Raw genomic sequence first — 83,306 nt, forward strand, 5'->3', positions numbered from 1 at the left:
GTCCAGGTGAAGATCACGGTGGTGTGGTGGCTGGTCTACGCCGCCCTGGCCACCTGGGTGCTGCTGCGCACCAGGTACGGCAACTGGATCTTCGCCGTCGGCGGCAACAAGGACAGCGCGCGGGCCGTCGGTGTCCCGGTGACCTTCACCAAGATCTCGCTGTTCATGCTGGTCGGCTTCGGCGCCTGGTTCATCGGCATGCACAACCTGTTCTCCTTCAACACCGTGCAGTCCGGCGAGGGCGTCGGCCAGGAGCTCATCTACATCGCCGCGGCCGTCATCGGCGGCTGCCTGCTCACCGGCGGCGCCGGCTCGGCCATCGGCCCGGTCTTCGGCGCCTTCATGTTCGGCATGGTCAACCAGGGCATCGTCTACGCCGGCTGGAACCCCGACTGGTTCAAGGCCTTCCTCGGCGTGATGCTGCTCGGCGCCGTCCTGATCAATCTGTGGGTCCAGCGCACGGCGACCCGGAGGTAAACCGATGACTGACAACACATCCGGAACCCACGGCGCGGTCGTCCAGGACGCCGTGCCCCAGCAGGACGCGTTGCTGGTCGAACTGTGCAGGGCGGGCAAGTCCTACGGCAACATCCGTGCCCTGCACGGCGTCGACCTGAAGGTGCACGCCGGCCAGGTCACCTGTGTGCTGGGCGACAACGGCGCGGGCAAGTCCACCCTCATCAAGATCGTCTCCGGGCTGCACCAGCACACCGAGGGCGAGTTCCTCGTCGACGGCGCCCCGGTGCGCTTCTCCAGCCCGCGCGAGGCCCTGGACAAGGGCATCGCGGCGGTCTACCAGGACCTGGCCACCGTCCCCCTGATGCCGGTGTGGCGCAACTTCTTCCTCGGCTCCGAGATGACCAAGGGCCCCTGGCCGCTGCGCCGCCTCGACATCGCCGGGATGAAGAAGACCGCCGACCACGAACTGCGCGAGATGGGCATCGTCCTCGATGACCTGGAGCAGCCCATCGGCACCCTCTCCGGCGGCCAGCGCCAGTGCGTGGCCATCGCCCGCGCCGTCTACTTCGGCGCCCGCGTGCTCATCCTGGACGAGCCCACCGCCGCCCTCGGCGTCAAGCAGTCCGGGGTGGTGCTGAAGTACATCGCCGCCGCCCGCGACCGCGGCCTCGGCGTCATCTTCATCACCCACAACCCCCACCACGCCTACATGGTCGGCGACCACTTCAGCGTCCTGCGCCTGGGCACCCTGGAGTTGTCGGCCTCGCGCAGCGAGGTCAGCCTGGAGGAACTGACCAACCACATGGCCGGCGGCGCCGAACTCGCCGCCCTCAAACACGAGTTGGCCCAGGTGCGCGGCGTCGACGTCGAGGAACTCCCCGAGGAGAGCGACCTCACCGCACCCGTCGCGCCCTCTGCGGAAGGAACCCCCTGACCATGGCCACTCCCACCCCGCTGGACCGCATCCGGGTCGGCTCGGCCCCCGACTCCTGGGGCGTCTGGTTCCCCGACGACCCGCGGCAGGTGCCCTGGGAACGCTTCCTCGACGAAGTGTCCGAGGCCGGCTACGAGTGGATCGAACTCGGCCCCTACGGCTACCTGCCCACCGACCCCGCGCGGCTCGCGGACGAGGTGGCCCGGCGGAACCTGAAGGTCTCCGCGGGCACGGTCTTCACCGGCATGCACCGCGGCCCGTCCGTCTGGGCGGAGACCTGGGCGCATGTCAGCCAGGTCGCCGCGCTCACCCAGGCGATGGGCGCGCGGCACCTGGTGGTCATCCCGTCCTTCTGGCGGGACGACAAGACCGCCGAGATCCTGGAGCCGCCGGAGCTGACCGCCGAGCAGTGGGCGCACCTGACCAAGGGCATGGAACGGCTCGGCCACGAGGTCAAGGAGACGTACGGCCTGGACATCGTGGTCCACCCGCACGCCGACACCCACATCGACACCGAGGCCCACGTCGAGCGCTTCCTGGACTCGACCGACACCGAGCTGGTCAACCTGTGCCTGGACACCGGGCACTACGCCTACTGCGGCGGGGACAGCGTCAAGCTCATCGAGACCTACGGCGAGCGCATCGGCTATCTGCACCTCAAGCAGGTCGACCCGGAGGTCCTCGCCGAGGTGATCGCGGGCGGGGTGCCGTTCGGGCCGGCGGTGCAGCGCGGAGTGATGTGTGAACCGCCTTCCGGCGTCCCCGAGTTGGGACCCGTCCTGCAGGCCGCGCAGCGGCTGGGCGTGGACCTGTTCGCGATCGTCGAGCAGGACATGTATCCGTGCGAGCCGGACAAGCCCCTGCCGATCGCGGTGCGGACGCGGCGGTTCCTGCGTTCCTGCGGAGCCTGACAGGATTCCGCCGGCAGGCGTCCGGGAACCAACCGGGGGCACGCGGGCGTTGTGCACGACGACGGGGGACGCCCGCGCAGACGGGAGGACGAGATGACACACCGCACCGAACCCCGCAAGGCGGCCCAGGACAGGACCGACCCGGCCCTCCTGCGCCACGACCGCTTCGGCACGCTGCCCGAGCGGATACGCCCCGAGGACATGGTCGAGACCAGGCCGGCCACCTCGCCCGACCCGGCGCGGGACACCTACAACCCCGACGAGTGGCTGATCCGTTACTGCGGCTGAGACAGCGAGGCGGCGCCGGGCACCTCCGCCCGGCGCCGCCCGCATGTCTCAGGCCTGCCGGACCTCCGCGATCGTCACCGGCCGGTGCTCCTGGCGGGACAGGGTGCAGGCCTCGGCGATCCAGCCCGCCTCCAGGGCGTCCTCGACGGTGCAGGGGGAGGGGCGGGTGCCGGCCACGACCTCGGTGAACGCGGTGAGTTCGGCGCGGTAGGCATCGGTGAAGCGGTCCATGAAGAAGTCGTGCGGCCTGCCCGACGGGAAGGTCACGCCCGGTTCGACCGAGCGCAGCGGGAGCTTGTCCTCCAGGCCGACCGCGATGGAGTCGGCGAAGCCGTGGAGCTCCATGCGGACGTCGTAACCCCGGGCGTTGTGACGGGAGTTGGAGACCACCCCGATGGTGCCGTCGTCCAGGGTGAGGATCGCCCCGGTGGTGTCCGCGTCGCCCGCGGCCCTGATGTAGTCGGCGCCCCGGTTGCCGCCGACCGCGTACACCTCGGTGACCTCGCGGCCCGTCACCCAGCGGATGATGTCGAAGTCGTGCACGGAGCAGTCGCGGAAGATGCCACCGGAGGCGGCGATGTACGCGGCCGGCGGCGGCGCCGGGTCCAGGGTCGTGGAGCGGACCGTGTGGAGCTTGCCCAGCTCGCCCGCCTGTACGGCGGCCCGCGCGGCGGAGAAGCCCGCGTCGAAGCGGCGGTTGTAGCCGATCTGGATCGGCACGTCGCTGCTCCGGACGGCCCGCAGCACCTCGACACCCTCGCTCATCGTCTTCGCGACGGGCTTCTCACAGAAGACCGGGACGCCGGCCTCGACGCCGGCCAGGATCAGGGCGGGGTGGGCATCGGTCGCGGCCGCCACCACGATGCCGTCCACGCCGGCGGCCAGCAGCGCCTCCGGCGAGTCCACGACCTCGGCCCCGAACCGCTCGGCGGCGGCCTTGGCCGCGTCCGCGAACGGGTCGGTGACGACGAGCGACTCGACGGCGTCCAGTCCGGAGAGGGTCTCGGCGTGGAAGGCGCCGATGCGGCCGAGGCCGAGGATTCCGATGCGCATGATGCTCCTTGTGTACGAATGTTCCGTCAGGAAAGTCAGTCGAGTCCGCCGAGGACGTTCTGGTCCCAGTCGATCACCGACCACGTGACCACCCCTGACCGGTCGGACAGCAGGAAGACCACGAAGTCGGCGATCTCGTCCGGTTGGCCGAGCCTGCCCATCGGCAGCTGCGCCGCGGCCTGCTCGCGCCAGTCGTCGCCGCCTCCGTGGAAGGCGCGCTGGGTGGCGTCCTCGCCCTCCGTCGCGGTCCAGCCGATGCTCAGGCCGTTGATCCGGATCCGGTCCCAGCGGTGGGCGTGCGCGGCGATGGGGGTCCCCCCGCGCGAGTTTGGTTCGAGCGTGGGGGAGGGTCAGGCCCACGAGGCCCGCCTTGGCGGCGACGTAAGGCGCCAGGAACGGCTGACCGCCGTGCGCGGAGGAGGTGGTGATGTTGACGATCGTGCCGGGCGCCTTGCGGGCCACCATGTCGGCGACCGCCGCCTGCATGGCGAAGAACGGCCCCTTGAGGTTGATCGCGATGTGCGCGTCGAACAGCTCCGGGGTCGTGTCCAGCAGCGTGCCCCGGGAGGTCAGCCCGGCCGAGTTCACCAGGCAGTCGATGCGGCCGTGGGCGTCCACCACCTCGGCGACCGCCGCCTTGGCCTGCTCGGCGTCCGCCAGATCGGCGCGCACGAACATCGCCTTGGCACCGGCCGAGGCCAGCTCGGCGACCAGCGCCTCACCCGGCTGCGTGCGGCGGCCGGTGACCGCCACGACGGCGCCCTCCCGGACCGCAGCCCGCGCGATCGCGGCACCGACCCCCTGGCTGCCGCCGTTGACCAGGACGATCTTGTCCCGGAGAAGTCCGTCGGGAAGTCCGTCGAGATGTCCCATGAATGCCGACCTTCCTCAGCTGGCTCGTCGTTCGGTACCGGCCCGCAGCTCCGCACGGAGCCGCTGCGGGGCCCACCTCTCGCGCACCGCCCGCCGTAGCACGTCCGCCTGCGCCGGCGGGGCCAGGCCGTCGACGGGCGGGTCGCTGTCGAGATTGGTCGGGAAGGGGTAGCCCTCGGCGCTCGCCGCGATCACGTTCTCCAGCCACGCCTCACCGGCCCCCTCGGCCGCGCGCCGCGACAGCACCGGGAACACCGCGTTCGCCACCGCCTCGCGGTCCACCGTCTCCATCGCGCGCCCGAAGGCGGAGGACACCTGGAGCAGATTGGCCGTGCGGCGCACGTCCGCCGTGCGGTTGGTGCCGGCGGCGTGGAAGAGCGCCGGGTTGAAGAAGGCCGCGTCACCCTTGGCGAGCGGGAGCTGCACATGGTGCGCCTCGAAGTACGCCTGGAACTCGGGGAGCCGCCACGCCAGGTAACCCGGCTCGTACCGCTGCGAGTACGGCAGACAGCGCGTCGGGCCCGATTCCACCGGCATGTCGCAGTGGGCGACCGCGGCCTGGAGCGTGAGCACAGGGGAGAGCCGGTGCACATGGGCCGGGTAGGCGGCCGCGGCCGCGCTGCTCAGGAAGCCGAGGTGGTAGTCCCGGTGCGCGGTCTGCCCCGCGCCGCCCGGGTTGACCACGTTGACCTGCGAGGTCACCTGGTAGCCGGGGCCCAGCCAGGCCGCACAGACCAGGGCCAGGACGTCGTTGGCGTAGTAGTCGGCGAACGCCTCCGGGTCGTACAGGGCCGTCTTCTCCAGCGCGTTCCACACCCGGTCGTTGGCGCCCGGCTCGGCGAAGTGGTCACCGGCGCCTGCCCCAGAGGCCCGCTGTTCGGCGATCAGCGCCTCGAACACGTCCGTGACCCGGTCGACGACCTCCGGGTCGGGGAAGGCCTCACGAACGACCACGATCCCGGGGCCGTCGGACAGGGCGCGTACCAGTTCCGCCGCCAACGCCCGCCGGTCACCGGTCTCCCGCAGCCGTTCACCCTCGTACACCAGGACGTTCTCCGTCACCGAGGCGGCGTGCGGGTGGTCCGCGAGGCGGGTGGTCCGCTCGATCAGGGCGCGGAAGGCGGCCGGATCGCAGTCCTGCTCGGACAGCCAGGTACGGCCGGGTACGGCGGCGACGGACATCGGTGTCCCTCTTTCGGTCACAGGAGCGGCGCGGCCCTGTCATTCTTGTCATGACAAACCCCTCCAACAACCAGCAGCCAGCCATCAAAAACCCCTCAAGGAGCCGGCTCATGGGTCACCCGTTCCCGATCCGGGAGATCGCACGTCAGGCGGGTCTCAGCGAGGCCACGGTGGACCGTGTGCTCAACGCCCGGGGAGGGGTGCGCGAGAGCACCGCGCAGGAGGTGCACCGGGCCATCGCCGACCTCGACCGGCAGCGCACCCAGGTGCGGCTGGTCGGCCGTACGTTCATGGTCGACATCGTGGTCCAGGCGCCGGAGCGGTTCAGCACCGCCGTGCGCGCGGCCCTGGAGGCCGAACTGCCCTCCCTGCACCCGGCGGTGGTGCGCTCGCGCTTCCACTTCCGCGAGACCGGCCCGGCCGCCGAGCAGGTCCGGACGCTGGACCGGATCGCCCGGCGCGGCTCCCAGGGCGTGATCCTCAAGGCGCCGGACGTCCCCGAGGTGACCGCCGCCGTGGGCCGGCTCACCGCGGCCGGCATCCCGGTCGTCACCCTGGTCACCGACCTGCCCGCCAGCGGCCGGATCGGCTACGTCGGCAGCGACAACCGAGCCGCCGGCGCCACCGCCGCCTATCTGACGGGCCAGTGGCTCGGCGACCGGCCCGGCCATGTCCTCACCAGCCTGAGCAGCGGCTTCTTCCGCAACGAGGAGGAGCGCGAGATGGGGTTCCGCAGCGTGATGCGGGCCCGGCATCCCGAGCGCACCCTGGTGGAGATCGCCGAGGGGCAGGGCCTGGACGTCACCCAGTACGACCTGGTCCGCGCCGCACTGGAACGGGACCCGGAGATCCGGGCCGTGTACTCCATCGGCGGCGGCAACGACGCCACCCTGCGCGCCTTCGCCGACCTCGGCCGGGCCTGCGCGGTGTTCATCGCCCACGACCTCGACCGCGACAACACGCGACTGCTGCGCGAGCACCGGCTGTCCGCCGTGCTCCACCACGATCTGCGGCACGATCTGCGGGAGGCCTGCCACGCGGTGATGCGCTTCCACGGCGCCCTGCCCCCCGCCGGACCGCTGCTGCCCTCGGCGATCCAGGTCGTGACGCCGTACAACATGCCGGCCCAGACGGCCGAGTGAGGAGGACGCGGCGGTGACACGCACCGAGCAGGTGGAGATCGAGGGCACACCGATGGTCGCGACCCTCGTACCGGGCAACGGGATCGGTCTGCTGGCCCTGCACGGCAGCAACGAGGGCGGCACCGCCGAACTGGCCCGGACCGTCGCACACCGCTGCGGCGCCACGAGCCTCGTCTTCACCCAGCCGGGGGTACGGCGGCCCGTGCACATCCCGTCCCCGCGCATGGCGGTCGACCACTGCGCACTCCTGCGGGAGTTCCTGGAGCGGGTCGCCCTCACGGTCTCGCTCCACGGCCACCTGCGCCCCGAGGCGCCGCACACCGTCTTCCTCGGCGGCGGCAACCGGGACGCGGCCCACGTCCTCGCCGAGGCGTTCGCCACCGGGATCCCGCAGTTCCCGGCCGTGACCGACCTGAGGGCCATCCCGGCGTCCCTGCGCGGCGTGCACCCCAGGAACCCGGTCAACCTGACGCGCCTCGGCGGAGTCCAGGTGGAACTGCCGCTCCTGGCCCGCACGAGCGGGGCAGCGAACACCCCGCCGGCGGCGGTGGCCGATGCGCTGACCGCCGGGGTCAAGGGGCTGAGTTCAGTCTGACCCGGTCCTCACAGGTTGATCGCGTAAGCCTTGCGCAGCGTCTCGTGCACGGTCCACGTCGTACGGTCGCCCGCCCGCAGCACCGCCATGTCGCCCGGCCCCACCGTCAGCGTCGGCCCGTCCTCGACCTCGATCGTCGCGCGGCCGCTGATCACGACGAACAGTTCGTCGGCCTCGGTGTCGGTGACCACGCCCGGCGTGATCTGCCAGATGCCACGGATCTGCCGGCCGTCCGGGGACTCCCAGACCACCTTCCCGGTGACCTCGGGGTCGCCGGAGACGATCTGTTCCGGCTCGAGGGGCTCGGGTTCGAGGTCGGCGTCGGGGATGTGGAGCGCGAAGCTGTGCGTCATGCGGCGAGCCTAGCCAGCGCCGAGCCGCGCCGAAGCCGACAGTGTGTGGGGCATCGGGGCTGGTGGAAGGACAGTTCGTCGCTCCGCGCGGACTGGCGAGGAGGCGCGGCACGGGTGATCGTGGGGAACATGGCTGAGTCCACCGCGGCCGGCCCGGTCCCGCCCCGGCGGCACGACACACGCGAGGCCGTCCTGTTCGGCGGTGTGTACGGCGCCGTCCTCGCCAGCTCGATGGTGGCGGCGCTCAGCCAGTACGGCCGTACGACCGCCGCCGGCCGCCGCTACGACGCTGTGTGGCTCCTGGTGACCGCCCTCGCCTCCGCCCTCGCGCACGGCTACGCCCACTACATCGCCGAACGCGCCCCGCACAGCCGCTGGGACGTGCTGCGCACGCTGCGGGACGAGTGGCCGCTGGTCACGGCCGTGCTGCCGACGGTCTTCCTGCTCGCCGGCGCGGGCTGGGGCTGGTGGCCGCCGAACGGCGTAGAGTACCCGGCGTTCGCCCTCAACATCGGCATCCTCTTCGCCCTCGGCCTGGTCACTGCCCGCTCCTCGTCGCGGAGTTGGCCGTTGGCCGTCCTCATGGGGATGGGCGACGCGCTGCTCGGTGTGGTCGTGGTGGTGGCGAACGCGCTCATCAAGTAGGCGGGTCCTGCCGAGGGCGTGCTCAGTGGGCGGTGCGTACGCCGTCCAGCGCGATGGCGAGAACCCGGTCGCGCTGGGCGTCGTCGTCGAACGCCGTGGCGGTGATGCCGGCGACCATCCGCAGCAGGTCGGTGAAGTCCATGTCCGGCCGGGCCACGCCCGCCCGCTGGGCGCGCTCCAGGAGCGGGCCCCCGGCGGCGTACATCGAGTCGCGGCAGGTCTGGAAGATCTCCGACTCTTCGTTCAGCGCCTCGCGCACCGCGCGCTTGGTGACCATGTAGCCGGCGAACCGGTCCAGCCAGGCCGTCAGCGCCTCCCACGGCTGAAGGTCCGCGACCTCCACGGCCGCCCCGCACAGGGCGTTGACCTCGTCGGCGTAGACGCTCTCGAAGAGGTCGCGGCGGCTGGGGAAGTTCCGGTACAGCGTGCCGATGCCGACGCCCGCGCGGCGGGCGATGTCCTCCAGGGAGGCGTCCGAGCCGTGCTCGGCGAACGCCTCGCGGGCGGCGGCGAGGAGGGCGTCGTAGTTGCGGGCGGCGTCCCTGCGGTGTGGCCGGCGGGCCGCCACGATCTCGCCGACGGGGAACGGCGTGGCCGTCACTGGTGCCTCCCAGAGGGAATCGATGAACCGGAGGAACACATCCGGTTCGGTTGAACCGGAGGGGCACCTCCGCTAGAGTGGAGGTGCACCTCCACTTTAGCAGTGCGGGGGCCGATCCGCCCTGGGCAGACGTGCCCGGCAGGAATGCCCCTCTCGCCCGTCCCAGCGCTCCTCCCGGAGAGGCTCTCCCATGCCCCGCAAGTCCACCCGCCTCACCTTCGCGGTCCTCGCGACCGGTGCGGGCGTGTTCTCGATGCTCCAGTCGCTGATCGCGCCGGCCCTGCCGACCGTCCAGCACGCCCTGCACGCCTCCCAGTCGACCGCGACCTGGGTGATGACCGCCTATCTGCTGTCCGCCTCGGTCTTCACCCCGATCCTCGGCCGGGTCGGCGACCTCGCCGGCAAGAAGCGCACCCTCGTCGGCGTCCTGCTCGCCGTTCTCGCGGGCTGTCTCGTCGCCGCGCTCGCCCCGGACATCGGCGTGCTCATCGTCGCCCGGGTCGTCCAGGGCGTCGGCGGCGCCCTGTTCCCGCTGTCCTTCGGCATCATCCGCGACGAGTTCGCGCCCGCCGAGGTGAGCGGCAGTATCAGCAATCTCTCCGCCGTCATCGCCGCGGGCGGCGGGGTCGGCATGGTGGCCGCCGGACCGATCGTCTCCGCGCTCGACTACCGCTGGCTCTTCTGGATCCCCGTGGCGATCGTCGCCGTGACGGTCCTGATCGCCGTGGCGTACGTCCCCGAATCGCCCGAGCGGGCCCAGGGGAAGGTCAGTTGGCACGGTGCCACGCTGCTCTCCGCGTGGCTGGTGGCCCTGCTGCTGCCGCTGAGCCAGGCCGGGCGGTGGGGCTGGGGGTCGCCGAAGGTGCTCGGCCTGTTCGCCGCCGCCGTCCTGCTCTTCGCCCTGTGGCTCACGGCAGAGGCCCGCTCCCGCAGCCCGCTGATCGACCTGCGCGTGATGCGGCTGCCGGCGGTGTGGACCACCAACGCCGCCGCCCTGCTCTTCGGCGCGGGCATGTACGCGATCTGGTCCTTCCTGCCGGGCTTCGTCCAGACGCCGTCCGCGGCCGGCTACGGCTTCGGAGCGAGCGTCACCGCCTCCGGCCTCCTCATGCTCCCCATGCTGCTGGCGATGTTCCTCTCCGGCGTCCTCTCGGGCCGTCTCGAACCCCGCGTCGGCGCCAAGGCGCTCCTCACCACGGGGGCCGCACTGGGCGCGCTGGCCTGCGGATTCCTCACCCTGTGGCACGACGCCCCGTGGCAGGTCGCCGTGGTGGCCGGGCTGTTCGGCCTCGGCATCGGACTGGCCTTCGCCGCCATGGCCAACCTGGTCGTCGGCAGCGTGCCGCCCGAGCAGACCGGCGCCGCCACCGGCATGAACGCCAACATCCGCACCATCGGCGGCTCCATCGGCGCCGCGCTCACCAGCGTCCTGGTCACCGCCCGCCTCCAGCCCTCCGGCCTGCCCTACGCCTCCGGCTACACCCACGGCTGGGCCCTGCTCGCCCTCCTCTGCCTGGCCGCGGCCGGCGCCGCCCTCCTCGTCCCGGCCCGCCACCGGGGCCGTACGACGGTCCCCGCCGCGGGGGCGACACGGGCACCCGCTCAGGTGCGGTAGGGTTGACCTGCGTGATCACGCGGGACACCCCGGGTGAGAGCGCAACGGGACGTGGCGCAGCTTGGTAGCGCACTTGACTGGGGGTCAAGGGGTCGCAGGTTCAAATCCTGTCGTCCCGACGTGCGGAAACGCGGGTCGGTGGCCGTGTCGGAGTCAGTCCGACACGGCCACCGCTCATTCCGGTGTGACGGAGGATCAGCCGGACGTCCCCGCCGGGGTCGTCGTGGTGGTGAAGCCCTCCTTCTTGTTGGCCGCGACGGCGAAGTCATTGGTGAACGTCGTGCCGAGGTTCACCTTCGAGGTCGCGTGGCCCACCAGCTCCTCCGTGGTCAGGACGTTCTTGGGACCGCCGGCCGGCATGATGCCGTCCGGGAGGAACTGGCCCTTGTCCTGGGTCAGGGCCGAGACGTAGTCGGCCTTGGTGACCAGCTGGTTCTGCACGAACGACTGCGGCAGCTTGTCGGCGATGTCGGCCGCGCTGTGCTTGTCGATCCAGTGCATGGTGGCCACGAGCGCGTCGACGACCTTCTGCACCGCGTCCTTGTGCGAGTTCACCCAGTCGGTACGGGCGATGACCCCCGCCGCCGGCCAGGCGCCGCCCGTCGCAGCCTGGGCGCCCGAGGTGGTGGCCACGTCGACCGCCGAGTAGCCGACCCCCTTCTTCTCGATCGCAGCGACCGTCGGCTGCGTCGTCATGACACAGGCCACCTTGCCGTTCTGCAGCGCGGCGATGGCGGTGGAGCCCGCGCCGACCCCGATCCGGTGGAAGTCGCTGGTCTTGAGGCCCTTCTTGGCGGCCAGGAACTGGGTGAGGGTGTCGGTGCCCGAGCCCAGGTCGGTGACGCCCAGCGTCTTGCCCTTGAAGTCCGCGGCCGAGTGCACCCCGCTCTTGGTGGCGCACATCTCCCGCTCGCCCGGGGCGCCGGACAGCTGGACGACGTCCTCCACCGCCTTGCCCTTCACCTGGAAGTCGATCGTGTGGTTGTACCAGGCGCCCGCCATGTCGACCTGCCCCGAGGCCATGGCGTCCTCGGCGCCGGTGCCGCCGTCCTGCTCGGTGCTCAGCACGACGTTGACGCCGTACTTCTTGTAGAAGCCCAGGTTCTGGGCGAGCTGGTACGGCAGGTAGATCTGCTTGTCGATGCCGCCGACCATGAGCCTGACGGTCGGGGTCCCGCCGGAGCCGCCCGAGCCGGAGCCGGAGGAGCTGCTGGAACACGCGGTGGCCGCGCCGAGGGCGAGGACGGTGACGAGGGACGCGGTGAGGATTCTCTTGGACATGGCGGCTCTTTCGTTCTGAGGAAGGGGCGGTGGGGAAGGGGGAGGATCAGAGGCTGTTGGCCTCGGTGGGGGCCGGCGGGCGCCAGGAGAGCAGCCGGTGTTCGAGCTTGCCGATCAGCCACTCCGCGCCGAGCACGATCACCGCGATGACGAGCATCGTGGCGAACACACCGTTGGGGTCGAAGTTGTTCTGCGCGGTCTTGATGACGAGGCCGAGGCCGCTCTGCGCGCCGAGCACCTCGCCGACCAGCGCACCGACGATGGCGAAGCCGAACGCGCTGTGCAGGCTGGCGATGATCCACGTCAGCGCGGAGGGCACGATGACATGCCGGATGATCTGCAGCTGGGAGGCGCCGAGCACCCGGGCGTTGGCGAGGATGTTGCGGTCCACCTCGCGGACGCCCTGGAAGGCGTTGAAGAACACGATGAAGAACACCAGCACGGCGGCGAGCAGGATCTTCGGGGTGACGCCGATGCCGAAGGCGACGATGAAGATCGAGCCGAGCACGATGCGCGGGATCGCGTTCACCATCTTGATGTAGGGCCCGAGCACGTCGGACAGATAGCGGCTCTGGCCCAGCGCCACACCGAACACCACTCCGGTGCCGGCGCCGAGGGCGAACCCGATGAGCGCCTCCTGGATGGTGGTCCAGATGTTCGCGTAGAAGGACCCGAACTCGGTGCCGTTCTGGAAGAGGTCGATCAGCCGGTGCCAGATCCCGGACGGCTGCCCGAAGAAGAACGGGTCGACGATGCCCCAGGTGGTGAACGCCTGCCAGCCGCCGATGATGAATGCGGCGAGGCCGAGGCGGCCCGCCCAGACCAGCGCGACACGGCGTCGTGCGGCCCGTTTGGCGGCGGCCGCGGCCGAGGCCTGCCCGCCGTCGGCGACCGGGACGGCGGATGTGGTGGACGTCGTGCTCATGCCTTTCCTCCTGCGGTGCGTGCGTAGGCGCGCTCCACCTCTTCGCGCAGCGTGTCCCAGATCTGGTGCTGGAGTTCGATGAAGCGGGGCTGGTAGCGGATGTCCTGGACCGCGCCGCGCGGCCGCGGCAGGTCGATGTCGAAGACGGCCTTGACCGACCCGGGGCTGGACGTCATCACGACGACCCGGTCGGCGAGCGCCACGGCCTCGTCGAGGTCGTGCGTGATGAAGATGACGGAGGGCCGGATCTGCTCCCAGAGGTCCAGCAGCTCGGTCGACATGATCGCCTTGGTCTGCACGTCCAGGGCGCCGAACGGCTCGTCCATGATCAGGATCTTGGGTTCGTTGATCAGCGCCGCGGCCATCGCCACGCGCTTGCGCATACCGCCGGAGAGCTGGTGCGGGTAGCGGTCCTCGAAGCCGGCGAGGCCCACCCGGCGCAGCCAGTCCCGCGCCGAGGCCTGGGCCTGCTGCTTGGGCACCCCACGGAAGACGGGCCCCATCAGCACATTGCCGAGGACGGTCTTCCAGGGCAGCAAAGCGTCCGCCTGGAACATGAAGCTGACGCCGTCGGTGACGCCGTCCACCTCGCGACCGCCGACCCTGACCGAGCCCTCGCTGGGCCGGTCGAGCCCGGACACCATGCTCAGGGTGGTCGACTTGCCGCAGCCGGTGGGGCCGACCACCGCACAGAACTGCCCCGGTTCCACGGTGAACGACACGTCTTGCAGCGCCGTGAACACCTCACCGGCAGGGGTCATGAATCGCTTGGTGAGCCCGGAGATCTCGATGCGCGCGTCCTCGCGCTCTGCTGCACCGGCGATCGGGCTCGTCGCGACATCGTTTCGCGAAGCCATGTGAGGCCGTCTCCTTCCACACCTCGTGGGGTCGAGGAAGGCAGACGCTAGAGGTCACCTCGTGTTACGTCGCTGTTTCCCAGGTATCTCGCGAAAGCCGCGTTATCCGGGGTTCTGCTCGTTCTGCTCAGTGAAACGGGGGTGGGCAGGAATTCGGCCATCAGGCACAATCACGCCACCACGGGTCCGGCGGCAGGGCCGGCCCGGCACCACGCGGGACAGAGGCGAAGAGGCACCTGTGACACGCATCCGTATGCGAATCGGGCGCGGCGGGAGGGGGAGACTCTCCGCGCGGATCCTCGCGAGCCAGCTCCTCATCCTGGCGCTCACCGGCGCCATCGGATTCGTCCTGTTCGCCTTCGCGCAGCGCTCCGCGCTCGACCGCACCTATGAGGAGCGGGCCGTGGGCATCGCGCAGACCGCGGCCGCGGACCCGCAGATCCGGCAGGCCATGGCGCACGGCGACGGCGGTGACGTGGTGCAGCGCGCCGCGGAGCGGATCCGGATCGCGTCGGGGGCGTCGTACGTGGTGGTGATCGACCTGCACGGGGTCCGCCACTCGCACCCCATGGCGCGGCTGGTCGGCTCGCCGGTGGCCGAGCCGCTCGTGGTGCTGGACGGCCGGACGCACGTCGGCACCGACCAGGGCGCGACCGGACGGTCCGCCAACGGCAAGGCCCCGCTGAAAGGGCCGACGGGCAGGCTGGTCGGCGAGGTGTCGGTGGGCATCCCGGAACGCCATGTGCTCAGCGAGCTGTGGCGCGAGCTGCCCACCTTCGGCCTCTACGCCGCGATCGCCACCGCCCTCGGTGCCGCGGCCGCGTATGCGCTGGCCAGGCGGCTGAAGCGGACCACCTTCGGGCTGGAACTGGAGGAGATCGCCGGACTGCTGCAGGACCGCGAGGCGATGCTGCACGGCATCCGCGAGGGCGTGGTCGCCTTCGACCCCGACGGCCGGATCACCGTCGTGAACGACGAGGCCCGCCGGCTGCTCGGCCTCGGCACCGCGCTCGGCCGGACCGTCGAGGAGGTGCTGCCCGACGGCCGGCTGCGCCGCGCCCTGGACGGCACCCTGACCGGCACCGACGTCAGCGTCCTGACCGACGAGCACTGCCTCGTCGTCAACCGCATGCCGGTCACCCTGCACGGCCGTGAACTCGGCGCCGTGGTCACCGTGCGGGACCGCACCGAGATGGTCGGGCTGCTGCGCGAACTGGACTCCGTGCGGGGCCTGACCGACGCGCTGCGGGCCCAGCAGCACGAGTTCACCAACCGCATGCACACCCTGGCCGGCCTGCTCGACATCGGGGAGTACGACGACGCCTACGAGTTCGCCGTCGGCGCGGCCGGTGCCGGCCAGGGGCTCACCGAGTCCGTGCGCAGGCGGATCGGGAACTCGCTCATGGTCGGTCTGATCGTGGCCAAGACGACGGTCGCCGGCGAACGCGGGGTACGGATCGTGCTGACCGACGACTCGGCCCTCGGCCAGGAGCCGCCGCACCTGCACCGGCTGCTGACGATCGTCGGCAACCTGCTGGACAACGCGGTCGACGCGGCCGGCGAGGGACCGCGCCCGGCCGACGGCCGCGAGGTGCGGCTCACCCTGACCGAGAGCTCCCACGAGATGCGGGTCCGGGTCGCGGACACCGGTCCCGGGATCCCGCCGGAGGCGGCCGAGTCGATCTTCGAGGACGGCTGGTCCACCCGTCCGGAGCGGGGCACCGCCCGGCGCGGCCTCGGACTGGCCCTGGTGCACCGGCTGGTGCAACGGCACGGCGGCACCATCACGGTCAGCGAGAGGCCCGGCGCGGTCTTCACGGTCGTACTGCCGCTGCCGGACACGGCCCTCGCGGTGCAGGGAGCACCGTTCACCACAGCAGTGCCGGCGGGAGGCGAGCGCCGATGATCCGGACCCTGGTCGTGGACGACGACTTCCGGGTGAGCCATATCCACAGCGAGTACGTGAGCCGCGTCCCCGGCTTCGACGTGGTCGGCGAGGCGGCGACGGTCGTCGAGGCACTGGAGCAGGTCCGGGCACTGCGCCCCGACCTGCTGCTGCTCGACATCTTCCTGCCCGACGGCAGCGGGCTCGACGTATTGCGCCGGCTCACGGGGGACGAGGGCGGCGCCCGCCCCGACGCCCTCATGATCACGGCGGACCGGGACATCGAGTCGGTGCGCAGCGCCATGAAGCTCGGTGCCGTGGGCTACCTGGTCAAGCCGTTCGGCTCGCCCGACCTGTGCGAGCGGCTCACCGCCTACCGGGAGCTCCAGCACCGGGTGGAGGTGCTCGGCCCGGCCGCCGAGACCGACCAGGCCGATGTGGACGCCCTGTTCAGCGCCGCCCGGCCGCCCGCCGTGCCGCGGGTACCGGCCAAGGGCCACTCGGCGCCCACCCTGACCCTGGTCCACCAGGCGCTGCGCTCGGCGGGCGGCCCGGTGTCGGCGGCCGAGGCGGCCGAACTCACCGGCGTCTCCCGCGCCACGGCCCAGCGTTATCTGTCCTACCTGGTCAAGGAGGGCATGGTCCGCCTGGAACTCCGCTACGGCGCGACCGGCCGGCCGGAGCACCGCTACCGCATCGTCACCTGAGCCGGCGGACGCGTCGTCCGGTCGGTTCGATCAGCCCTGGGGCCGGTCCGGCGACTGCCATGTCCTTGTCTGCGTGGTCCGGCTCGTCGGCCGCGGTGCGGGCCGTGCGCTCGAGGCGGTGGGTGCGGACCCTGGGGGCGTCATTACGGTCCCGCCCCGGGAGTGGGGGCGGGCTGGGCCGTCCGGTCGGTTCGATCAGCCTTGGGGCCGGTCCGGCGACCGCCATGCCCTTCTCCGCGTGGCCCGGCTCGCCGGCTGTGATGCGCGCCGCGTGCTCGAGGCCGGTGGGTGCGGACGCTGCGGTCGTCATTACGGTCTCGCCCCGGGAACGGGGCACGCTCGCACGGCTGCCGTGGGGACTCATCCCGCCGGGGCACCGCGTGCGTGAACTACCGGCCGTGGGCCGGGGGACCGGCGGGCGACCGGCCGCTCATCGGGTGCGGGCCTCGGTCCCGGCCGGCTCCACCGGCTTCCGCTGCCGGCGCGCCGCCATCACCGCGAAGACCAGGACCCCGGCGAACAGGAACAGCACGCCCTGGTACACCGCCGCGTAACCGGCGCCCGCCATCAGCCAGACGGAGAAGGCGGCCGCGACCGCGGTGATCACCGAGTCCCGCACCAGTCGGCCCCGGTCCACCGACCTGCCGGAGACCAGGTGAAACAGCTGCGCCGCCGTCGCCAGCAGGTACGGCACGGTCGCGGTGAACGTGGTCACGAGGACCAGGACGTCGAAGACCTTCGCCGAGCCCGACAGGTAGTTGTACGCCGTGAGCAGGGAGGAGAGCACGACGGTGACGCCGACGCCCACCGTCGGCACGCCCCGGCGGCGGCGGGCGAAGGCTGCCGGGAACAGGCCGTCCCTGGCCGCGGCGTACGGGGTCTGCGCGCTCAGCAGCGTCCAGCCGTTGAGGCAGCCGGTCATCGACACCAGCGCCGCCAGCGCCACCGCCGTACCGCCCCAGCTGCCCCCGAACATCGTGTTCACGGCGTCGGAGAAGGGGGCCGTGGAGGCCACCAGCCGGTTGTGCGCGACCGTGCCGAAGACGGACAGCGTGCCGAGCAGGTAGACGAGCGCGGCGCCCGCGGTGCCGATCACGGTGGCGCGGCCCACGTTGCGGCGGGCGTTCCTGACCTCGCCCGCGCTCACCGCGGCGGACTCCACCCCGAGGTAGGAGAAGAGCAGCAGGGCGGCGGAGGCGGAGACGGCACCCACGGCGCTGTGACCACTGGCGTTGAACGGCCCGAGCCGGGACGGGTCGAAGAAGAACAGGCCGCCGACCGCGACGAGCAGCAGCGGCACGAACTTCAGCACGGTCGACACCAGTTGGACCGCGCCGACGTACCGGGTGCCGGCGAAGTTGGCGAGGGCCGGCAGCCACTGCAGGGCGAGGGCGGCCAGACACGCGGTCCACTTGTGGTGGTTGACCGGGATCAGCACGTCCAGGTAGCCGACGGCGGCGACGGCGAGCGCCGCGTTCGACACCCAGGTGGTGATCCAGTACGCCCAGGCGGCGAGGAACCCGGCGAAGTCACCGAAGGCCTCGCGGGTGTAGACGTAGGGGCCGCCGGTACGGGGGTCGCGCGCGGCGAGCCGGCCGAAGACCAGCGCGAGCGCGATGGCCCCCACGGTCAGCACGGCGAAGGCGATCAGGCTGACCCAGCCGTACGGCGCGATGGAGGCGGGGAGCAGGAAGATGCCGCCGCCGATGATGTTGCCCATGACCAGCGCGGTCGCGACCGGCAGGCCGAAGCGGCGGGCGTGCTTCCCGGCGGTGCTGTGCGTGCCCTCCGCGGGAACCTCGTGGGCCTCGGTGGGGGCCGGAGCCGACGGGGGGACGGTTCCGGTGACGTGCATGGGGGGATGGACCTCTCATCGAACAGATGTCCCAGGATCGCCGGGACGGAGCCCATGGTCGGGTAAGTGCCCACCCGCCGCAAAATCGCCGTTTCTTGTGGCGTCCGACCCCGCCGATCGTGGAAAAAGTGAGCTTGAGCGACCTTTGCGCAGTGAAATATCCCGTGGCTCGCGTGGGCGTCGCGGCGTCCTGTCCCAGGCGTGGACGCCCCCTTGACGTGGCCGGATGCCGGATCGACACTCCTGAGTGGGAATCCTAGTGAACAGGTAGGGAATGATGACGCGCCTCGGAACCGGCACCGGCCTCGCGGGCCGCACGCCGCTGCGCGCGCCCCTGCTCACCTCCCGTCGGCACATCGATCTGCTGCGCGTCTGCAGCGCGATCAGCCTCTGCCGCTGAGCCGGGGCGCCGCGCGCCACCGGCCGGCGCCGCTCGCCGTCGCGCACGTCCGTACGTTCATCACCCGGGGAGACGCATGTCCATCACTCCGCTCGCCGCCGTTCCGTCCGTCCACCGCGCCGCCCCCGTCTTCCGGGGCCGGATCGGCCGGGACGCGCGCAGCGGCCACTACGCCGTGCCGCACCGCTACCGGCTCCATCTGTCCACCGCCGACCCCGACGGACTCCGCCTCGCCGTGGGGCACAGCCTCCTCCGCCTGGACGGCAGTTGTCCGGTCACGGTCCTGCCCGCCGTACCCGACTGTCCCGGCGGCGGCCACTCCGCGCTGCGCCCGCTGTACGAGGCGAGCGCCCACCACTACACCGGCCCGGCCCTCGCGCCCGTGCTCAGCGACGACTGGTCCGGACGGATCGTCAGCACCCACGCCCGCGACATCCTGCGTGACCTCGACCGGTTCCCGCGCGAGGGCGGCCCCGCCCTGTACCCGTGCGGTCAGGAGTCCGTCATCGGGGCCGTCGAGCGGATGTGTGCCGAGGGGATCGAGGAGGCCGCGCAGCGCGCCGGGCAGGCCGGCGCCGACCCCGCCGAGCAGGCCGCCGCCCTCGAGGTGCTCCTCGACACCCTGGGGCGGCTGGAGAGCCGGCTGACCGGAGAGGAGTACCTGGTCGACGGGCGGCTCACCGCCGCCGACGTCGAACTGTGGGGCGCCCTGGTGCAGTTGGACACCGTCCACCGCTGCCACCTCGACGCCTCCGCCGTCCACCGCATCGCCGGACACCGTGCCCTGTGGGCCTACGCCGCCCGTCTGGCCGCCCGTCCCGCCTTCGGCCGCCACCTCGACCTCGACGGCATCTCCCGCCGCCACCACGGCCGTTGCAGGGGCCTGGAGGCCGCCGGAGCCGCCGTCCAGATCCTGGACTGGGCGGGCCACGCCGCGGATGCCGGGGACCCTTCCCGCAGGTGAGAGCGGGACGGGTGAGGTCCAGCAGGCGGACGGCCGTTGACATTCGAACGGACAACTGCCTTACTTACGGCTCAGAACGGTCATGAGCGTCAGCGCCAAGCCCTGGCTCGCTGACCGGCAACCCTCGCATCGCGGTGGGGTGCCCCAGGTGACGACCGGACCGGAATGACGTTTTCGGTAAGCGCGAGGGCCCCGCGGGGCCGGAACAGTGACAGGTGACGCCATGTACGCAGCTCCCAGGACGGCCGCGAGCCGCCCCCAGGGCTGCGTACGGTCGTACGCCGGTCTCCTCGTCGCCGACCGCGCCGTCGATCTGCTCCGCGTCAACAGCGCACTGTGTACCGCACCGGGCTCTGCCCGCTGTCAGGGCTGACCTCTCCTCCGAGTCCTCCCTTCCTGACATTTCCCCCCTCGCATTCCTGACGCACCCCGCCCCCGAGGTGTGCCGTCGACCGCCCAGCCCCCGGTTCCCACGCGCCGCCGAGCGCCGCCCCGCGCCGCAGCGCCGCAGCGGCTCGCACCCGTGCGCCGCGACCCGGGGTGTCCGACCCAAGCCGGAGCCCGCCATGAGTGAACCCCCAGGCGCCGCCGTCTCCCTCGCCGAGGCGCCGTCAGCCGACACCCCGTCAAAGCCGCTGAAAGCGCAGCGCGTTCAGCCGCTGCGGCGACCCGGCCGGTGGATCGCCACCGCCGCCGTCCTCGTGCTCGTCGCCCAGATCCTGCACGGACTGGCCACGAACCCGTTCTACCAGTGGGACCGCTTCCGCTACTGGTTCCTGCGCCCCACCGTCCTCGACGGGCTCCTCGTCACCCTCGAAGTCGCCGCCCTCAGCGCGGTGTTCGGGCTCCTCGGCGGCATCCTGCTGGCCCTCGGCCGGCAGTCCGGCAGCCCGGTGCTGCGCGCCGTGAGCTGGACCTACACCTGGCTGTTCCGCTCCGTGCCGCTGATCGTCGTCCTGATCTTCCTCTACAACTTCTCGGCCCTGTACAAGACGGTGAGCCTCGGCATCCCCTTCGGGCCCGCCTTCGTCACCTTCGACGAGTCGAGGCTCGCCACCGACATGACGGTCGCCGTGGTCGGGCTCAGCCTCAACGAGGCGGCGTACGCGGCGGAGGTCGTCCGCGGCGGCATCCTCTCCGTCGACCAGGGCCAGCACGAGGCGGCGGCCGCACTCGGCCTGCCCAGGGGCTACCAGTTCACCCGGATCGTCTTCCCCCAGGCCCTGAGGTCCATCACACCGAACTACGTCAACCAGCTCATCGGCCTGATCAAGAGCACCTCGCTGGTGTTCTACGTCTCGCTGCTCGACCTCTTCGGCTCCGTGCAGACCATGGGCAGCACCTACCCCGGCGACATCGTGCCCCTGCTGCTCGTCGCCACCGTCTGGTACCTGATCCTCACCAGCGCCGTGTCCGTCGTCCAGTTCTACGTCGAGCGGTACTTCGCGCGGGGCGCCACCCGCACCCTGCCGCCGACCCCGCTGCAGAAGGCGCGCACGGGCCTCGCCGAGTTCCGGGCCCGGCTGCGCAGGGAGGCCGCCGTATGACCGCCACCGACACCCTGGAGACCACCCCGGCCGCGCTGGAGGTCCACGACGTCCACAAGTGGTACGGCACCCATCGCGTCCTCGACGGCATCGACCTGACCGTGCGCCCCGGTGAGGTCACCGTCGTCATCGGCCCCTCCGGCTCCGGCAAGTCCACGCTGCTGCGGGTCATCAACCACCTGGAGAAACCCGAGGTCGGCCATGTCAGCGTCGGCGGTGAGCTGATCGGCGTCAAACGCGGCAGCGGCGGCCGGCTCAGGGAACTCAGCGAGCGCGCCATCCTGGCCCAGCGCAGCCGGATCGGCTTCGTCTTCCAGAACTTCAACCTCTTCCCGCACCTGACCGTCCTCGACAACGTCGCCGCCGCGCCCGTCGCCACCGGTCGGCTCGCCCGGCCGGAGGCCCGCGAACTCGCCCGCGAACTGCTCACCCGGGTCGGGCTCGGCGACCGTACCGGCGCCTACCCGCGCCAGCTCTCCGGTGGACAGCAGCAGCGGGTCGCCATCGCCCGCGCCCTCGCGCTGCGGCCCGGCATCATCCTCTTCGACGAGCCGACCTCCGCACTCGACCCCGAGCTGGTCGGCGAGGTGCTGTCCGTCATCAAGGACCTGGCCACCAGCGGCACCACCCTGGTCATCGTCACCCACGAGATCGGCTTCGCCCGCGAGGTCGCCGACCGGATCGTCTTCATCGACGGCGGCCGGATCGTCGAACAGGGCCCGCCGGACGAGGTGCTGGACAGGCCCCGGCACGACCGGACCCGGGAGTTCCTCGCCAAGGTCCTCTGAGCACCCGTGGCCCCATAACCCCTGGCCCCAACCCCTGCCCCCGTAACCCCTGCCCCCCGTAACCCCCGCAGTTTCCCGAACGACAAGGACAGCCATGCCCACCCAGCTCTCCCGACGCAGCCTGATACGCGGCATCACCGCGGCGACCGCCGTCGCCACCCTCGCCACCGGGCTCGCCGCCTGCGGTGGCACCAGCGACGCCGCCACCCCCACGACCGACACGGCCGGCACGGTCACCGTGGGCAGAGTGTCCAACGGCGCGGCCCGGCAGACCGAGTTGAAGGTCTCCGAGGTGAAGTCCATCAGCTCCGAACTGCCCGCCGCCGTCCGCAGGAACGGCAACCTGAAGATCGCCGTCGGTGCCCTCCCCGACGGGTTTCCGCCGCTGGCGTACATCGGTTCGGACCAGAAGACCCTCACCGGCGCCGAACCGGACTTCGGCCGCCTGGTCGCCGCGGTCCTCGGGCTGAAGCCCCAGATCTCCAACTACACCTGGGAGAACATGTTCGTCGGCATCGACAGCGGCAAGGCCGACGTCGGCTTCGCCAACATCACCGACACCGAGGAACGCAAGAAGAAGTACGACTTCGCCTCCTACCGCAAGGACAACGTGGGCTTCGAGGTGCTGAAGAAGAGCACCTGGGAGTTCAACGGGAACTACGAGAACCTCGCGGGCCGGACGGTCGCCGTCGACAACGGCACCAACCAGGAGAAGATCCTCCTGGAGTGGCAGGCGAAGCTGAAGAAGGAGGGCAAGAACCTCACGGTCAAGCACTACCAGAGCAAGAACGCCACCTATCTGGCGCTGACCGGCGGCAGGATCGACGCCTACTTCGCGGCCAACCCCGGGGTCGCCTACCACGTCACCCAGACCGCCAAGTCGCCCGACCCGACCCGCAGCGCGGGCACCTTCTCCGGCGCCGGTGCAAGCCTCCAGGGACTGATCGCGGCCACCACCAAGAAGGACAGCGGGCTGGCCAAGCCCATCGCCGACGCCATCAACCACCTCATCGAGAACGGGCAGTACGCCAAGTGGCTGGCCGCCTACAACCTCTCCGACGAGGCCGTCGCCAAGTCCGAGGTCAACCCGCCCGGCCTGCCGCTGAGCAACTCCTGAGAGAGGAACGCTCCCGCATCGTGCAGGTGGCGCGGAAACACACGAGGAGGTGCGCGGCGCGGGAACAACCGCGGCCCGCCGCGCGTTGTGCGTCATGACGAGATCCACTGGGCGGGCCACAGGGCCCGCCACGGCCGACGGACGGAGGTGAAGGCCGTGACACGTGTACTCCCGCCGTACGCCCCGTGCACGTACCGCTCCGTCCGGCTGATATCCCGGCCGCACATAGATCTCCAGCGCGTGTCCGCCGCGCTCTGTCGCCACTGACCTTTCCCCTGGCTGCAGGGCCAGGTCCTCCTTCTGCCGCGCTCGCCCTCGCCGACGCCTGCCCTCGCGAGCCGGTGTTCTCGTCCGGACATCAAGGAAGGCACCGACGTGTCCTCAGCTCCCTCCCCAACTCCCGCCGACCGACTGCACCTTGCCGTCGCCCTGGAAGGCACCGGCTGGCACCCCGCCTCCTGGCGCGAGCCGGTCGCCCGCCCCCGGGACCTGTTCACCGCCGGCTACTGGGCCGACCTGGTCGCCGAGGCCGAGCGCGGTCTCATCGACTTCGTCACCATCGAGGACGGCCTCGGCCCGCAGTCCTCGCACTTCCTCGACCCCGACGAGCGCACCGACCAGGTACGCGGCCGCCTCGACGCGGTCCTCGTCGCCTCCCGCGTGGCCCCCCTCACCCGGCACATAGGCCTGGTCCCGACCGTGGTGGCCACCCACACCGAGCCGTTCCACATCTCCAAGGCGATCGCCACCCTCGACTACGTCAGCACCGGCCGCGCGGGCCTGCGCGTGCAGATCACCGCCCGGCCGAACGAGGCCGCCCACTTCGGCCGCCGCACCATCCGCCGGATCGACGCCTACGACAGCCCGGCCGCTCAGGACGTGGTCACCGAGCTGTTCGACGAGGCCGCCGACCATGTGGAAGTGGTCCGCCGGCTCTGGGACAGCTGGGAGGACGACGCCGAGATCCGGGACGCGGCGACGGGCCGTTTCATCGACCGGGACAAGCTGCACTACATCGACTTCGAGGGGCGCCACTTCAGCGTCAAGGGTCCCTCGATCACCCCGCGTCCGCCGCAGGGGCAGCCGCCGGTCACCGCCCTCGCCCACCAGACGGTCCCGTACCGGCTCGTCGCCCGCCAGGCCGACGTCGGCTATGTCACCCCGCACGACGTGGAGCAGGCACGTGCGATCGTCGCCGAGATCCGCGCCGAGCAGCAGGCCGCCGGCCGGGCCGGGGACACCCTGCACGTCTTCGGTGACCTCGTCGTCCTTCTCGACGACAGCGGGGCGCAGGCTCGGGCGCGGCGGGAGCGGCTGGACGCCCTCGCCGGTGCGCCGTACGCCAGTGACGCCCGGATCTTCGCCGGTACGGCCGTCGAACTCGCCGACCTGCTGGAGGAGTTGGCGGCCGGCGGGCTGACCGGGTTCCGGCTGCGGCCCGCCGTCGCCGGGCACGACCTGCCCCGCATCAGCCGCGACCTGGTGCCCGAGCTCCAGCGCCGGGGCCGCTTCCGGGACGCCTACGAGGCGGACACCCTGCGCGGCCTGCTCGGCCTCGCCCGCCCCGCCAACCGCTACGCAGCAGCCATCGCCTGAGCAGCCGGAGAGGACGACCGCACCCCATGAGCAAGCCGCTGAAGCAGATCCACCTGGCCGCCCACTTCCCCGGCGTCAACAACACCACCGTGTGGAGCGACCCGGCCGCCGGCAGCCACATCGAGTTCAGCTCCTTCGCGCACTTCGCCCGGACCGCCGAACGCGCCAAGTTCGACTTCCTGTTCCTCGCCGAAGGGCTCAGGCTGCGCGAACAGGGCGGCCAGATCTACGACCTGGACGTCGTCGGCCGCCCCGACACCTTCACCGTGCTGGCCGCGCTGGCCGCCGTCACCGACCGGCTCGGCCTGACCGGCACCATCAACTCCACCTTCAACGAGCCCTACGAGGTGGCCCGGCAGTTCGCCAGCCTCGACCACCTCTCCGGCGGCCGCTCCGCATGGAACGTGGTCACCTCCTGGGACGCCTTCACCGGCGAGAACTTCCGCCGCGGCGGCTTCCTGCCGCAGCAGGAGCGCTACTCCCGCGCCAAGGAGTTCCTCGCCACCGCGCACGAGCTCTTCGACTCCTGGCGTGGCGACGAGATCCTCGCCGACCAGGCGACCGGCACCTTCCTTCGGGACGCCAGGGCCGGCGCCTTCGTGCACCAGGGGCAGCACTTCGACATCCACGGCCGGTTCAACGTGCCGCGCTCCCCGCAGGGCCGTCCCGTGATCTTCCAGGCGGGCGACTCCGACGAGGGCCGCGAGTTCGCCGCGGCCGGCGCGGACGCGATCTTCAGCCGGTACAGCACGCTGAAGGAGGGCCAGGCCTTCTACACGGACGTCAAGTCCCGCCTCGCCCACTACGGCCGCCGCCCCGACCAGTTGCTCATCCTGCCCGCCGCGACCTTCGTGCTCGGCGACACCGACCAGGAGGCCGCCGAACTCGCCCGCGAGGTGCGCCGGCAGCAGGTCAGTGGCGCCACCGCCATCAAGCACCTGGAGTTCGTCTGGAACCGGGACCTGTCGGCGTACGATCCCGAGGGCCCGCTGCCCGACGTCGACCCGTTGGTGAGCGAGGAGCACATCTCCCGGGGCCGCGCCCAGGTGCGGATGTACCGGGACCCGATCGCCATCGCCCGCGAGTGGCGGCAGCTCGCCGAGGCCAACAAGTGGTCCATCCGCGACCTGGTCATCAACACCGGCAACCGGCAGACCTTCGTCGGCTCCCCGGCCACGGTCGCGCAGACCATCAACGACTTCGTGCAGGCCGACGCCTCCGACGGCTTCATCCTCGTCCCGCACATCACCCCCGGCGGCCTCGACCCCTTCGCCGACAAGGTCGTACCCCTGCTCCAGGAACGGGGCGTGTTCCGCGCCGACTACGAGGGCACCACCCTGCGCGACCACCTGGGCCTCGCCCACCCCGACGCCGACCACGACACCGCAGCCACGCCCGAGCGGGCCGCGTCGTGAAGTTCCTCGCGATCACCCTGATCATCGGCAAGGGCAACGGCGCGGCCCAGCGGGAGCTGTTCCCCGTCACACCCGAGGACCAGTGGGACCGCAACGCCGAGAGCTACGAGGTCTTCCGGCAGAGCTGGCGGCAGGACAGGGTCACCGCCGGCACCCGTTTCCGGCCGCCGCTGAAGGACGCCGAGGTGTGGCCACGGCCGTACCAGCGGCCGGTCCGGGTCTGGCATGACAGCGACGCGGGCGCCCGGTCCACTCCTTCCGGTGTGGTCGCGGTCGTCACCTCCCCCGTGGGTGACGACCGCGACCGCTTCCCCCCGGCGCCGGACCTGTGGTCGGTGTCGTCCGTGTGCCGTCACCAGCACATGACCGCCGTCTCTCCCGAGCCCCACGTGGAGTGGAGGCGGACGCGGACGACATAGCGGCGGCCCCTGACCAGCCGGACCCGGACGGCGGCGTTGTCCGGCGTGCCGCCGTCGTCGTGCCCCGCGAGGAAGCGCGGCACCCCGTCGCGCTCCTCGAAGACCACGAGCACGGCGTCGGCGTCGCCGAAGGCGGCCACGGTGTAGTCGCGGGTCTCCGGCGGCTCCACGGCGAAGTCGGCCTGCTCACCCGGCCCGAGCCCGAGCGGCGCCGACCGGAACGGCACCAGCTCGGCCGGCCCCGCCGGGTGCGCGGGCGGATACCAACGCAGCACGAACTCCTTGTCGGCCGGGGACGGGTCACCGGCCGGAGTCAGCCCCCCGCGGTACTGCTCCGGCTCCAGCACCAGCCCCGGGCCGAACGAGAACGTCATCACCGACTGCGGATCCCACACCGAGCCGCTCGCCTCACCGGCGTCCAGCTCGCGCAGCACGTTCGTGTACGTCGTCTCCCGGCTCCAGAAGTTCGGCGGACCCGCCAGCTCGGCGTACACGGCCTCGTCGTCCCAGTGGAGAGCGGCGTACGGGCTCTGGTGCTCGTGCACCATGCCGAGCGCGTGCCCGATCTGGTGCAGCACCGTCCCCCGCTCCCCGGGCCCGGTCACGTCCCAACCCAGGTTCATGGTGCGCTCGCTCCGGCCGACCGACAGCGCCTCGCGGCCCACCGCCGACCAGGAACCGCCGCCGGCCTGGAACCCGATCCGCAGCTCCGCCTCGCGCCGGTCGCCGACCTCGGCGAACGTGACGCCGATGCCGAGCCCCTGCCAGGCGCGGAAGGCGTCGCGGACCGCGTCCCGCTGCTCCTCGCCGCCGGCCCACGGCACCCGGCGCAGTTCACCGGTCCCGGGGACCGGGATCACCGAGGAGGCGCAGGCGTCGGAACCGTCGAAGAAGGCGTAGTGCAGCACCGTGCCGTTGACCCACATCCGCCGCCCGGCGAGCAGCGCGTCCAGCCGCTCGGCGGTCAGTCCCGGTGCGAAGCACGGGGCCGGCTGCCGCGGGAGCGAGCAGAGGCGTCGGGTCATGCGGCCAGCCTGCCCGCCGGCCGGTGCCGGGCGCCTGAGTCGGGGGCTACTCAAGTCGCCCTGTATCAAACCTGAGTACGCGCGCTCTGCATGAGGTGAGGACTTACGAGCAGGACGCGAGGACGCTGGAGTTCCCCTGGCCGTTCACCGGCCGGGAGGACGAACTGGAGCGGGTGCGCGGGGCGTCGGCCGCCGGCCGGCCCGGCATCGTGGTGACCGGACCGGCAGGCCACGGCAAGACCCGGCTGATCACGGATGCGGTCCGGGGCACGGAGCACGCCCTGGTCACCGGCACGCCCGAGGCCCGGGACCTGCCCTTCGCGGCGTTCGCCCACCTGCTGCCCGACACCGTCTCGCTGCACCGCGCGGTGCGGATCCTGTCCGGCGTACGGCTCCTCGTCGTGGACGACGCCCATCTGCTGGACGACGCCTCCGCCGCCCTCGTCCACCAGCTCGCCGTGCACGGCCGCACCCGGCTGGTCGTGGCCGCGGTGGACGGCGGGCCCGCGCCCCGTGCGGTGTCCCGGCTGTGGACCGGGGAGCTGCTGCCCCGGCTGGCCCTCGAACCGCTGCCCTGCGAGGACGTGGCCCACCTGCTCGCCACCGCCGGCCTGGAACCGCTCACCGTCCGCCGCCTGCACCGGGTGTGCCGGGGCGATCTGCGACTGCTGCGGGACCTGGTGGGCGCGCTGGGCAGGGCCGGGCGTCTGGTTCCCGTGCCCGGCACGGACGAACGGGCCTGGCGGGGGCCGCTGCCGGTCACCGCGGCCGTACGCGAACGACTCGCACAGGTGCTGGAGCGCGTTGGCCCCGGAGAGCGGGACACGCTGGAGCGCCTGGCGTTCGCCGAGCCGCTGGCGTTGTCCCTGTCCCAGGACGACCTCGACCTCGACGTCCTGGAGCGCCTGGAGACGGACGGCCTGATCCACGTCGACGACGACAGCGGCGAGGTCACCCTCGCCCATCCCCTGCACGGACCCGCCCTGCGCGCCACGGCCGGCACGCTGCGCGCCCGCCGGCTGGCCACCGGCGTCCCCGGCGCGTACGGCCCGGCCCTGGAGTCCGAACAGCGGGCCATGGCACGGCGGATCGAGCAGCTGGACGTCCGGCCGGTGCCGACGCCGGTCGGAGAGTGGCTCGTGGCCGAGGGCGCCGCGCTCCCGGCCGGGTACGCCGCCGTCCGTGCCCGCTTCGCCCGGCTGCGGGGCGAGCTGCGGGACGCCGCCGCCTGGGCTCGCCAGGGGTTGCGAGGGGTGCCGGGGGACCCGGGGTGCGGTGCCGAACTGCGGCTGGCCGAGGGTGGGTTGGCGGAGGCGGGCGATGGTGACGTGTACGCCCGGTACGACGCCGTACGCCTCGGGGCGCCCGAGCGGGCCGCCGGGCGGCTGCCCGCGGGCAGCGTGTTCGCGCGGCACGCGGAGGCGCTGGCGCGCGGCGACGGGGCCGGACTGGACCGGGCCGCCGAGAGCCTTCAGGAGCGTGGCTTCCTGCTGTTCGCCGCCGAAGCGTACGCGCAGGCCGTACGAGCACACCGCGATCCGCGTGCCGCACGGCTCTCCCGTACCCGTGCGGTCGCTCTCGCGCGCCGGTGCCAGGGCGCTCGCACGCCGGCCCTGGCGGGGCTGGTCCTCGGCGAACTCACCGCCCGGCAGCGGCAGATCGTGACGCTCGCGGCATCGGGGCTGAGCAACCGGGAGATCGCCGAGCGGCTGACCCTGTCCGTGCGGACGGTGGGGAACCATCTGTACAGCGCCTACAGCCGCCTTGGCACCGGTGACCGGGGAGCGTTGCCGTCGCTGTGCGCGTCGGCGTGATCCTCAAGCCGCCCCGAAAGCGGCGAACGCCCAGCCCGTCGCCTGGTGGACCGGGTCCTCGGGCAGGGCCGCGCGGGCGTCGCGGAGGGCCTCGGCCAGGGACAGGCCCGCATCGAGGCCCTTGTGGAGCGCGAGCATCAGGGGCACCACCGCCGCGTCGTTGACCGGGGCGCTGCTCGCCACCACCCCGGCCGTGCCGAGCGGCAGCAACGCCGTGACCAGGCCGAGGAGTTCGTCGGCGCCGACGGAGGCGAGACGGGCGGTGTCGCAGCTGGAGAGGATGATCCGGTACGGGCTGCGGGCGAGCCGTTCGAAGTCGTGCACGATCAGCGGGCCGTCGGCCATGCGGAGGGCGGAGAACAGCGGGCTGTCGGCGCGGAACGTGCCGTGGGCGGCGAGGTGCGCGAGGGCCGCGCCGTCCAGCTGCTCCAGGACACGGGGGACCTGGGCCTGGTCGCCTTCCAGGACCGTCGCCGTGCCGTAGCGGCCGACCAGTTCCGGTACCTCGGCTCCGCCGGTCGCCAGGCCCGGCCCGCGTACCAGCACATGCCGGCCGCCCGGTGGCGGCTCGGTCTCGCGGGCGCGCAGCCAGCTGCCCGCCGACGGCGACACGCTGAGCACCCGGTCCCGCAGCGCGGGCAGCAGCGCCCACGGCACCCGGTGCAGCGCCCCCGGCGGCACGATCACCACCGGACCCGCGCCGAGCCGGTCCGCCGCCGCGCCCAGCAGCAGTTCCTGCAGGCGCAGGCCCGCGGCCTGAACCAGCGGCAGCCGGGCCGCGGCACCGGGGTGGGCGAGCCGCCGCAGCCCGGCCTGGACGTGCTCGGCCTCGGCCACCGCCTCGGCCAGCGGCCCGCCGGTGAACCGCCGCACCTGGCCCTGCCCGCACAGCAGGACGTGCACCCGCCCGCCGACCACGGCGAGTTCGACCAGGCACGCCTCGCCGAGCCGGTCCAGCAGCCGGGCGGTGTCGAAGCGGTCGCCCTCGTGCGGGGCGGAGCCGCGGATGTGACGGGTGCGGGAGCGGACCTCGCGCTCCAGGCGCCGTTGTTCGCGCTCCAGCGCGGGCACCGGGCGGCCCTCCATCCGGGCCTCCTCGGCACGGGCCGCGATCTCCCGGTAGGCGGTCAGGCCGCTCAGCAGCGCCGGGTCGGCGGGCGGCCGGGTGGACGGCGCGGACAGTACGGTCGCCCGCCAGCGCTCGCTCCACTCCAGCAGCCGGCGCGGCGTGCCGTGGGCAAGGCTCACCTCCTGGGCCAGCGCGGCCAGTTCGGCGCCTTGCGCGGTGGCGTACGCCCGCAGCTCGGAGGCGCCGAGCGTCATCCGGTGGTCGTCCAGCACGTCCAGGCCGCGCCGGCAGGCCTCCAGCACACCTCGCCGGGACCCGGCCGCGCGCGCCCGGAGCGCCTGTGCCGCCCAGCCCGTCACCCGGGCCGGCGGCGGCCCGCCGTACCGGCTGCGCGCGGCCACCGCCAGATGCCGTTCCGCGTCCGCCGTCCAGCCCAGCGCGAGCGCGATCCGGCCCGCGAGCAGGGAGGCCTCCGGCGCGGCGGGCGAGCCGAAGGAGGCCAGCTTCCCGGCGACCGCCGCCGCGTCCGCGACCAGCCGCCCCGAGCCACGCCCGGCCGCCACCCGCGCCTCGATCAGCACCAGCCGGGCGTGCTGCTCCCACCACATCCGCCGCTGCGCCGCGAACAGCCGTACGGCGAGGGCGGCGCGGGCCACGGCCGTGTGCGGGTCCCCGGCCGACCGGGCGGCCCGCGCGGCGGCGAGCAGCAGTTCGGCCTTGCGGGTGGACTGCCCGCCGATCCGGTCCAGCATCGCGATCGTCGCGTCCGCCTCGACCAGTGCCTCCGGGGCCAGACCGGCCGCCATCAGCACCTCGCAGCGCCGGATGGACAGCATGTAGGTGGGCGTGCCGAGTTTCGCGTACCGCTCCTCGGCCTCGTCCAGCAGCCGCAGCGCCGCCGGGATGTCCCCGGAGCGGAAGGCGGCCAGGCCCCGGCTCTCCACCGCGTCGGCCTTGTCGTGCTCCTGGCCGGTGGTGTCCCACAGCCGCTCCGCCGCGGTGAAGTCCGCGACCGCCCGGTCCACGGCCCCCAGCGCCAGATGCACGGTGGCCCGCAGCGTCAGCGCCCGCGCGGTCCAGATGTCGTCGCCGGCCTGCCGCAGCACCGGCAGCGCCCGCCGTACGTCCTCCAGCGCCTCCCGGTGATGCCCCAGCACCCACCACACGTACGCCCGCCGGTACAGCACCCGGGCCCGGGTGTGTCCGCTGCCCCGCGCGACCCCGCGCTCGAAGGAGGTGAGCCCCTGCCGCGTGCGCCCCGCGTGCACCAGTGCGACCCCGAGCGTCGCCAGCACATCCGCCTCGCGATCGGCCGACTCGGCGCGCGCGGCCAGGTCCCGGGCCCGGCGCAGATGCCCGAGCGCGATCCGCAGGTCGCCGAAGTCCCGCTGCCAGATGCCCAGCACCTGGTGGGCCACGCTGGCGTGCAGCGGCGGCGGACAGGCCCCCAGCACCTGTTCCGCGCGTGCCCGGGCCTCGCCCGGATCGGCGAACACCAGGGGCAGCAGTTCGAGAACCGACTCGCTTCCCGCCGTCACGCCTCGCATGGTAGTGGCCACCTGTATCAGACGGTGGCCCCCCGGCTCTCACTGTCGAACACCGTCTTCAGGGGGAGGACAGGTCATGGCTCCACAGCGGTTCCACGAGCAGTTCGAGCACATCCAGCGCTCCATGCCGGACGTATCCCTGGCCATGGGGCCGGGCGACGACGCCCACTTCCTCTACGAGAAGGGGGTCGTCCTGGCCCGGGACGGTGCGGAGGCCCGCGCGGTCGAGGACGCGGTGCGCGCCCACTTCACCGCGACCGCGGGACTCGACCCCGAGCACGTCCGCCGGGACGGCCCGGAGACCAACCGCACCGGTGTCACCCGCATCCGCACCGGCGACCCGAGCGCCGGCGACGACACCGTCCCGCACGCACTGCGCGCCCTGCGGGAGGCCGAGGACCGCCAGGGGCGCCGGCTGGTGGGCCGTAACCACGTGGTGCACATCGCGGTCAACGCCTGCCCCGCCGACGAGCCCGCGCCCGTCGCGCGCACCCAGCCGGCCAACCCGGCCGCCGCCGACGGCGGTTACGACGCGGACGGCGCCGTCGGCGTCCTCGTGATCGACACCGGACTGGTCCACGACCACGGTTCCTATCCACTGCTCGCCCACACCACGGGCGACGCCCAGACGGCCGAGACCGACACCGACGGCGTGCTCCGCCAGTACGTCGGCCACGGCACCTTCATCGCCGGGATCCTCGCGGCCGTCGCACCCAACACCGCGATCACCGTCCGCGGCACCCTGAACGACGCCGGGGCGATCCTGGAGTCCGAGTTCGGCGCCCGGCTCTTCGAGGCCGTCGACCAGGGCGGCTGGCCGGACATCATCAGCCTCTCCGCGGGCACCACGACCGAGAACGGCGCCGGGCCGATCGGCCTGGACGCGTTCATGGGCGAACTGCGCCAGCAGGGCACCCTGCTGGTGGCAGCCGCCGGCAACAACGCCAGTGACACGCCGTTCTGGCCCGCCGCCTACGCCGCCCTGCCCGAGTACGCGGACAGCGTGCTGTCGGTCGGCGCGCTGCGCGCGGACGGCGACGGCGAGGCCTGCTTCAGCAACCACGGCCCCTGGGTGCGGGTCTACGCCCCCGGCGAGCGCCTCACCAGCGCCCTCACCGGCTTCGACACGCCCGTGCCGTACGTCTACCAGCACTCCACCTACGACGCCTGCCGGTTCGGCTTCGACTATCCGTGCACCTGCCAGTTCCCGCGCCACACCGGCGTGCTGAGCGAGGGCCGGGAGAGCACCGGGGCCAAGCCGGACCAGGTGATGTTCGACGGCCTCGCCCAGTGGAGCGGCACCTCCTTCGCCACCCCGGTCGCCGCGGGCCTGGTCGCCGCCCGGATGACGGCGCACGGGGAGCGCGACCCGCGCACCGCCCTCGCCCGGCTGCTCGCGTCCACCACCGACACCGCCGTGGTGCGCGGGGCGCACGTCACGGCGCTGCGGCCGGCCACCTGGCGCCCGGTTCCGGTCGTCGCCCCGGCCGTACCCGCATGAGGTCCGGAACGCTCCGCTCCACGGCGTACCATGACGTGCCGTACACGAGGGGTGGAGCCGTGGACCGAACAGAGGTCGGCGCGCTCGTCCAGTCCGCCGTCGACGGGGACGCCGCGGCCTGGAAGGCGCTGGTGGAAGGGATGAGTCCGCTGGTGTGGTCGGTCGTGCGCGCACACCGGCTCTCCGACGCCGACGGGCACGAGGTCTACCAGACCGTGTGGTTCCGCTTCGCCCAGCACCTGGGCCGGATCCGCGAACCCGACAAGGCGGGTTCCTGGCTGGCCAGTACGGCCCGCCACGAGTGCCTGAAAGTGCTCAGGAGCCTGGCCCGGCTGACCCTGACGGACGATCCGCGGGTGCTGGACCGGGCCAGTGAAGAGCGGACCCCGGAGGAGTCGCTGATCGACTCGGAGGACGCGGCGGACCGGGCCGAGCGGGTGCGCCGCCTGTGGCAGGAGCTGGACGGAATGGGGGAGCGCTGCCGGCAGCTGCTGCGCGTGCTGGTCTCCTCCCCGCCGCCCAGCTACGGTGAGATCTCGGCCGCGCTCGGCATCGCGGTCGGCAGCATCGGACCGCTGCGCCAGCGCTGTCTGCGCCGGCTGCGGGCCCGGATGAACGCACGGGGTGCGGCGTGAACGACGACCATCGGTTCCCAGAACCGGGCGCGGCGGACGAGGAGTTGGCGGACTGCCTGCTGGAGGAGGAGCTGCGCCAGGCGGCCGCCGTCCTCGACCCGGTCCCGGACGCCCTGCGGCAACTGGCCCTGGACGCCTACGCGTTGCACGACCTGGACGCGAGGATCGCCGAGCTGACCTTCGACTCGCTCGTGGACGCGCTGCCGGTCAGGGGCGTGCCGGACGCCCCGCGGATGCTGACGTTCAGCGCGGGCGAGGTCACCGTCGACGTCGAGGTCACCGAGGACGGACTGATCGGCCAGGTGCTGCCGCCGCAGACCGCGCGCATCGAGGTGCTCGGCGGCCCCCAGACCGCCCGTCCGGTCACCGTCGACACCCTCGGCCGTTTCACCAGCGACACCCCACCGGCCGGCCCGTTCGCCCTCAGGCTGCGGACCGGCACGGAGGTGATCGTCACGGAGTGGCTGCGGGCGTAACCCGCTCAGGAGGCCCAGGTCACCGGCAGCGTCCGGGGGTAGGAGACATGGACCGGCTCGCCCGCCGCGACCCTGAACCGGGTCAGGCGGCCCAGGTCACGGGGAGTGTGCGCGGTCCGCGGATCATCGTCCGGTGGCGCCATCGCACCTCCTCGGCGGGTACCGCGAGCCGCAGACCGGGCAGCCGCTCCAGCAGGGTGTCGACCAACAGCTCGGTCTGCAGCCGGGCGAGCAGCGTGCCGGTGCAGAAGTGCGGGCCGTTGCCGAACGCCACGTGCGGGTTGGGCTCGCGGTCGGGGTCGATGCGGTCCGGGTCCGGGAAGACGGCCGGGTCGCGGTTGGCGGCGAGGTAGGAGACGTAGACCGGCTCGCCCGCCGCGATCCGGTGGCCGGCGATCTCCACGTCCTCCAACGCGATCCGGGCGAGCCCGACCGAGCTGCGGTGGGGAATCCACCTCAGCAGCTCGTCCAGCACGGGTCCGCGGGCCTCGGGCCGCCCCCGCATCCGCTCCATCAGCTCCGGCCGGGTCAGCACCAGGTACAGCATCTGCCCGCAGTTGTGCGTGACGGCCTCGCCGCCGATCTGCAGCGGGCCGGCCAGCCCGACGGCCTCCTCCTCGCTGATCTCGCCGCGCGCGACGGCCCCGCCCAGCATCGAGTAGACATCCTCGCCGGGGCTGTGGGCGCGGGCGCGGACGGTCGTGGTGATCCACCCGTACAGGCCCTCCTTGGCCCGGCCGGCCGCCTCGGCCCCGTTGGTGGAGATGATCTCCCGGGTCCAGGCGTGCACCTGCTCCCGGTCGGCGGCGGCCACGCCCATCACCTCGCTGACCACGGTGAGCGGGAACGGCTCCAGCACCCGCTCGATCAGATCGGCCGGCGGCCCGTCCCGTACGACGCCGTCCACCAGCTCGTCCAGGATCTGCTGAGCACGGGGCCGCAGCCGCTTCATGGCGCTCACCGTGAAGGCGCCGGCGACCGGCTTGCGCAGCCGGTTGTGGTCGGGCTGGTCGGCCCAGGCGAGCGAGCCCGGGCGGGGCGCGAAGTTCGGTGCCATCCGGGTCACCTGACGGCGGGTCACCTCGGTGCGGCTGAACCGAGGGTCGTTGGTGATCAGCTTCACGTCGGCGTAGCGGGTCGCCAGCCACGCCCAGCCCTCGCCGAACGGCAGCCGGATCCGGGTCAGCGGGCCCTCGCGCATCAGGCCGGCGAGGACCGGGTCGAAGTCGGTTCCGTCCAGGTCGGGCGTGGACCAGTCCCGTACGGGCGGCGGGGCGTGGCCGGTGAGCGTGGTCTCCTCGGTCATGCCGTCCAGCCTGGTACGGGTGCCTCCGGCTGTCCTGCGGTGCTGCTCCGAGTGGTGGGGCCGGGCACCCATGGGGGTGGGGCTGTGTGCCGTCGGGCGTGCGCGGCTTCGGTGCGCCGCGCTCAGGTCGCTTCGATCAGTTCGGCCAGCGCCGCGGCCAGGCGGTCCAGGCCCGGCCCCGCCGCTCCGCCCGGCTCCGCCATGTAGGTGTCCCGGCGGATCTCCACCATCAGGGCGCTGACCCGGGCGTCGGCGCCGTAGAACTCCAGGGGTACGTACGTCCCCGCGAACGGGCTGTCCAGCCCGGTCTCCCCGCAGTCCGCGAACGCCTTCAGAGCCGCTCGGACCAGCTCCGGCGGGGTGTGGAAGGAATCCGTGCCCAGGCACACCGGCGGACGCGGCCCGGCGCCGTGCAGCTCGTAGGGCAGGGGCTCGGTCGGATAGGAGTGCACGTCGATCACCACGGCCCGCCCGGTCGCGGCCAGCCGGTCGGCCACCGCCTCGGCCATGGCCCGCGCGTACGGCCGGAAGTACCGCGCCAGCAGCGGCTCCGGGTCGGTGTCCGCAGGCCGCAGCTCGCCTCGGTGCGTGGTCCGCGTGTACACGGCGCCCATGCCGACGGCCGTCATCTCCTCCCGTGCGTCCGGGAACCGCTCGGGATCAACGACCAGCCGGGAGAGCCGGTTCACGAACCGCCAGGGCGTGACGCCGACCGACTGGGCGGCCCGTTCGGCGAGTTCGGCGGTGTGCGCGTCCGTGATGTGGTCCAGCTCCCGTTCCAGCGCGGTGTCGTCCAGCACGATCCCCCGGCGCACGTCCTCGGGGATCGCCCGCGCGGAGTGCGGCACGTGCAGCAGCACGGGCGAGGCGGGGTCACCGGGGAGGAGTTCGTACGAGGGACCGGACCAGGTCACGGGCTGCTCCAGGGGACGTTGTCAGTGGCGTGGTGCAGGATCAAGGTGTCACATCGACAGCGGGCGAGGGGCGGGACCGGAGCATGCAGATCAGCAATCCCCAGGTGGCGGGGCACGCCTTCCTGGACGGGCTGTACCGGGACGGGTACTTCCCGGACCACGTCGTGGACAAGGGCCGGGCGATCCTGCTCGCCCTGTGCGCGCGCATCGAGGCCGAGCGGCCCATCGATCTGGGCGCGCTGTACCGGCTGACGCAGGCCGCCACCGAGGAGTTCAACACGCTGGAGGCCGAGTTCGAGGCGGCCGGCAGCGAGATCGAGACCGTCGCCCGCGAGGAGATAGGCGAAGACTTCTGGTTCGTCGCGCGCGCCTACGGCTTCGACGACGCGGACGCGGAAGAGCTGATCGCCACCCGGGAGTGGTGACGGCCGGCCTTGCTCCCGCACGCGGGCGGTGCCCGGACACGCCTCCGCCCCGGCCGGGGCACCGACCGGGGCGGAAGTTCCCTCACGTGAGCGGCTCGGGCGCCGCAGGCACTAGCTCAGGGACGCCAGCGCCTCGTTCCAGGTGGCCGACGGGCGCATGATCGCGTCCGCCTTGGCCTTGTCGACCTGGTAGTAGCCGCCGATGTCGGCCGGCTTGCCCTGGACGGCGATCAGCTCGTCCACGATCTTCTGCTCGTTCGCGGCGAGGGTCTCGGCGAGCGGCGCGAAGGCCTTGGCCAGGTCGGCGTCGTCGGTCTGCCGGGCCAGCTCCTGCGCCCAGTACAGGGACAGGTAGAAGTGGCTGCCGCGGTTGTCGATGCCGCCGACGCGACGGGTCGGGGACTTGTCCTCGTTGAGGAAGGTCGCCGTGGCGCGGTCGAGGGTGTCGGCGAGGACCTTGGCGCGGGCGTTGCCGGTGGCCGTCGCGTACTGCTCGAAGGAGGGCACGAGCGCGAAGAACTCACCGAGGGAGTCCCAGCGCAGGTAGTTCTCCTTGACCAGCTGCTGGACGTGCTTCGGCGCGGAGCCACCGGCGCCCGTCTCGAACAGGCCGCCGCCCGCCATCAGCGGGACGACCGACAGCATCTTGGCGCTGGTGCCCAGCTCCAGGATCGGGAAGAGGTCGGTCAGGTAGTCACGCAGGACGTTGCCGGTGACCGAGATGGTGTTCTCGCCGCGGCGGATGCGCTCCACCGAGAGCTTGGCGGCCTCGACCGGGGACAGGATCCTGATGTCCAGGCCCTCGGTGTCGTGCTCCGGCAGGTACTGCTTCACCTTGGCGATGAGCTGCGCGTCGTGGGCGCGGTTCTCGTCCAGCCAGAACACCGCCGGATCGCCGGTGGCACGGGCGCGGGTGACGGCCAGCTTGACCCAGTCGCGGATCGGGGCGTCCTTGGTCTGGCAGGCGCGGAAGATGTCGCCCGCGGAGACCGGCTGCTCGATGAGCACGTTGCCGGCCTGGTCGACCAGGCGGACCGTGCCGGCGGCCGGGATCTCGAAGGTCTTGTCGTGGGAGCCGTACTCCTCGGCCTTCTGCGCCATGAGGCCGACGTTCGGGACCGAGCCCATGGTGGACGGGTCGTAGGCGCCGTTGGCCCGGCAGTCCTCGATGACGGCCTGGTAGACACCGGCGTAGGAGGAGTCCGGGATGACGGCGAGGGTGTCGGCCTCCTGGCCGTCCGGGCCCCACATGTGACCGGAGGTGCGGATCATGGCCGGCATGGAGGCGTCCACGATGACGTCCGAGGGCACGTGCAGGTTGGTGATGCCCTTGTCGGAGTCGACCATCGCCAGGGCCGGGCCCTCGGCGAGCTCGGCGTCGAAGGAGGCCTTGATCTCGGCGCCCTCGGGCAGGCTGTCCAGGCCCTTGAGGATGCCGCCGAGGCCGTCGTTCGGGGTGAGGCCGGCCGCCTTCAGGGTCTCGCCGTACTTCGCGAACGTCTTCGGGAAGAAGGCGCGCACCACGTGACCGAAGATGATCGGGTCGGAGACCTTCATCATCGTGGCCTTCAGGTGCACCGAGAACAGGACGCCCTCCTGCTTGGCGCGGGCGACCTGCGCGGCGAGGAACTGCTCCAGCTCGGCGACGCGCATGACGGAGGCGTCGACCACCTCGCCGGCGATGACCGGCAGGGGCGCGCGCAGCTCGGTGGTGGAGCCGTCCGCGCCGACAAGCTCGAAGCGGAGCGTGCCGTCCTCGGCGATGACCACGGACTTCTCGGTGGAGGCGAAGTCGTTCTCGCCCATCGTCGCCACATTGGTCCTGGACTCGGGGGTCCAGGCGCCCATGCGGTGCGGGTGGGTCTTGGCGTAGTTCTTCACCGAGGCCGGGGCGCGGCGGTCGGAGTTGCCCTCACGCAGGACCGGGTTGACGGCGGAGCCCTTGACCTTGTCGTAGCGGGCGCGGATCTCGCGCTCCTCGTCGGTCTTCGGGTCGTCCGGGTAGTCCGGCAGCGCGTAGCCCTTGCCCTGCAGCTCGGCGACGGCGGCGCGCAGCTGCGGGATGGACGCCGAGATGTTCGGCAGCTTGACGATGTTGGCCTCGGGAGTCTTGGCCAGGTCACCCAGCTCGGCCAGCGCGTCCGGGATGCGCTGGTCCTCGTTCAGGTACTCCGGGAAGTGGGCGATGATGCGCCCGGCCAGCGAGATGTCCCGGGTCGTCACGGGCACACCGGCCTGCGAGGCGTACGCCTGGATCACCGGCAGGAACGAATGCGTCGCCAGGGCCGGGGCCTCGTCTGTGTAGGTGTAGATGATGGTCGAGTCAGTCACCGGGTGCTCCGCTCCACGTCTGCAACATTGCTCGACATCAAGATATCTCGTGATCGGGGTCCGCTCGACAGGGGTCCCGGCTGGATTAGGTGCCGCGTCCGTGCAACCGGAAGCCGCCCTTGATGGTCATGACAAGCACTCACTCGTCGATGACGGGTGGCCGCGCCCACTGACCCGGCGGCCGGACCCGACCAGCCGGCCGCCCGAGCGAAGGCGGACCATGAGAGCCGGTGGCCGCCCCCAATGCCGCGGATCGTCGCCGGGCCGGGGCTCAGCCCAGGAGTAGGCGCTTCTGGTTCGCGAACTCCTCGTCCGTCAGGACTCCCTGGGCCTTCAGATCCGCCAGCTGTTTGAGCTGGTCGATCTTCTCGGTCATGTCGTCGGCGGCGGTCGGCGGTGCGGCGGGAGCGGGCGGCGCCTGTTGCTGTTGCGCGTACTGCTGCTGTGCGTACTGTTGCTGCCGCTCGTAGTCCTGTTGGGCCCACCGGCCGGCCTGCCGCCGTGAAACGCGGTTGGACACGGCGGTGGCGGTACCGGCGACGACGGCCGTGCGGGCGACACCGCGGAGCAGTCCGGGCATGTTCGGTCATCTCCCATGGTCGATGCGGCGGAATGCGGGACACCCCGGTTCAGGCGGCCGCGGAGCCCCCGGGCGGCACCGTCTGCTCCGTGGCGTCCAACGCCGCCAGCAGAGCCTGCACCGGAATACGGCCGCTCGCGACGAGCTGGGCCCCGCTGCGCCTGAGCGCGCCGGCCAGGGGAGCGGCCCACAGGTTCTCGTAGACCAGCACCGCGGCGGAGTTGCCGGCCTCCAGGGCGTTGGCCGCCTCCTCCAGGTCGCTCTGGTCGAGCACACGGGCCGAGGCTCCCTCGAAGACGGTCAGGTCGGTCTCGCCGCCGACGTCCTGCAACTCCAGTGCGACGACCGAGCCGTCGGTATCCTTCCGCACGAAGGCGAGGTCGATGATCCGGACGATCCCCCGGTCGACGAGGTCGACCAGCAGCGGGAACGCCTCTCCCGTCATCCGGTTGCCGGGGAACTCGATGACCAGGTAGTCGACGGGCCCCATCTCTTCGACGCTGTCCATGACTTCTCCTCGTGAGGCGCAGGGGAACCGGAACCGCTCGCCCGTCCGCGCCCCGGCAGCGACCCGCGGACGACGCTCGCCGTCCCCCGTTGCCTTTCCAGTCCACCACGCGGCGCGAGGGCCCGCACATTCAACTCCGGGGTGCCGCGGGGCGCCGGGCCCGCCACGCTGGTCACAGTCGGAAAGGAGCGATGTGATGCCGACCGTCGGGGCGCTGTCAGCAGGCGGGGGCCGCTTGTCGTGCCCGCAGAGTTTTCCGCTGGGACCCTGATGGCGGCGGCAGAGCGTGCTCGGAGGCTGACCGCCTGGGCGAAGTCGGTGCACCGGAGGGCGGAGAGCCGGTTCCCCGTGGTCACCCATCTCGCGGAACGCATGGTGTCCGTGAACATCTTCGATTCCGCCACCCGCCTCGCGGCGCAGTGCTTCCTGACCGCGGTCCCCCTGCTGTTCGTCATCGCGGCGTACGCTCCGCAGGCCGTGTGCCATCAGCTGATCGCCTCCGTGACAGCGGTCTTCGGGCTGACGAGCACGACGCGCGCCGAGCTCGAGCAGGCGCTCCAGCCCAAGTCCGCAGACCTGAAACAGACCACCGGCGTGGTGGGCGGACTGATGGTGCTGCTGTCGGCCACCGCGGTCAGCCGGGCGATGCAACGACTGTGCAAGCGGGCCTGGGAGATCCCGCGTAGCGGTACCCGGATCGCCCCCTGGCGGTGGCTGGCCTGGCTGGCCCTGTGGCTCGGTGTCCTGGTGCTCCAGGGCCCCCTGCGTGACGGCTTCGGAGCCGGCGCCTGGCTCGGCATCCCTCTCACCTGGGCCAGCCAGGTGGGCCTGTGGTGGTGGACCCAGCATCTGCTGCTCGGCGGCCTGGTCGGCTGGAAGCCCCTGCTGCCGGGTGCCCTGATCACGGCGACCGTCCTCACCGTGCTGGCGGTGACCGCGCGTCTGTACATGCCGAGGGCCCTCGACCGCGCCCTCGCCGACTACGGCCCCGTGGGGTCCGTGTTCGTGCTGCTGTCCTGGCTGATCGTGGTGTGCGTCGCCGCGGCCGTCGCCGTCAGCGCGGGCGCCGTACTGGCGCAGGAGCCCTTCCTGGCGGCCCGCCTCGGCAGCCCGCCGCCGCGGCGCGAGCGACGGGCGCGGGACTTGTGAAGCCTCGCTCGCCGAGGGCGGTGCGGCGTCGCCCGTCCGGTCCACCCGGCGCGCGGAACGTCGAGGGGGCTGACGCAATGGGGGTACCAAGGCAAATCACCACGCCGGAGGCCCCGTGACCAAGCCGCCCGCCCCGCAGCCACCGGACTTGGCCCCGCACGGGCCGGGCGACGGGCAGGGGCGGCGCAGCACCCCACATCACCGGGATCGTGGTCCGGACCGACCGGCTCGGGGCTCGGTCTGGCTGGGTGGGGGCCTGGAGCGGGCGAGTGGGGGGTGGGATCGGCCGGATGGGGGCTCGGGCCGGGCGGAGCCGGGCTTGGACCGGCCGGGTGAGAGGTCGGAGCAGGCGGGCGGAGCGGGGGAGAGGCTGGGTAGGGGATCGGGTCGTGCGGATCCGGGCTCGCATCGGGTAGTGGTGGATCGGCCGTTCGGGGGATCGGACCGAGCGGAGCCGGACTCGGACTGGTCGGGTCCGAGCGTGGCCCGGTCGGGTCCGGGCTTGGGTCGGTCGGATCAGGTCTTGGATCGGTCGGGTCCGGAGTCGGACCTGTCGGGGCCGGGCTTGGACCAGCCACCGGGCGGGAAGGCGGACCGGCCAGGTGGGGGCTCGGACCGTTCGGATGGCGGTTCGGACCGGCCGGGCAGGGAGGTGGACCGGCCGGGCCGGGAAGGGGACCGGTCGGGGCAGGGGCCGCAGCGGTCGGGGCGGGAGCCGGGTCGGACCGATCCGGTGCCGCCAACGTCGGGCCGTGAAGGCTCGGCCGGGGGTGGGCGTGAAGGGCCGCCGACCGGCCGTTCCCGAGGTTCCGCAGGGGGCCGCTTCGCGCGCAACGCCGCCTCGGCCGTGCTCATCGTGCTGACCTGCATCCTCGTTCCCGTCGCGCTGCTCGCCACCTGGGTGCACGACATCGCGCTCGACACCGACCGGTACGTCTCCACGGTCGCGCCGCTGGCCACCGAGCCGGCCGTCCAGGACGCGGCGGTCCATCGGATCACCGAGGCGGTGGGAGCCCACGTCGACGGCAAGAAGGTCGCCGGGGACATCGCGTCCTGGCTGCAGTCCCAGGGTCTGCCGCCACTCGCCGCCGACGCGATCAGCCGGCTCGGACCGCAGATCGACTCCGCCGTGGACTCGGCCGTGACCAGGATCGCCACCCGCGTCGTTCACAGCGGCGCCTTCGCGACGGTGTGGCGGGAGGCCAACCGCGCCGCCCACAACGCCGTCGTGCACGCCCTGACCGGCAAGGGACGAGGAGCGTTCGGGGTCAGCGACGGCACCGTCACCCTGGACGTGGGTACGGCCGTCGACCGGGTGAAGAGCGAACTCGTCGACGCCGGCCTGAAACCGGCCAGCAAGATCCCGCAGGTGAACAAGCAACTGGTGCTGTTCCACTCCGACCAGCTCGCCAAGCTCCGCAAGGGTGCCCGCCTCCTCGACGCCGTCGGGAACTGGTTCCCGGTGCTCGTCGTCATCCTGGGTGCCGCCGGGGTGTTCCTGGCCCACCACCGGCGCCGGGCCCTGGCGCGCACCGCACTGGGCGCCGCCTTCGCCTGCCTGGTAGTGGCCGTCGGCCTGGTCGTGGCGCGCCGCTACTACCTCGACCACCTGCCGCCCCAGGTGCAGTCGAGGGCCGCGGCGGCAGCCGTCTTCGACACCCTGCTGCGCTTCCTGCGGGTCAGCCTGCGTACGGCCATCGTGCTGGGCGTGGTCATCGCCCTGGGCGCCTATCTCATCGGCCCGGGACGACTGCCCGTGGCCGTCCGCGGCTACTCCGACCACACGGCCGACTCCGCGGCGCGCTGGGCGGCCGGCCATCACATCAGCGCCGGGCGCGTCGGCGCGTATGCGCTGGCCTACCGCCGGGCCGTCACGCTCCTCGCCCTGCTGGTCATCGCGCTCGTCTTCGCGCTCTGGAACCATCCGACGGTGCTCACCGTCCTGTTGCTGGTCCTCGTCCTGCTCGGCGTCCTGGCCCTGCTCGCGCTGCTGGCGGCCGCGGGCAGGGTGCAGCTCGAGGCGGCACGCGGCAAGCCGCCTGCGCCGGGGGACGCACGCTGACGGGGGCGCGCGCCGGAGCCGGTCGTCGGCCCTGGCCACCTCGGGGACCTTCGGGGGCGGTGCGGGGAACCGTGGATGGGCCGACCGGCGCCGTGCGGAACTGCGCGAGGGCCGTAAGACTGGGATCCTGATCGAGTGGAGCCCCCTCCGCACGTCTCATGACAGGGCGGTGGACCCTGTGACCACGCGACAGAAGCAGCTGAGGCAATCGGCCGTCACGCACGTCGATCCCCTGGGAGAGCCGTTCCTGCAGACCCGGTTCGCCCTCCCGGCCACGCCGGCCACGTTCCTGCGGCGCCCGCGCCTCGCCGAACGCCTCGACCAGGCCTTCCAGACCCCCCTGACGATGGTCAACGGCTCGGCCGGCGCGGGCAAGACCCTGCTGGTCGCGGACTGGGCCGCCCGGCTCGCACCGCCGGTCGCCTGGTTCACCAACGAGGCGGGGAACCAGGGCTGCGGAGTCCTCTGGGCCTATGTGCTCCAGGCCCTGCGGTCCGCCGGCGTACCGCTCCCGGCCGACCTCGGCTGCCCCGGCGAGGCGCATCGCGTGGACCACAAACTGCTGGCCCGCCTCGCCGACGAACTGAGCGGACGGCAGCGGCCCGTCGTCCTCGTGCTGGACGAGTTCGACCGGGTGACCTCCGCACGGATCGCACAGCAGCTGGAGTTCGTCCTGCACCACGCCGGGCAGGGGCTGCGCCTGGTCCTCGTGACCCGCACCGAGCCGCTGCTGCCGCTGCACCGCTACCGGGCGGCCGGGGCCATGACCGAGATCCGGGACGCCGAACTGGCCTTCACCGTCGAGGAGGCCGCCGCGCTCCTGGACCTGCACGGGCTGCGCCTCCCCGCGGAGGCCACCCGTGCCCTGGTCGAGCGCACCAGGGGCTGGGCCGCCGGGCTGCGCCTGTGCGCCCTGGCCGCCCGGCAGAGCCCGGACCCCGAGACGTACCTGAAGGATTTCGAGGCGGGCCGCAGCCAGATCGCCGACTTCCTGCTGGCAGAGGTGCTGAAACGGCAGCCGGCCCGCACCCAGGACCTCCTGCTGCGCGTCAGCGTCCTGGAGCGGTTCACCCCGGCACTGGTGGCGGAGCTGACCGGGCGCGGCGGCGCCGAACAGGCCCTCGCCGCACTGCACGGCCAGAACGCGTTCGTGGAGGACCTCGGGCACTCGTGGTACCGCCTGCACCCGCTGTTCGGAGAGATCCTCCGGGTCCATCTCAGGGTCCGCTCGCCCGGGCTGGAGAGCGAACTCCACCGGCGCGCCGCGCGGTGGCTGCGCGGCTCCGGCGCCCTGCCCGAGGCACTGGCGCACGGCGCCGCCGCGGGCGACTGGAACTTCACCGCCCAGGCACTCGTCGACGACCTGGCGATCGGGCAGCTCTTCACCGGCCTGCGCGCGAGCGAGCTCGCCGAGCTGTTCTCCCGTATGGGGCCCGAGGCGACGACCGCGGCGGCGGACCTCGTGCGTGCCGCGCGCGAACTGTCCGGGTACGACGTGGAACACGGCCTGGTCCAGCTGCGCCGGGCCGAGCAGCGCCTCGCCTCGCGGCCGGACGCCGCGGGCCGGCTGAGCTGCGCGCTGCTGCAGTCCCTGGCGGCCCGGCTGACCGGCTCGCCCGGCATGGCCGAGCAGGCCGTGGCGACGGCCGAGGAACTGCGGGGCGAGATGCCCGCCCAACTGCTGGACAGACACCCCGAGTTCACCGCCCTGCTGCTGACCCACCTGGGCTCGGCCCGGCTGTGGGCCGGGCGCTTCGACGAGGCGCGCGCCGCCCTGTCCGAGGTGGCCGGATGCCCCAGCGGCGTCGCCACGGCGCTGCCGCGCGAGGACTCCCTCGGGCAGCTCGCGCTGATCGACTACCTCAACGGCTGGCTGTGCCGGGCGGAGCGCAGGGCGCGGGCGGCCCGGCGGGAAGCGGAGAAGTACGGCCTCGACCGCCCCCGGTCCTGCGGCTCGGGCCTCGCGCTGCTGGTGCTGGCGGCCGTCGCCGTCGATCGCGGCGAACTGGACGAGGCACAGGCCCTGTTGGACGAGTCGGCGGACTCGGGAGTGCCGGGCGACCCGGTGACGGCCGCCGGCCGGTGCCTCGCGACGGCGCGGCTGCTGCTGGCGCGGGGGGAGCCACGGGCGGCCGCGTCGGTGGCCGGCCTGGACGTACCGGCCCTGGTGACCTCTCCCTGGGCACAGGCGCAGACGGCGCTGGTCGCCTCCGCGGCCCATCTGGCCGAGGGCCGCCCGGACAGCGCCTTGAAGGTGCTCGACGACGTCCCCTGCGACGGTGAGCCCGGGTGCGCGGCGGAGCTGGCCTGGGCCCGGTTCGCCGCGGGCGACCACGAAGCGGCGGTCGACCTGCTCGACCACGTGCGGACGCAGGGCCGTACCGGACCGAGGGCGACCGTCCGGTCCGCGCTGGTGCGCGCAGGTGCCGCGCAGGAGTCCGACGCCGCCACCGCGCGCAGACTGCTCGCCCGTGCCCTGCTGGAGGCCCGGCGGGAGAGGCTGCGGAGCCCGTTCCTGGAAGCCGGACCGCGGATCCGGCACCTGCTCGGCACACCGCCGCTGCAGGGCCTGGCCGCGGACTGGCTCGCCCCGGGCGGCCCGGCCTCGCCTGGCGGTCCGGGGGCGGCCGAGGAGCCCTCGTCCCCGGTCGTCGAGGAGCTCAGCGGGCGCGAACGCGAGGTCGTGGGCAGACTGGCCGACCTGATGTCCACGGAGGAGATCGCCGCCGATCTGTACGTCTCGGTCAACACGGTGAAGACCCACCTCAAGAGCGCCTACCGGAAACTCGGCGTGAACGGGCGCGCCGAGGCGGTGCGCCGGGCCCGTGACCACGGGCTGATCTGATCGGGAGGGCTGACGGCGCCGGGCGGCTCGCCCGTGACGGGTGAGGCGCGCAGCGGCATCTCCCGCTCCCCTGAGGGGGCGGGAGCACTCGGCGAGGTGGTGGACACCATGGGACACTGGCGCACCCTCATGGTGCTGGGGACGGCCCAGTTCCTGATGGTCCTGGACACGTCCGTCATGAACGTCTCCATCAGCCGACTGGTCGAGGACTTCCACACCTCGGTCACCGCCATCCAGGCCGTGATCACCCTGTACGCCCTGGTCATGGCCGCGTTCATGATCATCGGGGGGAGGCTCGGCGACATCCACGGCCGCCGCCGGCTGTTCCTGCTCGGCCTGATCGTCTACGGCACCGGTTCGGCGCTCACCGCCCTGGCGCCCACCCTGTGGGTGCTCGCGCTGGGCTGGTCGGTGATCGAGGGACTCGGCGCCGCGATGGTGCTGCCCGCGATGGCGGCCCTGGTCGCCGAGGCCTACCGCGGCAGGGACCGGGCCGTCGCCTACGGCGTGATCGGCGGACTGGCGGGGGCCGGCATCGCGGTCGGCCCGCTGCTGGGCGGCTGGGTGACGACGTACCTGACCTGGCGGCTGGTCTTCGCGGGCGAGGTCGTGGTCGTCCTCGTCGTCCTGCTGTTCCACCGGGTGATCAAGGAGGCCGAAAGGACCGGGCCGCCGCCCCGGCTGGACGTGGTCGGCGCGGTGCTCTCGGCGGGCGGACTGGGGCTGGGCGTGCTCGGTGTGCTGCAGAGCAGCACCTGGGGCTGGGTGCACCCGCGCAACCCGCCCTTCACCGTCCTGGGCTTCGCGCCCACCCTGTTCGTCGTCGCCGCCGGGGTGGCCGTGCTGGCCCTGTTCGTGCGCTGGGACCGCAGGCGGGAGGCCTCGGGCGCGGACCCCCTGGTGCACCTGTCCCTGTTCGGCCGGCCGCCCCTGCGCTCCGGTCTGCTCACCCTGCTGAGCCAGAACCTGATCCTGCTCGGACTGTTCTTCACCATCCCGCTGTACCTGCAGGTGGTGCAGGGATTCGACGCGTTCCAGACGGGGCTCAGGCTGCTGCCGGTGTCCGTCACGATGCTGGTCACCTCCCTGGGTGCCGCCCGGCTCGGCCGCACCCTGGGGCCGCGCCGGGTCGTCCGGCTGGGCCTGCTGACGCTGGCCGTGTCCATCGTGTGGCTGCTCGCCTCCATCGAACCGAAGATCGACAACGCGCAGTTCGCCGGCGCCATGGCGGTGCTCGGCATCGGCATGGGGCTGCTCGCCTCCCAGCTGGGCAACGTCGTCCAGTCGAGTGCCGGCGAGGCGGAGCGCAGCGAGGTCGGCGGCCTGCAGTTCACGGCGCAGAACCTGGGTTCGGCGCTGGGTACCGCGCTCATCGGGTCGATACTCATCGGGGCGCTGGCGCACGCGTTCACCGCCGGGGTGGAGAGCCACCCCCAGCTGTCGGCCCAGACCAAGCAGCAGACCAGCGTCCGCCTGGAGGCCGGGATCAGCTTCGTGCCCACCGACCAGGTGCGCACGGCCGCCCAGCGGGCCGGACTGCCACCGTCCGAGGTCGACGCCCTCACCTCCTCGTACGCCTCGGCACAGCTCGACGGCCTGAAGGCGGCGATCCTCGCCACCGGCGGGATCACCCTCGCGAGCCTCCTCGTCACCCCGCACCTGCCGAGCGCGCCGGCGCGCGGTGCGCGGGCCTCGCAGGGCGGCGCGCCTGCCGCCGGGGTCGCGAGCGCCATGGAGTGAGCGGGGATGAAGGCGAGGGCGATGTCCGCCACCGGTCGCACCGAGGCCCGCAAACGGCGTGCCGAGCGGCGTACCGAGCGCCGTGCGCACGCCGACTACACGGGTGCGGTGTACGGATCGATGCTCGCCGCGTCCGTGGTGATCGGTGCCGGCGCGCTGGGGAAGTTCCCCCGCGCGGAACTGGTCGTCCTGCTGCTGCTCACCGGCCTCGTCTTCTGGGTGGGCCACGTCCACGCCCAGCTGTTCGGGGCCCGTCTCGCGCAACGGGCCCTGGACCGGCCCACGGTCCTTCGGGTGTGCCGCGAGGAGTGGCCGATCGTCAAGGCGGCCGTCCCGCCTGCCCTCGCCGTCGCCATCAGCCCGCTGCTCGGCCTGGACGTCGGCGGCGCGATCTGGTTCGCGGTCGCCGTCGCCGTGGCCGGCCAGGTGGGCTGGTCCGCGGCCGGCGCACGACAGGCGGGAGCAACCTGGCGGCTGGTGGCGGGCACCGCCGCGGTCAATCTGCTGCTCGGCCTGGCGATCATCACGTTCAAGATCGCTCTGTCGCACTGAAGCAGCCCGGGCCCCGGATCACCTGTGCCGGGTGAGGCCCGGTGCGGCCGGGCGGCGCAGGATCGGGGGCAAGACCGCAGCAGGCCCGCGGCGGGAGAACGGCCCATGCGCTACGAGATCCGCATCGACGGACAGATGTCGGAGACCCTCACCGAGGCCTTCCCCGAGCTCGATCACGTCACGATGTCCGGTCAGACGGTGCTGTTCGGTCCCATCATCGACGAGGCGCAGCTCTACGGGCTGCTGAACCGCTGCCAGTCGCTGGGACTCCGGGTCGTCGAAATGCGGCAGTTGCCGGAGTGAGCGCCGTACGCGGACTGCCCGAGTAGCTTTCCCTCACAGATCGGCCGCCAGGATCCGGCCCGAGCAAGCCGCCGCGCCCAACGCTTCGAAGTCCCGCTCGGTGCGGTCCGCGTAGGCCTGCGCGAACCCGGTCAGCGCGCGGTCGAAGCGGTCCCCGCCGCCGAGGTAGGCGGCGATGGCGACGGGATCACCGGAGCGCGCATGCGCCCGCGCCAGGGCGGCCCCGCACACCCGTCCGGACAGGTTCAGCAGCTCCGGGTCCCAGCTCTCCGGCCGGAAGCTGCCCTTCCAGTCCCACAACTGCCGTACGTGGAAGTCCCGGTCGCACCCGTCGAGGCCCACGACGCGCGTCCAGCCCAGGAAGATGTCACCGGCCGCCTGAAGGAGCCGCTGGCCGGTCACCACCCTGCGGCCCTGGTTGTCGTACCGCTCGCCGTCCGTGTGCGCCGCGAGCACCGACTCCTGCGCCTCCTTGGCCTGCAGCAGCAGCGGATCGTCGTCGTCCCGGCCGAGCAGCAGCAGGATCCAGCACCGGGTGCCGACACTGCCGACCCCGACCACCTTCCGCGCCACGTCCACCAGTCGGTAGCGCCGCAGCAGGTGCCGGCGGTCCGAGGGCAGACTGCGCGCGTACGACTCCAGCAGTGCCTGGAGCTGCCTGTCCTCCTCGTCGGGGGCGCTCTCGCCCCGCAGCTCCCGCAGGGGGGTGAGCAGCGGCGGGTCCGCGGCGATGCGGCGGCCCTCGGGCGTGCGCCGGGTGAGCTTGGCGAAGGCCCGCAGATGCGTCCGGGAACGGGCACGGGCGGCCGCCTGGGCCGTACGGCGCCTGCTCCCCTCGTCCATCGAGGCCGCCAGCAGCCCGCGCAACCGGTCGGCGTCGTCGCGGGCGTACCAGATGTCCAGGGTGCGCATGCCGGCGAACTCCCGCATCCGTTCCCGGTAGGCCCGCACGCACGTGCGCACCGCGTCGTCCTGCTCCTTCTCCGTGAAGCCGTTGTTCCGCCCCGCCACGGCGAGACTGGCCGCCAGCCGCTTCACGTCCCATTCGAAGGGGCCGGGGAAGGTCTCGTCGAAGTCGTTGATGTCGAACACCAGATGCCGTTCCGGCGAGGCCAGTAGCCCGAAGTTCAGCAGATGGGCATCCCCGCAGAGCTGGACCTGGAGCCCGGTCCGGGGCAGTGGGCCCAGGTCCGCCGCCATGACCGCCGCCGCGCCACGGTAGAAGCAGAACGGGGATGCGAGCATGCGGCCGTAGCGGATCGGTACCAACTCCGGTACCCGAGTGGCCGACTGCCGCTCCAGCACGTCGACCACGTCCGGCCGGTCCGGCGCGGCGTCGAACACGCCGTGGACCGAGCGCGGCGCGCGGCTGCGCGCCCTCCTGCCCTGGGCCGCCCGGTCCTCCGGCGACGCAGCGACGGTGACGGCACTCGGTGCGGTCATGATCCACCCTCCTGGGCCGGCGGCCGGGCGCCCCTGCGTGCGTGCGCGCGTGCGATCCAGCCCACCGCCCGGTCCGGGCGGAGGGATCACCCGCGGCGGGTGATCCGGCGCACCGGCCGCCCCCGGAAAGCTGTCTCCTCCAGGGCCGCGGGCCGTCCCTCCGGCAGTCCGGGCGCGGCCTGTACCGAGCGCGCGAGGAGGAGCCATGACCCCACCGCGTGGACAGCAGCCGCGGTCCGGGCTGTCGTACCCGCCCGGCGAGGGCGGCACCGGCGGCCCCGGACCGGCCATGACGGAGCTCGCCCGCTCCTGGACCTGGATCCTGACCTCGGCGATCGTGACGCTCGCGGCGGGCGTGCTGATCCTCGCGTGGCCGGACGAGACGCTGCATGTCCTCGCCGTCGTCCTCGGCCTCTACCTGCTGCTCGGCGGCGCGATCCGGTTCGTGACGGCGTTCGCGCGGGAGGAGCACGTAGACCGGCTTCCCGCCCTTCTGGTCGCCGTGCTGTACGTCCTGGCCGGAGTGCTCTGCCTGCGGCATCCGCTGCAGACCATCACCGCGCTGTCGCTGGTCGTCGGGCTCGTGTGGCTGGTGTCCGGAGTCCTCACCCTCCACACGGCGATCGCGGCCAAGGACCTGCCGCACCGAGGCGTCGTCCTGGGTGCCGCGCTGCTCGGCATCGTGGCCGGGATCGTGGTGCTGGTGCTGCCCGCCGAGTCGGCGCGGGCGCTGACCCGGCTGCTCGGTCTGTGGCTGGTGCTGCTGGGCCTGGTGGAGCTGGCGGTCGCCTTCGCGTGGCGGGCCGCGCTGCGCAGGAGCGGGGCGCTGCCGGGCGTACCCGGCCCCATGGACTGAGCGGGCGCACGATCACCCGCGTCGGGTGAGGACGTGCCGTGCCGGCCGTGTGCAGGGTGAGAACGGCAGAAAAGGGCTCGGCGACCAGCGCGAGCCGGTGCCCTGGAGGAGGAAAGACATGAGCGCGCAGACCTACCTCGCGTACGACTATCCGGTGCTGGGTGTCTTCTGGTCCATGCTGGTGTTCTTCCTGTGGATCATGTGGTTCGTCCTGCTGTTCCGGGTCATCGTCGACGTCTTCCGCGACGACGGCATGAACGGCTGGGCCAAGGCCGCCTGGACACTCTTCGTGATCGTGGTGCCCTTCCTGGGCGTCCTGGTCTACCTGATCGCCCGTGGCAAGGGCATGGGGGAGCGGGAGGTGGCGCAGGCGCGCGCCCAGCAGGAGGCCTTCGACTCCTATGTCCGGCAGACCGCGCAGGCCGGAACCGCCACCAGCAGCGCCGACGAGCTCGCCAAGCTCTCCGCCATGCGCTCCCGCGGTGAGATCACCGACGACGAGTTCCGCAGGGCCAAGGAGCTGGTCCTCAGCGGCGGCCGCCCGGCCCAGCCCTCCGACACCTTCCACGCCCCCTCCGGGCGCTGAGGCGCGCCCACGAGAACGAATCGAGGCCCTCGTATGACCACGACCCCCTCCGCTCGCGCCCACCCCCGCAGCACCAGGCAGGCCTGGGCGGGCGGCCTGACGGCCTTCGCGGGCGTCATGCTGCTGCTCGCCGGGCTGCTCGGTGTGTTCCGGGGCATCATGGGGATCGCCCAGGACAACGTCTTCGTGACGACGCCCAACTACGTCTTCAAGGCCGACCTCACCACCTGGGGCTGGATCCATCTCGTGCTGGGCGCGATCGCTGTGATCGTCAGCTTCGGCCTGTCCACGCCGACGCTGTGGGCACGCGTCGCCGGCGTGGCCATCGCCGGGCTGGTGATCATCGCCAACTTCCTGTCCCTGCCGTACTACCCGGTGTGGTCCGTCGTGATGATCGCGCTGTCCGGGTTCATCATCTGGGCCCTGTGCGTGGTCCAGGGGCGCGAATCCCTGGAGAGCCCGTAGCAGGGGGCCGGACCCGCGCCGGCCGGCACCGCATGACCGGGACGCCCGAGTCGTGCGGGCCGGCCTGCGCCGCCCCGGCCGTGAAAGGTCAGCCGGGCATTAGCGTGGGTCACCAAGACCGGCGCGAGTCACCAACCTCTTGGCCGAGTACACCTAGTCGCCCAGGGCCGCCCCCGGTGCCCGTTCCTCCCCGCTCCGCTGCTGCGGGATCACCACCGCACCCTGCTGCAGCGCGACCGTCCGGGTGGGGGCCGGGATGGAGATGCCCTCCGCGCGGTAGCGGCGGTGCAGGCGCTTGATGAACTCGTGCTTGATGCGGTACTGGTCGCTGAACTCGCCGACGCCGAGGACCACCGTGAAGCCGATGCGGGAGTCGCCGAAGGTGTGGAAGCGGATCGCGGGCTCGTGCTCCGGTACGGCGCCCTCGACCTCGCGCATGGTCTCGGCGACCACCTCCGCCGTGACCCGCTCCACGTGCTCCAGGTCGGAGTCGTAGCCGACGCCGGCCTGCACCAGCACCGTCAACCGCTGCTCCGGATGCGTGTAGTTGGTCATGTTGGCCTTGGCGAGCTGGCCGTTGGGGATGACCACCAGGTTGTTGGAGAGCTGACGGACCGTCGTCTGACGCCAGTTGATGTCGACGACGTACCCCTCCTCGCCGCTGCCGAGCCGGATGTAGTCGCCCGGCTGGACCGTCTTGGAGGCCAGGATGTGGATGCCCGCGAAGAGGTTGGCGAGGGTGTCCTGCAGGGCGAGGGCGACCGCCAGACCGCCGACGCCCAGGGCGGTCAGCAGGGGCGCGATGGAGATACCGAGGGTCTGCAGGACCACGAGGAAGCCGATGGCCAGGACCAGGATCCGGGTGATGTTGACGAAGATGGTCGCCGAACCCGCCACGCCCGAGCGGGACTGGGTGACCGTGTGGACCAGACCGGCGATCACCCGGGCCGCGGACAGGGTCACCACGAAGATCAGCCACACCTCGAGGACCTGGTCGGTGTGATGCTGGACCGTCCGGGTCAGCGGCAGCACTGCCGCGGCCGCCGCCGCACCGCCCGCGATCGCCGCCCAGGGCACGACCGAGCGCAGCGCGTCCACGATGACGTCGTCGCCGCTCCAGCGGGTCCGCTTGGCGTGCTTGGCGAGCCAGCGCAGCAGAGTGCGGGACATGAACGCGAGCAACAGGCCCGCCGCCACCGAGATTCCGGCGAGGACGAGGTCGTCCAGGGTCAGCGCGCGGTTCACCGGTCACCTCCGGGGTGCGCGCCTGCCGGGGAGTTGTGGAGTCTCGTCACGTTGTCACCTGCTCGATGTGCCGGATGTGCGATCGCGCCGGCCGGAGGAACCCCGTCGACCGGCGCGATCGCTCATCCTGCCGTATCCGGAACACCAGTTCGCACTCGGACCGGCGCTCCTCGGGCAGCGACTCGGGCAGTGACTCACGGGCGCCGGCTCAGATGATGCCCTCCGCGAGTTCCGCCTGGTCGCGGTCGCTGCCGTACGCGGCGGCGGTCGGGGTGCCGTACGAACGGCGGGCGACGTACCACCAGATGGTCGCGAGGACCAGCACGACGGCGAGCGCCATCGCCGCGTAGTTCATCGAGTCGACGGTGACCGGCGAGGCCTGCGGCAGGCAGAACAGCACGGTCACCAGGGCCACCCAGACCACCGCGATCCAGCCGATCGGCCTGCTCCAGCGGCCCAGTTGCCACGAACCGGGCCGGAAACGGTCGCCCGCCCGCAGCCGCAGCAGCACCGGGATGGCGTAGGCGGGGGTGATGCCGATGACGTTGATGGCGGTGACCGCGTTGTACGCCGTCGCCGAGTACAGCGAGGGCAGGGCGAGGACACCGGCCACGACGACGGACAGCCAGACGGCGGCGACGGGTGTCTGGGTGCGGCCGCTCACCGTGCGCCACAGCTGCGAGCCGGGAAGCGCGCCGTCGCGGCTGAACGCGAACACCATCCGGCTGGCCGCGGCGACCTCGGCGTTGCCGCAGAACACCTGGGCGACGATCACCACCAGCAGCAGGGCCCGCGCGCCGCCGGTGCCCAGGCCGTCGAGCAGGATCTGGGCGGGCGGCACACCCGTGGCCGTGTTGCGCGTGGCGTCGTAGTTCTGGATGGCGAAGGTCAGCCCGGCGAGCAGGACGAAGCCGGCGATCCAGGACGCCCAGATGGACCGCACGATGCCGCGTGCCGCGGACACCGAGGCCCGCGAGGTCTCCTCGGACAGGTGGGCGGAGGCGTCGTAGCCGGAGAAGGTGTACTGCGCGAGGAGCAGGCCGATCGCCGCCACGTAGAGCGGGTTGTGCCAGCCGGTCTCGTTGACGAACTTCGTGAACACGAAGGACGCCGACTGGTGGTGGTCGGGGACGACGGTCAGTGCGCCGACGATGAGCGCGACGCCCGCCAGGTGCCACCACACACTGACCGAGTTGAGCAGGCTGACCAGGCGCACGCCGAACAGGTTCAGCACCGCGTGCAGCAGCAGGATGGCGCAGAAGATCAGCATGGTCGTCCCGGGCGTCGGCGTGAAGCCCCACTGCAGGTTCGCGAACGCGCCGGTGAACAGGGCGGCGCCGTAGTCGATACCGGCGATCGCGCCGAGCAGACCGAGCAGATTCAGCCAGCCGGTGTACCAGCCCCAGCGCCGGCCGCCGAGCCGGTCGGCCATGTAGTACAGGGCGCCCGAGGTCGGATAGGCGCTGGTGACCTCGGCGAGCGCGAGGCCGACGCACAGCACGAACAGGCCGACGCCCGCCCAGCCCCACAGCATCACCGCCGGGCCGCCGGTGTTCAGGCCGAAGCCGTACAGGGTCATGCAGCCGGACAGGATCGAGATCACCGAGAAGCTGATCGCGAAGTTGCCGAAGCCGCCCATGCGGCGGGCCAGCACCGGCCGGTAGCCGAGTTCGCGCAGCCGCCTCTCCTCGTCCTGCTGGGGCAGGCCCGCGGAGGGCGCGGGCTCGGGGGTGGGGGACATGCGGGGGACCTCCGGGTCACGAGGGGACAGGGGCCGTTCAGGGGCGGGAGCCGTCCGCGGCCGCCCGGCAGCGGTCCCGGGCCTGGGTGAAGACCTCCACGGCACGGTCGCGGTCGGGCGTGCGGTACATCCAGGGCGGGGGCGTGAAGTACGGTCCGATGGCGTCGAACACCCGGGCCGCGTCGGGGAACTGGAGCGATCCCCACAGGGCGTGGGCCAGGTGGTTGAGGTCCGGCAGCGGGCGCTCGGCGCCGTGGGTGTGCTCGAACCAGGAGCGCAGGGCGTGACGCGCCTCGCGGGCCGCGTCCTCCGCCACCCAGTGCAGGTCGAGCGCCGCGTCGTGCCCGCTGTCGCGCCGGTAGCACTCGACGCGGACGTACAGCGGCAGCAGGTGCAGCGCCGAGCCGGGCGGCGCCTGCCGGGCGGCCCACTGGGCATAGCCGGCGGCCTCCGCGAGCCGGCCCGAGCCGCCGCGCGCGTACAGGAACTGGAGCATCCGGTGGTGGGCCTCGCGGTTGTACGGGTCCCTCTTGTGGGCCTCGGCCAGCAGCCCCCACGGTCCCGGCGGCAGCATCGGCTCGGGCGCGGGCACCCGGTGCTCCTCCCAGCGCTGCTCGGGATCCAGCTGGGCCAGCGCCAGCAGGCACACCCAGGGCACCGGGTCCTGCGGCGCGATCCCGGTGGCGGACTGGGCGGCGTCCCAGGCCTCGATCCACAACTCGTGGGTACGGCGGTGCCGTTCGCGCCTGCCGCGCAGGGCCCGCTCCACCCCGACCCGCGCCCGCATCACCGCGGCGTGGACGCTGCCCGGCTCCTCGGCGAGCCAGGCGCGCACCACGTCGGTGCCGGCGGCGGCCGCCCCGAGGACCTGGGTGCGCTGGGTCCAGGGCCGGCCGGGCGGGGTGTCCGCGAGCAGCTCGCGCATGGCCATCCAGCGGCCGGTGCGCAGGTCCTGGAGCGCGGCGCGCAGGGCGTGGTCGGGGCCGGCGGGGTCGTAGGAGGGACGGGGTCCTTCTCTGGCCATCAGCCGGCCGCCCCCGGCCACTGGCGCGCGGGCGAGCTGGCGGGGTGGCGTGGCAACAGCCCTCCTGTGGGCGGGACGGAGGTGTGGGGTGCTGGTCGGCGGTCACTATAGAGGCGCCTGTTCCGCCTTGCCATTGTTGCCAACTCAACCATTTCTTCCGGCCAGTTGAAGGCCCGGCCGGCCAGGCTTCCTTGACGCCGGGTGCGCCGCGGCGGCAGGCTGGCTCGGTGATCTTCGGTGCGGAATGGGGTAGCGCGCGATGACGGCTCCGGTGCTCGCCGTCGACCAGGGCACCTCCGGTACCAAGGCCCTCGTGGTCTGTCCGGAACGCGGCGTCCTGGGCACCGGGTTCGCCGAGGTCCGCCCCCGGTACCTGCCCGGCGGCCTGGTCGAGGCGGACCCCGCCGAGCTGTACGACTCCGTGGTGCACGCCGGCCGGCAGGCGCTCGCCGAGGCCGGCGAGGACGTCGTCGCGCTGGGCCTGGCCAACCAGGGCGAGACCGTCCTCGCCTGGGACCCGGCCGACGGCCGCCCGCTCACCGACGCCCTGGTGTGGCAGGACCGGCGCGCCGAGACCGTGTGCACCGAACTCGCCGGTCACGCCGAGGAGTTGCGCCACCTGACGGGGCTGCCCCTCGACCCGTACTTCGCCGCGCCCAAGATGGCCTGGATCCGCCGCCACCTCACCCGCGAGGGCGTCGTCACCACCTCCGACGCCTGGCTGGTGCAGCGCCTCACCGGCGCCTTCGCCACCGACGCCGCCACCGCCGGCCGTACCCAGCTCCTCGACCTGGACCGCGCGCAGTGGTCGCCGAGAGCGCTGGAGATGTACGGCCTGGCGGACGAACGGCTCCCGCAGCCGGCCGACAACGCCCAGCACATCGGCACCACCACGGCGTTCGGCCGAGAGATCCCGCTCACCGGACTGATCGTCGACCAGCAGGCCGCCCTCCTCGCCCAGCGCGTCACCGCGCCCGGCGCCGCCAAGTGCACCTACGGCACCGGCGCGTTCCTGCTCGCGCACACCGGCGACCGGCCCCGGCGCGGCGCCTCCGGCCTGGTCAGCTGCGTGGCCTGGCGGCTCGCCGGAACCACCGCCTACTGCCTGGACGGCCAAGTCTACACCGCGGCCTCCGCCGTCCGCTGGCTCATCGACCTCGGCGTCCTCTCCGGCGCCGCCGACCTCGACCCCGTCGGCGGCGCCGTCCCCGACACCGGCGGCGTCACCTTCGTCCCCGCCCTCGCCGGGCTCGCCGCCCCCTGGTGGCGCGGCGACCTGCGCGGCTCGGTCACCGGGCTCGGCCTCGACACCGGCCCCGGCCATCTGGTGCGCGCGCTGTGCGAGGGCATCGCCGCCCAGGTCGCCGAACTCGCCGACGCGGCCGCCGCCGACCTCGGCGCCCCCCTCGACACGCTCCGCGTCGACGGCGGCCTGACCCGCTCCGCCCTGCTCATGCAGACCCAGGCCGACCTGCTGCAACGCCCCGTCGAGGTCTCGGCGCTGCCCGACGCCACCGCACTCGGCGCGGCCGCCCTCGCCCGCCTCGGCGCGGACCGTACCCTGGGCCTCGAACAGGCCCTGCCCGACTGGAAGCCCGCCGCCGTGTACGAACCCCGCATCAGCGCCGACCAGGCCGCCGAACGCCGCGCCCGCTTCCGCGTCGCCGTCGAGGCACTGCTCCAGGCGTGAGCGTCACCGCGGAAGGCCCGCTGCCCACCCGGACGTACGACGTCGCCATCGTCGGCGCCGGAGTGGTCGGCTGCGCCATCGCCCGCGAACTGGCCCGCCACCCCGGCCTGGGCGTCGCCCTCGTCGAGGCCCAGGACGACGTCGGGCAGGGCACCTCCAAGGCCAACACGGCGATCCTGCACACCGGTTTCGACGCGGTCCCCGGAACCCTGGAGGCCCGGCTGGTCCGGGAGGGCCACGACCGGCTCGCAGCCTACGCGGCCGACTCCGGCATCCCCGTCGAACGGGTCGGCGCCCTGCTGGTCGCCTGGGACGAGGAGCAGCTCGCCACGCTGCCCCGGCTGGCCGAGAAGGCCGGGCGCAACGACTACCACGAGACGCGCCTGCTGGGCCCCGGCGAGCTGTACGCCCGCGAGCCACACCTCGGCCCCGGAGCGCTCGGCGCCCTCCACGTGCCCGGCGAGAGCATCATCTGCCCCTGGACGACGACCCTGGCGTACGCCACCCAGGCGGTCCGCGCCGGAGGGGACCTGCACCTGAACACGGCCGTGCAGCAGGCGAGTCACACACCGGACGGCCACCGCCTGACCACCTCACGCGGCACCCTGCACGCCCGCCACCTGGTCAACGCGGCCGGCCTCCACGCCGACACCGTCGACCGGCTGCTCGGCCACGAGGACTTCACCGTCACCCCGCGCCGCGGCCAGCTCCTGGTGTACGACACGTTCGCCCGCCCGCTCGTGAGGCACATCCTGCTGCCCGTCCCGACCGCGCTCGGCAAGGGCGTCCTGGTCGCGCCGACCGTCTACGGCAACGTGCTGCTCGGCCCCACCGCCGAGGACCTGGACGACAAGGGGGCCACCGGCTCCACCGCCGACGGCCTGGCCGGCCTCAGGTCCAAGGGCCGCCGCATCCTGCCCGCCCTCCTGAACGAGGAGGTCACCGCCGTCTACGCCGGGCTGCGCGCGGCCACCGGGCAGGAGGACTATCGCATTGCCACCCACCCCGAGCACGCGTACGTCACCGTCGGCGGCATCCGCTCCACCGGCCTGACCGCGTCCCTGGCCATCGCCGCCCATGTGACGGGCCTGCTGGCCGAGAACGGCCTCGACCTCGGCCCGGTGCATGACCTCGACCCGGTGACCATGCCCAACCTCGGCGAGGCCTTCCCGCGCCCCTGTCAGCGCCCCGAACTCATCGCCGCGGACCCCGCGTACGGCACGCTCGTGTGCCACTGCGAGCGCGTCTCCCGCGGCGAGATCCGGGACGTCCTCGCGGGCACGATCCCGCCCCGCACGCTGGAGGGCCTGCGCCGCCGTACCCGGGCCCGGGCGGGCCGGTGCCAGGGGTTCTACTGCGGGGCGGCGGTGCGGGAGCTGTTCGAGAGGGGCCGGGCGTGACGGGACCGCATCCGGGTATGCCGACTTCTCGCCGTGTCGACGTCCTCGTCGTCGGCGGCGGCCCCGCCGGACTGGCCGCCGCGGCACGGCTGGCCGCCGCCGGTGCCGGGCGGGTGGAGGTGCTGGAACGGGAGGCCGAGGCCGGGGGAGTGCCGCGGCACTGCGCACACGGCGGCTTCGGCACGTGGCCGCATCCGCTGACCGGCCCCCGTTACGCCCGCCTGCTGACGCAGGCCGCAGAACGGGCGGGCGCGGTGATCCGCCCCGGCGTGACGGTCCTGGACTGGGCGACCGCGGAGCCGACCCCGGCCGGTCACGCCCCGGCCCTGGAGGGGCCCCGGTCCCCAACACCCCACCCCACCGCGAAGGCCCCGGCCGGAGGTGTATCCGCAGCGTGTGCGGCGGCGTCGGCCGGGAACGGCCGCGGGGTGTCCGCCGGCTCGGCCGGTCTCGGGGCGGGGCGTGGCCCGGTGCTGATCGCCGTCGGTCCAGGAGGGCTCGAGACCGTCGAGGCACGGGCCGTCGTCCTGGCCACCGGTGCCCGCGAACGCCCCCGCGCCGCCCGGCTGGTGCCCGGCACCCGCCCCGCCGGCGTCTACACCACCGGAGAACTCCAGCAGGCGGTCCATCTGTTCGGGCAGCGGGTCGGCACCCGCGCGGTCGTCGTCGGCGCCGAGGACGTGTCGTACGCGGCGGCCGCCACCGTGCGCGCGGCCGGGGCCGAGGTCGTCGCGCTGGTCACGGAACACCCTCGAGCCCAGACCGGCCGGGCCCGCGCCCGGTCGGCCCGGCTGCGCGACCGCGTTCCGCTGCTGACGCACACCACGGTCACCGAACTCCTCGGCCACGGCCGCTTGTCCGGCGTCCGCGTCCGCCACCGCGACGGCCGTACGGCCGTACTGACCTGCGACACCGTCGTGTTCACCGGAGACTTCGTCCCCGACCAGGAACTCGCCCGCCGCGGTGCCCTCGCCCTGGACCTCGGCACCCGCGGCCCCGCCGTCGACGGCGCCCTGCACACCTCCCGCCCAGGGGTCTTCGCCGCCGGGAACGTGCTGCACGCCGTCGAGCGCGCCGGCGCGGCGGCCGACGAGGGCGCCCGGGTGGCGGTTGCCGTCCTGGACTTCCTGTCGGGCGCCCCCTGGCCTGGCCCGGGAGTCCCGCTCACCGTGGAGGCCCCGCTTCGCTGGATCGCCCCGAACCGCGTCAACCCCCATGCCTGGCCCGCCCGTTACGTCCTGCGCACCGACGCCCCGCTGACCCGCCCGGTCCTCCGGGTCCACCAGGAAGGCCGCCTCCTGCACCGCACGCGCCCGACCCTCGGGACCGCCCTGCCGAACCGCACCCTGACCCTCACCGCGCGCTGGACGGGGCAGGTCGATCCGGAGGGTGGCGCGGTCGTGGTGAGCGTGGGCTGAGCGGGTCGGCTGCCCGTGCGGTGTCCAGCCGGAGGGGCGGGGCGGTTCACAGGTCGGTGAAGGATCCGTGTCGTCCGGCCCCGGAGGCGAACCGGGCGGCACCCTCCGTGCTCTGCGCCAGGACGCCCAGCCCGTGGCGGAGTTCGCCGAGCAGCGCCGTCTCCTCGTCCAGCCCCTCCTGGTCGAGGACCGACGCGCGGTCGCTGCGCAGACAGGCCTGCGGAAAGCGGGCGATCTCCGCGGCCAGCGCCTCGGCCTCGGTGCGGGCGCGTCCGGTCGGCACCACGCGGCTCACGAGCCCCATCGCATAGGCCTCGCGTGCCGGTACGGGCCGGCCGGTGAGGATCATGTCCATGGCCCGGCCGGCGCCGATCAGCCGGGGCAGCCGTACCGTGCCGCCGTCGATCAGCGGCACGCCCCAGCGGCGGCAGAACACCCCGAACACGGCGTCCTCCTCCGCGACCCGCAGATCGCACCACAGGGCCAGCTCCAGACCGCCCGCCACCGCATGCCCGGCGACGGCGGCGATCACCGGCTTCGACAGCCGCATCCGGGTCGGGCCCATCGGGCCGTCACCGCCCTCCGCCACGCGGTTGCCGCGCTCGGTGCCGATCGCCTTCAGGTCCGCCCCCGCGCAGAACGTGCCGCCCTCGCCCCACAGCACCGCGACCCGGGCCTGATCGTCTGCCTCGAACTCCCGGAAGGCCGCGGCGAGTTCCGCGGCCGTCGGCCCGTCGACGGCGTTCCGGGCCTCGGGCCGGGACAGCACGACCGTCGTGACGTACTCATGGCGCTCCACGCGGACCGGCACGGAAAGACCCCCTCGACTCGGCTGGAGAAGACCACTGTGCCTCAGATGACCTTCAGCCGTACCAGCGCCCCCAGCGTCAGCGCCCCCGGCAGCAGCGGCACCCACACGGTGATGATGCGGTAGGCGAGCACCACCGCCGTGGCCACCGCGGCCGGGCCGCCGACGGCGACCAGCGCCACGATCAGGGCGGCCTCGACCGAGCCGAGCCCGCCCGGTGTGGGCACCAGCGCCACCGCGACGGTAGCCGCGAGGTAGGCGAGCACCATGTGCGTCACCGGCACCGGCAGCCGGAGCGCCTGGCCGACCGCGGCGAGACCGGCCGCCTGCAGCGCGGGGAAGGCCAGCGAGCCGCCCCACAGCGCGAGGGCGCGGGCCGGCCGGGTGTGCACCGACCGTGCCTCGCCCAGGGCGTCCCGCACGAACGCGTGCACGCGGGCCCGCAGCGGTCGTACGACGGCCACGACGGCCGCCGCCACCAGCAGCAGGCCGGCCGCGCCCAGCAGCAGCGGCAGGGCCGAGCCGGCCGGCAGCAGGGGGCCGAGCCGCAGCGCGTCGGGGAAGGCCAGCAGCAGCGCGGCCAGCAGACCGAGCCGGCCCACGCACTCGGCCAGCAGATACAGGGCGAGCGCGGCCGAGGAGCGGGCGAGCGGCACCCCGCACACGGTCATGAAGCGCAGGTTCACCGCGCCCGCGCCCAGCCCGGTGGGCAGCAGATGGTTGGCCGAGGCCGCCGCGAACTGGGTGGCCAGCAGCCGCCCCTTCGGCAGCGGCTGCACCACCGCGCCCTGGCGGGTGAACGCGGCGGCCACCCAGGTCAGACAGGTGGCGCCGGCCGCCGCGAGCAGCCAAGGCCAGGAGGCGGTGCGCAACAGGCCGAAGCCCTCGGCGAGCAGCGAGCGGTTCCGTAGGGCGACCATGGCGACGAGTACGAGCGGCACCAGGCACAGCACCTGGCGGACGGGGACGCGACGGGGGAGTCGTTCCCGGGGAGGTGGGGGAAGCGGGACGGCAGTCACATCCGGAGAGGTTCTCCGCGCCGCCCCAACGGGGGGTGAAAACTCAGGAACATTGACCTCAACGAAGGTCGAGGTTCTACGTTCTTTCCCATGAGCATGGAGACCACCGCATGGATGCAGCTGCACAGTGTCATGAACGCGCAGGACAAGCGCCGGCCGTTCGCCCGCGCCACGCTGCGCCGTATCGCCGCCTTCGCCCGCCCGCACCGCGCGGGCATCGTCCGGTTCGTCGTGCTCGGGGTGGTGACCGCACTGCTCGCCGTGGCCACCCCCGTGCTCGCCGGACGCGTCGTCGACGCGATCGTGGCGGGGCACGACTCCGGCACGGTGGTCCGGCTGTCCCTGCTCATCGCGCTCGTCGCCCTCGCGGAGGCGGGGCTCGGCATCCTCGGGCGGCGCCTGTCGGCGACGCTCGGGGAGGGACTCATCCTCGACCTCAGAACGGCTGTGTTCGATCATGTGCAGCGCATGCCCGTCGCGTTCTTCACACGGACTCGTACGGGCGCGCTGGTCAGCCGACTCAACAACGACGTGATCGGCGCCCAGCGGGCGTTCGCCAACACCCTGTCCGGCGTGGTCAGCAACCTGGTCACCCTGCTGCTCACCCTCGCCGTGATGCTCACCCTGTCCTGGCAGATCACCCTGCTCGCGCTGGTGCTGCTGCCGGTGTTCGTGCTGCCCGCCCGCCGCATGGGCACCCGCATGGCCCGCATGCAGCGCGAGGCGGCGGCACTGAACGCGGCCATGGGCACCCGGATGACCGAGCGCTTCTCCGCGCCCGGCGCCACCCTGGTCAAGCTGTTCGGGCGCCCCGAGGAGGAGTCGGCGGAGTTCGCGGCTCGCGCCGCCAGGGTCCGGGACATCGGCGTCCGCACGGCCACCGCCCAGTCCGTCTTCATCACCTCCCTCACCCTGGTCTCCGCCCTCGCGCTGGCCCTCGTCTACGGCCTCGGCGGCTGGTTCGCGCTGCACGGCACCCTGCAGGCGGGCGCGGTCGTCTCCCTCGCCCTGCTGCTGACCCGCCTGTACGCCCCGCTCACCGCGCTGGCCGGGGCCCGGGTCGAGGTGATGAGCGCGCTGGTCAGCTTCGAGCGGGTCTTCGAGGTGCTCGACCTCAAGCCGCTGATCGAGGAGAAGTCGGACGCCCGTGAGGTCCCCGAGGGGCCGGTCGCCGTCGAGTTCGACGACGTCCGCTTCTCCTACCCGGCCGCCGACCAGGTCTCCCTCGCGTCCCTGGAGGAGGTCGCCGCTCTCGACACCCGCGGCGGCTCCGAGGTCCTGCACGGCATCTCCTTCCGCGCCGAACCCGGCCGGACCGTCGCCCTCGTCGGTTCCTCCGGCGCCGGCAAGTCCACCATCGCCCAGCTGCTGCCGCGCCTGTACGACGTCGACGCGGGCGCCGTGCGCATCGGCGGGGTGGACGTCCGCGACCTCACCGCCGCCTCCCTGCGCGGCACGCTCGGCATGGTCACCCAGGACGGCCACCTCTTCCACGACACGGTCCGCGCCAACCTGCTGCTGGCGCGCCCGGACGCCACCGACGACGACCTCTGGGCCGCGCTCGGCCGCGCCCGTCTGGCCGACGTCGTACGGTCCCTGCCCGACGGCCTCGACACGGTGGTCGGCGAGCGCGGATACCGGCTCTCCGGCGGCGAACGCCAGCGCATGACCATCGCCCGGCTGCTGCTGGCCCGCCAGCGCGTGGTCATCCTGGACGAGGCCACCGCCCACCTGGACAACACCTCCGAGGCGGCCGTCCAGGAGGCCCTCACCGAGGCCCTGGAGGGCCGCACCGCCGTGGTGATCGCCCACCGCCTGTCCACGGTCCGGGCCGCCGACCAGATCCTCGTCGTGGAGTCCGGCCGGATCGTGGAACGCGGCACGCACGAAGAACTGCTGGCGGCGCAGGGCCGGTACGCGGAGCTGTACCGGACCCAGTTCGCGGAGCGGCCCGCCGAGGCACCGGAAGCGGTGGTCGTGCACCCGGCCGAGCCGGCCGAGGTGCCGTCGGCCTGAGCGGGCGGTACTGCGGGTCCGGGCGAGGTGTGTCCTGCTCCGGCAGGGCCGCGAGGCGCCGGCACGCCACCGCCGACAGCGTGCAGTTCCAGCAGTACACGTGCAACGGCACCGGCGCCCAACGTTTCCAGGTGGTCCCGGTGACGCCGGGGACATCTCCCTGCGCTTTAACACCACGGGCACCAGCTGGGGGAGCGGCAGCCCCTTGGGCACCTCGCTGCCGCTGAGCCAGTTCTACGTCGTCAAGCCCGGAGCCACCGCCGCACCGCGGACCTGGTCCGCTATCCGTGAGTGAAGGGTGTGGCTCTCCGGACGTGTGAGGCGCCGCCGCGTGGATACGCGGTCTGGACGGACACAGGGCCCGTCCGGAAGGCCATCCCTGCCATGACCAGTGAAAACCGCCTCTCTCCCGCATCGGAGATCACCCTCCGGGTCAACGGGAAGCCCCACACCCTGCACGTCGACCACCGGCGTGTCCTGCTGGACCTGCTCCGGGAGGACCTCGGCCTCACCGGGGCGAAGAAGGGCTGCGACCACGGCCAGTGCGGTGCCTGCACCGTGCTGGCCGACGGCCGCCGCGTCAACAGCTGCCTGTTGCTCGCGGTCGCCCTCGACGGCAGCGAGATCACCACCGTGGAGGGCCTCGGCGGCGACGGTGAGGAGCCGCACCCGCTGCAGCGGGCCTTCCTCGACCGCGATGCCTTCCAGTGCGGCTACTGCACCCCGGGGCAGATCTGCTCCGCCGTCGGCATGCTCGCCGAGGCCGCCGCCGGCCACCCCTCCCACGTCACCGACCCCGCGGCACCCTCCGGTCGGCCCGTCCCGCTGGACCGGCCCGAGATCCGCGAGCGCCTGAGCGGCAACCTCTGCCGCTGCGGCGCCTATCCGCGCATCGTCGAGGCGGTGGAGGACGTGATCCGGTGAACGGCTTCGGATACCTCAGGCCCGGCAGCATCCAGGAGGCCGTCGAGGCGTACGCGGCCCACCCCGGCGCACGCTATCTGGCCGGCGGCACCAACCTGGTCGACCTGATGAAACTCGGCGTCGAGCGCCCCGCGCTGCTCATCGACGTCGGCCGGCTGCCGCTGGACACCGTCGAGGAGCTGCCCGACGGCTCCCTGCGCGTCGGCGCCACCGTCCGCAACAGCGACCTGGCCGCCGACCCCCGCGTCCGCGACCGCTACCCGGTGCTGTCCCAGGCCGTCCTGTCGGGCGCCTCCGGGCAACTGCGCAACGCCGCCACCACCGGCGGCAACCTGCTCCAGCGCACCCGCTGCCCCTACTTCCAGGACCTGGACAAACCCTGCAACAAGCGCGAGCCCGGCAGTGGCTGCGGCGCCCGGGACGGCGTCCACCGCGACCACGCCGTCCTCGGGCACTCCGAACACTGCATCGCCACCAACCCGTCCGACATGGCCGTCGCCCTCGCCGTGCTGGACGCCCAGGTCGAGCTGTACGGCACCGAGGGCACCCGGCGCCTCCCGGCGGCCGAGTTCCACCGGCTGCCGGGCGAGCATCCCGAGCGGGACACCTGGATCTGCCCCGGCGAACTGATCACCGGCGTGCTGCTCCCGGCCGCCACCGCCGGCGTCCCGTCCGCCTACCGCAAGGCCCGGGACCGGGCGTCGTACGCCTTCGCCCTCGCCTCGGTGGCCGTCGTACTCGGGGTCGCCGACACCGTCGTCGACCAGGCGGGGATCGCCTTCGGCGGGCTCGCGCACCGGCCCTGGCGGGCCCGGCACACCGAGCTGGCCCTGCTGGGCGCCCCCGCGACCCCCGAGGCCTTCGAGGGAGCCGTGGCGCTGGAGCTCGCGCACGCCGAGCCGCTGCGGGACAACGCCTACAAGGTGCCCCTCGCCCGCAATCTCGCCCTGGACGTCCTGAACCGCCTCGCCCCGGCCCCTGCGGTGGCCTGAGCCGGCCCGGAAGGAGCGAGCAGAGCAGGAGGAACCCATGACCGCCAACACCCCGGGCATCCCCGCAGACCACCGCACCACATGGCCCCCGCCCCCCGGCACCGGGCCTCTCGCCGAAGGACGGCCAGTGGCGCGCGGCGACTCCCCGGGCGCTCCCGCACTCCAAGGGTCACCGGCCCGCGGCGACGCCCCCGGTGCTCGCGCACCGCAAGGGTCACCGGCCCGCGGCAATGCTCCGGGCACTCCCGCCGAGCAAGGGCCCCCGACTCTCGGCAACTCCCGGGGCTCTCCCGCGGAGCGGCGGGATGCACGGCCCTCGGCGCCTGGCACCGGTGTGGGGACCTGCGTCGAGCGGCGGGCCGAAGGGCCGTCGGCGGGCGGCAACGCCCGGGGCGCCCCGGCAAACCGCTGGGACGCACCGCACACGCCTCCCGGCACCCCCGCCGGAGCCTTCCGCGAGCGCTGCGCAGACGGGGTCCCGGCTGCCGGTGCCTCGGATGCGGCTGTCGGCGAGCATCGGCCGGGCGGGCTCCCCGCCATGGGCGCCTCCGGCGCGGCTGTCGGCGAGCGCCGGTCAGGAGGGAACCCCGTCACCGGCAGCGCCCTGGGCTCGCCCGTGGAGCGGGCGGAAGGGCGGCTGAAGGTCACCGGCGTCGCCCGTTACGCCGCCGAGTACACGCTGCCCGGCCGCGCCCACGCCTGGCCGGTGCCCGCCGCGATCGCCCGTGGCCGGGTCACCGCCGTCGACACCTCGGCCGCCCTCGCCCTGCCCGGCGTCCTCGCCGTCCTCACCCCCTACGACGCGGAGCGCCTCGCCGAACCCGAGGACGCCACGCTCGCCGTACTGCAGGGCTCGCGCGTGCCGCACCGGGGCTGGTGCGTGGCCCTGGCCGTCGCCGACACCCCGGAGACGGCCCGCGCGGCCGCCCGGGCGGTACGCGTCACCTACACGGCCGAACCCCACCACGCCGACCTCGATCCGGAGCGCCCGGACGCCTACGAGCCGGAGGAGACCAACGCCGGATTTCCCGGTCGGGTCGAGCAGGGTGACCCGGAGGCCGCCTACGCCGCCGCCGAGGTCTGCGTCGACGCCACCTACCGGGTGCCGCCGCTGCACAATCACCCCATGGAGCCGCACACCAGCACGGTCGACTGGGACGGGGACCGGCTCACCGTGTACACCTCCAGCCAGGGCGGCACGACCGTGCGGGAGGTGCTCGCCCAGCTGTTCGGGCTGCCCGAGGACCGCGTCACCGTCGTCACCGAGCACGTCGGCGGCGGCTTCGGCTCCAAGGGCACCCCGCGCCCGGACGTCGTGCTCGCCGCGATGGCCGCCCGGCGCACCGGCCGGCCCGTCACCCTCGCCTACCCCCGCCGGTACCTGCCCACCACCGTCGGCCACCGCGCCCCCACCGTGCAGCGCCTCCGCCTCGGCGCGAGCACGGACGGCCGGCTCACCGCCGTACTGCACGAGGTGACCACCCACACCTCCCGCGTGCAGGGGTTCGTCGAGCAGGCCGCCGTGCCCTCACGCGTCATGTACGCCACCCCCGCCCTGCTCAGCTCCCACCGGGTGGTCCCGCTCGACGTGCCCAGCCCGTCCTGGATGCGCGCCCCCGGCGAGGCGCCCGGCATGTACGCACTGGAGTCGGCCGTGGACGAGCTCGCCGACGCCCTCGGCCTCGACCCGGTGGAGCTGCGCGTCCGCAACGAACCCGAACGGGAACCGGAGAGCGGCAAACCCTTCAGCAGCCGGCACCTGGTGGAGTGCCTGCGCGAGGGCGCCCGCCGCTTCGGCTGGGCCGAGCGCGATCCACGGCCGGGGGTGCGCCGCGAGGGCCCGCTGCTCATCGGCACCGGCGTGGCCGCGGCCACCTACCCGGCCGCGGCCGTCCCGGCCACCGCGACCGCCCGAGCCCTGCCCGACGGCACCTGCGCCGTCCGGATCAACGCGACCGACATCGGCACCGGCGCCCGTACCGTGCTCGCCCAGATCGCCGCCGACGCCCTCGGCGTGCCCCTCGGCCGGGTCCGCGCCGAGATCGGGCACAGCGACCTGCCCTCGGCCTGGCTGGCCGGCGGCTCCATGGGCACCGCCTCCTGGGGGTGGGCCGTGCACGAGGCGTGTGCCGAGCTGGCCTCCCGGCTCGCGGCGCACGCCGGACCGTTGCCCGCCGCCGGCATCGAGACCCACGCCGACACCGCCGGGCGGGCCGACGCCGACAGCCCCTACGCCCGGCACGCCTTCGGGGCCCACTTCGCCGAGGTCGCCGTCGACACCGTCACCGGCGAGACGCGGGTTCGGCGGCTGCTCGGGATCTTCGCCGCCGGGCGCATCCTCAACGCCCGTACCGCGCGCTCCCAGTTCACCGGCGGCATGACCATGGGCCTCGGCATGGCCCTCACCGAACACAGCACGCTGGACCGCGCGTTCGGCGACTTCACCGAGGCCGACCTCGCCTCCTACCATGTGCCCGCGCACGCCGACGTCCCCGCCGTCGAGGCCGACTGGATCGACGAGGACGACCCGCACCTCAACCCCATGGGCAGCAAGGGCATCGGCGAGATCGGCATCGTGGGCACCGCGGCCGCCATCGGCAACGCCGTCCACCACGCCACCGGCATCCGCTTCCGTGAGCTGCCCCTCACCCCCGACCGGATCCTCACCGGCCTGCTGTCCGAGGGGTGACCGTGACGGGCCCGACCTGGGAGTACGAGGGCTACCGGCCCGGCGAGGAACGCCTGCGGGAGTCGCTGTGCACCCTGGGCAACGGGTACTTCGCCACCCGCGGGGCACTGCCCGAGTGCACCGCGGACGAGATCCACTACCCGGGCACCTATGTGGCCGGCTGCTACGACCGGCTCACCTCCGAGGTCGCCGGACGCCGGGTCGAGAACGAGGACATGGTCAACCTGCCCAACTGGCTGCCGCTGCGCTTCCGCCCGGTGGGCGGCGCCTGGCTCATCCCGGACTCCGCCCCCGTCACCGAACACCTGCTGATCCTCCATCTCGACCCCGGCCTGCTCGAACGCCGCACCAGCTACGGCCTCGACGGCGGCGCCACGCTCCATGTGCGCCAGCTGCGCCTGGTCCACCTGGCGGACCGCCATATCGCCGCCCTGCGTACGGAGTTCACCGTGGAGGGAGGCGGGACAGAGCTGGAGGTCGAGGCCGCGCTCGACGGACGCGTCACCAACTCCGGCGTGGCCCGCTACCGCGACCTGGACGGCCGGCACCTCACCCAGATCCGCACCGGCCTCGCCGCGCACGGGGCGATGTGGCTGCGCTGCCACACCCGCACCTCCCGCATCGAATGCGCCCTCGCGGCCCGGCTGGCCGCCGACGCCCCGGTGGCGACGGCGCACGAAGCCCTGCGCGCCGTCCAGCACCTGAGGGTGCGCCTGGCACCCGGCCGTACCGTCACCGTCGACAAGACGGTCGCGCTGCACACCTCGCACGACCCCGCCATCGGGGACCCGCTGGACGCGGCCGTCGACCGCGTCGGCGAAGCCCCCCGGTTCGACGCCCTGCTGGAGACGCACGCCACGGCCTGGGAGCAGTTGTGGCGGCGCACCGCGCTGGAGGTGCCCGGCGAGGCGGGCAGCATCCTGCGCCTGCACCTGTTCCACGTGCTGCAGACGCTGTCGCCGCACACGGCCGACCTCGACGTAGGCGTCCCCGCGCGCGGACTGCACGGCGAGGCCTACCGCGGCCATGTCTTCTGGGACGAACTCTTCGTCCTGCCCTACCTCAACCTGCACCTCCCCGAGGTCTCCCGCGCCCTGCTCCACTACCGCCACCGGCGTCTGGACGCCGCCTGCCACGCGGCCGGGGAACTCGGCCGGCGCGGCGCGCTCTACCCGTGGCAGAGCGGCAGCGACGGCCGTGAGGAGACCCAGGAACTCCACCTCAACCCCCGCTCCGGCCGCTGGCTGCCGGACCACTCCCGGCTCCAGCACCACGTCGGCTCGGCGGTGGCCTACAACATCTGGCAGTACTGCGAGGCCACCGGGGACACCGACTTCCTGCACGGCGAGGGCGCCGAGATGCTGCTGCACATCGCCCGCTTCTGGGCGGACTCGGCCGGCTACGACGACCACCTCGGCCGGTATCGCATCCGGGGGGTGATGGGCCCCGACGAATACCACGACGCCTACCCCGGCGCGGCCGAACCCGGACTGGACGACAACGCGTACACGAACGTCACCGCCGCCTGGGTGCTCGCCCGCACCCTCGACCTGCTGAGCCTCCTGCCCGAGCCGCGCCGCCGCGAACTCACCGAGAGCATCGGCCTGGACGAGGACGAGCCCGCCCGCTGGGAGGAGATCTCCCGCACCCTCCACATCCCCTTCCACGACGGGGTGATCAGCCAGTTCGAGGGCTACGGCGACCTCGCCGAGCTGGACTGGGACGGCTACCGCAAGCGGTACGAGGACATCCGCCGCCTCGACCGGATCCTGGAGGCCGAGGGCGACACCGTCAACCGCTACAAGGCGTCCAAACAGGCCGACGTGCTGATGCTCGGCTACCTCTTCTCGGCCACCGAACTCCGCTCCCTCTTCCGGATGCTGGGCCATCACCTCGACGAACGGACGTGGACGGCCACCGTCGACCACTACCTCCACCGCACCTGCCACGGCTCCACCCTCAGTGGCCTGGTGCACGGCTGGATCCTGACCCGCGCCCGCCGCGTCGGCGCCTGGGCCTTCGTCCAGGAGGCGCTGCGCGGCGACATCGCCGACCTGCAGGGCGGCACCACCGGCGAGGGCATCCACCTCGGCGCCATGGCCGGCACCCTCGACCTCGTCCAGCGCGGGCTGACCGGCCTGGAGACCCGTGACGGCGCCCTGTGCCTCGACCCGGTCCCGCTGCCCGAACTCTCCTCCTACGGCTTCGCCATCCGCTACCACGGCCACTGGGGTGTCCATCTGCGCCTGCGCAGCGACCTCCTGGAGATCGCCGTACCGGACTCCGACCTCGCACCCATCGACGTCTGCCTGCGCGACCGGGTGGTGCCGGTCGGTCCGGGCGAGGCGGCCCGGCTGGTGGTCCCGGACTGACACCGCCCGGCCACGCCGGATCGATGTCTGAGCCGGATCGATGTCAAGCCAGAGGCGGCGACCCGCGATCTCGACGCGGACGGCCGGGGAGACCACCATGCACCGGTAAGTGGTTGAAACGGGAAGGAGATAACGGAGATGAGCGCGAGCGACGTTCCCCTGCGTGTGCTGGCGGTGGACGACGAGGAGCCCGCGCTCGGGGAGCTGTTGTACCTCCTGGAGCGGGATCCCCGGGTCGGCACCGTGGTGCCCGCGGCGGGACCCACCGAGGCGCTGCGCCGGCTCGGCCGGGCCGTGGCGGACGGTCCGGACGGCGAGGAGGCGGTCGACGTCGTCTTCCTCGACATCAACATGCCAGGGCTCGACGGCCTCGAACTCGCCCGGCTGCTGGGCGGGTTCGCCGCGCCACCGCTGATCGTCTTCGTCACCGCCCACGACGGCTTCGCGGTCCGCGCCTTCGACCTCAAGGCCGTCGACTACCTGCTCAAGCCCCTGCGCAAGGAGCGCTTCGCCGAGGCCGTGCGCCGGGTCGCCGAACTGGTCCGGGCCGGACAGGGTCCCCGGCCGGCCGCCGCCCCCGCCACGACCGCCCCCGAGCAGGGGCCCGCCTGGGGCGATCAGGTACCCGTCGAGCTGGGCGGGGTGACCCGGTTCGTACCCATCGCCGACATCACCTACGTCGAGGCCCAGGGCGACTACGCGCGACTGCACACCCCGCGCGGCAGCCACCTCGTCCGCGTCGCGCTGTCCACCCTGGAGGAGCAGTGGCGGGCGCGCGGGTTCGTGCGCATCCACCGCAGCCGGCTCGTCGCGCTCGGCCGCATCGAGGAACTCCGCCTGGACGGCGGCAACATGACCGTGCGGATCGGCGACCGCGTCCTCGCCGTGAGCCGGCGCAACGCCCGGGAACTGCGGGACCTGCTGGCCAAGCACGCGGCGGGCAGGGCCCGTTGAGCACCTGCGGCGGTGGCCGGGTGACGGACCTGTGGCGATTCCGGTCCATCCGCTGCCCCGGCGCCGGTCCGCTGCGTACACTCGCCGCAGCACAAGGTGATCACCGCTGCGTCGGGGAGTGCGTCATGGGTGCGGAATCCGTCCCTCGCAGGGAGGTGGTCACCGGACGACCGAGCCCCTACAGCGCTTCGACCGCAGCACGCCCGGCTCCCTCACCGCACCCCGGACCCGACGCCCACGTCCGGCAATTGATGCAGCGTCAGTTACGCGCCGCACTCGTCGCCCTCGCCCTCCTCGCGACCCCGCTGGGCCTGCTCCCCGTACTCCTGCGCATCCTGCCGCTCGCCGACGCGGCACCCCGCGTCCCCCTGGCCGTATGGATCGCGCTGGGCGTGGCGCCGTACCCCGCCCTCCTGGCCATCGGCGCCTGGTACGTCCGCCGTGCCGAGCGCAACGAGACCGACACGGCCGCCCCCACGGAACACCCCTGACCATGCGCCGACTTCCCGCCGGAGCCGGCCGGTGAACCAGACGTACGGCATCGTGGGCGTGACCGTTGTGATCCTCGCCACGGTCCTCGTCGGCGCGCTCGGCCTGCGCATCTCCCGTACCACCTCCGACTTCTACGTCGCCTCGCGCACCGTCGCCCCCCGGCTCAACGCCTGCGCGGTCAGCGGTGAGTACCTGTCCGCCGCCTCCTTCCTCGGCGTCGCCGGACTCGTCCTCGCCCAGGGCGTCGACATGCTGTGGTTCCCCATCGGCTACACCGCCGGGTTCCTGGTCCTGCTGGCCTTCGTCGCCGCCCCGCTGCGCCGCTCCGGCGCCTACACCCTGCCCGACTTCGCCGAGGCACGGTTGGAGTCCCGGGCGGTGCGACGGATCGCCGGTGTGCTGGTCGTCGGCATCGGCTGGCTGTATCTGCTGCCCCAGCTGCGCGGCGCCGGACTCACCCTGCGGCTGCTCACCGGCGCACCCGGCTGGCTCGGCGGTCTGGTCGTCGCCGCCGTGGTGACCGCGGCCGTCGCCGCCGGCGGGATGCGCAGCATCACCTTCGTCCAGGCCTTCCAGTACTGGCTGAAACTCACCGCCCTGCTGGTGCCCGTGGTGTTCCTGCTGCTGGCCTGGCGCGGCGACCACGCCCCGGCACCCGCCTGGGACGACCGGCCCGTCTTCCACCGCTCCACCGAGGTCCGCGTCGACCGGCCCCTCACCCTCACCGTGCGCGAGCCGGTCCGGGTGACCGCGTCCGGGACCGTCGACGGCCACGGGGTGCGGGGACTTTCGCTGCGGCTCGGCGAGGGCCGCCACCGGATCGCCGCGGACACGACCCTGCGCTTCCCGGCCGGCGCCCGCGTCCCCCTGCCGAGCCGGGCGGCCGACCGCACCGCACCCTCCAGCTGGGCCGAGCCGCTGTCCTCGGACCGCGAACAGCACGGCCTGTACGCCACCTACGGGCTGATCCTCGCCACCTTCCTCGGCACCATGGGCCTGCCGCACGTCGTCGTCCGCTTCTACACCAACCCCGACGGCCGCGCCGCCCGCCGCACCACCGTCAGCGTGCTCGCCCTGCTCGGCGCCTTCTACCTCCTCGTCCCCCTGTACGGCATGCTCGGCCGCCTGTACGCCCCCGACCTGCTCCTGACCGGCGACACCGACGCGTCGGTCCTCGTCCTGCCGCAGCGGCTGCTCGGCGGGGTCCCCGGGGACCTGCTCGGCGCCCTAGTCGCCGGCGGCGCCTGCGCGGCGTTCCTCTCCACGGCGTCCGGGCTCACCATGTCCGTCGCGGGCGTCCTCGCCCAGGACGTCCTGCCCACGCTCGGCGTGCGCCACTTCCGGCTCGCCACGCTGCCCGCGATCGCGGTGCCGACCGCGGCCGCGGCCGTGGGCAGCGACCTGCCCGTGGCCGACGCGGTCGGCCTCGCCTTCGCCGTCTCGGCCTCCTCCTTCTGCCCGCTGCTCGTGCTCGGCATCTGGTGGCGCGGCCTGACCCCGCCGGGCGCGATCGCCGGTCTCGTCCTCGGCGGCGGCTCCGCGCTCACCGCGGTGACGGCCACCATCGCCGGCGGCGCACGCTCCGGCTGGCTGCACACCCTGCTGGCCTGGCCCGCGGTGTGGTCCGTACCTGTCGGCTTCGCCGCGATGGTCCTGACCTCCCTGGCCACCCGCAGCCGCGTCCCACCCGGCACCGCCGCGACCATGGCCCGCCTCCACCTCCCCGAACCTCCCGCCCCCACCCGCCCCGAAGCGGCGACCACCTGACCGAGGAGCCGTCGTGCAGACCAGCGCCACCGAGACCCGAACCGCGGCACCCGCCCGCTGCCCCGACGCGCACACGGGCGACCGGAACCGCGGAGAGCGCGAGAGGCGCCGGGCGGTCGCCGGCGCTGCCGGGCGCCGCTCCGCCATGCCCCGGCGCTCCGCCACTCGCCCCGCCGGCCCGAACGCGCATCGCCCATGACCGTCCTCGGTACCGCGGCGCTCGCTCTCGTCGGGTTCGCGCTGTTCGTGCTCGGTGCTGCTCTCGGGCACGCGGCGGCGCGCCGGCAGCAGGAGCACTCGGCCGACAGCGACGGGACGCGTGCCCTGGTCCACGGCCTGCACACGGCCGCGCTCGCCGCGGCACCCCTGCGCGCCGGGCTCACCCCCGACACCGCCCGCAAATCGGCCCGCAGGCTGCGCCCACTGCTCGGCACCCCCGCCGTCGCCCTCACTGACGACACCGCCGTACTGGCCTGGGACGGCGTCGGCGACCACCACCGCGCGGAGGTGACGGCACGGCTCGCCCACCCACCCCGCGCCCGGACCTTCCCGCTGTCCTGCGACGACGCCGGCTGCCCCGTCCGCTGGGGCGCCCTGGTGCCGCTCTCCGCCGACGACGGTGCCCCCGGCGCCCTCGCCGTGTTCGCCGCCGAGGAGTCCACCGCGGTCCTCCGGGCCGGCGAGGAAGCGGCCCGCCGGCTCTCCCTGGAGCTGGAGCTCGCGGGCCTCGACCGGGCGCGTACCAGCGCCCACGAGGCCGAGGTCCGGGCCCTGCGCGCCCAGATCTCCCCGCACTTCATCTACAACTCCCTCGCGAGCATCGCCTCCTTCGTCCGCACCGACCCCGAGCGCGCCCGCGAACTCCTGCAGGAATTCGCCGACTTCACCCGCTACTCCTTCCGTCGCGGCGGCGACTTCACCACCCTCGCCGAGGAGTTGCGCTCCATCGAGCAGTACCTGGAACTCGCCCGCGCCCGCTTCGGCCGCCGTCTGAAGGTCACCCTGCGCATCGCCCCCGAGGTGCTGCCGGTGACCCTTCCGTTCCTGTGTCTGCAGCCCCTCGTCGAGAACGCTCTCAAACACGGCCTGGAGGAGTCCGTGGAGCGCATCGGCGTCTCGATCACCGCAGAGGACGAGGGCACCGAGGCCCGGGTCGTCATCGAGGACGACGGCATCGGCATGGAACCGGAACGCCTGCGCACGATCCTGCGCGGCACGGCCGGCGCCGCCACCGGCATCGGTCTGAGCAACGTCGACCGCCGGCTGCGCCAGGTCTACGGCGACGACCACGGCCTCGTCATCGAGACCGGCGTCGGCGCCGGCACGAAGATCACACTCCGCGTCCCGAAGTTCCGTCCGGGCATCCAGGTCCAGGCCCCGCCACCGTGATCCCGACCACCACCCGCAGGCCGGCGGGGCCCCCTTCTCCATCCACGGATGGAGGCGGGTGGAGGCGGGTGGAGGCGGGTGGAGGTCTCTCCATCGACCCGTCGGTGGTGGTGTTCCGCCTGGTAGGCGGCGCAGTCTTGAGGCATGGATTCTCTGCACTCGGCACTTGTGCTGATCATCGGAGTCTGCGCTCTGATCTTCGTCGCCGCCTGGATGGCGGGCGCCGTCTACTTCGGGCTGCAAGGTCCGGCCGGCCCGCGCGGCTGGGTGCGCGGACTGCGTCGCACCCTGCCGCGCCGCCTCCTGCTGATCGCGGGCGTCTACGTGTTCTTCACCCTGGCCGGGCACTCCCAGGGCTTCTGGCGTCACCTGCAGTACTGGCAGCCGGAGCTGGCGTTGCCGGGTGTCGTCCTCGCCGTCGCCTCGACCGCCCTGCTGCTCTGGGCCCGCTGGGTCCTGGGCACCATGTGGGCCAGCGTCCCGATGGTCCAGGAACATCACGAGCTGCGCACGAGCGGACCGTACCGGCTGGTCCGGCACCCCATCTACACCGGGCTCCTGGGTTTGATCACCGGTGGCATGCTCGCCTCCGGATTCGGCGTCTGGACAGCCTATCTGGTGGTCGCCGTCCCGTGGCTGCTGCGCCGGGTCCGGATCGAGGACGCCCTGATGGCCCACCAGTTCGGCGCCTCCTACGACGCCTACCGCGCCGAGGTCCCGGCGCTGATACCCCGCCTGCGCCCCGCCCGGTCCGGCTCCCGCCGCATCGACAGCGCGAGCCTGTCGGAGGGCACCCTCGACGAGCGCCCGGTTCGGTCCACGGACCGCGACCGCGGTCCTCACCGTGCGGGTCCGGCGGATCTGGCGGATAGTGAGGGAAGGACGACGTCCCCGGCAGCTCCCCGTACTTGAGGAGGCTCGATGCCTTCTTCACGGTCGCTGGCCGCGCTCATCGGCATCGCGTCGCTCGGCATCGCGCTCAGCGCATGCCAGGACCAGGCGTCCGGTCAGATAGTGGCGCGAAGCGGTGTCAGGCTCGTGGAGACCGTCTCCAACCCGTCGATCCACGGATGTCACCGCTTCTCCGAGGGCGTGACCCACGTCAACAACCAGACACAGAGCAGCCTGCTCCTGTACACGACACCGGACTGCACCGTACCGCCGGGTGGGCAGAGCACCTACCTGGACATCGGGGCGACGGACCAGGTCGTCAGGACCACGGACCAGTGGCGCAGCTTCTCCTTCGCCCCCGAATGAGCTGAACTCAGTCCCAGGGTCAGAGGTTGATCATGTGCCCCGCGAGGCCGTGCAGGGCGTCCTGCACCGACTCGCTCAGCGTCGGATGTGCGTGGACGTTCCTGATCAGCTCGTTCACCGTCAGGTCCCACTTCTGCGCCAAGGTCAGTTCCGGCAGCAGCTCGGTGACGTCGGGGCCGATCAGGTGGGCGCCGAGCAGCTCGCCGTAACGGCCGTCACCGACCAGTTTGACGAACCCGGCGGTGTCGCCGAAGCCGTGCGCCTTGGCGTTGGCCGTGAAGGGGAACTTCGCCACGCGGACGTCGAAACCCTGGGCGCGTGCCTCGCTCTCGGTCCAGCCGAAGCTGGCGATCTGGGGCCGGCAGAACGTGGCGCGCGGGATCATGCGGTAGTCCAGCTCCATGGTCTCAGCACCCGCGATGCTCTCGGCGGCGACGATGCCCATCGCCTCGGCGGCGTGGGCCAGCATCAGCTTCGCCGTGACGTCGCCGATCGCGTAGATGTGCGGCCGGCTGGTGCGGCAGTGCCCGTCGACGTCGATGGCTCCGCGGTCGGTGAGCCGTACCCCCGTGCTGGACAGACCGTAGCCGCTGGTCCGGGGCTGGAAGCCCGTCGCCTGCAGGACCTTCTCCGCCTCCAGGACCTGCTGGCAGCCGCCCTGTTCGACCAGCACGCGGACGCTGTCCTCGTGCTCTTCGATGGACTGCACGCGGGCCGAGGTCAGCAGGTGGATGCCCTGGCGTGTGAAGCGTTTGGCGAGCTCGGCCGAGACCTCCTCGTCCTCCAGCGGCGCGATGCGGTCGAGGAACTCGACCAGCGTGACCTCCACGCCGTAGGAGCGGAGCAGGGTGGCGAACTCGACCCCGATGGCGCCGGCGCCGGCGATGACCATGCTGCCCGGGAGGCTGTCGGCGAGGATCTGCTCCTCGTAGGTGACCACGCGCCTGCCCAGCGCTGTACCGGGGAGCAGCTTGACGGTCGCGCCGGTGGCGATGATGCAGGAGCGGAAGGAGAGCGTCGCCTCGCTGCCGCTCATCCGCACCTGCAGCGTGTGCGGGTCGAGAAAGGTGCCCTGGCCCTCGAACTGGGTGATCCCGTTCTTGCGCATGAGGTAAGCGACGCCCTTGGCGCGTCCTTCGGCCACCACCCGGCTGCGCTCGTACGCGGCCCGGTAGTCCAGGGTGACATCCCCGCTGATCTTCACCCCGAACTTCTCCGCGTCGTGCAGGAACAACTGCGCGACCTCGGCGTTGCGCAGCAGCGCCTTCGCCGGGATGCAGCCGATATTCAGGCAGACACCACCCCAGAACCGGCCCTCCACCACGGCCGTGCGCAGTCCCAGCTGTGCGCAGCGGATGGCGGCCACGTATCCGCCGGGGCCGGCTCCCAGAACCACGACATCGAAGTCACTGTCCGTGCTCATCCCTCCACCTCACGGTCGCTCTCGAATGCAGTCGGCCTCCGCGATTCAGTGCGCGCAGCATCAGGGGGAACGAGCACCTGCGGCTCGTCGTGGCCACGTCCACAGCCTCCACCTTAGGAGCGTTCATCGTCGCGGTCGCGTCGTGTCGACGTGGCTCCCGTGCCGTCGACCGTCATGGTCAGGGACCTGCCCACCGGGGCCCGCACGGCCGCGTCGGCGTCGAGGGCGAGCCGGGTCAGGTACGAGGTGCCGGTGACTGTCCACGTCGAGCCGCTCTCGGGCGCCACGAGAGGCACCACGACAGGTGCCGGGCGCGGGCCGGACCGGCAGGGGGCGCACGCTGTTGCCGACGACACCGGTGTGCGGAGCCAAGTCGGCTTCGGGCGTGGCGAGTTCGAGGGCGGGGACTACGTCGACGAGCGGTTCCAGCGTGAAGGGGTGGTCGGCGTCCTGGCCGTATGCGCCGGGATCGCCGCTTCACAGCCGCCGGACGCGCAGCACGCCGGTCAGCATCGGGAGAGTGAACTCGCCGCGGGCGGTCTCCGGTCTGCCCGCGAGGAATGCGCGGATCCGGCCCAGCGTGACGTCTCGTTCCTGGTCCGGCATGACCAGCACCCCCGCGCGCGTCGCGATGGTCGCGACGAGCGAGTCAGCGGTACGGCGCTGCCCGTGCGGGAACTCGGCCTGCTCCGGCGAGCCGAACCGGGCGGCCACGCCAGCCCCGGGAAGGTGCATGCCGGACGTCTCGGCGCGCCAGCGGGCGGGCGTGTCACGCGGGCCGATGGCCGCGCTCCCGCCGACCCGCGCGAGCCCGGAAACCCACTCGACCCGGTCGTCCATGAGGTTCCACAGGCCGGCCAGGACACCGCTGGGCGCGAGGACCCTGGCGATCTCGGGCCCAGCGACTGCCATGTCGAACCAGTGCATGGCGTTGCCGGCCAGCGCGGCATCGACAGAGGCGTCCGGCAGCGGTATCGCCTCGGCACGGCCCGACAGGGCACGGACGGCCGGCAGTGAACGCCGCAGCTCGGTCAGCATCCCCGGGTCGGGCTCGACCGCGATGACTTCGGCACCCAGTGCGACCAGCGTGGCCGTCAGCTTGCCGGTTCCGGCGCCGAGGTCGAGCACGCGCGGGCCGGGCGCGGGTTCGAGCGCCCAGCGCACCGCGGCGGGCGCGTAGTCCGGACGGTGTTCGGCGTATGCGACCGCCGCCGCGCCGAACGACGAGGCGTGTAGCAGCCGTTCATCCTGATCCACACGGTGACGCTAGCGGTGCTGTGTGCGTTCGGCCACCCCGCCTCACTGCTTCGGCACGGTGTATCGCGGGCGTATGGAAAATCGCATACGGCACCGCAACCTCCCTCCGCCTCCAATGAGGGCATGAACGACAAGGCATCCCTGTCAGCACCGCCCCGCCGTACACGCAGGATCGTGCTCCTCGGCCTGGTGATCCTCGGCGTGGCGAGCGCTGTGTTCGTCGTGCGGCGGCCGCTCATGATGTCCGCTCCGAGGTGCATGGCGGGGCGGTGGCACGGCTGCTTCGACACGTTCAACGGTGTGGTGCTCATGACGTTGGTCACGCTGCCGTTGGCCGCGCTGGTGGTGTGGGCTCTGGCGCACCGCCGCCGTGCCGCCGGCATCACAGGGGCGTGGCGGACGTCTCTGGCCGAGGTGGGCATGGTCCACGGGACGGTGCCGTTCCTCTGGATGACCATGATGCCGGGCGCCGGGGCCGGCACCGCCCCCCGCCGGGTGAGCCTGGTGCCGCTGCGGGACCTGCGCACGGTGGGCTGGGGCGAGATCGTCGGCAACCTGCTGATCTTCGCCGCGCTGGCATTCTTCGCCCCGATGCGGTTCACGGCGCTGGCGTCCCTGCCACGGATCCTGGCGCTCGGGGCGGGCTGTTCGGTCCTGGTCGAGACCGCGCAGTACGTCCTGTGGCTGGACCGGGTGTCCTCCGTGGACGACGTACTGGTCAACACCGTCGGCGCCGTGCTGGCCGCGCTGGCGTCCCGTCGCTGGTGGCGCACCACGGCACGAACGCCGTCGGACGAGCCTCGCCCCGCGCCGGCACCGGCAGGCTGAGCCGCGTGTCCGGTGTCCTCGCACACGATCTTGTACACGATCGTGCGCACGTCTTCGCATACGTCCGCACGTCTTCGCATACGTCGACGACATGGTGCGCTGCTTAGGCTTCAGACATGCGCGTACTGATCGTGGAGGACGAGCCCTACCTGGCCGAAGCCGTCCGTGACGGTCTGCGGCTGGAGGCGATCGCCGCCGACATCGCCGGAGACGGCGACTCCGCCCTGGAACTGCTCAGCGTCAACTCCTACGACATCGCGGTCCTCGACCGCGACATCCCCGGCCCCTCCGGCGACGAGGTCGCCCGGCGCATCGTCGCCTCCGGCAGCGGCATCCCCATCCCCATCCTCATGCTCACCGCCGCCGACCGGATCGACGACAAGGCGTCCGGGTTCGAGCTCGGCGCCGACGACTACCTCACCAAACCGTTCGAGCTGCGGGAACTCGTACTGCGGCTGAGGGCGCTCGACCGCAGACGCGCGTACGCCCGGCCCCCGGTCCGCGAGGTCGCGGGCCTGCGCCTCGACCCCTTCCGCCGGGAGGTCTTCCGCGACGGACGCTACGTCGCACTCACCCGCAAACAGTTCGCCGTGCTCGAAGTCCTCGTCGCCGCCGAAGGCGGTGTCGTCAGCTCCGAAGAGCTGCTGGAGCGGGCCTGGGACGAGAACGCCGACCCCTTCACCAACGCCGTGCGCATCACCGTCTCCGCACTGCGCAAACGGCTCGGCGAACCATGGATCATCGCCACGGTGCCGGGTGTCGGCTACCGCATCGACACCGCCCGCCCCGGAAGTACGCATGCATAGACGCCCAGGCCTCAGTGTCCGGCTGAAGCTCACCCTCAGCTATGCCGGGTTCCTCGTCGTCGCCGGAGCGCTCCTGCTGGTCGTGGTGTGGATGTCCGTGCTGCGCTACGTGCCCGACACCCCCAAGGGCCTACTCGGCATCTCGCCCAACCGCTACCTGCTCGAGCACACCTTCGCCTCCGCCGCCGCTGTGGCGATGGTCTTCCTGCTCGGGTTCGGCCTCGTGGGGGGATGGTTCCTCGCCGGCCGGATGCTCGCACCGCTGACACAGATCACGGAGGCGGCACGGATGGCCGGGAACGGGTCGCTTTCCCACAGGATCCGCATGAAGGGCCGCCAGGACGAGTTCCGTGAACTCTCCGACGCGTTCGACACCATGCTCGAACAACTCGAGTCGCACGTCGCCGAGCAGCAGAGGTTCGCCGCGAACGCCTCCCATGAACTGCGCACCCCGCTGGCCATCTCGCAGACACTGCTCGACGTCGCCCGCAAGGCCCCCGCGCGGGACCAGGGCGAACTCATCGAGCGCCTGCAGACCGTCAACACGCGGGCGATCGGCCTCACCGAGGCCCTCCTGCTGCTCAGCCGCAGTGACCGCGGCGACTTCCCCCGTGAGCGGGTCGACCTCTCCCTCCTCGCCGAAGAAGCCGCCGAAACGCTGCTTCCCCTCGCCGAACAGCGTGGGATCACGCTCGACGTCACCGGTGGGGCGGCCCGGACCACCGGCTCCGCGGAGCTCCTGCTGCGGATGGTGACGAACCTCGTCCAGAACGCCATCGTCCACAACGTCCCCGCCGGCGGCACTGTGACGGTCCACACCGAGGCGCAGGGCGACGCGAGCGTGCTGCGCGTCGAGAACACGGGCCGTCGGCTCCCCCCGGAACTGGTCCCGACCCTCACCGAACCCTTCCAGCGAGGAACGGAACGCGTCCGCACCGACGAGCACGCCGGTGTCGGCCTCGGCCTCGCCATCGTGCACAGCATCGTCCGCGCCCACGACGGGACCCTCGACCTCGTCCCCCGCCCCGCCGGCGGTCTCCTCGTCACGGTTCGGCTGCCCGGCACGCCGTAGGCATCGTCCCCGAGCGGGGTCCACTCATTGAGGTCCTTGAGTTCCTTGAGGTCCTTGGGGTCCTTGGGGTCGACACCGGTTTCACCCGCGATGGGTGACAGATCATGTACCGAGTCGACGGCGGCCTCCAGACTCAGCAGGTGTGCTGTCCGGGCCGTCGGCTCCGTGCCGCCTCACCCGCACC

75 protein-coding genes, 1 tRNA gene, 2 pseudogenes and 1 riboswitch are annotated in these 83,306 nt (G+C 72.9%); of the genes and pseudogenes, 52 read left to right on the forward strand and 26 right to left on the reverse strand.

The features are described from left to right. From ACWC2T_RS31765 to ACWC2T_RS31780, 4 genes are all read left to right on the forward strand, one after another. On the forward strand, positions 1-477 hold a 477-nt coding region (locus ACWC2T_RS31765; protein ID WP_450673787.1), incomplete at its 5' end, for an ABC transporter permease. Positions 478-481: 4 nt separating this feature from the next. Then, positions 482-1,393, forward strand: coding sequence for an ATP-binding cassette domain-containing protein (locus ACWC2T_RS31770; protein ID WP_450673788.1), 912 nt, complete (start codon positions 482-484; stop codon positions 1,391-1,393). A gap of 2 nt (positions 1,394-1,395) precedes the next feature. Then, positions 1,396-2,304, forward strand: coding sequence for a sugar phosphate isomerase/epimerase family protein (locus tag ACWC2T_RS31775; protein WP_450673789.1), 909 nt, complete (start codon positions 1,396-1,398; stop codon positions 2,302-2,304). Positions 2,305-2,397: 93 nt separating this feature from the next. Continuing rightward, on the forward strand, positions 2,398-2,592 hold the full coding sequence (locus ACWC2T_RS31780) for a hypothetical protein (protein WP_450673790.1): 195 nt from the start codon (positions 2,398-2,400) through the stop codon (positions 2,590-2,592). 48 nt (positions 2,593-2,640) lie between these two features. On the opposite strand, the gene ACWC2T_RS31785 is transcribed toward ACWC2T_RS31780, so the two are convergent. From ACWC2T_RS31785 to ACWC2T_RS31795, 3 genes and pseudogenes are all read right to left on the reverse strand, one after another. Further along, entirely contained in the window at positions 2,641-3,645 is a 1,005-nt protein-coding gene (locus tag ACWC2T_RS31785) for a Gfo/Idh/MocA family protein (protein WP_450673791.1), read from the reverse strand. Positions 3,646-3,680: 35 nt separating this feature from the next. After that, positions 3,681-4,518: pseudogene (locus ACWC2T_RS31790) on the reverse strand (SDR family oxidoreductase). 15 nt (positions 4,519-4,533) lie between these two features. After that, a complete protein-coding gene (locus tag ACWC2T_RS31795) occupies positions 4,534-5,700 on the reverse strand; it encodes a phytanoyl-CoA dioxygenase family protein (protein WP_450673792.1) in 1,167 nt (388 codons plus the stop codon). Positions 5,701-5,810: 110 nt separating this feature from the next. Here ACWC2T_RS31795 and ACWC2T_RS31800 point away from each other — a divergent pair, with 110 nt between their 5' ends. Both ACWC2T_RS31800 and ACWC2T_RS31805 read left to right on the forward strand, forming a co-directional pair. Further along, entirely contained in the window at positions 5,811-6,842 is a 1,032-nt protein-coding gene (locus ACWC2T_RS31800; RefSeq protein ID WP_450673793.1) for a LacI family DNA-binding transcriptional regulator, read from the forward strand. A gap of 13 nt (positions 6,843-6,855) precedes the next feature. After that, positions 6,856-7,437 (forward strand): poly-gamma-glutamate hydrolase family protein, encoded by a 582-nt coding sequence (locus ACWC2T_RS31805; protein WP_450673794.1) that lies wholly within the window; start codon positions 6,856-6,858, stop codon positions 7,435-7,437. Positions 7,438-7,445: 8 nt separating this feature from the next. Here ACWC2T_RS31805 and ACWC2T_RS31810 read toward each other — a convergent pair whose 3' ends face one another. Beyond that, positions 7,446-7,790: a cupin domain-containing protein gene (locus ACWC2T_RS31810; protein WP_450673795.1), complete on the reverse strand. Its 345-nt coding sequence runs from the start codon at positions 7,788-7,790 to the stop codon at positions 7,446-7,448. Between the two features lie 129 nt (positions 7,791-7,919). Here ACWC2T_RS31810 and ACWC2T_RS31815 point away from each other — a divergent pair, with 129 nt between their 5' ends. Then, a complete protein-coding gene (locus ACWC2T_RS31815) occupies positions 7,920-8,435 on the forward strand; it encodes a hypothetical protein (RefSeq protein ID WP_450673796.1) in 516 nt (171 codons plus the stop codon). A 22-nt stretch (positions 8,436-8,457) separates the two neighbouring features. Here ACWC2T_RS31815 and ACWC2T_RS31820 read toward each other — a convergent pair whose 3' ends face one another. Beyond that, entirely contained in the window at positions 8,458-9,036 is a 579-nt protein-coding gene (locus ACWC2T_RS31820; RefSeq protein WP_450673797.1) for a TetR/AcrR family transcriptional regulator, read from the reverse strand. 190 nt (positions 9,037-9,226) lie between these two features. On the opposite strand from ACWC2T_RS31820, the gene ACWC2T_RS31825 reads away from it, so the two are divergent. Both ACWC2T_RS31825 and ACWC2T_RS31830 read left to right on the forward strand, forming a co-directional pair. After that, positions 9,227-10,651 carry an MFS transporter gene (locus ACWC2T_RS31825; RefSeq protein WP_450673798.1) on the forward strand — a complete coding sequence of 475 codons (1,425 nt, stop codon included), beginning with the start codon at positions 9,227-9,229 and terminating at the stop codon, positions 10,649-10,651. 45 nt (positions 10,652-10,696) lie between these two features. Beyond that, positions 10,697-10,770: transfer RNA gene (locus tag ACWC2T_RS31830), tRNA-Pro, on the forward strand. A 76-nt stretch (positions 10,771-10,846) separates the two neighbouring features. Here the strand turns inward: ACWC2T_RS31830 and ACWC2T_RS31835 are convergent. The 3 genes from ACWC2T_RS31835 to ACWC2T_RS31845 are packed head-to-tail and all read right to left on the reverse strand — an operon-like array spanning position 10,847 to position 13,618. Further along, positions 10,847-11,932 (reverse strand): ABC transporter substrate-binding protein, encoded by a 1,086-nt coding sequence (locus ACWC2T_RS31835; protein WP_450673799.1) that lies wholly within the window; start codon positions 11,930-11,932, stop codon positions 10,847-10,849. Between the two features lie 46 nt (positions 11,933-11,978). Further along, entirely contained in the window at positions 11,979-12,857 is an 879-nt protein-coding gene (locus tag ACWC2T_RS31840) for an ABC transporter permease (protein WP_450673800.1), read from the reverse strand. Next, positions 12,854-13,618: an ABC transporter ATP-binding protein gene (locus tag ACWC2T_RS31845; RefSeq protein ID WP_450673858.1), complete on the reverse strand. Its 765-nt coding sequence runs from the start codon at positions 13,616-13,618 to the stop codon at positions 12,854-12,856. Before ACWC2T_RS31845 ends, ACWC2T_RS31840 begins: the two co-directional genes overlap by 4 nt. A gap of 349 nt (positions 13,619-13,967) precedes the next feature. On the opposite strand from ACWC2T_RS31845, the gene ACWC2T_RS31850 reads away from it, so the two are divergent. Further along, positions 13,968-15,620: an ATP-binding protein gene (locus tag ACWC2T_RS31850; protein ID WP_450673801.1), complete on the forward strand. Its 1,653-nt coding sequence runs from the start codon at positions 13,968-13,970 to the stop codon at positions 15,618-15,620. Then, positions 15,617-16,306, forward strand: coding sequence for a response regulator (locus ACWC2T_RS31855; RefSeq protein ID WP_450673802.1), 690 nt, complete (start codon positions 15,617-15,619; stop codon positions 16,304-16,306). Before ACWC2T_RS31850 ends, ACWC2T_RS31855 begins: the two co-directional genes overlap by 4 nt. On the opposite strand, the gene ACWC2T_RS31860 is transcribed toward ACWC2T_RS31855, so the two are convergent. Next, the gene (locus tag ACWC2T_RS31860) at positions 16,299-16,616 is read right to left on the reverse strand and encodes a hypothetical protein (RefSeq protein WP_450673803.1); all 318 of its coding nucleotides are present in this window, start codon (positions 16,614-16,616) and stop codon (positions 16,299-16,301) included. The genes ACWC2T_RS31855 and ACWC2T_RS31860 overlap by 8 nt on opposite strands. 120 nt (positions 16,617-16,736) lie before the next feature. Continuing rightward, positions 16,737-18,161, reverse strand: a complete 1,425-nt coding sequence (locus tag ACWC2T_RS31865) for an amino acid permease (protein WP_450673804.1) — start codon at positions 18,159-18,161, stop codon at positions 16,737-16,739. Positions 18,162-18,438: 277 nt separating this feature from the next. Here ACWC2T_RS31865 and ACWC2T_RS31870 point away from each other — a divergent pair, with 277 nt between their 5' ends. The 10 genes and pseudogenes from ACWC2T_RS31870 to ACWC2T_RS31915 form a co-directional block, all read left to right on the forward strand. Then, positions 18,439-18,561 (forward strand): putative leader peptide, encoded by a 123-nt coding sequence (locus tag ACWC2T_RS31870; protein WP_450673805.1) that lies wholly within the window; start codon positions 18,439-18,441, stop codon positions 18,559-18,561. 76 nt (positions 18,562-18,637) lie between these two features. Further along, positions 18,638-19,525 (forward strand): glutathione S-transferase C-terminal domain-containing protein, encoded by an 888-nt coding sequence (locus tag ACWC2T_RS31875; protein WP_450673806.1) that lies wholly within the window; start codon positions 18,638-18,640, stop codon positions 19,523-19,525. 78 nt (positions 19,526-19,603) lie between these two features. Next, positions 19,604-19,715, forward strand: a riboswitch (SAM riboswitch). A 33-nt stretch (positions 19,716-19,748) separates the two neighbouring features. Further along, the gene (locus ACWC2T_RS31880; protein ID WP_159045524.1) at positions 19,749-19,898 is read left to right on the forward strand and encodes a hypothetical protein; all 150 of its coding nucleotides are present in this window, start codon (positions 19,749-19,751) and stop codon (positions 19,896-19,898) included. Between the two features lie 193 nt (positions 19,899-20,091). Further along, the gene (locus ACWC2T_RS31885; RefSeq protein WP_450673807.1) at positions 20,092-21,072 is read left to right on the forward strand and encodes an amino acid ABC transporter permease; all 981 of its coding nucleotides are present in this window, start codon (positions 20,092-20,094) and stop codon (positions 21,070-21,072) included. Next, complete coding sequence (locus ACWC2T_RS31890; protein WP_450673808.1) at positions 21,069-21,860, forward strand: amino acid ABC transporter ATP-binding protein; 792 nt, start codon at positions 21,069-21,071, stop codon at positions 21,858-21,860. The genes ACWC2T_RS31885 and ACWC2T_RS31890 overlap by 4 nt, the downstream gene beginning before the upstream one ends. Before the next feature lie 94 nt (positions 21,861-21,954). Then, a complete protein-coding gene (locus ACWC2T_RS31895; RefSeq protein ID WP_450673809.1) occupies positions 21,955-22,977 on the forward strand; it encodes an ABC transporter substrate-binding protein in 1,023 nt (340 codons plus the stop codon). 156 nt (positions 22,978-23,133) lie between these two features. Beyond that, positions 23,134-23,244 (forward strand): putative leader peptide, encoded by a 111-nt coding sequence (locus ACWC2T_RS31900; RefSeq protein WP_450673810.1) that lies wholly within the window; start codon positions 23,134-23,136, stop codon positions 23,242-23,244. Between the two features lie 108 nt (positions 23,245-23,352). Continuing rightward, entirely contained in the window at positions 23,353-24,573 is a 1,221-nt protein-coding gene (locus ACWC2T_RS31905) for an LLM class flavin-dependent oxidoreductase (protein ID WP_450673811.1), read from the forward strand. 26 nt (positions 24,574-24,599) lie between these two features. Next, complete coding sequence (locus ACWC2T_RS31910) at positions 24,600-25,988, forward strand: NtaA/DmoA family FMN-dependent monooxygenase (protein WP_450673812.1); 1,389 nt, start codon at positions 24,600-24,602, stop codon at positions 25,986-25,988. An 11-nt stretch (positions 25,989-25,999) separates the two neighbouring features. Beyond that, positions 26,000-26,278 (forward strand): annotated as a pseudogene (locus tag ACWC2T_RS31915) (LLM class flavin-dependent oxidoreductase); the annotation flags it as partial. 62 nt (positions 26,279-26,340) lie between these two features. Here ACWC2T_RS31915 and absR1 read toward each other — a convergent pair. Then, on the reverse strand, positions 26,341-27,432 hold the full coding sequence (gene absR1 / locus ACWC2T_RS31920) for a beta-glucuronidase AbsR1 (RefSeq protein ID WP_450673813.1): 1,092 nt from the start codon (positions 27,430-27,432) through the stop codon (positions 26,341-26,343). A gap of 95 nt (positions 27,433-27,527) precedes the next feature. On the opposite strand from absR1, the gene ACWC2T_RS31925 reads away from it, so the two are divergent. After that, a complete protein-coding gene (locus tag ACWC2T_RS31925) occupies positions 27,528-29,246 on the forward strand; it encodes a LuxR family transcriptional regulator AbsR2 (RefSeq protein ID WP_450673814.1) in 1,719 nt (572 codons plus the stop codon). Between the two features lie 3 nt (positions 29,247-29,249). Here ACWC2T_RS31925 and ACWC2T_RS31930 read toward each other — a convergent pair whose 3' ends face one another. Then, complete coding sequence (locus ACWC2T_RS31930; RefSeq protein WP_450673815.1) at positions 29,250-31,862, reverse strand: CHAT domain-containing protein; 2,613 nt, start codon at positions 31,860-31,862, stop codon at positions 29,250-29,252. 76 nt (positions 31,863-31,938) lie between these two features. Between ACWC2T_RS31930 and ACWC2T_RS31935 the strand changes: the two genes are divergently transcribed. Genes ACWC2T_RS31935 through ACWC2T_RS31945 form a run of 3 tightly spaced genes read left to right on the forward strand, consistent with a single transcriptional unit; the run spans position 31,939 to position 34,474 of the window. Then, positions 31,939-33,363: a S8 family peptidase gene (locus tag ACWC2T_RS31935; protein WP_450673816.1), complete on the forward strand. Its 1,425-nt coding sequence runs from the start codon at positions 31,939-31,941 to the stop codon at positions 33,361-33,363. Further along, positions 33,360-33,998, forward strand: a complete 639-nt coding sequence (locus ACWC2T_RS31940; RefSeq protein ID WP_450673817.1) for an RNA polymerase sigma factor — start codon at positions 33,360-33,362, stop codon at positions 33,996-33,998. The genes ACWC2T_RS31935 and ACWC2T_RS31940 overlap by 4 nt, the downstream gene beginning before the upstream one ends. Beyond that, complete coding sequence (locus tag ACWC2T_RS31945; protein ID WP_450673818.1) at positions 33,995-34,474, forward strand: hypothetical protein; 480 nt, start codon at positions 33,995-33,997, stop codon at positions 34,472-34,474. Before ACWC2T_RS31940 ends, ACWC2T_RS31945 begins: the two co-directional genes overlap by 4 nt. An 82-nt stretch (positions 34,475-34,556) precedes the next feature. On the opposite strand, the gene ACWC2T_RS31950 is transcribed toward ACWC2T_RS31945, so the two are convergent. Both ACWC2T_RS31950 and ACWC2T_RS31955 read right to left on the reverse strand, forming a co-directional pair. Continuing rightward, positions 34,557-35,780 carry a cytochrome P450 gene (locus ACWC2T_RS31950; protein ID WP_450673819.1) on the reverse strand — a complete coding sequence of 408 codons (1,224 nt, stop codon included), beginning with the start codon at positions 35,778-35,780 and terminating at the stop codon, positions 34,557-34,559. Between the two features lie 122 nt (positions 35,781-35,902). Further along, the gene (locus ACWC2T_RS31955) at positions 35,903-36,694 is read right to left on the reverse strand and encodes an N-formylglutamate amidohydrolase (protein ID WP_450673820.1); all 792 of its coding nucleotides are present in this window, start codon (positions 36,692-36,694) and stop codon (positions 35,903-35,905) included. 83 nt (positions 36,695-36,777) lie between these two features. On the opposite strand from ACWC2T_RS31955, the gene ACWC2T_RS31960 reads away from it, so the two are divergent. Continuing rightward, positions 36,778-37,119 carry a DUF5713 family protein gene (locus tag ACWC2T_RS31960; protein ID WP_450673821.1) on the forward strand — a complete coding sequence of 114 codons (342 nt, stop codon included), beginning with the start codon at positions 36,778-36,780 and terminating at the stop codon, positions 37,117-37,119. 111 nt (positions 37,120-37,230) lie between these two features. Here ACWC2T_RS31960 and ACWC2T_RS31965 read toward each other — a convergent pair whose 3' ends face one another. From ACWC2T_RS31965 to ACWC2T_RS31975, 3 genes are all read right to left on the reverse strand, one after another. After that, positions 37,231-39,450 (reverse strand): NADP-dependent isocitrate dehydrogenase, encoded by a 2,220-nt coding sequence (locus ACWC2T_RS31965; RefSeq protein WP_450673822.1) that lies wholly within the window; start codon positions 39,448-39,450, stop codon positions 37,231-37,233. A 271-nt stretch (positions 39,451-39,721) separates the two neighbouring features. After that, positions 39,722-40,030 carry an SHOCT domain-containing protein gene (locus ACWC2T_RS31970; protein ID WP_450673823.1) on the reverse strand — a complete coding sequence of 103 codons (309 nt, stop codon included), beginning with the start codon at positions 40,028-40,030 and terminating at the stop codon, positions 39,722-39,724. 49 nt (positions 40,031-40,079) lie between these two features. Beyond that, on the reverse strand, positions 40,080-40,538 hold the full coding sequence (locus ACWC2T_RS31975) for a DUF6325 family protein (RefSeq protein WP_450673824.1): 459 nt from the start codon (positions 40,536-40,538) through the stop codon (positions 40,080-40,082). 348 nt (positions 40,539-40,886) lie between these two features. Between ACWC2T_RS31975 and ACWC2T_RS31980 the strand changes: the two genes are divergently transcribed. From ACWC2T_RS31980 to ACWC2T_RS32005, 6 genes are all read left to right on the forward strand, one after another. After that, complete coding sequence (locus ACWC2T_RS31980; protein ID WP_450673825.1) at positions 40,887-41,687, forward strand: YhjD/YihY/BrkB family envelope integrity protein; 801 nt, start codon at positions 40,887-40,889, stop codon at positions 41,685-41,687. Between the two features lie 856 nt (positions 41,688-42,543). Further along, complete coding sequence (locus ACWC2T_RS31985; protein WP_450673826.1) at positions 42,544-43,749, forward strand: hypothetical protein; 1,206 nt, start codon at positions 42,544-42,546, stop codon at positions 43,747-43,749. A gap of 178 nt (positions 43,750-43,927) precedes the next feature. After that, on the forward strand, positions 43,928-46,594 hold the full coding sequence (locus ACWC2T_RS31990) for a LuxR C-terminal-related transcriptional regulator (protein WP_450673827.1): 2,667 nt from the start codon (positions 43,928-43,930) through the stop codon (positions 46,592-46,594). 108 nt (positions 46,595-46,702) lie between these two features. Next, entirely contained in the window at positions 46,703-48,334 is a 1,632-nt protein-coding gene (locus ACWC2T_RS31995; protein WP_450673859.1) for an MFS transporter, read from the forward strand. Positions 48,335-48,355: 21 nt separating this feature from the next. Next, positions 48,356-48,886, forward strand: coding sequence for a hypothetical protein (locus ACWC2T_RS32000; RefSeq protein WP_450673828.1), 531 nt, complete (start codon positions 48,356-48,358; stop codon positions 48,884-48,886). Between the two features lie 105 nt (positions 48,887-48,991). Beyond that, positions 48,992-49,189, forward strand: coding sequence for a hypothetical protein (locus tag ACWC2T_RS32005; RefSeq protein ID WP_450673829.1), 198 nt, complete (start codon positions 48,992-48,994; stop codon positions 49,187-49,189). Positions 49,190-49,222: 33 nt separating this feature from the next. Here the strand turns inward: ACWC2T_RS32005 and ACWC2T_RS32010 are convergent, their stop codons facing one another. Further along, positions 49,223-50,632 (reverse strand): DUF2252 domain-containing protein, encoded by a 1,410-nt coding sequence (locus ACWC2T_RS32010; RefSeq protein WP_450673830.1) that lies wholly within the window; start codon positions 50,630-50,632, stop codon positions 49,223-49,225. A gap of 205 nt (positions 50,633-50,837) precedes the next feature. Here ACWC2T_RS32010 and ACWC2T_RS32015 point away from each other — a divergent pair, with 205 nt between their 5' ends. The 3 genes from ACWC2T_RS32015 (at position 50,838) to ACWC2T_RS32025 (ending at position 52,539) form a co-directional block, all read left to right on the forward strand. Continuing rightward, on the forward strand, positions 50,838-51,488 hold the full coding sequence (locus ACWC2T_RS32015) for an HdeD family acid-resistance protein (protein WP_450673831.1): 651 nt from the start codon (positions 50,838-50,840) through the stop codon (positions 51,486-51,488). A 118-nt stretch (positions 51,489-51,606) separates the two neighbouring features. Beyond that, entirely contained in the window at positions 51,607-52,074 is a 468-nt protein-coding gene (locus ACWC2T_RS32020; RefSeq protein WP_450673832.1) for an SHOCT domain-containing protein, read from the forward strand. Between the two features lie 33 nt (positions 52,075-52,107). After that, positions 52,108-52,539: a DUF7144 family membrane protein gene (locus tag ACWC2T_RS32025; RefSeq protein ID WP_450673833.1), complete on the forward strand. Its 432-nt coding sequence runs from the start codon at positions 52,108-52,110 to the stop codon at positions 52,537-52,539. 153 nt (positions 52,540-52,692) lie between these two features. Here the strand turns inward: ACWC2T_RS32025 and ACWC2T_RS32030 are convergent, their stop codons facing one another. From ACWC2T_RS32030 to ACWC2T_RS32040, 3 genes are all read right to left on the reverse strand, one after another. Further along, positions 52,693-53,784: a mechanosensitive ion channel family protein gene (locus ACWC2T_RS32030; protein ID WP_450673834.1), complete on the reverse strand. Its 1,092-nt coding sequence runs from the start codon at positions 53,782-53,784 to the stop codon at positions 52,693-52,695. 208 nt (positions 53,785-53,992) lie between these two features. Further along, on the reverse strand, positions 53,993-55,525 hold the full coding sequence (locus ACWC2T_RS32035) for an amino acid permease (RefSeq protein ID WP_450673835.1): 1,533 nt from the start codon (positions 55,523-55,525) through the stop codon (positions 53,993-53,995). A gap of 37 nt (positions 55,526-55,562) precedes the next feature. Next, complete coding sequence (locus ACWC2T_RS32040; protein ID WP_450673836.1) at positions 55,563-56,549, reverse strand: hypothetical protein; 987 nt, start codon at positions 56,547-56,549, stop codon at positions 55,563-55,565. 259 nt (positions 56,550-56,808) lie between these two features. On the opposite strand from ACWC2T_RS32040, the gene ACWC2T_RS32045 reads away from it, so the two are divergent. Genes ACWC2T_RS32045 through ACWC2T_RS32055 form a run of 3 tightly spaced genes read left to right on the forward strand, consistent with a single transcriptional unit; the run spans position 56,809 to position 61,057 of the window. After that, the gene (locus ACWC2T_RS32045) at positions 56,809-58,239 is read left to right on the forward strand and encodes an FGGY family carbohydrate kinase (RefSeq protein WP_450673837.1); all 1,431 of its coding nucleotides are present in this window, start codon (positions 56,809-56,811) and stop codon (positions 58,237-58,239) included. Then, entirely contained in the window at positions 58,236-59,639 is a 1,404-nt protein-coding gene (locus ACWC2T_RS32050; protein ID WP_450673838.1) for an FAD-dependent oxidoreductase, read from the forward strand. Before ACWC2T_RS32045 ends, ACWC2T_RS32050 begins: the two co-directional genes overlap by 4 nt. Before the next feature lie 17 nt (positions 59,640-59,656). After that, positions 59,657-61,057 carry an NAD(P)/FAD-dependent oxidoreductase gene (locus tag ACWC2T_RS32055; protein WP_450673839.1) on the forward strand — a complete coding sequence of 467 codons (1,401 nt, stop codon included), beginning with the start codon at positions 59,657-59,659 and terminating at the stop codon, positions 61,055-61,057. Positions 61,058-61,103: 46 nt separating this feature from the next. On the opposite strand, the gene ACWC2T_RS32060 is transcribed toward ACWC2T_RS32055, so the two are convergent. Both ACWC2T_RS32060 and ACWC2T_RS32065 read right to left on the reverse strand, forming a co-directional pair. Continuing rightward, the gene (locus ACWC2T_RS32060; RefSeq protein WP_450673840.1) at positions 61,104-61,868 is read right to left on the reverse strand and encodes a crotonase/enoyl-CoA hydratase family protein; all 765 of its coding nucleotides are present in this window, start codon (positions 61,866-61,868) and stop codon (positions 61,104-61,106) included. A gap of 41 nt (positions 61,869-61,909) precedes the next feature. Then, positions 61,910-62,884, reverse strand: a complete 975-nt coding sequence (locus ACWC2T_RS32065) for a lysylphosphatidylglycerol synthase transmembrane domain-containing protein (RefSeq protein WP_450673841.1) — start codon at positions 62,882-62,884, stop codon at positions 61,910-61,912. A gap of 96 nt (positions 62,885-62,980) precedes the next feature. On the opposite strand from ACWC2T_RS32065, the gene ACWC2T_RS32070 reads away from it, so the two are divergent. The 11 genes from ACWC2T_RS32070 (at position 62,981) to ACWC2T_RS32120 (ending at position 77,736) form a co-directional block, all read left to right on the forward strand. After that, complete coding sequence (locus ACWC2T_RS32070) at positions 62,981-64,900, forward strand: ABC transporter ATP-binding protein (protein WP_450673860.1); 1,920 nt, start codon at positions 62,981-62,983, stop codon at positions 64,898-64,900. 384 nt (positions 64,901-65,284) lie between these two features. Next, on the forward strand, positions 65,285-65,824 hold the full coding sequence (locus ACWC2T_RS32075) for a (2Fe-2S)-binding protein (RefSeq protein ID WP_450673842.1): 540 nt from the start codon (positions 65,285-65,287) through the stop codon (positions 65,822-65,824). Next, positions 65,821-66,816 carry an FAD binding domain-containing protein gene (locus ACWC2T_RS32080; protein WP_450673843.1) on the forward strand — a complete coding sequence of 332 codons (996 nt, stop codon included), beginning with the start codon at positions 65,821-65,823 and terminating at the stop codon, positions 66,814-66,816. Before ACWC2T_RS32075 ends, ACWC2T_RS32080 begins: the two co-directional genes overlap by 4 nt. Before the next feature lie 538 nt (positions 66,817-67,354). Then, the gene (locus ACWC2T_RS32085; RefSeq protein WP_450673844.1) at positions 67,355-69,505 is read left to right on the forward strand and encodes a xanthine dehydrogenase family protein molybdopterin-binding subunit; all 2,151 of its coding nucleotides are present in this window, start codon (positions 67,355-67,357) and stop codon (positions 69,503-69,505) included. Positions 69,506-69,507: 2 nt separating this feature from the next. Beyond that, positions 69,508-71,877, forward strand: coding sequence for a glycoside hydrolase family 65 protein (locus ACWC2T_RS32090; protein ID WP_450673845.1), 2,370 nt, complete (start codon positions 69,508-69,510; stop codon positions 71,875-71,877). Positions 71,878-72,015: 138 nt separating this feature from the next. Next, a complete protein-coding gene (locus ACWC2T_RS32095; RefSeq protein ID WP_450673846.1) occupies positions 72,016-72,831 on the forward strand; it encodes a LytR/AlgR family response regulator transcription factor in 816 nt (271 codons plus the stop codon). A gap of 125 nt (positions 72,832-72,956) precedes the next feature. Further along, the gene (locus ACWC2T_RS32100; protein ID WP_450673847.1) at positions 72,957-73,322 is read left to right on the forward strand and encodes a hypothetical protein; all 366 of its coding nucleotides are present in this window, start codon (positions 72,957-72,959) and stop codon (positions 73,320-73,322) included. A gap of 31 nt (positions 73,323-73,353) precedes the next feature. Further along, positions 73,354-75,090: a sodium/solute symporter gene (locus ACWC2T_RS32105; protein WP_450673848.1), complete on the forward strand. Its 1,737-nt coding sequence runs from the start codon at positions 73,354-73,356 to the stop codon at positions 75,088-75,090. Positions 75,091-75,285: 195 nt separating this feature from the next. Beyond that, positions 75,286-76,479 carry a sensor histidine kinase gene (locus ACWC2T_RS32110; RefSeq protein ID WP_450673849.1) on the forward strand — a complete coding sequence of 398 codons (1,194 nt, stop codon included), beginning with the start codon at positions 75,286-75,288 and terminating at the stop codon, positions 76,477-76,479. A gap of 144 nt (positions 76,480-76,623) precedes the next feature. Beyond that, positions 76,624-77,391, forward strand: a complete 768-nt coding sequence (locus ACWC2T_RS32115; RefSeq protein WP_450673850.1) for a methyltransferase family protein — start codon at positions 76,624-76,626, stop codon at positions 77,389-77,391. Between the two features lie 9 nt (positions 77,392-77,400). Continuing rightward, positions 77,401-77,736: a hypothetical protein gene (locus ACWC2T_RS32120; protein WP_450673851.1), complete on the forward strand. Its 336-nt coding sequence runs from the start codon at positions 77,401-77,403 to the stop codon at positions 77,734-77,736. 19 nt (positions 77,737-77,755) lie between these two features. On the opposite strand, the gene lpdA is transcribed toward ACWC2T_RS32120, so the two are convergent. From lpdA to ACWC2T_RS32135, 3 genes are all read right to left on the reverse strand, one after another. After that, the gene (gene lpdA, locus ACWC2T_RS32125) at positions 77,756-79,159 is read right to left on the reverse strand and encodes a dihydrolipoyl dehydrogenase (protein WP_450673852.1); all 1,404 of its coding nucleotides are present in this window, start codon (positions 79,157-79,159) and stop codon (positions 77,756-77,758) included. 113 nt (positions 79,160-79,272) lie between these two features. Beyond that, positions 79,273-79,446, reverse strand: coding sequence for a hypothetical protein (locus ACWC2T_RS32130; protein ID WP_450673853.1), 174 nt, complete (start codon positions 79,444-79,446; stop codon positions 79,273-79,275). Between the two features lie 190 nt (positions 79,447-79,636). Further along, positions 79,637-80,416: a class I SAM-dependent methyltransferase gene (locus ACWC2T_RS32135; RefSeq protein ID WP_450673854.1), complete on the reverse strand. Its 780-nt coding sequence runs from the start codon at positions 80,414-80,416 to the stop codon at positions 79,637-79,639. Between the two features lie 123 nt (positions 80,417-80,539). Here ACWC2T_RS32135 and ACWC2T_RS32140 point away from each other — a divergent pair, with 123 nt between their 5' ends. The 3 genes from ACWC2T_RS32140 to ACWC2T_RS32150 all read left to right on the forward strand — a co-directional run bounded on the left by ACWC2T_RS32140 (position 80,540) and on the right by ACWC2T_RS32150 (position 83,122). Further along, the gene (locus ACWC2T_RS32140) at positions 80,540-81,244 is read left to right on the forward strand and encodes a VanZ family protein (RefSeq protein WP_450673855.1); all 705 of its coding nucleotides are present in this window, start codon (positions 80,540-80,542) and stop codon (positions 81,242-81,244) included. A gap of 116 nt (positions 81,245-81,360) precedes the next feature. Next, positions 81,361-82,050: a response regulator transcription factor gene (locus ACWC2T_RS32145; protein WP_450673856.1), complete on the forward strand. Its 690-nt coding sequence runs from the start codon at positions 81,361-81,363 to the stop codon at positions 82,048-82,050. After that, on the forward strand, positions 82,043-83,122 hold the full coding sequence (locus tag ACWC2T_RS32150; protein ID WP_450673857.1) for a sensor histidine kinase: 1,080 nt from the start codon (positions 82,043-82,045) through the stop codon (positions 83,120-83,122). Before ACWC2T_RS32145 ends, ACWC2T_RS32150 begins: the two co-directional genes overlap by 8 nt. Positions 83,123-83,306: the final 184 nt, after the last annotated feature.

Source organism: Streptomyces sp. NPDC001393, from assembly GCF_053597455.1.

Coding starts and splice junctions, on each gene's coding strand:
- ACWC2T_RS31795 (WP_450673792.1), bottom strand. CDS start 5,700: ATGTCCGTCGCCGCCGTACCCGGCCGTACCTGGCTGTCCGAGCAGGAC.
- ACWC2T_RS32085 (WP_450673844.1), top strand. CDS start 67,355: ATGGGCGCCTCCGGCGCGGCTGTCGGCGAGCGCCGGTCAGGAGGGAAC.
- ACWC2T_RS31875 (WP_450673806.1), top strand. CDS start 18,638: ATGTCCATCACTCCGCTCGCCGCCGTTCCGTCCGTCCACCGCGCCGCC.
- ACWC2T_RS32045 (WP_450673837.1), top strand. CDS start 56,809: ATGACGGCTCCGGTGCTCGCCGTCGACCAGGGCACCTCCGGTACCAAG.
- ACWC2T_RS31960 (WP_450673821.1), top strand. CDS start 36,778: ATGCAGATCAGCAATCCCCAGGTGGCGGGGCACGCCTTCCTGGACGGG.
- ACWC2T_RS32120 (WP_450673851.1), top strand. CDS start 77,401: ATGCCTTCTTCACGGTCGCTGGCCGCGCTCATCGGCATCGCGTCGCTC.
- ACWC2T_RS31995 (WP_450673859.1), top strand. CDS start 46,703: ATGGGACACTGGCGCACCCTCATGGTGCTGGGGACGGCCCAGTTCCTG.
- ACWC2T_RS32145 (WP_450673856.1), top strand. CDS start 81,361: ATGCGCGTACTGATCGTGGAGGACGAGCCCTACCTGGCCGAAGCCGTC.
- ACWC2T_RS31780 (WP_450673790.1), top strand. CDS start 2,398: ATGACACACCGCACCGAACCCCGCAAGGCGGCCCAGGACAGGACCGAC.
- ACWC2T_RS32005 (WP_450673829.1), top strand. CDS start 48,992: ATGCGCTACGAGATCCGCATCGACGGACAGATGTCGGAGACCCTCACC.
- ACWC2T_RS31885 (WP_450673807.1), top strand. CDS start 20,092: ATGAGTGAACCCCCAGGCGCCGCCGTCTCCCTCGCCGAGGCGCCGTCA.
- ACWC2T_RS31895 (WP_450673809.1), top strand. CDS start 21,955: ATGCCCACCCAGCTCTCCCGACGCAGCCTGATACGCGGCATCACCGCG.
- lpdA (WP_450673852.1), bottom strand. CDS start 79,159: ATGAGCACGGACAGTGACTTCGATGTCGTGGTTCTGGGAGCCGGCCCC.
- ACWC2T_RS31865 (WP_450673804.1), bottom strand. CDS start 18,161: ATGCACGTCACCGGAACCGTCCCCCCGTCGGCTCCGGCCCCCACCGAG.
- ACWC2T_RS32100 (WP_450673847.1), top strand. CDS start 72,957: ATGGGTGCGGAATCCGTCCCTCGCAGGGAGGTGGTCACCGGACGACCG.
- ACWC2T_RS32110 (WP_450673849.1), top strand. CDS start 75,286: ATGACCGTCCTCGGTACCGCGGCGCTCGCTCTCGTCGGGTTCGCGCTG.
- ACWC2T_RS32075 (WP_450673842.1), top strand. CDS start 65,285: ATGACCAGTGAAAACCGCCTCTCTCCCGCATCGGAGATCACCCTCCGG.
- ACWC2T_RS31840 (WP_450673800.1), bottom strand. CDS start 12,857: ATGAGCACGACGTCCACCACATCCGCCGTCCCGGTCGCCGACGGCGGG.
- ACWC2T_RS32140 (WP_450673855.1), top strand. CDS start 80,540: ATGAACGACAAGGCATCCCTGTCAGCACCGCCCCGCCGTACACGCAGG.
- ACWC2T_RS32115 (WP_450673850.1), top strand. CDS start 76,624: ATGGATTCTCTGCACTCGGCACTTGTGCTGATCATCGGAGTCTGCGCT.
- ACWC2T_RS31770 (WP_450673788.1), top strand. CDS start 482: ATGACTGACAACACATCCGGAACCCACGGCGCGGTCGTCCAGGACGCC.
- ACWC2T_RS31860 (WP_450673803.1), bottom strand. CDS start 16,616: ATGACGACCGCAGCGTCCGCACCCACCGGCCTCGAGCACGCGGCGCGC.
- ACWC2T_RS31815 (WP_450673796.1), top strand. CDS start 7,920: ATGGCTGAGTCCACCGCGGCCGGCCCGGTCCCGCCCCGGCGGCACGAC.
- ACWC2T_RS32070 (WP_450673860.1), top strand. CDS start 62,981: ATGGAGACCACCGCATGGATGCAGCTGCACAGTGTCATGAACGCGCAG.
- ACWC2T_RS31835 (WP_450673799.1), bottom strand. CDS start 11,932: ATGTCCAAGAGAATCCTCACCGCGTCCCTCGTCACCGTCCTCGCCCTC.
- ACWC2T_RS31890 (WP_450673808.1), top strand. CDS start 21,069: ATGACCGCCACCGACACCCTGGAGACCACCCCGGCCGCGCTGGAGGTC.
- ACWC2T_RS31975 (WP_450673824.1), bottom strand. CDS start 40,538: ATGGACAGCGTCGAAGAGATGGGGCCCGTCGACTACCTGGTCATCGAG.
- ACWC2T_RS32025 (WP_450673833.1), top strand. CDS start 52,108: ATGACCACGACCCCCTCCGCTCGCGCCCACCCCCGCAGCACCAGGCAG.
- ACWC2T_RS31850 (WP_450673801.1), top strand. CDS start 13,968: ATGCGAATCGGGCGCGGCGGGAGGGGGAGACTCTCCGCGCGGATCCTC.
- ACWC2T_RS31970 (WP_450673823.1), bottom strand. CDS start 40,030: ATGCCCGGACTGCTCCGCGGTGTCGCCCGCACGGCCGTCGTCGCCGGT.
- ACWC2T_RS31870 (WP_450673805.1), top strand. CDS start 18,439: ATGACGCGCCTCGGAACCGGCACCGGCCTCGCGGGCCGCACGCCGCTG.
- ACWC2T_RS32035 (WP_450673835.1), bottom strand. CDS start 55,525: ATGTCCCCCACCCCCGAGCCCGCGCCCTCCGCGGGCCTGCCCCAGCAG.
- ACWC2T_RS31935 (WP_450673816.1), top strand. CDS start 31,939: ATGGCTCCACAGCGGTTCCACGAGCAGTTCGAGCACATCCAGCGCTCC.
- ACWC2T_RS32055 (WP_450673839.1), top strand. CDS start 59,657: ATGCCGACTTCTCGCCGTGTCGACGTCCTCGTCGTCGGCGGCGGCCCC.
- ACWC2T_RS31825 (WP_450673798.1), top strand. CDS start 9,227: ATGCCCCGCAAGTCCACCCGCCTCACCTTCGCGGTCCTCGCGACCGGT.
- ACWC2T_RS32095 (WP_450673846.1), top strand. CDS start 72,016: ATGAGCGCGAGCGACGTTCCCCTGCGTGTGCTGGCGGTGGACGACGAG.
- ACWC2T_RS32020 (WP_450673832.1), top strand. CDS start 51,607: ATGAGCGCGCAGACCTACCTCGCGTACGACTATCCGGTGCTGGGTGTC.
- ACWC2T_RS31855 (WP_450673802.1), top strand. CDS start 15,617: ATGATCCGGACCCTGGTCGTGGACGACGACTTCCGGGTGAGCCATATC.
- ACWC2T_RS31950 (WP_450673819.1), bottom strand. CDS start 35,780: ATGACCGAGGAGACCACGCTCACCGGCCACGCCCCGCCGCCCGTACGG.
- ACWC2T_RS31800 (WP_450673793.1), top strand. CDS start 5,811: ATGGGTCACCCGTTCCCGATCCGGGAGATCGCACGTCAGGCGGGTCTC.
- ACWC2T_RS32015 (WP_450673831.1), top strand. CDS start 50,838: ATGACCCCACCGCGTGGACAGCAGCCGCGGTCCGGGCTGTCGTACCCG.
- ACWC2T_RS32000 (WP_450673828.1), top strand. CDS start 48,356: ATGTCCGCCACCGGTCGCACCGAGGCCCGCAAACGGCGTGCCGAGCGG.
- ACWC2T_RS32150 (WP_450673857.1), top strand. CDS start 82,043: ATGCATAGACGCCCAGGCCTCAGTGTCCGGCTGAAGCTCACCCTCAGC.
- ACWC2T_RS32010 (WP_450673830.1), bottom strand. CDS start 50,632: ATGACCGCACCGAGTGCCGTCACCGTCGCTGCGTCGCCGGAGGACCGG.
- ACWC2T_RS31845 (WP_450673858.1), bottom strand. CDS start 13,618: ATGACCCCTGCCGGTGAGGTGTTCACGGCGCTGCAAGACGTGTCGTTC.
- ACWC2T_RS31785 (WP_450673791.1), bottom strand. CDS start 3,645: ATGCGCATCGGAATCCTCGGCCTCGGCCGCATCGGCGCCTTCCACGCC.
- ACWC2T_RS31880 (WP_159045524.1), top strand. CDS start 19,749: ATGTACGCAGCTCCCAGGACGGCCGCGAGCCGCCCCCAGGGCTGCGTA.
- ACWC2T_RS31775 (WP_450673789.1), top strand. CDS start 1,396: ATGGCCACTCCCACCCCGCTGGACCGCATCCGGGTCGGCTCGGCCCCC.
- ACWC2T_RS31930 (WP_450673815.1), bottom strand. CDS start 31,862: ATGCGAGGCGTGACGGCGGGAAGCGAGTCGGTTCTCGAACTGCTGCCC.
- ACWC2T_RS32040 (WP_450673836.1), bottom strand. CDS start 56,549: ATGGCCAGAGAAGGACCCCGTCCCTCCTACGACCCCGCCGGCCCCGAC.
- ACWC2T_RS31940 (WP_450673817.1), top strand. CDS start 33,360: ATGAGGTCCGGAACGCTCCGCTCCACGGCGTACCATGACGTGCCGTAC.
- absR1 (WP_450673813.1), bottom strand. CDS start 27,432: ATGACCCGACGCCTCTGCTCGCTCCCGCGGCAGCCGGCCCCGTGCTTC.
- ACWC2T_RS31910 (WP_450673812.1), top strand. CDS start 24,600: ATGAGCAAGCCGCTGAAGCAGATCCACCTGGCCGCCCACTTCCCCGGC.
- ACWC2T_RS31810 (WP_450673795.1), bottom strand. CDS start 7,790: ATGACGCACAGCTTCGCGCTCCACATCCCCGACGCCGACCTCGAACCC.